This is a genomic window from Aminipila sp. (assembly GCF_032051575.1).
In the GTDB taxonomy this organism is placed as follows: Bacteria; Bacillota; Clostridia; order Peptostreptococcales; family Anaerovoracaceae; genus Aminipila.
This window is the reverse complement of the sequence record NZ_DAMBYD010000005.1, coordinates 173,015-288,357: the sequence shown is the minus strand read 5'-3', so window position 1 is coordinate 288,357 and position 115,343 is coordinate 173,015. Positions and strand designations below refer to the sequence as shown.

The window sequence follows — 115,343 nt, the reverse complement described above, 5'->3', positions numbered from 1 at the left end:
AAGGAATGATTTTCAATTTGAATCTAAGGAGTACGTTTTATGAAAATACGAGATTTTATACTCGCAGTAATTGTTATTGTAATATGGGGAGTTAATTTTACAGTTATAAAATTGGGGCTTAGTGAAATACCTCCTATATTATTGGTGTCATTAAGGTATACTTTTGCGTCACTACCTGCAATAATATTTATCAAGCGCCCTGAAACAAGTTGGAAATATATTGTAGCTTATGGAATGACTGTAGGTGTTGGGCAATTTTCCTGTTTATTTTGTGCAGTAAATTTGGGAATGCCAGCGGGTATTTCATCAGTCATTTTACAAGCACAGGCCTTTTTTACAATTTTATTTGCGGCCATCTTATTTAAAGAACAAATAAAAATAAGTCAGTTAATAGGTCTTATGGTGGCGGTGATTGGGCTTTTTTTTGGGGCATTTCCAATATAATAGCAATGCAGGCTTCCAAAGAAGCTATAGCTAGAGGAAAAAAGTTAAATATGTTAAGCCTGGTGGTATGGTCAAGTATTGTACCACCATTGCCGATGCTATTAGTTACATTGATTTTAGATAAACCAGCTACTGTATTGTATGCATTAATTAATTTAAAGGCTTTATCTGTTTTCTCTATCCTATATCTTGCACTAATCTCAACAGTAATTGCATATGGTATTTGGGGTACATTAATTGCGAAATATCCGGCTGGGAAGGTAGCTCCCCTGTCAATTTTAGTTCCCGTAATCGGTTTAATTACAGCTCAGATTGTCCTGGAGGAATACTTGTCAGTGGTACAATGGTTAGGGGCAGCAATTGTCATTCTAGGACTTCTGATATCCAATTTTTTCGGTTACTTAAGAAATTCAAAGATAGATAAAAATTAAAAACTTGAAAAGATAATGAACAGCGATTATAGTAATATAATGGGAATTATTGCACAAAAAAGTGGAATCGGTGACAATCGGGACATTCAGAGTTAACAGGGAGAAAATGACGAAAGATATGAAAAAGAAAAACATTATTCTTATAATATTCGTATTAATATTCTTATGTAGTTCTGGTGGATTGTATTTTTTGCACGTGCATAAGCAAAATCAAAGCAATCCATTTGAAATAGCAGTAAATACCAATGAATTATTAACGGAATCAAAAGAAGATTATAATTCGGTAAAAGTATATCAGCAAAATAATCAACTTATTATAAATGCAAAATCAGAAATGGCCTTTTTTGATGGAGCGCAATTTGTTGTGCAAACACGAAAAAAATTAGATCCGTCTGATGTTGACATTATATGGACCACCTTAGGTGGCGGAACCGAAAAAACAGAAAAAAATGATAGGGTTATAGTAGAAATAAAAATCCAAGAAGATGGAAAAATTATTTTCGATAAAAAAATTAATTTTATGAGAAAAGCATTTGACGCAGTGGAAAATGTATTAGAAAAAAGCAAGAAATAATTTTTGAAAAGGAGAAACTCTTATGTTTTCTTTGCCTTACTTATGCTTCTGCATATATTGCATGCTTCAGTTATGCTTTTTTATTATAATGGATAGCCGATATCGAAATGTTAGTTCCACTCCGGAACGGTACTTCTCTTTGATTTTGATTATTATGATGTTCTCGTTTGTGGCGGATATAATAAGCAGCCTCTATGGTGTTTCTGATTGGATTTTTCCTTTTGCCGCCGCAGGTAATTACTTTGAAATTATTCTCAATACGATGTTGCTCCCTATGTATTATCTTTATGTTTGTACGCAGATTTCAAATTTAGATATGGTACTAAAACAAAGAATATATAAGATCCTCTTGATATTAGCTGTAGCTTGCAGTGCTATAGTAATTTCAACAGCCTTTACTAGACAGGTTTTTTATTTTGATGAAGCTGGAATCTATCATCGAGGCCCTTTATTCTGGATTCCAATGCTTATTCTTTTTGTTATGATGCTCATTATCGAAGGCTTTCTCATTAATCAAAAGTCCAAAATAGAAATGAGATATTATAGGGCGTTGATTCTTTTTCTTATTTTACCATTGTTAGGATGGGGACTACAGTTTTTAATTTATGGACTGCCTTTCTCATTAATCAGTGCAACTTTAGCTGTACAGGTTGTATTTACAAATATTCAAAACCGAACAATGTCTATAGATTATTTAACTGGCGCTTTCAATCGTAAGGAACTAGACAAACATATGCAAAATAAAATTGATGCGGCAACCAGCAATCACTCTTTCTCTGCAATACTGCTTGACATTGACAATTTTAAATCTATTAACGATTGCTTTGGCCATTATGAAGGTGACATTGCCCTTACAGATACGGTTAACATTTTGCGTAATTCAATTCAACACAATGAGTTCATTGCACGATATGGGGGAGATGAATTTTGTTTGATTATTGATGTGGATGATCCTATTGACTTAGAGAGTACTATACAACGTATTAATGATAATCTTTTAGCTTTTAATGAGAATTCAAAAAAGCCATATAAGCTGAGCTTCAGCATGGGTTATGAGGTATACCACCCATCAATCGGGAACTGTTCTGAATTATTTTTACATACCATAGATCAGAAAATGTACGATGAAAAGAAATCTCGCAATGCTACAAATAAATGTTCTGATATTTAAAGGGTTAGAGGAATCTGACCCTTTGCATTTTATAATCCCTGAAACTTTCAAAATAATTTCTTTCTTAAATTAATGATAAAAATTAATAATCAAATTAAAAATATTAATATTAAAACAAAATTAAATAAAATAAATTAATTTTTATATTGAAAATATAAAAATAAGTAGTATAATGCAATTATGGAGAGTGATTTATATGTCGTATAAAATATTAACCAAATGTCCTGTATGTAGTTCCAAACTTACAGTTACAAAATTAACATGTAAAAAGTGTAACACTGTTATTGAAAATGAATTTGAACTTTCTAAGTTTTCTTACCTTACTATGGAACAACTGAATTTTGCAGAAGTTTTCATAAAATGCAGAGGGAATATTAAAGATGTTGAAAAGGAACTTGGAATCTCTTATCCAACAGTTCGAAGCAAAATCGAAGATTTAATTGCTTCACTGGGATATGCGCCGATTAAGGAAAAAACTGATAACAGTTCAGAAGTAATTGATAAGCTTGAAAAAGGAGAAATTACAGCAGAAGAAGCAATTAATTTATTAAAGAAATAGTTTGAAAGGGGAGTTGGATTAAATGAATGATGAAGTTATGAAGGTATTAAAGATGCTGGAAGAGGGAAAAATTGATGCGGAGAAAGCGGAAGAACTTATAGAGGTGTTATATACTCCTAAAGCTAATGTTCCTGCAGTAATGAACTCTGATAAAATGCTAAAGATTAGAGTTGACTCGCAAAATGGAGACAATGTAAATATAAATATACCCGTTAAGTTCATAAGAACTATAGGCGGAGCTATTAAGAGAATACCTAAGGTAGAAGGAATAGAAGGTATGGAGGATATAGACATTCAGGCCATTCTTGAGGCGGTAAGTGATGGTTTAGACGGTAAAATTGTAGATGTGAAAAGTGAAAAAGGGGACAACGTTGAAATTGTTGTTGAGTAACTGCATTGGAGGCAAAGGACGATGAGAATTTATATAAGAGAGAAAAATGGTAAAAGCTTTTTTATTCCTATGCCTTTAAGTATTGCAAGTTTAGGCTGTAGAATAGCTTCCTATGCTATAGAGAAATCTGGAAAGAACCTGAATCAGAAGCAAAGAGATATCATTGACTGCATAGATTTTGATGAACTTGCCAGAAGTATAAAATATCTAAGAGGTTATAGAGGACTGAAATTGGTGGAGGTTAAATCAAAGGATGGTGACGAAGTAACCATAACGCTGTAAACAGGAGTAAAATACCTCATTTAGTAAAATGTCAAGAGTGTAAAAGGAGTAGTTTGATAAATGAAGAGATGTATATTAGTTTTTTCCCTACTGTTTGTAATGGCTCAGTCTGTATTTGTAGTTAACAGCTTTGCAGCAGAAAAAACAGTAAAGGCTTCTTTACCTAGTTTTAGAGTGCAAATTAATGGAACTATTGTAGATAGTAAGACAGCTGAATATCCGTTGTTGGTTTATAAGAATATAACATACATGCCAATGACCTATGATTACTGTAAGTTACTGGGGCTTGAAAGTGAATGGACAAAAACGAAAGGACTCACTGTATCACTTAGAAAGAATGCCACAATTCCAACGATTACAGAACCTAGTGCAAAATGTACTAATCCGTCCTCGGTGGTTGCAAATATTGTAAGCACACCAATCACTATTAATAATACAAAAATAGATAATGTAAAAGAGCCATATCCATTTCTTAGATATGGGGATGTAACATATTTTCCGCTTACGTATAAATTTACAAATAAGGCATTTAACATTTACAGTAATTTTTTGCCTGACAGTGGGCTTGGAGTATATTCGGAAAACAAGTTTTTTTATAAGTATTATCCTAAGAACAGTAAACTTCAAAGTACAGACTTAAGAATAAGTTCAATTCTATATTTAATGACAGCAATCAATATTTCAGATGGAACGGGTGACTATCCGTCAAATAATGTAAAGCAATATCGCTATCAAGGAAACGGCAAGGCACTTTTACCCAATTATAAAGGTATAAAATATTATGGATATTTGTCAAATGGCAAGGGTGGACTTAAAGTAAATATGAAATCAAAATTAAGCTCAGGGTGGCTTCTTCAAACAACTGAAATTGCTAATAGAAAAAATCCTAAACCAATACAAGTAGAATTGCAGTTCGCTGAGTATTATGGTGAATAAGATAGGAGATACAAAAATATAATAGTGGTAAGTTAATAAAAAGGAAGTGGTTAAAATGAAAAAAACATATTTAACTAAAAAAGGCAGCATTTGGGGATTAATAATTGCCATAGTTATACCACTGGCAGTAGGAGCCTTAAGTGCATTCCTAACAAGCGATACTATGGTAAAATTTCAACAGTTGAATAAGCCTGAATTTGCTCCTTCTGGAAGTATATTTCCTATAGTATGGACGTTATTGTATATACTTATGGGAATTGCAAGTTACAGAATTTATTTAAAGGGAACTGAAAACCGAGAGGTGAAAAGCGCACTGTTTTTTTATGTGATTCAGCTAATATTTAACTTCCTTTGGTCGATTATTTTCTTTGGATTAGGTATGAGAGGTTTGGCATTTATATGGCTCATCATCCTTTGGATTTTAATTGCTATTACTACTGTAAAATTTTATAAACTTGATAAGATAGCAGGCTATTTGATGATTCCATATATTCTGTGGGTAAGTTTTGCCGGAGTGTTGAATTACTCAGTATGGATGTTGAATCGTTAATGGCAGAATATCAAATAAGGGCCAGTCTTAAGTGATTGGTTCTTTTTTTAATCATTGTAGAGTGGTACAGTGTTATTATAATATTAGGCGTATGTATTATTAAAATATAAAGGAGAAGTAGCAAAAAATGAAAAAAAGGAGAATGGAAACTGTTGTAGTAATAGTGTTAATTTCTATTCTGTGTATGGGTTGTATACAAAGAATAGAAAATAATTATAGTGGCAATTTGACTGGTTTTGTGAAGGGCAACAATAAAATTGATTTTGTTGTTTATAATACAGAAACTGATAATTTTAGAAAGATTGCATCATTCCCAAACGATACCTTTGTAGAAGGTGCCACTATGACTGCAAATGGACAAAAATATGCATATACAATTTGGAATGAACAAGGTACACATGAATATCTAGTTGTAAAGGATATTGAAAACCACACAGAAAAAGAGTTTTTTAGAGATGAGAAACTTCCTAGCGAACTTAAAGGGGTAATGTTTATTGACCCAAAAAATATACTTTTAAGAAAGGTTGAAATTCCAAATGGATATCCGATGGAAAAAATCTTAATTTTAGATACCGAGACAGGAAAAACCGTTAATATACAAGAAGGCTACAATGCTTTGATAACAGGTGAAAACAATTATAATGATAAATCAAAAAACACATTTGAACTTCTAACAGAAAAAGAAGATGTCAATAATATTTTACAACAGTATGGCAGCAGTAAATCATCGAATGATATAGAGGATGATACAGTTATATTTTCAAAATTATCAAATCCTACCATAGTAGAAAGTAAGTCAAAGATATATTATACAAAAACGCTGTTCAGAAATATTGCAGTTCAGGGTGAAGGCGTCATATTGGGATCAAGTATATGGTGCTATGATTTAAATTCAAATAAAAGTGAATTACTATATACAGCAGAAGATGATAATATAATTGGGTATATTACAGTTAGTTTGAATGGAGATACATTGGTAATATCAAAGTTTAGAAAAACAACTGGAGAGGATGGTCAGTTATTTAAAATTAATTTATCGTCGCCTAAAGAGGCAAAGGTAATAGAAAAAACCAAAAAAAATGGTTATGTGTTTATTGATCCGATGTATTTGGATGATGATACAATTACATTTTTATCTGTAGAAAATGGAATGCCTTTGGAAGATGCTAAGAGGTATATTTTAAATATAGATACAGGTGATATTAAAGAACTAGAGGCAAATTATATTGATAAAAAGCAGTTATTTAGAAATTTTTCTAGAATTCTTTAGGAGAATTAGATTTATTGCAAGACAGTATGATTTTTCTTATGGCACAAAATGAGAGCGGTGGAAAGAAATAGAAATTTATGGTATGATATCAAGAGGAGCGTATAATAAAATGAATAGATTAAATAAACCAGTAGTTACTAAAGAAACAATTAAAGCAATGGAAGATATGTCATTTTTTACCCATGCTATGATTTTCGATGATTTGCTAATTGTTGCACAAAGAGAAACAAATTGTTTTGTATTAAAGACGAGTGCAGGGTTAATCGTGATAGATGCTATATGGCCGGAAAAAAAGGCTTTTGATGCAATAATAGATGCAATTAATGATATGGGATGGGATCCTGATACAATAAAAAAACTGGTATTGACACATGGACATGTTGATCATACTGGATGCGGAAGATGGTTTGTTGAAAAATATCACGTAGAAACATACCTTTCCAAAGTAGATGATATTTTTTGGCAGGAGCACCCAACCAAACCAGAAAGACCAGAAACCTGGAAAAATTATAAAATAGATGTTCATGTACAGGATGGAGATACCATAACATTAGGAGATAAAACCATATATGTTTATGGAACCTCTGGACATACTCCAGGAGGTTTAAGCTATATATTTCCTGTAAAAGAAGAGGAAGAAATACATATGGCAGCATTGTGGGGCGGCACGACACCACCATGGACAAAAAACCAAGTGAAGCAATATCTGAAGTCATTAGATTACTTTATGAATGAAGCAAAAATAAAAAATGTAGATGTGGCATTAAGTAATCATACATCTGTAGATAATGGTTTAGAACGTATCGCATATTCTAAAAAAAGAATGGCTTATATGCCCAATATTTATATAATTGGACAGGACGGATTTGAAAAATATTGTCAGGTATTTCGGAAGTTGAGTTATGATATGCTGAATAAACTGGGGGAATAGTTTAATGCCAAAGGAATTATCAGAAATGACACTGGAGGAATTGTGGGAGCTGTTTCCATACTGATAATTGGAGTGAATTATATTTTAGGGATTATTTAATTGAACATCCAGAGGCTGCTAAGGAATATTCAGATTTAAAAAGGCGGTTAAAGGAAAAATACGAATATAATAGAGATGCGTATACCAATGCAAAAGAAGAATTTATTAGCATATATTCCGAAAAAGCAAAACTACAGTATGGTGAAAGATATAAGACGAGAATAAAGAAAATGGAGATCAACTAATGAAAAGGGGCCAATATATTTATAACGTAAACTATAATGTGCAGGATCATAATTTGTGTGCTTTTGAATTTAGGGCGCTTTTTGATGATGAGTTTAAAAATAAAGTGTTTTTTACAGATAAAGAGGTTGATCCATCCATTAGCCCTTTTCTAAAGAATAGATTAAAAATCATATATAAGAAAAAGACTTTCAATGAAATTCTTGATGCAATTATAACAGATGATTTTAGAGCAAATGATTTTATGGTGAAGTATGTTGCCATGTATAACAGAGATCCAAATATTAATCAGGGAAAAAAATTGTCAAAAGAAGTAGGGCTTCGTATATATGGTTACCCATCCTTCCAGTCACCGAAAATCATGTTAGGTATTACATCTTATCAGGGTTATTGGTACTTTGGTTATTTACAACAAAATAATTATGAGTGGCGTAATCATAAGCAAAAGCCATACTCCTTTTCTAGCGCATTAGGAGTTAATATGGCTAAGGTGCTTATCAATGCGGCGGGTAGAGGTGATACTTCAAAGCGCTTAATTGATACCTGTTGTGGTGTAGGAACGGTCATTTTAGAAGGTGTTTTTGCAGGATATAATATATCTGGCTGGGAGATTAATTCCAAGGTTGCAGAATTTGCCCGTTTAAATTTGGCCCACTATCAATATCATGCTAAAATCGTAACGGGTGATATGAAAGATATTAAAGAACATTATGATGCTGTTATTGCTGATTTACCATATAATAACTTCAGCCATTTTGATGAAGAAAAACAATGGGATATCATCAAGCATGCTAAACAGATTGCAAGTAAAATGGTAATAGTCACGTCAACGGATATTAGAGAAAAGCTAAATTGGGAACAACTAAAGATTGTTGACTACTGCAGAGCAGAAAAAACAATTAAAGGAGATTTTACCCGATATATTTGGATATGCGAAAATTGAAATGATGCATTGCCTTATTTGAATGGTAATGCTAATTTCTTGTATCATGCAGTTAAAATAATCGATTATGGGAGGCCACGTGAGTGTTATAAATCAGTATTTAAAAGAGAGTGAGTTGTTTCTACAACAAAAAACAAGTAGAATGAAATTGAATATTCCATTAACAATTGTAGTTTATTTTTTACTGTGGTTGATTGGACTTGGATTAGGGCGTCTGCTTACGCAGGCTTTTTTCAATGTATTTGGGTTGATTGCTGATGTCAATGGGACGATTATGCTTGCATTAAGAAAAATAATGGTTTGTGGAACACAGATAATAATTTTCTTTTCATGGGTAAAATTTGTGGAAAAACGTCCAGTGAATTCGATTGGCTTTCAAACCAATAATCCTTTTAAACTATATATTACGGGATTTATGATTGGTTTATGTACAATAACAACAGTTACCCTGACGTTGCTTTTAACAGGAGCGATAACATTGAAATATGATCCACTAGATTATAGTTACATAATAATAAATCTTGGTATTATGGCATTGGGCTGGATTGTACAAAGTGCTTCAGAGGAAATTGCAATAAGAGGATGGCTGATTCCCAGTTTAGAAAAAAACAGTACACCAATTATAGCAATTTCTATCACGGCAATCATATTTGGTATTCTTCATTTATTTAGTTCTGGAGTAACCGTTTTATCTTTTATAAATTTGACATTATCCGGTATATTTTTCGCAGGTTATGCTATTCTTAACGGAAATATATGGGGAGTTTGTGGCTTGCATTTTGCCTGGAATTTTGCTCTTGGAAATATCTATGGTCTTCCTGTCAGCGGTTTTGCTGATAATGGAGAAAAGATCTTTCAAACACAACAAATAGGGTCTAGTTTACTTACAGGAGGGACTTTTGGCCCTGAAGGTGGACTTATCACAACAATTACATTATTGATTGCGATTGCTGGATTAATATTGAAGTGGATAAATAATCAACGTAAAGGGACAATGCAATCGAAAATACAATACTCTTAATTCAGGGAGGAAATAAAGATGGAAATCCATGTGAAAAAACAAATGCCAAAATGGAAAGAAAGATCTACATTAGAAAAAGGGTTGACAGTGTTTGGTCTAATTCTTTCAATTTCTGTTATCATATTGTCCGTTTTAAGTCTTGCAGGTAGGTGGAAAGACTTAATAAATGTAGTTGAGCCATTATTAGGATTGCTGATGTTGATTCAAACATTACAATTTTGGAAATATAATAAAGCGGTTGCCATATTTAGTCTTTTTGTTGCACTATTTATCTTTGGTGTTGCCATAGTAGTATTCTTTTTTAGGTAGTGTCGTACATAAATATAACTATGAATAAAAAATAGGAGAGCTCATTATCTTTTTAAATTTGATGCCATTAATTATATTATTGATACTATGTATAGGCGTGCCAGTATTAGTGGGCCTCTACGTTTATGGTGATGCAATGAAAAGGGGTGCCAAAATTGTGGATTTTATCTAGAAGCTGATTGGAGTGTTTGTCCAAAATGCGGAATGCAGATTTTGGAGCAGCAGGAATATAGTTAGGTTTTTTATTATAAATATAGCCAAAATGTGCAAACTAATAAAAATATTTTATTAAAGGAGCATAAAAATATGGATAATAATAAACAAAACGACAAAATAAAGAATGACAAAAAATCTAAAAATACTAAGGGTGATTCTCAAGATAAAAGTATAAAATCAGGACCCTTGTTTCAAAATCCTTTTAAAAATGAACAATAGGATTATTTGTTTTAATTAAAATCAATATAAAAATGCCATAAGAAATAACTTAAAGACTATAGGCCGGATGCGTAAAAGTAATTCAGTTTATAGTCTTTTTGGCGATAATTTAATTTACTTAATAACACCATTTTCACAATAAAATTGTCAAATTGCAAACTTACTGTTATCATAAGAATAGAAGAATACAAATGAATGGACAGTTTAGGTATTTAAAAGTCAGAAAAGGTGAAGGATTTAAATAGATGATGAAAAAATTAGTCATTGGAATACTAGCGCATGTAGATGCAGGTAAAACTTCATTATCAGAAGGAATACTTTATCAGTGTGGAAAAATTGGAAAGCTTGGAAGGGTGGACAATAAGGATGCTTATTTAGATACATATGAGTTAGAAAGGGCAAGAGGAATCACCATTTTTTCCAAACAGGCCATATTTGAAATAGGGGAGACTCAGATTACTTTATTAGACACACCAGGGCATGTTGATTTTTCTGCTGAAATGGAGAGAACACTTCAAGTGTTGGATTATGCCATTTTAGTAATAAGTGGCGCAGATGGAGTACAGGGGCATACCAAAACCTTATGGCAGCTGCTTGATATGTATGGGATTCCTGTGTTTTTATTCATCAATAAAATGGATCAAAATGGAACCAATAAAGCCGAGTTAATAAAAGAAATAAAAAGACAGTTGGATGATGAATGCATTGATTTTGGACAAGTTAAAGCGGATGGCTTTTATGAACAGCTGGCCATGAGCGATGAAACAATGATGGAAACTTATCTGGAAACAGGTTATGTTGGAGAACAGCAAATTAAAAAGGCTATTGAAGATCGGAAGATATTTCCATGTTTTTTTGGTTCAGCTTTAAAACTAGAGGGCATTGAACAGTTTATTCAGGGTATAATCAAGTATTCAATTATGCCATACTATCCTGATGAATTTGGGGCTAAAATATTTAAAATAACAAGAGATGAGCAAGGTAACCGGATTACTCACATGAAGCTTACAGGTGGAAATCTTAAGGTGAAAGATGTCTTATCCAATGGAATTTGGGAAGAGAAAGTTAACCAAATCCGTATCTATTCGGGCCAGAAATTTGAAGCAGTAAATGAGATAGCTGCAGGATGTGTATGCGCGGTAACAGGACTTAGCCAAACCATACCGGGCGAAGGTTTAGGAATAGAGGAAGCCTCAGATAAACCAGTATTAGAACCGGTATTGTTTTATCAGATGATATTGTCTGAAGGCTGTGATCTAAGGATGATGATTCCAAAGCTGCATCAGATTGAAGAAGAAGAGCCAGAACTTCATATTGTTTGGGATGAACATTTGCAGGAAATTCAGGTTCAAATTATGGGAGAAGTGCAGATTGAAATTCTGCAGAGTATGATACTAAGTCGTTTTGGTGTTCAAGTGACTTTTGATGCCGGAAGGATTGTATATAAAGAGACCATAGCCAACACAATTGAAGGGGTAGGGCATTTTGAACCACTACGACATTATGCAGAAGTTCATTTATTATTAGAGCAGGGAGAACCGGGGAGTGGTTTACAATGGGGAGTTCAATGTAGTGAAGATGTATTGGGTAAAAACTGGCAAAGACTTATTTTAACCCATCTTCAAGAAAAAGCTCATAAGGGAGTTTTGACAGGATCAGAAATTACCGATATGAAAATTACTTTAGTCTCAGGCAGAGCACATAATAAGCATACAGAAGGCGGTGACTTCAGAGAGGCCACTTACCGTGCTGTACGTCAGGGGTTAAAGGAAGCACAATCCATATTGTTAGAGCCTTATTATTCATTTCAGCTTGAATTGCCTGAAAAAATGGTAGGAAGGGCTATGACTGACATAGAAAAAATGCATGGAACATGTACCCTTTCACAGTCGAAACATGAAATGGCAGTTCTTGTGGGCAGTGCTCCTGTTATTAACATGAGAAACTATCAGAAAGAGGTAACAGCTTATACCAAAGGCCTTGGCAGGCTGTTTTGTATGATGAAGGGATATGAACCGTGTCATAATACCCAAGAAGTCATAAAAGGTATTGGTTATGATGCGGATAGAGATTTACAAAATCCTACAGGTTCTGTATTTTGTACACATGGTTCGGGTTTTCTGGTGGATTGGGATAAGGTTAAAGATTATATGCATGTTGAAAGTTATCTGCAGAGTAAAGAACATATATCTGGAGAATCAGTTCAAAGCAAACTCTCATTAACGGAAGAACCTTCGATTAGTTTGGATGAAATAGACAAGATTATTAACAATACCTATTATGCTAATCAAGGAAAGAAATCTGTATGGAAAAGACATAAGCCTGCAAGGGACAGCTATTATGAACTTCCTAGCTATGTGAGCATACCAAAGGAAACGAACGAAGTGTTTCTTCTTGTGGATGGGTATAATATTATACATGCATGGCCTGAGCTGAAGGAGCTTGTAGAGGATAATATGGAAGGCGCCAGAATGAAATTGCTTGATATGCTAAGCAACTATCAGGGGATTCGAAACTGCCAGATTATCGCTGTGTTTGATGCTTACCGCGTTCAGGGGCATCATGAGGAAGTAATCAACTATCAAAATATACATATGGTATATACAAGAGAGGCACAAACCGCAGATCAGTATATTGAGAAATTTGCCTATGATAATAAGAAGAAATATACTATAGTAGTTGCAACATCAGATGGTTTACAGCAGATGATTGTAAGAGGATCAGGATGTTCTTTGTTATCGGCAAGAGAACTGAAGATTGAGATTGAAGCAGCTAATGAAAGAATCAAGAAGGAATATAAGGAAATGCAAGGAAGGGACCGCAGTTACCTAATTGATTCATTGCCCCTGGAAACAAAAAAGCAGATAGAAGAACTCATAAAAAAAGAAAATGAGTAGTAGAGTTAATGTCAAGACAAGGAGAGAAAATGAACGGACAAAATAGATCCGATGTTAAAATCGGTGCTAAAGTAAAAATTGTATTAAAAGCGGATCAAAGAACAGGAAAACTTACAGAGGGAACGGTTGGAAAATTACTGACCAAAAGCAGTTTTCACCCTCATGGTATCAAAGTAATGTTAACTGATGGACAAGTGGGCAGGGTACAGGAATTTATTTAAGCTAGTAATTTTTTTTATTTATTATATAATAATAGAATAGCTAATTATTGGAAAAACGGAGGGGAAAATTATGGATGCTATATCATGTATTAAGGAAAGACGAAGTGTAAGAAAATATGAAGAGAAAATCATTCCTCATGAAGTGATGGAAGAGATTATAGAGTCTGCTTCTTATGCTCCATCATGGAAAAATACACAAATTGTACGTTATATAATAGTTGAAGACAGGGAAAAGATTGAAAAGATTTCTCAAGAATGTGTATTAGGATTTGAATATAATACAAAAACAATGAAAGATGCAGCAGCTTTAGTAATTGTTACTATGGTAAAAGGACGTAGTGGATACGAAAAGGATGGATCATTTTCTACCCCAAAAGGTGATAGATGGCAAATGTTTGATGCAGGTATAGCATCACAGACCTTTTGCCTAGCAGCTCATACTAAGGGAGTTGGGTCTGTTATAATGGGTATTTTTGATGATGACCAAGTAGGAGAAGCGGTTTCCATTCCTGAAGGACAGCAGGTGGCAGCAATTATTGCTGTTGGATATCCAAAGTTTACGCCTGAAGTTCCAAAGCGTAAGTCAGTAGAAGAACTTATATCCTATATTTAAGATTTGTATAGATATAAAAATATCCTCTTTCAGAATGGAAGAGGATATTTTTAATAAGACATATTATTTTGTACTGTTGTTTAATTTTGCTGATTATTATTTTCTGTTTTATTTTCAGTGTTATTATTCTGCTCTGACGAAGCTGCTTTACTAGCATTCTTTCGTTTGGCAACTGCATTTCTATGATTCATATTATTCATTTTTATCACCTCTGATAAAGTATGCGTCATATATTTGCCAATTATTCTAATAAATTGGCAATAGCATCATTTTATCATTAAAAGAATGAAAAATATGCCAGAACTGCAATGCCTAGTATAATTCGGTACCATCCAAAGGCCTGGAAATCATGTTTCTTTATGTAGCCCATAAGGAATTTAATAGCCAAGATGGATACGATAAAGGCTGAGATTGTACCTGTAAGAAGGATTACGATTTCCATACCTGTAAAAGAAAAACCGAATTTAATCATTTTTAACAGACTAGCTCCAAACATAACTGGAACTGCAAGGTAAAAAGTAAATTCAGCGGCAACTGTTCTGGAAGTTCCAATTAAAATTGCTCCAAGAATTGTTGCACCAGATCGTGAAGTGCCCGGAATTAATGCCAGCAATTGAAATATACCAATAAGCAGTGCTGTTTTATAAGTAATATGTGAAATGTTATTAATATGTGTCATTCTGTTTTTATTTTTTACTTCAATTAAAATAAATAATATTCCATATAATATTAATGTGATTGAAACCGTTTGATAATTGAAAAATAAGGCTTCAATTTGGTCATCGAACAAAAGACCGATGATTGCTGCCGGAACACAGGCAACAAATATTTTTAACCATATAGATATAATTTCTTTTTGAATAATAGGCTTTCTGTCCAGTGATATCGGAAAAAGTTTTTTCCAATAAAGAACTACAACTGCCATGATGGCTCCAAGCTGAATCACAACCAAAAACATTTCTTTAAATGCGGCTGACATATTCAGTTTTAAAAATTCATCCACTAGAATCATATGCCCAGTGCTGCTGATAGGAAGCCATTCTGTAATACCTTCTACAATACCTAAAACAATCGCTTTAAATATTTCAATAAATTCCATAATTTTATAATCTCCTAATTCCAATTTTATTTTATAAACAGACAATTCTCATATGTCTTGTAAAATATGCCTTGTTATTTTATCACAAAAAAATAAACAATTACATCTTTATTTTAGAATTGCTGTTATTGACAAGTTATAAATATGATGCTAATATATACATACTAACGGTATGTATATGAGGTGAAATCATGGCAAAAAACAAATATCCAGAAGAAACAGTGAATTTGATTCTTGATGTATCACTAAGGCTCTTTATCCAAAAAGGGTATGACCATACATCTATACAAGATATTATTGATCAGCTTGGGGGGCTAAGTAAGGGCGCCATCTATCATCACTTTAAATCCAAAGAAAGTATTTTGATTGCAGTATATAAAAGAATATCTAAGGGTATTGAAGATGAAATGACAGCAATTCTTGGTAACAAAAAACTAAATGGAATGGAAAAACTTCAAAACATGTTTGCATCGTCATTGCAGAGCAAGCAACATGTAGAATTATTTGCGGCTTCACCAAAGCTATTGGAAAATCCGCGTTTACTTGCTATTCAATTAAAAAGTATTGTGGAGGATATAGTCCCTAATTATGTTGAACCAGTCCTAGAGGAAGGTGTGCAGGATGGGTCAATATGCACCAAATATCCAAAAGAATTGGCTCAGGTTTTAATTCTAATGAGTAATATATGGTTGAATCCTCTTGTTTATCCCATGAAGAAAGAAGAAGTACTATCAAAGATTGCTTTTTTCAATGAAATGATGTTATCTATGGGAATCTCATTTATAAATAAAGACCTTGAAGCTCGATTGGAGCAGTTAAGGTCTTTAGCAGATAAATAAAAATAACAATATAAATAAAATAACTACCAATTTGGTAGTTTTATTTTAGGAGTATACATACCGACGGTAGGTATTTAAAATGGAGGAAGATTATGTTAAGTAAAGATTTTATTCTTGTAGTTATTGGTCAAGTTATATCATTATTTGGAAATGCTATTTTAAGATTTGCATTGCCCTTGTATCTTTTGAATCAGACCAACTCACCGGCGTTGTTTGGGATTGTATCAGCCTGCTCTTTTATCCCTATGATCGTGTTATCACCTATTGGGGGGATTGTGGCAGATAGAACCAATAAGAGGAACATTATGGTGGTTCTGGACTTGTTTACAGCTATTCTTTCATTTAGTGTAGTCCTTTTGTTAGGCAATGTTAATCTGATAGGACTTATGCTGATAGCACTTATTATCTTGTATGGGATTCAAGGAGCATATCAGCCAGCAGTGCAGGCAAGTATTCCAGCACTGGTCAGCACAGAAAATTTAATGTCTGCTAATGCAGTGATCAATCTTGTAAGTTCAATCGCAAGACTTGTAGGACCTGTTATTGGGGGTATACTTTATGTAACATTAGGCATATATACCATACTTTATTTAGGATTTCTATGCTTTTTATTTTCGGCATTAATTGAAATATTTATAAAAATTCCATTTATAAAGCGAGAAACAGAAGATAATGCTGTAGGAATTGTTGTTAAGGATATGAAAGAAAGTTATCATTTTATTAAAGAGAAAAAGCCAGTTGTAGGGAAGGCAGCATTATTACTCGCTGCAATAAATTTATTTTTTTCCACGTTAATCATTATTGGATTGCCGGTTATAGTTACACAAAAGTTAGGGTTTGAGCCAGTATATGCAAATCGGCTTTATGGATTTGCAGAGGGAGCACTTGCAGCTGGAGGACTTGTAGGTGGTATTTTGGCAGGAATAATGGGAAGAAACCTACAGATTAAGAATGCTGATAAGCTTTTAATATTCTGCTCGCTAACCATATTACCAATTGGTATTGTACTTTTAATAAAAATACCTTCAATCCTGTCATATGGAATCATTGTAGCTAGTTGTTTTATTATGATGGTCTTATCCTCAATATTTTCTATAGAATTGATGGCATATGTTCAAATGATTACCCCAAATGAGCTAATTGGAAAAGTAATGTCTCTTGCTATGTGCATATGCTTAAGTGCTCAACCCATCGGTCAGGCAGTTTATGGAATGTTGTTTGAACTTGTACCAAATAGGATAGGAGTTTTATTTATTGTCTCAGCAGTTATTTGTCTAATAATATCAGTATACTCTAAAAAGGTATTTCCTGATAATTCATTCTCAATTGCAAGAGATTGCAAAAATAGATTGTGAATAGTATAATTACATATAATACAAGGATTAATATAAACTATATCTCAACAGCAAATGGCAAGAGATTTAATCCAACTTGAGTGATATAGAAAGGATAAATACTAGTGCCTGATATTATTATTTTATATATGACCAGTGGAATTCTTAACATTATTATGCTACTTTTTTTATTACAATTGGTCTCAAAAAATATAATTATGTCCGAAATAGAAACCAGATCATATATAGTAACAATCATTTTAACCATTGTAGTGATAACTGCAGAGCTAGCTGCGAGTATATTTGATATACAAGGAAATATTTTTCTTATTCCTAATATTATCGCAAATATTATAGGCTTTGCTGCTTCGGCATATATACCGTTTATTTTAGCGACTTTGTACGACAAAGAGTTAATTAAAAAACTCAAATATATTTTGATTCCTACTGTTTTTGTTTCCTTATTGTTTATAACATCTCCTTGGACAGGATGGATGTTTTCTTTCACAAGCGATAACGAATATAGCAGAGGTCCTTTTTTTAACCTTTACATTCTTGTGTATTTGTATGGTTTTCTACTGCTAATACATGCTAACCACAAATTATCGTTACAATTTACAGGTGGGGATAAAGTTTATTTGGCGTTGCTTTATGTAATATTCTTAATTGGTACATCTATACAAATCTTTTTCCCAAGAATACATTCAACCTGGCATTGCATAACGATTATTCTTGTTATGTATTATATTTTTCAACGGGAACGGCAATTTAAATATGACATTCTCACAGGATTACTGAACAGGGCAGCTTTTGAAACTCAATTGAACAGGATAAGCAAAAAAGACTATGCTGTAATCCTAGTATTTGATTTAAATGATTTTAAAGAAATTAATGATAAATATGGTCATCAAGTGGGAGATGAGTGCATTAAAATTGTAGGACATATTATAAACAGTAGTTTTCAACAAATTGGATATTGCTATCGTATTGGAGGAGACGAATTTTGTGTTTTAGGCCATAATAATGATGAAAGTATAATAGAGGCATGTATTCAATCTATGATGGTTCTATTAGAAAAAAACAGAGAGATACTTGCTAATCTGCCCCACATTTCTTATGGATATAGCTTATATAAAAAAGCAGAAGGTAAAGATATTATATTAACATTTAAGGAAGCCGATCATAAAATGTATGCATACAAGAAGCAGGCAAAGAACATATATGAATAACCTTTGAAATAATGTCATGAATACCTCAAATTATCATATGATGATTTGAGGTGATTAAGTTGAATGGAATGAACGTGACTGTTAAAAATTGTGTGATTCAAGATAATATGAAATATAATGACGAGATAGTTCTAACATATAAGATTGAATATCCGCAATTTAGCTCAATGTACTATATAAAGTCATTGAATGCAATTAATAAGTATTATTTTAATAAGGCTGTTGAAATTCAAAGATATTACAAGAAAGAGCTTTATAAATCTGCCGTTGAACAATATATATATTCAAAACAAAATGATTTTCCAATCAGAGTATATGAAGGACTAGTGCAATATCAAGTGGCTTATAATATGGCTTGCATAATAAGTCTTTACTTTGATAATTATATGTATTTAGGCGGTGCTCATGGAAATACTGTAAGAACTTCTGAAACATGGAACTTACAGACAAATAGCAGGATTAAGCTCAACGAACTTTTTGAATGCCAATTAGACTATAAAACTTATATTCTAAACCAAGTGATAAAAGAAATAAAGAAAGATCCTTCCATTTATTTTGAAGATTATGAAAAGCTCACAATAGAAACTTTAAATGTTGAAAATTTCTATTGTATCCCAAAGGGAATCGTTATATATTTCCAGCAGTATGATATAGCGCCATATTCTAGTGGAATAAGAGAATTTCTTATACTTTATACCGATTGTGTAATAAATCCATTTAAAAAGTGTCATATGAAGTTTGACTGACAAATCATAATATGAACTAGTAGATAAAAGGAGGGCATTAATATGCAAAACAATTATTACGCACAAAAACTGAATTCCCAAAGCCTGTTTAAGGTTTATGATACCAATATCTCCAGAGTAAAACAGTATTTGGCAGCTGAAATCTCTTTTGTTAGAGAACATTTGGCAGGGAACGAAAAGATTTTGGAATTAGGGGCTGGTTATGGACGAATTGTAAGGGAACTGGCAGGCAGTTGTAAATCAATTGTTGGTATTGATATCTCCAATGAAAGTGTTGAGTTGAGTAAGGAATATTTGAAGAATAGCCCAAATGCAGAAATTAAAATCATGGATGTAAATAATCTTACGTTTGAGGAGAAGTTTGATGTAATACTTTGTCTGCAAAATGGTTTATCTGCAATGAAGGTTCCCTCACAGCCTTTAATCAAAAAAATTATGGAAATGATTGTAAACGGCGGAAAAGCTTATTTTAGTACATACAGCGAAAAATTTTGGGAGCATAGGGTAATGTGGTTTCAAGAACAGATTGCGAAGGGCCTGTTAGGCGAGCTTGATTTAGATAAAACCAAGGATGGAATTATAATATGCAAGGACGGCTTCAAAGCAATTTTTCATACTCCAGATGATTTAAAAAGGATAGGCGAGTTATCAGGATATGAATATCAAGTTCAAGAAATAGATGAGTCAAGCGTATTTCTTATTATAACAAAGGATAAATAGACTCGTGTACCTATGACAATTTGAAGCAGTTTAAAAGGAGGAAATTTTGGACATTATTACTATTACAAAAGACAATTTGGAACAGGAACATATTTGTTGTGCCATATCAAATAACAAAGACTGCCAAGTAGTTTCTAAAAAAGCATGGATGGCAGAACGTTTTGACGATGGATTGGTATTTAAAAAATGTAATGTGCGAGGAAAATGTTTTATCGAATATATCCCAGCTGAAAAGGCTTGGATTCCTATTGAAGGGGATGGATATATGTTCATAGACTGCTTCTGGGTATCTGGTCAGTTTAAAGGACAGGGGAATGCCAATCTACTTTTAGAGGAATGCATAAATGATAGTAAAGAAAAAGGAAAAAAAGGTGTTGTTATCCTTTCTTCCAAAAAGAAAATGCCATTCCTGTCCGACCCCCAATTTTTACGCTACAAAGGTTTTGAATTGGCAGATACGGCAGAACCTTTTTACGAGTTATTATATTTACCCTTTGAAAAAGGAGCCTTAAAACCTTACTTTAAGGATTGTGTAAAGATTCCGAATATCTCAGAACAAGGCTTTGTATTATATTATACACATCAATGCCCATTCACCGCAAAATATGTGCCTTTAATTGAGAGTGTTGCCAAAGAAAAAGGTGTTACATTTAGATTAATTCGTTTGGAAACAACAGGACAAGCCCAAAATGCTCCGGCACCATTTACGACTTATAGCTTATTTTACAACGGTGAGTTTTTTACGAACGAAATATTATCGGATAAGAAATTTGAAAAGATTATAGAAGAAAAAAGGCATAAAGAGTAGTTGTGTGACTGCAACTTCTAATTTTCTTGTTATAAAATAGAAATAATATGGGAAAAAGCTAAGTTTTAGTATATAATAATTCTGCATTATTTTTCATGAAAAGGGGTGCTGAGGGTTAACATATGAACTATATACATAGTTTTTTTCATAGAATTTTTCTGAAAGAAAATACTGAAGATTTTAATAAAAAGAAGTTTATGCATAATAACGCATGCATATTAGCTTTATCTGTTTATTTAACTATAGAGCAATTGTACTATGGTTTCTATATGTCAGCTTTTGGGGGTCTAATCTGTAAAATATACTATGGAACAGCATTTGTCATGGTAATATACGCTATATTAAGTGGATATATTCAGATAAAAAAGATAAGAAGAATACAATGGTTCCATAAAATATATGAAATTAGTTTTGGTTTTTTCGGTTTTATAGTTGCTATTGCCAGAGCATTACTGGTGCAGAATAACATCTTTGCATTACCCACAATTTATGTTGCAGTGATATATGGGTTTGCAGTATTCTTTTATTTTTCACCCACTATAAGTTTTAGTATATATTGTCTGACCTGTGCTTCTATCATTATACTGCTGCCTGTATTTCAACCTGAAGTTATTCATATTACTTATGTTCAAGATATTTTGTCAAATAATATTATTGCGTGGATTGCTTCCGTAATTACTTATGAACGATATGTAAGAGAGTATAAGTCTCAACAAATCATAAGTAATAAAAATAAGCAGCTTAAAGCAAAGACAAACAGAATTGAAAAGAAAAACAAAGTATTACAATATATTTCAAATGTAGATGACTTAACGAATATATTTAATCGTAGAAAGTTAAATGAAATATTAGAAATAGAATATGACAAATGTAAGCAATCAACTAGAGAAATATCCTTAATTTTAATGGATGTGGATTTATTTAAATCAATAAATGACACATTCGGACATAATGTAGGAGATGAAGTTCTTGCACAGTTAGGAGCAATTCTTAAAAATAATGTAAGTCAAAGTGACAAGGCAGGCAGATGGGGAGGAGAAGAATTCTTAATTATTTGTCCAGAAACCGAGTCTGAAGATGCTTTTATGCTGGCTGAGAAAATAAGGAAAGTAATACAAAATTATGATTTTAAATTAGAATATAATGTAACATGCAGCTTTGGGGTTGCAACAAGTATAGAAACAGATACTATAACAGATTTAATGCTTAAAGCAGATAAGGGGCTTTATAAAGCAAAAGAAGGGGGCAGAAACCGAGTGGAAGAAGGAAAATAATAGACTTGACGTAATATATCAATAGGTTAAAATATAATTGCAAAGATAAAAACACAGTTCCGGTTGGTAGTCCGGACGCAGTCGTAAACACTGTCAGTAACCTGCCTCCTTTGGTTGTCCGTTCTTTGTAAGTTCAAATTTAAGGGAGGAATTACAATGAGCAATATTGTTTCTAAATTTACTGTATTTTTTGAGGAACCGTTTTGGGTGGGACTTTTTGAACGTGAAGAAGGCGCAAAATATGAGGTGTGTAAAGTAACATTTGGACCAGAGCCAAAAGATTATGTTGTTTATGACTTTATGCTGAAAAATCAAGACAATCTAAAGTTTAGCCCAGGGGTTGAAAAAGGAAGGACTGATAAAAAGTGCATAAATCCTAAGCGCATGCAACGCGAGATAAAAAAGCAGGTCAGCGATGCAGGCATAGGGACAAAAGCACAGCAGGCTCTGAAACTTCAACATGAGCAAATGAAAACAGAAAGAAAAATCCGTAGTAAAGAGCAAAAGGAAGCGGAAAAACAAAGAATGTTTGAATTGAAGCAAGAAAAAAGAAAAGAAAAACACAGGGGACATTAATGAAAAAATAGGGGAGAGGTTATGAAAAAAATTACGGTTTTTGTAATGGTGATGGTATTGGCAGGGGGCCTAATATCAGCATGTGGGAAAAATGAAGAAGAAAGCCGGAAAACGGTGAGACAACATGATTATTATAAGGTTACAGATGATTCGGAAGAAGATTTAGCAGCTTTATTTTTTCTAGGATGTGGTCAGGAAGAAATAGAAAAGACGGCAAAAGAATTGCTAAACAAATACAATATGACTGAAGAAGAAGCGGCAAAGGTTGAATATGAGACGGTCAAAGTGGATGATGGCAGTGAACACTATTTAATTGTGCCAAAATATGAAGGTTCAACTATTCAGGTTCATTCGGTAAAATTAAATGACCAGGGAAATTTGCAAGTGGATAAGGAGCTGTTACTAACAGATAAGCCAGTAGTGGTGCAGTGTAATATAAGTGACATTGTACCATCCGCCCAGATTACTGTAACATCAGAGGATAAGTCGGTTGTATTTAACCCAGCTATTAGTTTAAAAGATGGAAATATCGTAAAAATTGAAGGTGTGTTCACAGAATAAGTGCTGAATCTAATGAAAGCAGGAATTTAACAATGAATTTAAAAGTAAATTTCAGATTAGTAGAACTATTAGTTATTTCAATAATTTTTGCAATGACTACTGGGGTTGCCTTTGCAGCCCCTTCTTCATATACAGGTGCCGCAAATATAAACGGGTTTAAAGCAAATTACATTACCATAGACATGAATGATAGAAATGTAAAACCTGTAATGCTTACAGCAGGGAATAATCTCTGCTCGGCGGCTTCTGTAGCAAGTATGGCAAATAATAATGGATGTTTTGCAGCTATAAATGGTACGTACTTTTCTGCGTATGACGGATTGCCTATTCCTTGGGGAACCATTATAAAGGATGGAAAAGTTTTACATATAAGTAATGGAGGCTCAGTTGCGGGATTTACCAGTGATGGCAGATTAGTAATTGATCGACTTACATTTAGCTTTTTGGGATATATAAATGGAGAGTGCCGATCCATTCCATGGAGAATAAATCACCCTAGCACAGAGGCGGATGCTATCACTATCTTTACACAAGAATATGGTACAGCTGTAAAACTAGCAGCAGGGGCTAAGGCACCAGTAGTGGTTAATGGAAAGGTTCAATACATAGCAACTTCTGATTTTACTGTGCCTGCAGATGGATTTGCTATTGTCTACAACCCCCAGGTTGCGTATCTGGTTGACGAACGTTTTAAAGCAGGGGATGAAGTAAGATATGAAGTAGAAATAAAAACTACTTTTACAAAGAAGTCCACATGGGATAATGTTATCCAGGCTGTGGGAGCAGGTCCCAGCCTAATTATTAACGGACAGGTAACGGCAGATGGAAAAGCTGAGCAGTTCTTTGAGAACAAAATCAATGTAAGTAAAGCGAGCAGAACTTTTATAGGGGCTGACGCTAATGGAAAGGTAAAGATTGGAACCATTGGAGCTGCAACAATAAAAGAAGCAGCTGTAGTGTGTCAAAATCTTGGGTTAGTCAATGCCATGTGCCTTGATGGCGGTGGATCTATGGCGCTATATTACAACGGAAAGGCAGTTACGTCTGGGAGAAATGTAAATAATGCTTTTGGATTTGTTTATAATAATTCAGCACCGTTGGTGAAACCTGCAGCTATAAAAGTTATGGTTGACAGTAATCCTGTCGAATTAGAATCATACAATATAGAAAATAATAATTATTTTAAGCTAAGGGATATAGCCAAAGTTGCTGCAGGAAGTAAAAAATGCTTTGATGTTAGCTGGGACAATCAGAATAAAGCAATTAATTTATTATCAAAAACTGGATATACAATAGTTGGCGGAGAATTAGATCTTAGTGATGGCTCTGCTAAATCAATTGCTCCAAGTGATGCTAAAATTCTTAAAAATGGAGAACTGATATCCCTGAAAGCTTATACTATAGGTGGAAATAACTACTTTAAATTGAGAGATGTAGCCAAAGTATTTAATATAGGTATAACCTATGATAATGCGACAAAGACTGTAGAAATTGAAACAGAAAGTGATTATAAGGAGTAAAGATTGATAAAATGGAAAAAGAATATATAAAAATAAAGAATCAAAACGTTGTTATCCCAGCTGTGTTATGGGGTAAAGAGAACTCAAAATTATTTATTGCTGTGCATGGAAACATGTCAAACAAAGAAGATTCTGTGATATCCATATTGGCAGAAAAAGCCGTAGAAAAAGGGTATAAAGTGGTAAGTTTTGACTTGCCTATGCATGGTGAACGTGTGAAACAAAAATACGAATGCAATCCTCAAAACTGTGTAAGTGACTTGTTAGCTGTATATGAATATGCAAAGGAAATATCTCAAGATATAAGTTTGTTTTCCTGTAGTATGGGAGCATATTTTAGCTTACTGGCTTATCGTGATTTCGGTTTAAAGCAAGCACTGTTTTTATCTCCAGTGGTAAATATGGAACAAATTATACACAATATGATGGCTGGATTTGGTGTCAGTGAAGAGCGCTTGCAGAAAGAAAAGATAATAGAACTACCTATTGGACAGAATTTAGAATGGGATTATTTTTCTTATGTAAAAGCCAATCCAATTGATTTTGAATGGAATACGCCAACTGCGATCTTATATGGAACAGCTGATAATTTGTGTGAATGGAAAGAAATCTCAAGTTTTACTGAAAGGTATCATGTTAATTTACAGGTTCTGGAACAAGGTGAGCATTACTTTCACACGCAGGAGCAACTAGCAGTTTTTAATAGCTGGATAGATAATAATTTAATATAGCCCCAATATTTGGCTGGAATTTAATATCCAATTTTAAGTGGCAAGACTTGCATAATATGGTATAATTATGTCTGAAACGAAATTATTGTGACATAATATGGGGGAATATTGAATGATGAATGAGAAAGGAATTGGGTTAAGTGGCTTGGCAGAAGAAAAACTAACGGTTGCTGCTTTTCTTCTGATGTTAACTTTAGTAGCTTTTATTTTAGGAATGACTACAGAAACGGTAAGGGCTGATTCTGGCGTAGGAGTTACCATTGATGGGAAAAATGTTTCTTTGGCTGAGAATCTGGGAAAACCTTTTATTGATACCAATGGCAGAACCCTCGTACCACTTAGGGGGGTAATGGAAGAGTTTGGATGCAAGGTAGACTGGGACAATGATAGTAGAATTGCTATTGTAGTAAAAAATGGCACAACCGTTCAGGTACCGATTGACCAAAAATATGTTTTGGTAAACGGACTGCAGAAAGGAAATGACACAGAAGCTGTAATAAAAGACGAACATACATATTTACCTATCCGAGTTGTTCTAGAAGCATTTGGTGCAGGAGTAGCCTGGGACAATGCAAATAGAATAGTTGTTGTTAATACAGATGGAACGGTAGCACAATTTAATGATTCTAATAATCAAAAGGGAGATAATGTTGCAAGAGATGGTGAATTAAATGCAATGTGGATTTCTTACCTTGAATATATGAGTATGCCTAAAAATGAAGCAGGTTTTAAAGCTGCAGTTGATAAGATGTTTGATCGTTGTAAAAATCTTGGCATGAATGCTGTATTTGTTCATGTCCGTTCTCATTGTGATGCAATGTATCCTTCAAAGTATTATCCTTGGGCTATTTTTGCCAGTGGAACACAGGGTGTTGATCCTGGATATGACCCATTGAAGTATATGGTGGAAGCTGCTCACAGTAGAGGACTGGAATTTCATGCATGGTTAAATCCATACAGAGTAACGGGTTATGGGACTTATTGGAATCAAGTAGGTGCAAATAATCCAGTAAAAGTCTGGCAGTCAGACAGTGATACTACAAATGACAGATGGGCACTTTTACATAAAGGTGAGTATTATTTAAATCCGGCTGTACCTGAAGTTCGTAATATGGTCATTAATGGTGTTAAAGAGATTGTTGAAAATTATGATGTAGATGGAATTCATTTTGATGATTATTTTTATCCGTCAGTTAATGACAGCGATCCCGCTTTATGGTTTGACAAGCCTGAATATGATAAATCAGGAAGTCTTCTGAGTATTGCTAATTGGCGTAGAAATAATGTTAATCTGTTGGTAAAGGGCGTTTACGAAGCAGTAAAGGCAGAGAACAAAGATATTGAATACGGTATAAGCCCTGCAGGAAACTTGGCTAATTTACGCAAGGACAATGCATATTTCGTTGATATTGACAGATGGCTATCTGAAGCTGGTTACATAGACTATATCATGCCTCAGCTTTATTGGGGATTTGAAACAAAGGATTCTTCTGGAAATGTTGCTTCTTATGCCTATGAAAATAATTTGAATTCTTGGATGAATCTCGCGTCTAAGGGCAATGTGAAATTATATGTGGGGCTTGATATGGCCAATGCAGGCAGTAATGTACCTGATAAAAATCCAACCTCTGAATGGCTTAGATATAATGATATTATTGCAAGACAGGTTACTACCGGAAGGACTACAGGAAAAGTGGGTGGCTATGCATACTTTAGATACGAATTTTTTAATAAAGATGTAACCCAGAATGAAGTTAATAATTTGGTAAAAGTAATCAAGAAATAATTGAATAATAATCTGGATTTTTAAATGTCCCATTAAAGAACAAATCCCTAAAGCACCATCAAAAGTGCTTTAGGGATTCTCTTATATTGTACGATGTTCTTTATGCTCATTGCACCAGTGAATACAGATACGCTATCTCTTTATCTGAAGCTTGGAAACAAAAAGTTAAATATTCAGAGGGAACTGAACAGTTTTTCACATTATCGGGAGATATCTGTACTTTAATGATATTTGTATCCTTGTAGACCGTAATTTTCAAAATTTTTTCCAGAGCTCCATCATTATTTATAGCCGCAGGAGTTTTATATGATATAAAAACATATTGCGGTTCATATTTTTCTAACTTTTTCTGGATTTCTGCCTGTTGCTCCATATAGTCATCATCTATATCCTCTAATTGATCGGTAAATGAGGTGCTTTTGCTGAATGCTGCCAATGTTTCTTTATTCTCAATGGTATCAATTAAGGTTTGTTCATTTGCGGAGTATACTTCAATGCGCGCAAGCCGTTGATCCTCTGCGGTTTCTGTATTGCTGTTTGAGGAATCCCCGGGAGAACATCCACTAAAAATTGAAAACAGCAATAATAGAAATATCGTCACAAATAACTTTTTAGTCATTTTGAACTCCTTTCTTCAATTAATAAATTACATACAGTTGCTAATATAACACAAAATAATGCGATTATTGGGACTATGGGATTCCAAGCATCCGTGAAAATTCCGATTGCCACAGTAAGTGCAGTTATAGGTAGTGCTATGTAAACCAATGTATATTTGCCTTTTCTAGCTTTTCGCTGCATATACTCTGCATTTTGGGCAATGATGCTTTCTGCATTTAATGCAAGTCCTGCAAGAATAACAAGTGACAGCCAAATCGCATGTAAAACCCATGATAAAGCAAGACTAATACTGCTTTGTGAATAATCTGAAATGATTAACACGATTTGTGGACTTAAAATTAAAATGACGATTGCTATGATTATCATAAATACATAGCGTTTGCGGTTCTTGTTATACTCTTGCCTGAATTGTTTGATTGTAACATCATCAAACAATAGCGGTTTCGTACCAATCTCTTTATAGCGATTTGGTTGAAAAATATGCCAGACTAATACTGCAATTCCCAATGTAAGGGTCAGCCAATAAAATATTATTGTAAATTGATTTTGACTAAAAATATTAGTAAGGTTAGATAATACAATCAGGTTTACACCAATAGCTATTTTCTTAGCCCCTTGCTGCTTATAAGAGAGAAACCCCTCAATTATTTCTCGGCTCACATAATAACTATTGCATTGTTGATTATTTTCCAAATGGTCAGTCTTAAGAAGATAGTCTAAAGTGGCTCCCAATATAGTACTTATTTGCACTAATTTATCGGTCTCCGGGATGCTCCGGTCACTTTCCCATTTGCTGACAGCTTGACGAGATACGTCTAATATTTGTGCAAGCTCTTCCTGAGAATAGTTATGTTCTTTCCTAAGAACTTTGAGTTTTTCACCAAATGTCATTATAATACCTCCTTTTCTATTCTCTATTATAAATTAACCATGGTATGATTACCACCATGTTAGCGTTTCATCTTGTCAACTAGGCGTTGCATAGTAAAAAGTTTCCTATAAAGACCAGATTTTTTAAGTTAATTTCATAATTTGAACTTTTTTTATTTTATTGTAGCTTTTTGCATAGTTCAGGGGTATTCCTAGTGAAAGGAGGATTTAAAGTATGGAAAATCAGTCATTTAATAGAGATGATTGCATAGAAAATGTTGTAAATATGTATTCAAATATGGTTTATCGTTTAGCCTTTTCTCAAACTAGAAATAAAAGTGATGCAGATGATACTTTTCAAGAAGTATTTATGCGATATATAAAAAAGAAACCTGAATTTGAAACAGAGGAACATCGTAAGGCATGGCTTATTCGAGTAACGATTAATTGCAGTAAAAAATTATGGGCTTCTACGTGGAGAAGGAGAACGGAAGAGTTAGATGAATCTATAGTTTTTGAAATGGAGGAAGAGAAAAACTTATATTATGAGCTTCAACAACTGCCGGTTAAATACAGAGCAGTTATACACTTATTTTATTATGAAAATTTGAGTATAGAAGAAATCAGTGAAGTTTTGAAACAAAAGCCATCAACCATAAGAACCCAGCTGACTCGTGGAAGGCGCAAGTTAAAAGAAATATTGAAGGAGGGGTATCATGTTTAAAGAAAAGTATTGCAAAATGAATGAAAACATTTCTCCATCAGAGGATATCATAAAGGGGATTATAAATAAGGCAGAAACAGAAGCTGTGCACAGAAATAAAGTCACTGTGAGATTTCGCAGGCCGGCTTTAGTTTTCTGTGCATTGCTTGTTTGTATTTTTACTGCAATGCCTGTATTGGCGGCAAATGTATCTTCAATTTATGAATTAATGTATCTTGTTTCACCCAGTGTAGCACAATCATTTCTACCAGTTCAGAAATCCAGTGTGAGTAATGGCATAGAAATGGAAGTAGTTTCAGCATATATCCATGGGGAAACAGCGGAAATTTATATTACGATGCAGGACCTAGAAGGAAATCGTATCGATGAAACTACAGATTTAAACGACAGTTATGATTTACGTATTCCTTTTGACAATATGTCACATTGCGAAAGGGTAGGCTATGATGAAAAAACCAAAACAGCTACATTTCTCATTAACATCACCGGTTGGGAAAACAAGAAAATTGTAGGTGACAAATTAACCTTTTCAGTAAGTGAATTCTTAAGCAAAAAACGTGAATATAAAGATGTGTTAGTTATGGAGGATTTATCTGTAGTAAAAGATAACCTTGAAACACTCAATATAAGTACACAGGACCATGGTGACATGGGCTCAGGGCTCCAAAATATATGTGTATCGGGATATGGGGGATTAAACTATGAACGATATATTTCTGATGATACAGAAAGTATAAAAATCCTTAAACCATGTAAACCGTTGAATTTTCCAATTGAGGGAATAGATTTTACAGGTATTGGGTATGTAGACGGAATGCTTCATGTGCAGACAGCTGTAAGGAATAGTTTAAAAAAAGATAATCATGTTTTTTTTGAATTGAGAGATCAAAAAGGAAATGTGGTTAGCAGCACTTACGGTGTTGGATTTATAGAAGGTGCGGCTGACAATAATCGAATCGATTATGATGAAGAAGTATTTAATATACCAAAATCCGAAATCCAACAATACTCTTTATATGGCTATTTTGTAACAAGTGGAATGTACACAGAGGGTAACTGGAAGGTAACATTTCCTTTAGAGAATGTAGATGAAGCTAAGTAAGATTGAATAAATTTACATGTGTTTTATGACAATTCTGTTTCATAAACATTACAAAGTAATAAATAGTATTGAAAATTCAAGTAAATTAGTATAAGATAATTTTAAATTATAAAGAAAGAGGTGGTAAAGATGTCAAAAACATACAATGAAAAGAACAACAGAATAAAGACAATTTTGACCACAGTAGGATACTTAGCTTAGAAAATACATTATATAGTTTTTTAGCGTAGCATTATTTCTAGTGTTACGCTTTTTTTATGCTCTTTTTAGGTGTGATGCTGTGGTATAGAAGGTCCGTGATGCTTTGGCGGAGCGGAAAAAGGAGTATAAATTGAGTAATAATTTAAACGATAAAACTAGTTTGATAACTAACAATAAAATCTGGATGGAAAGTAATGCTACAGAACAGCTTAAGTGCTTCTCAGAATTAAAAGGCGTGAAGAAAATAGTGGGTCTTCCCGATTTGCATGCTGGGAGGACACCTGTAGGTGCTGCTATAGAAACAGAAGAGATTATTTATCCACACATTATAGGCAGTGATATTGGGTGTGGAATGACAATGTTTAATACTGGTGTAGAAGTATCACAGTACAAACAGGGAAAATGGGTGAAAAAGCTCAATCAATTAGAAACAGCTAGTGGCTTTGGCAGCATAGGCGGTGGAAATCATTTTGCGGAATTTCAGGTGCTAGATCAAGTTTTTGATCAAGACAATTTTGATAAATTGGGTATTGGAAAAAAAGCTGTAATGCTTTTGGTACACACAGGTTCCAGAAACTATGGACAAGAAATATTTTCGCAATTCGGAGGTGCAGAGGGAATTGAAGTGGGAAGTGAACAATTTGAAAACTACTTGGAGAAGCATGATGATGCTGTAAGATGGGCGAAGCTGAACAGAAAAGTAGTAGCGGAAAAACTTATTAAACAACTTGGATTTTTAAAAGAGCCAATAGATATGATTGACTGCTGCCATAATTATGTAGAAAAGTGTAATGAAGTCTGGATTCATAGAAAAGGTGCAGTTTCAACAAGAAATGGCATGGTGGTTATTCCTGGATCAAGGGGCAGCCTTACTTATATAGTAATGCCTTTTCAGGACTGCAGCATATCTTTAAATTCTATTTCCCATGGTAGTGGCAGGAAATATCAGCGCTCTGAATGCAGGGGGAGAATGAGCAGCAAATACACTAAAAATGAACTTAGGGAAACTGTACTTAAAAGTAAAATAATATGTAATAACTCTAACTTGCTGTATGAAGAAGCACCAGATGCATATAAAAACATTGGGGACATTATTAAGTGTCTGGAAGAGTTTAATTTGATTAAAATAGTTGCCTCTTTAAAGCCCCTTATTACATATAAGGGTTAGGAGGTGAGTTACATTGAAATATCAGATTAGTTCAGGACAGGGCCCAGCAGAGTGTGAATTAACCGTAAAGAGATTTTTAGAGTATTTACAGGGAAAGTACAGAATTGAAGTGTTAAGAATAGTAGAGGGATATAATAAGGGGATATATAAATCAGTAATATTTGAGACGAAAGACGATTTATCCGAATATATAGGGGCTATAAAATGGGTGTGTCAGAGTTTTTATAGACCTACGCACAAGAGAAAAAATTGGTTTATTGATTTTAGCATGTGTGATGAAGCTTTTAGTATAGTGTTTAGACAGGAAGAAGTGAAATACGAAACTTTCAGAAGCAGTGGTCCAGGTGGTCAGCATGTGAATACTACAGATAGTGGGGTAAGAGCGGTTCACATTCCCACAGGTATCGTGTCATGCTGCACAAAAGAGCGAAGCCAGTATATGAATAAAAAGATTGCGCTTAAGCAGATGGAGCAAATTTTCAATGATGCTAATATGCTTCAAGAGGCACTTGAAAAGGCTAACATGTGGAAAAATCACAGACAGCTGGAAAGAGGAAATGCAGTATGCGTATTTCAAGGTTACAACTTTAAAAGAATTTAGACCAAATTTTTCAAACCCACACTCAAAAATGTGTGGGTTTTGTGGTATTATTGTAAGTAATTAAATGCTAGTGATAAGTGATATAAGAAAATTAAAATATATTAAAAGGGCAGCGGAGGAAGTTATGAAGTTAATTCATCTTTCAGACCTTCACATAGGAAAGCGAGTAAATGAGTTTTCCATGCTGGAGGATCAGGAATACATACTTACAAAAATAGTCAATGTAATTGATGAGGAAAAACCTGATGGAGTAATCATTGCAGGTGATGTTTATGATAAATCAGTACCATCAGCTGAAGCAGTGCAGTTATTTGATGACTTCCTTGTACGCTTGGCTGAAAGAAGTCTGTCGGTATTTGTAATAAGTGGAAATCATGATTCTGCAGAGCGTATTGCTTTTGGAGGAAGGGTGATGAACAGTCGTGGAGTATATATGTCACCTGTTTTTGATGGATATATTGCGCCAATAGAGCTTAAAGACCAGCATGGTATAATCAATATATATATGCTGCCATTTATAAAACCGGCTTATGTAAGAAGGTATTATCCTGAAGTTGAAATAGAAACCCATAATGATGCAGTAAAAACAGTTATAAACAGTATGAAAGTTGATGTTGGGAAGAGAAATGTGCTTATCTGTCATCAGTTTGTCACAGGAGCAGTTTGCTGTGAATCAGAAGATTTATCAGTAGGTGGACTGGATAACGTCGACTCAAGCATATTTGATGGCTTTGATTATGTAGCATTGGGTCATATTCATGGTCCACAAAAGATAATTAAAGAAACTGTTAGGTATTCTGGAACCCCCCTTAAATATTCATTTTCAGAGGTTCATCATAAAAAATCAGTTACAATTGTAGACCTCTCTGAAAAAGGAAATATAGATGTCAAGATGTTGGAACTTATTCCAAAGAGAAATTTGCGTGAAATTAAGGGGAGCTACCTTGAAATAACCGCAAGGGAAAATTACAAGGATACAAATACCGACGATTATATACATATCACGCTTACAGATGAAGAAGATATTCCTGATGCTATTGGAAAGTTAAGAAGCATCTATCCCAATATAATGAAGTTAGATTATGATAATAAACGTACTCGTAACAGTTCAATAGTTACTGGAGCAGAGCAGATGGAGCGAAAGACACCTCTTGAACTTTTTGAAGAATTTTATGAGAAACAAAACAATCAGGTAATGTCAAATGAACAACGGAAATTTACTTCGGAACTGATTGAAAGGATTTGGGAGGACAAGGCATGAAACCAATTAGTTTGATTATATCAGCATTTGGACCTTATGCAGACAAGGTGCAAATCAACTTATCAAAGCTAGGTGAAAATGGCTTGTATTTAATAACTGGAGATACAGGTGCGGGAAAGACTACAATCTTTGATGCAATTACTTTTGCTTTATATGGAGAGGCAAGTGGTAATAGTCGCGAAGCAAACATGTTCCGTAGCAAATATGCAGATGTAAATACACCTACTTTTGTGGAAATGGTCTTTAAATATTGCGATAAGGAATATAAAATTAAGAGAAATCCAGAATACTTGCGCCCTGCAAAACGTGGAGAGGGGTTCACAATGGAGAAAGCAGAGGCTGAAATTGTATATCCAGATGGGAAAGTCCTTACAAATGCGAAAAAGGTTACTGAGGCAGTACAAGAGCTGATTGGTCTTGATCGAGAACAATTTAAGCAGATTGCCATGATTGCACAAGGGGATTTCTTGCGGCTACTTTTGGCTTCTACGAAAGAACGAAGTGAAATATTTAGAGATATTTTTAACACGAAAGTATATCAGAGATTACAGGACAAGTTAAAAAATGAATCTGGAACTTTGAAAAATGAATATGAATGTTTTAAACAAAGTATTTCACAATACATAGACGGAGTTGTCTGTGATGCAGATAATGTCCTAAATATTCAGCTTACTAAGATTAAATCAGAGGGAAGTCTTGCTACAATAGACGAAACGGTAGAGTTAATTGAAAAAATCATAGACGAGGATGAAAAAATACACATTCAGCATACAGAACTACTTAATAGTACAGAAAATAAGCTAGAAGAAGCAAGCGGAATATTGGCAAAAGCCGAGAAAGATAATAGGGCATTTATTAATTTATCAAAAATAGAAGCAATCAAGTGCCAAAAGTTACAAGAATTGGCACTAAACAAAGATGCTCTTGATGTTGAAACTGCAAAGGCGCTTAAAATCGAAAAAATTGGAGGTGCAATACATACTGCGAAAGATAAATTAAACAAATATGATGATTTACAGAGTATTCTTAATCGTATTGCTGCGAAAGAAAATTTATTAAGTATACATAAGCTGAATACGGTTAACCTTGACGAAAAGCTCCAAAACTCAACAAATTATTTGAAAAAATTAAAGAATGACTTAGAATTATTGAAGGATGCGGGGATAAATAAAGAAAAGCTTGAAAACCAAAAAAAAGACATGACAGAGAAACAAAAAATGGTGACAGAATTACTCAATACTCTTTCAGAGCTAGATTTACTGACTGAAAAACTTGAAATGGCACAGAAGAAATATAAAAATGCATCAGAGCATTCAGAGCTGACCAAAAATCAGTTTGACAGAATGGAAAAGGAATTTTTAGATGAACAGGCTGGAATTTTAGCATCAAAACTTGTAGTAGGGAAAAGGTGCCCCGTATGTGGTTCATTTGATCACCCATTGATTGCTACTCTTTCAAAGAACGCACCAACAGAAGCCGAACTGCAGAGTGCAAAAGCAGAAAGAGAAAAATATCAAATGGAGGCGGCAAAATGCAGTACAGAAGCGGGTACATGGAAGGGCAAAGTAGAAGCTTCTAAAATAGAATTAATAAAACAGAGTTCAAATCTGCTGGGAGATTGTGAATTTGATGAAATAAAGGACAAGGTACAGCATAAGCAAAAGGAACTTAAAACTGCTCTTGCAGAATTACTTGAAAAAATTAATGGGGAAGAAAATCGTGTTAAGGAAAAGGAATCACTGGAAAAAGAAATTCCTCAGTCAGAAAACGTGATTAAAGAGTGTCAAGATACGATTTCAAAATGCAAACAAGAGATTGCTTCTCTTGAAGCTGAAAGAAAAGGCTTACTGGAATCAAAACAAAAACTTGTAGAAAGTTTAGTATTTAATACCAAGGCTGAGGCAGAAGAACATATAAGGAATTTAGAAAATGAAAAAACTATGATGCAGAAGGCATATGAAAAGGCTAAGAATGCATTTGAAGAATGTAATATAGCTGTTACTGAATGCAATGCGAAAATAGAAGCACTAAAGGAACAGCTTAAAGAAGCAGAAAAAGTTGATATGGATGCGGAAAATCACAAGAAAACATTGTTACTGCAAGAAAAATCAGAATTAAACAGAAAAATCACTAAGATTACGTCTAGACTCGACAGAAATAGGACAGCGTTACATAGTATAAATACCCAGATGGGCAATTTATCTGAAATTGAGAAACGCTGGACTTGGGTAAAAGCTCTTTCAAATACTGCCAATGGTAACATTACAGGAAAAGAAAAAATCATGTTAGAAGCTTACATACAGATGAATTACTTTGATCGAATCATATCAAGAGCTAACACAAGGCTAATGGTAATGACTAGCGGGCAGTATGAATTAAAGAGGAGAGTGGAGGCTGAAAACAGGCAGAGCCAAAGTGGATTGGAACTGGATGTAATAGATCATTACAATGGATCAGAGCGAAGCGTAAAAACACTTTCAGGAGGAGAATCTTTCAAGGCTTCCTTATCTTTGGCACTGGGACTGTCTGATGAAATTCAATCTGCATCAGGAGGTATACAACTAGATACCATGTTTGTAGATGAAGGCTTCGGTTCGCTGGACGAAGAATCGTTGAATCAGGCAATGAAGGCTCTGGCGGGATTAACAGAAGGAAAAAGATTGGTAGGGATCATTTCCCACGTAGCAGAGCTTAAAGACAAGATTGACAAACAAATAGTTGTTACCAAAGAAAAAACCGGTGGTAGTAAGATTGCCATTTACAGTTAAGTTTAATTTCACACAATATTCATATATTGCACACATTTAAATTGGAATCCTATGGTAATGTCAAAGCTATAAACAGTAAGGATGGAGCGTGATTGTTTTGATTAAAAGAAAATTTATAGCATTATTATCTACTACATTTTTAATATCCGGGCTTCTTTTTCAGACTCAAATTAATGTAGTCGTTGCGGAAAAGGATGAATGCTCAGACGATGTACAACATGTTTATTATGCGGCTGGAGCTACAAAATCACAAACTCTAACAAATGATAAACTGAACTCAGAACAATGGGCGCTTTATAATAATGGCAGATTTAAAATGGAAGAGCAGCAGAATAAATTTCCTATATATGAAAGCCCTTTTGAGCAGCCAATGAAACCTGGTAAATGGGCAAGACCTTCAAAACCAAAGCAAGGACAAAGAAAAATGTCGAATAATACGATAAAAACAGGAAATATTTCTGCTGTAGCAGGAATTGATATAAATATAGCAGAGGCGTGGGACTTATATAAAAGTCAGAGAGATGTTACCGTTGCTATAATTGATACCGGCATTGACTTTAATCATGAAGATTTATCTGATGTTATGTGGGTAAATCAAGATGAAATAGCTGGAAATAATACGGATGATGATGGAAATGGTTATGTAGATGATATATATGGATGGAACTTCTATAACGATAATAATAACATATATGTAGGGAAAGAGGACGACCATGGAACTCATGGGGCAGGTACTATTACAGCGACAAAGGGCAATTCTGTAGGAATTACTGGAATTGCAGATGAAGAATCAGTATCAATTATGAGTTTGAAAGTCCTAGGTGGAGAAGATGGTAGTGGAACCACAGAGTCTATTATAAATGCCATTAAGTATGCAGATGCAAATGGTGCAGCTATTTGCAATCTTAGTCTTGGTACAACCTATTATGATCAAGCGTTATATAACGCCATGGCAAACTCAAATATGCTATTTGTTGTAGCTGCAGGAAATGGGGATTCTGAAGGTGGAACCAATATTGATTCTGTTCCGACGTATCCCGCAGCCTTTGATCTTAGTAATATTATTTCTGTCGCAAATGTTTCTTGTGATGGAAATTTATCGAGCAGTTCAAATTATGGAGAAAATTCTGTTGATATTGCTGCACCTGGTAGTTATATCCTAAGCTTGACCGCTGATAACGGTTATGCTTATATGTCAGGAACATCCATGGCTGCACCAATGGTTACTGCCGTGGCGGCATTAGTATATACGGGAAATGCGGATTTGAGTCTTGCAGATGTTAAGGAAGCCATATTAACCTCTGCTACTCCTTTGGACACTCTGACTGGAAAAGTCAACTCTGGTGGAATGTTAAATGCAGGGGCTGCACTTAAATATACCATAACTAACCGTAATAAAAATGAGATGATTTAGTATATAAATCATCTCGTTCTATTTTAGTTAACCATCTTTACTATATCAATTTCAGGGTTTACTGATAAATCTATAAAGTCTCCATCATCCACTTTTACAAGCGGTCTTGATTTCACGTTTCTATTAATCATAATAACTGTTGCTTCTTTTCCGTTGCTTAGCAGTATCTTTGTATGTAAATATGAATTCAATATTTTAGCAAGAAATTTTAGTACATATTTTGTTTCAAATTTATGTAATCCTTCTTTTTCAAAATAACTGACTACAGTAAATGGACATATAGGCTCTCGATAAGATCTCTCTGAGGTCATAGCCTCATATGCATCTGCAATGGCTATAATTTTTGAAAATCTATCCAGCTGATCGCCTTTAAAATGCATAGGATACCCAGTCCCATCACATCTTTCATGATGTAATAGTGCTACTTTTTTTACCCGGTCGTCGATATCAGGAAATTGATCTAAAAGTTCAAAGCCCTTGGATGTATGCGACTGCATAATTCTATACTCTGCAGGGGTAAGTTTGTCTGGTTTTTCTAATATCTCTTTTGGAATAAGAAGTTTACCTATATCATGAAAGAGACCACAAGTAACAAGAAGTTTTATTTCTTCTTCAGGTAAACCCAGCCAATGGCCTAAATGGCTTGCTATCATACCTACATTGACAGAATGTGTATATACTGCGTCTGAATATTCGTGCATACTGTAAACCATATCAATAAGGTTAATGTTCTTTTTATTGTTTTCGTATAACAACGTACTTAGGTTTTTTATCATATCAATATGTACATCGTCTGGGTTGTCCTGTAAAATGCTGTCAAGTGAGGTCGTCAGACTTTCTTTTGCTTCGGTACACTCACTTTGAAAGGATTTAAAACCAGCAGTACTTTTAATATCAAAAATATAATCATCCAGACTGTCATGGGTCATCTCAACACAATTTATTTTGAATTTTTTTAGTCTTGCAAGTAATTCTTCTGTAACCACTGTATTATTAGGTGTAATAAGTTGTCCGTTTTCTGTATATAAATCTTGACCTACACACATACCAACTTGGATGTTTTCTAATGACATTTTCATTTTGCCCACACTCCATATTTCAGATTTACCAAATATAGAATTTTCTATATTTTCAGTTGATTGTATAGATTATACCATTTATTTTTTTATTTTACAATTTATTTGAAAACATAGGGTGTAAAATGTGATTATAAAAGGCTAAATAATGTCGAAAAACAAAAAGAATTAAAAAATGAAAATATAAACATAAAAGATTATAATAAAACATATTAGGTAAGTTTAAAGATTAACAAATATGAGGTGGTTAAATGCGTGTATCTAGAAATATAAAAATACTTGTTGTGATTTTCCTTTGTTTAACTCTTGCGGGCTGTGTTAACAGCAGAACTCCAGAACAACAATTAGATAATTATATACAGAAAGAATACTGTAAATATAATTCGCCATCATCAGCAATATCAATATTAATTGTTGATAATGGAAAGATTGTATATAATAAATCCTACGGTTACGCCAATATTGAAACCCTGGAAAAAGCGGATTCAGCTACCAATTACCGGCTGGCTTCTGTCACAAAAATGTTTACGGCCATGTGTGCAATGATTTTAAAGGATCGGGGATTACTTGATTACGACACGAAAGTCAGTGATATTTTAGAAGATTTTCCTGAGTATGGTAAAGATATAACGGTTAGGCAGCTGCTTACCCATACGTCAGGTTTAAGAGACTTTTATGATCTGACAGACTTGTTAGATGAAGATTTTAATGAAGAAAATCAACTGCTGGATTCAGATGTTTATGAAATAGTAAAAAGAGCAGATTCTACATATTTTACTCCTGGAAATCATTTTAAATATTCTGACACAGGATATATCGTACTTGGACGTGTTATTGAGAAAGTTTCGGGAATGACTTTATCTGAATTTATGGATAAAAACATCTTTAAGCCTTTAAAAATGAATAATACTGTAGCCTTCGACAAAAGGCAGAATCCTGAGATTAAGAACAGGGCATATGGTACACAATTGCATGGTAACAAATTTATTATAAAAGATCAAAGCTATTCCAGTGCAACCTTAGGTGATGGGGGAGTATATTCCTCTTTAGAGGATTTATATAAATGGAATCAGGCGTTATACAGTAATATTCTAGTTAGTAATGAAACTTTAGAAGATGCCTATACCCCCGCTAAATATTTAAATTCATTGTATGATAATTATAATTGTGGTTGGTTTTTTAGAAAAAATACTGAAGGGCAAATGGAACAGACTCATGATGGAGCGACACAAGGATTTTCTACATTTTTTTTAAGAATACCTGAAAAAGAACAGGCAATTGTTGTTTTAAGTAATAGAAATAATGATCAACAAGCGTATGAGTTACATAAATATATTCGTAAACTTTATAATTTTGGTGATGAAGTTTAGCAGAATGTATTATTAAACTATTAAGTTGGAAATAAATAAGTTTTTTATATCATTTTATGCTTTTATATTACCACAAAATCAACAATTTTTCAAGTCTTGTAATGATATTGCAAAGGGACTATTGTATGATTTGGAGGTGGTGTTATGGAGCATAATTTCGCATTGGAACTAATTAATTCACAGAAAATGCAGGCTATGGATGAGTTAAGGGAATGCAATGAACTAACCATAGGATATGGGCTGCAACTATCGGAGCATCAGATAAAAGAACTGGTGGAGAAACGCTTTGCTGCGTTAGAAGAAAATGGACGCATTGAATTTGGGCAGGGTATATTAAAAAAGCTGGTGGCTGAGTTTTGTGATTCACCATATATCTATCAGAAAATTTATGAAGATACACTTTTAGAATTGCAGGATTGCTTTTATTACTTTAAAAATGAATCCATGGATCTAATTTCTGATGATGAGCTGATTTCATTTATGAAACGTCATTTCGATGGAGTCTGTCAGGGCTCATTGGAGTATTTAAGTGGAACATCTCTTGAAGACTTGTGCAGAAATACTCGTTATGGTTATGAAATAGATGATACGGATATATATGGACATTCGTTTTAAAAGGGGTAAGGATGGAAGATAAAAATAACAAATATTTAGTATCTATGTTAAATCTAAATCTACAGAATCAAGGTTTTACTGAGGCAGAAATGTCATCTATAAAATGCAACATGATATCATTGCTGGGAGAGCGAACAGAAAGATATACCATGGGGGAAAGTAGTTCTGTACCTGTGGAAAAAGCGGAGGAGCTTTTTAAATCAATTTGTTTTACACTTGGATTGGTGGCTGCAAAACAAGGGATTTCTTTGCTGAAAATACAAAATATGTCCAGCTTGCTTAAAGCAGGCTGGAATATTATTGAGTCTATGGTCGAAGAAGGCCAAGGCCTTTTTAAACAGGTCATAGAAAGTACTGTTTTAACCGAGAACATTTCATATAACGATACATTACAGGGAATTGAAAAGTTCTTTAAAAGATATGAATATCATTTCTTCGCACATGAGATTCCAGGCGATATTGATTATCAGCTGTGTATGCCAATTTCTGAGGGATTGCAGGGCATTCAGTACATTAATGAATACTTGCATAGGCTTCTGCTGGAAAATCGCTTCTGTGAGCATTTTGAAAGGAATGAGATTTCGCGCCTGCTTCAAAGTTATTGCTCGGATTATAAGGGATTGCTTATTAATATTTTTGAACCTGTGGCAATGAATGCTATGGGGTTAGCAGTAATAAATAAAAATGTGATAGACTTGGATATTTCGGACTATGATAGAAAAAGAATATTAACCGAATTGGATAAATGGTCGAACAATGAAGTTGTAATACAATTGAATCAGGTAGTGGATATAATTTGCAGCCAATTAGAAATTAAAGAAATGCAGCAAAGAAACTATTTATATGAGGCTTTATTTGCGCAGTATCCCAGAGTAAAAAGTCAGGTTGCTTTAAAGGATCTTAATGGCGTTTTTATATCATTATTAGATGAGAATAGTGATCATAGGATAAAAACGCAGTATGTAGATGGAGATATGATGGCAGATGAGCGTTTACGGGAATTGATTAGTGAAATACTTAATTGCAGGTTTATTTCAGATAAAATTGCATTAGTTAATGAAAATGTTCATAGTCTTCGGGATATGTCTGAAATACTTAATATCTGCTTTTGGGATGATGAATTAATTCAGCTGTTCCAAACATTAAGTAGTACAGAAATTACATTGCTTAATAAGTTAGTTATGAGTAAATCTATGAATTGGCAATCGGATACAGGCTGGGAGGAGCAGTTAAAAAAAATTATAAATAATTCAAATAAAATAAAACAGTAAACCTGTGGATAACTTTGTGTTGACAAATAATAAAGAACACAAACATGTTGAAAATACTTTTGCACAGAGATTTAGGTTGTCCACAACCACCGTGGGATAAAATTGTATACAATATTTTTAAAAAGTGTGGAAAAGTGCCTTAATCACTAAAATTACTGAGATACAAGGGTGTGGAAAATATATTTTATAAGAAGAAAAGGTTTACATAATACTCACAAAATAAAACGAAAATAAAGTTTTTATTTTCAGATAATTATAGTTTTAAACTAACAATTTAGAAAATAATTTATATATTCACCTAAAAAATCCCATAGCAGCTAATTTGCTATGGGATTTTGATATATTTCTTATTTTAAAGTACTATTTACATTTAAAGCTTCTACCAATTCTATATCTTTATAACGTTCAACAAAGTAGTTTAATGTGAACTGGTTTGCAAACAATACTAGCGGACGTTCAAAGTGGTCAAATACCAGCATACATCTGGAGTCTAAACAGCTCTTAACTGAATTGATATCATTCGTCTTTAACCAGCGGACTACGCTGAAATCTAAGTTTTCCATAAGAATATCTGAATTGTATTCATTCTTTAGACGATACTCAAATACTTCAAATTGAAGTGCGCCTACGGCACCAATAATGATATCATTAAATTGATTATGATAAACTTGAATCGCCCCTTCTTGTGCAAGCTGTTGTACACCTTTTTGAAAATGCTTTGCTTTTAGGGAATTGGTTGGTGTGACCCTAGCAAACAATTCTGGCGGGAAAGTTGGCAGCGGTTCAAAGAATAAAGGTTCTTTTTTAGTGGTTAAGGTGTCTCCAATTTGGTAGGTACCAGTATCATAAATACCAATAACATCACCTGCATATGCAGTATCAATAGTTTCTCTTTCATTTGCCATAAGTTGTGTTGACTGGCTAAGTTTAATAGGTTTTCCAGTTCGAGAAAGATTAACCGTCATACCACGCTCAAAAGTACCGGAGCATATACGAAGAAATGCAATACGATCACGGTGAGCAGGATTCATATTTGCTTGGATCTTAAAAATAAACCCGCTAAATTCCTCTTCTGTTGGGTCAACTACACCTTCTGTTGTTTTTCTTGGTCCGGGAGGAGGTGACATGACTAAGAAGTGGTTTAAAAATGGAGTAACACCAAAATCTGCTAAAGCAGAACCGAAAAATACTGGGGATAATTTTCCATTTTTAATTTGGTCTATATTAAAATCATTACCAGCACCTTCAATTAATTCAATTTCAGAACGAAGATTATTCAGATTATTTAAAGTAAGATATTCTTCTAATTCGGGACCAAATACTCCAGACTCACCAAGCCCTATAGTTTTTCCTATTTTGTAAAGGTAAACAACATTTTCTAACCGGTCGTAAATTCCCTGGAAGTTTTGACCGCATCCAATGGGCCATGTTACTGCCACCGAAGGCATTCCAAGAACTTCTTCCAGTTCTTCCATAGATTCCAGAGGGTCCATTGCTTCACGGTCCATTTTATTAATAAATGTAAAAATTGGAATACCGCGCATACTACAAACTTTAAAAAGTTTCTTTGTCTGAGTTTCTATACCCTTAGCACCATCAATAACCATTACGGCACTATCTACTGAAGTTAAAATTCGGTAGGTATCTTCACCAAAGTCATTATGTCCCGGTGTATCCATAATGGAGATTACTTTCCCTTTATATTCGAACTGCATAACAGATGAAGTTACAGAAATACCACGCTGCTTTTCAATTTCCATCCAGTCAGAGGTTGAAAATTTTGAATTGTGTCGGCCCTTTACAGCACCTGCTTCACGGATTGCACCGCCATGTAGAAGAAGTTTCTCTGTTAATGTAGTTTTACCTGCATCTGGATGTGAGATAATACCAAAGATACGGCGCTTTTGAATTTCTTCAGTTAATTGTTGATTTGCCATGAAATAGCATCCTTTCTATATATTAAATATATTTAAACAAATTTTAAGCGTAAAAAATTGTGCTATAACTATTATTAAGCACAAAAACATAAACTATCATAACATATTTGCAGAAAAAATAACAGATTTTTATTGTATAGTTTTTCATAAAGAGGTACTATTTTGATATGGTAAAGAAGGGATTGTAATGAAAAATAAAGTAGAAAATTTGAATAGAACATTTATATTTGAATCTTGTTTAGAACAGATTGGCTCGCATAAGCATTATGCGGAGCTGAAAGAATATGTCCAACATGGTAATACTTCGGTTTATGAACATAGTGTAAGAGTCGCTTATTGCAGTCTTAGAACTGCTGAATTATTAGGAATTATTTCTCATAAAGAAGAACTAATCCGGGGGGCTTTGTTACACGATTATTTTTTATATGATTGGCATGAAAAAGATAAATCACACAGGCTGCATGGCTTTAAACATCCATATGAGGCTTTAAAAAATGCAGAGAGTGATTTTGAATTAAGCACTAGAGAGAGAAACATCATTGTGCGACATATGTTTCCGTTAGTGCCGATTCCACCCAATTGTATGGAAGGGTGGATAGTTTGTCTTGTAGATAAATATTGTTCATTCATTGAAACGTTTAATTATAGAATACGTAGATCCAGATAGAAATAAGGATTTAAGACATGCAATAGAAGAACTTACAAATCTTTCACCAGAATTTCTAAACGGAACTACGAAAATAACATATAGGAGTATAAATAACAGAAGCTCAGTTATTAAGTAGATATTGAAATTTTTTAATGGACCTATAGTAATAAACAACCCTCTAAAAATATGCCGGAACAAATTTTAACAGTCTTATTTTACAGATCTCTAAAGCGCAATTTGCTTTAAATGCATCTATTAATGGTCTATAGCTGAAATCTGTTGAATGTTGAGCAACAAATACACCATCCATAGAATCAACTATGTTTTGTTTTGTATCGGATACAACTATAGCGGAATGCCCGTATCTTTGGATATCATCATGATAAAATTGTATTACATCACCTTGTTCAACATCAACATCTAATTCGGTCCAATGCTTTCCATTATTGAAACCCTTAGCTCTTGGACCACTACTATTATTGTTTACTACGTAATCCCAAAACTCTTCAACACGTATAAATGGCAATGAGCCAAATTGTTCTAGTGATTTGAAATCTAGACCATACCATAAAGGTGTCTGGCGATACATATTTGCAACTCTGTTTCTTAGAGCTACAATATCTTCAGGTCTTGATAACGAATACCCATCTGTGCCTCCATATCCAGCCCAAACGCATTGGCATATAAAATTCGTACAGTCTTCTGTCATTCGTTTGAAAATTCTATTTTCAAATTTGTTACCAAACTGAATTCCATATTGGCTTGCACTTTTTTTATTATAATCTATCATATCTACCTCCACTATCTCTATTATTAAAAGAATTCTGTATATATATATTCTTCGTATTAGAAATATGTGAGGATAATGTCCATAACAAATAGAAACACTTGGTTTATGGACAGGAGATGTACTAGCTTTTTGTGAGAAATATGGTATAATATTAGTACGTTTAAAAGCATTGTAATGAGGTGAATTATATTGAATAAAACCATTGAAAATAGAATAGAAAGAATCAACGGAACAATGGCCATTGAGGGCTTGCCATTAACAAGTGAGGATAGGCAAAGAATCAGGAAACTTTTAGCAGGTAAACTCTCATATGAGAAAGGAAAAGCTGAAATTATTGCTCAGATAAAATTAAGGAGAGCTCATAATGGACGAAATCTATGATTATAGTTTTCAATATGATGCAAAATATTGTTATCCAAATTCTAACGTACTCCGTAATGCTTTTGACATTGAAGAATTAGAGGAATTACACCGGGCTGAAAGAGAATTAACTGCTTTTGCTATTGCTCATTTTGAATTAGAACCAATCTATGGAAGTTTTGATTTAAAACATCTTCAAAGAATTCATAAAGGGATATTTGGAGATATATATGATTGGGCTGGAGCATTTAGGTCAGTGAATATTTCAAAGGGGACGTTATTTTGTTTGTATCAGAATATAGAGCACTTTGGACAGGATATATTTAATCAGCTGAAAGATGAAAATTATCTTTTGAATTGTGAAGAAGATATTTTTACAGAAAGGCTCGCTTACTATTTTGGTGAAATTAACATGCTGCATCCTTTTCGTGAGGGAAATGGAAGAACACAGCGATTATTTATACAATATTTAGCAGGCATTTGCGGTTATGATGTACATTTTGCAGGCATCTCCCGCCAGGAAATGATAGAAGCCAGTTTCTTAGCTTCTGATTGTGATTATACAATGTTGAAAAGTTGTTTGGATAAAAATATAGAGCGTACCACTGTAGAAGAGCAAATTGAATTTATAAAAACGGTATGTGCAAAAGATATTTGCTCTAATATATTAAATCTAGTTAATAACAAATAAGGTTTATGTTAGAAAATGGATAAAATCAAATCTCAGTTTAATCTGGGATTTTTTATTATTGGGTGCTAACCATTTGATACATAATATATATTCGAAAAAACATTGTTTGATTTATAGAAGTATAATGTTAAAATATAGAAGTAAAATTCTAACAATTATGAATGGTGAGGTAGTACTTTGAGCAGAAAAAAATATGTTATGCCATTTTTCATACTTGTCGTATTTGAGACAATTGCCATAACATTATGGCTTACTTTAGATAATATATTTTTTCTATTTAATTTTACCTATATTGGATCGTGTGTATCAATGGGTTTCTTACTATATCTAAGAAAGGTTAAATATGCAAGAATGATGGTACAATTTACTGTCGGTCTGTATTTACTTTTTTATTTAGGAATTATTTCACATGAAAATATGATGATTGAGGGATTTTGGTATTATCTCTTTTTAGGTGTATTTGAAGCCGCAGTTATTCATTATGCTGTGGCTAAAATATTTGGTCCACTTTTGTTTGGGCGAGGCTGGTGTGGCTATGCTTGTTGGACAGCAATGGTATTAGATCTGCTCCCCTATAAAAGGCCGCAGCAGCCACGGAGAAAGATAGGATTTATAAGGTATATTGCTTTCATTGTATCTTTGATTTTTGTTTTAGTATTGTTTTTGCTAAAAGTCCCCAATATAGAGGGATTGATGTTCTGGAGCTTTATTGTCGGAAATGTTTTCTATTATGCTATAGGTATATTTCTTGCGTTTACTCTTAAGGACAACAGAGCATTTTGCAAGTATATCTGCCCCATAACTATATTTCTTAAGCCTGCAAGCTATTATTCTGTATTAAGAGTAAAAGTCGAAGCAGATAAATGTATTTCTTGTGGGAAGTGTAAAAAAGTATGCCCTATGAATGTAGATATGACAAACAATTCAAGGAAAAGAAAAAACGCAACGGAATGTATCCTTTGTTTTAACTGTGTGGAAGAATGCCCTGTAAAAGCATTACATACATAAAATGAATTATAAGCAACACGAAGGAGGAGATGTATGAATAATTTTAGAACGGAATTTTTTAGATTATATGACAAAAAGACGGCATCAGGAGAGCTGAAATTTAGTGACCTTGGGATATCTAAGGATGATTTTACAAGGTTATGTACAGATTCAGAGTTTATATTAACAGAAGAAAAAATTAAAGATATATGTATAACAATGAAACTGACTCAGGAAGAAATTCAAAAATTATGGGAAGCATATAAGTAATTGATAATACTGATTATTGACCATTTGCTAAATCATAGAATAAGGAGAATTTATGAATTATAATAAAAGTATTAATGAAAAAAAGAACTTAAAAAAATATGGCTGGCAGGGCACAGATGATAGGCAGAAATCTCAGATAATGAGCTTCTCAGAGGATTATATGGATTTTCTTAATCGTGCGAAAACTGAAAGAGAGTCTGTAAACGAAATTATCCAATTAGCAAAAAATGCAGGCTTTGTGGAGCTTTCTGAAAAGGAAACTCTTACTCAGGGAGATAAAGTTTATAGCGTAAATAGGGGGAAATCAATTTGTCTTGCAGTCTTAGGTTCTGAGCCTTTAGTAAATGGATTTAATGCTGTGGGAGCACACATTGATGCACCAAGGCTGGACTTAAAACAGAATCCTCTATATGAGGATGGAGGTTTGGCTCTTTTTAAAACCCATTATTATGGTGGATTAAAAAAGTACCAATGGACCACTATTCCTCTTGCACTTCATGGGGTTGTGGCTAAAACAGATGGCACTATAGTAGATATCAATATAGGAGAAGGCGATGAAGACCCAATTTTTCTTATTACAGATTTACTACCTCATTTAGCGGGTAAACAGAATGCTAAAAAATTATCTGATGGCATTATAGCAGAGAACTTGAATATTGTAGTAGGTTCTATGCCTGATGATTGTGCAGAAGAAGAACACATTAAATCAAATGTCATAGCTATTCTAAAGGAAAAATATGATATAGAAGAGGAAGATTTTAGAAGTGCGGAGATCGAAGCTGTGCCAGCAGCAAAAGCAAGGTCGCTTGGATTCGATAAAAGTATGGTTGCTGCTTATGGGCAAGATGACAGAGTTTGCGCTTATACAGGGTTAAAAGCTATCCTAGACATGAATCCAACAAATAAAACTGCTGTTGGAATTTTTGCAGATAAAGAAGAAATTGGAAGTATGGGCAATACAGGGATGCATTCAAAGAATTTCGAATTATTTTTAATGGATATACTTGAAAAAACAGGTGTTGTACATCCATATGCAATGCAAAGAATGTTATCGGCTTCAAGAGCTCTTTCAGCAGATGTTACAGCCGCTTATGATCCTACTTATGCTGAAGTTATGGAAAAAAATAATGCTTCAATTATAGGCAAAGGTTTAACCATTAAAAAATATACAGGAGCCAGAGGTAAATCAGGAGCATCTGACGCAAATGCCGAATTTGTAGGATTTGTAAGAGGTATTTTTAAGAGGGCTAATGTTTGCTATCAGTCTTCTGAAATGGGTAAGGTTGATGAAGGGGGCGGCGGTACAATTGCTTACATACTTGCGGACAGGGGCATGGAAGTTTTGGACTGTGGTGTTCCAATCCACTCAATGCACTCACCATATGAATCTGCAAGTAAGTATGATATATATATGGCATACCTTGGATATAAGGCGTTTTTGGAAAGCAAATAAAGCAACTTATTGTATAATTGGAGGGTATCAATTATGGAAGAAAGAATAAAAAAAAGAAGTACTAAGGTTATAGAAAGTTTTAAAAAATATGGGATAGATGCGTTGTTAATAACTAAGGAAGCGGATATTCATTATATAACAGGAATTCCAGGAGAAGATTGTATTGTTTTAATTACTGCAAATAAAAGCTATATAATTACTGATTTTCGTTATCTTGAGGCAGTATCTGTATTAAAACCTGATTTTGAAGTAGTTATTACAAAACAAGGGTATGAATGGATTGATTTTATAAAGGAGATGAAGCTGGATAAAATAGGAGTTCAGGATGAACATCTAACGTTAAGTGGATATAATGATTTATGCTCAGTTTTTATGAGAGAAAATATTATTCCTGCAACGGGGTTAATAGAGTCCATTCGCCTAATTAAAGATGAAGTGGAAATTGAATTAATTAAAAAGGCAGAAACTATTGGAGATTTGGCTTTTAATCATATTTTGGGATTTTTAGGGGCAGGTATTTCTGAAAAGAGAGTCGCACTTGAAATTGAACACGCAATGAAATTAAATGGGGCAGACGGTTTTTCTTTTAGTACGATTTGTGTATCAGGAGTAAATTCTTCAAGACCACATGGTATTCCTAGCGATAAAATTTTACAAAAGGGTGACTTTTTAACCATGGACTTTGGCTGCATTTATAATGGATATTGTAGTGATATGACACGTACAGTTGCAATAGGCCATGCTACAGACGAAATGATTCATGTATATAATACGGTTTTAGAAGCACAGCTTCATGCATGTGAGAACCTAAAGGCTGGTATGCATGTAAAAGAAGGAGATTATCTTGCTCGAAAGATTATAGAAGACGCAGGTTTTGGCGAGTATTTTGGCCATGGTTTAGGGCATGGTGTTGGTCTGGAAATACATGAAGACCCATTTTTAAGTTTTAGAGGACAGCATGTTTTGGAAGAAAATATGACAGTCACAATTGAACCAGGCATTTATCTTCCAGGGAAATTTGGTGTTAGAATTGAAGACTTGGCTATTGTTACTAAGAATGGTATAAATAATATGACCCAGTCAGCGAAAGAATTGATTATTATTAAATAGTACTAGTCCCCCAGAGATTTGGATTTTTAAATTTACTCATTTTTAATCCACATCTTTTGGGGGGCTTAGAATTGAATTGTCTTTAAGCTTACCTTCTTGCAATTCAAGCAGCATTTCGGCTCTTTCGATTAATGCTGCTTGATTGCGACAGTCAAGGGTATTATATAATTTACAAAGTTTCATTAAATCATTAGTTAAGGTATTTGGATTATTATTTTGTTTTGATTCAGGGAGTCCTAAAAGCTTATCAATTGAGATATTTAATTTTTTGCATATCAATAATAGCGTATCAAAATCGGGTTCTCTGTTGCTATTTTCATAATTACGATATGTTGTAACATTAATTCCTAATTCTTCCGCAAAGGCCTTTTGAGTAAAATTTGCATTCTCTCTAAAAGTTCTTAGATTTTCTTTAAACAGATTTTGTTTCACATTTTCCTCCATCATTTTTTTAGTTATCAGGTTCTTCTATTTTAGAGTATATTTCCCATTTATTTGCAAGAAAACACAAAAAGAATTATTTTTGCTGACTCACATTGACAAATAACACAAAATGACTTATTATTAATCCATAAGACAACACAAAATGAATTTGTCATAAAGGCAACTGAACTTTAAAAACTGAATATTTCATACTAAAATATTAGCTCTCTCTTAGCAATATTAAGATTGTAGAACAAGTTGCATTTTTTTGGTTGATAGTAATATTATATAATAATAAGGGATTTCTTGTACTATTAGGTGCTTTGCAACCAATAAATCGAAATTATAATATAAAAGTGCAGGTTACTGCACTTTATTTTTTTAGAAAATTCAAGCAGTGTGAAATATTCAATAAAATGAATAATTCACATTATTTTTATTATCGTGGATGTTGGAAGGAAAAACGGATACATTTTAAATGAACTAACAAAAGGAGAAAATGCCATGTTAAAAAATTTGAAGATTAGTAAAAAACTATTTGTTCTTGTACTCAGTTTATTGATTTGTCTGACAGTTGTTGGAGGGTCATCTATTGTATTGATGAAACAAATAAATGGTGCCAGTACCGAGATTAGCAAAAATTGGCTGCCTTCTGTTATAGTTGCAGAAGAATTAAATACTAGTACTTCTGATTATAGAAGATATGAAATAAATCATATAGTATCTCAAGATGATGCCACGATGAAGGATTACGAAGATAAACTTACCAGTAAACAAAAAGAAATTGATAAAAAATTTAACGCATATGAACCTTTAGTTACAAATGATACGGATAGAAAATTGATGGATGATGCAAAAACTGCATGGCAAAAATATTTAACTCTCAGTAACAAAACAATCGAGTTTAGTAAAAAAAATCAGACAGAACAAGCTTTAAGCATTCTTAGGGGGGACTCTAAAGAATTATTCGATGAAGTATCTAGTACATGTATGGAAATAGTTAATTTTAACAAGTCCGGTGCAGAAAAAGCCAGCAACTATGGAGATTCTTTATTTAATTTTTCTATTATTACCATAACAATAATTTTAGTGATTGCGATAATAATATCCATATTATTATCTGCATACATAGTTAAGTTAATAGTAAAACCAATTAATGAAATAAATATTGCTGCAAAACAAATTGTTGAAGGAAACTTTGAATCATCAGTTACATACGATTCTAATGATGAAGTAGGCATGATGGCTAAAGAATTTTCATTGATGAGTTTAAACTTGAAGAGCATGATTGAAGATATTAAATACCTTCTTGGATCAATGGCTTTAGGCAATTTCACTGTGACTTCTAATTGTACAAATCTTTATACTGGGGGGTATGAAGATATTTTAAGAGCCATGAGAAACCTAAAAGAAAACCTTAGTGATACTCTAATTCAAATAGACTCTGCAGCCAGCCAAGTGGAAAATGGGTCAGATCAGGTTTCCTGTGGTGCGCAAGCATTGTCACAAGGGTCAGTGGAACAGGCATCTTCAGTAGAAGAATTATCTGCAACAATTAATGAAGCTTTAGTATATATAAAAGCTAATGCAAAGAATGCACAGGAAGCGAATCAATTAGTAGTACATTCAGGAAATGGTGTTAGTGAAAGTAATAAGTCCATGCAGGAAATGATTACTGCAATGGATGAGCTTGAAAACAGTTCAAATGAGATTGAAAAGATTATAAAGACCATTGAAGATATCGCTTTTCAAACAAACATTTTAGCTTTAAATGCAGCGGTTGAAGCTGCAAGAGCAGGAAATGCGGGAAAAGGATTTGCTGTAGTAGCTGATGAAGTGAGGAATCTTGCCCAAAAATCAGCAGATGCGGCCAATACTACAACTAAACATATTGAAAGCGTATTGGTTGCGATTAAAAACAGTACACGAATAGCAAATGATACAGCGGCTTCTCTTGAAGCAGTTGTCCAGGATACAGGGGTAATTGCTGATCAGATTCAGGATATAGCGAGTGCTTCGGAACAGCAAGCGGATGCCATGTCTCAAATAACGATTGGTATTGATCAGATTTCAAGTGTTGTGCAGACGAATTCTGCTACAGCAGAGGAAAGTGCTGCTGCATCTGAAGAACTGAACGGTCAGGCTCATATATTAAAAGATTTGATTAATAAATTCCAATTAGAAAATAATAAATAGGATTAAAAGGTTATCCAAGTTTTGTGTAGACGACTTCCTGGTTGATGTAAAAAATATACATCAACCAGGAGTTTTTTATAGGTTAAATTGAAACTTATCTGGTGTTAAATATTTCTGTCTTTTGTTCTTATACATCTCTCTGTCAGCAACTTGGAATGTTTCTGAGAGGTCTTCCAAACCATTATTAACACTATAGCCAATAGAAATAGATAATGATCGTAAAGGTTCTGCTGAAGAATTATAATTAGATAATTGGTTTTCAATACGTGATAAAATATTTAAAGCACCTATTTCTCCACAGGATTGAGCAATAATACCAAATTCATCACCACCCAGACGCGCCAAAATGTCTCCGTGCCTTAAACTGTTATGTAAAACAGTACTAGTTCCAATGATATGTTCATCACCAGCGGTATGACCAAATTTATCATTAATATTCTTAAGCCCATCTATATCAATGACAACAATAGCCACTGGATAATTCAACTCTGATTCAAGTGTTGAATTAAAAAAAGATTTGTTATAAAGTTTTGTCATTGTATCATGAGTACTATCATAACACAGCGTTGTAATTTGTGTTTGGTAACTCAATTCTACTTTCCATTTCTGATTTAAAATAATTGAAATCACTAGGATAATAACAGAACGAGATATAATAATATATGTAATTGCTATGCCAAAGACAAATGCGAGCATAATGTGGTAGAGGGATAAACTTATACCAATAATTGTTGTTCGCTTTGGCATCCAAAGGGTGGACATAGCGATAGGAATATAAAATAGATGGCTATATAGTTGGTCAGTACCAAAGAAAAATGGCACAAATCCTGAAAAAATAACTGTAACCACAATAGCAGCTATTACATACATTTTTTTATTACAATTAAATTTTAGCTTAGACCTTAATTCCTTTATTGAAAATTTATGTAACATAGCATTTACTCCCTAAATTCTAGGTTATAACTTGAATTAATTGAAAAGGCACCCAAAGGTGCCTTTTTATTTTGCATATTCTGTTTTTATAAGTAAAATTCTTATCTTCTACCCTGACTGCGATTTGATCTATTTGGTCTGCATTGACTATTGAAATCATTACAGCTATAATCGTCACAGCAATCATTACAGCAGTTGTCATCACAACAATTATTATTGCTGCGTCCGCAACAAGGGTCACATGCACATTCATCCTCTTCTGGGCTGACTTCGCCGCAGTTTTCAAGTGTATCACTTTCCTTAATCTGGTTAGGGAAAAGTGAAGGGAATGTAGAACATACTGCATTTACCTGAGGACTAATCTGTGCGAAACCAGTTGAAAGAACACAAAGCTGAACTGGGACTACAATTTTCTTTTCACAGGTTATGCAGATAGCTATGATAAGATTTGCAGTAACCTCACCATTCTGCCCAATTGTTAAATCTCTGCCGTAGTTGTTTGTTGCAAGTCTTGTTTCGCATGCAGTGTTACAAAATTCAGTAAATCTAGGGAGAAAAGCTGTGTCAAATGTAGATGGCATACAGATTTCAAAAAAGTTTGTAAGTACTAGTGGCTGAGCATTTGTTGCAATATTTACATCTGCACAAATTGTAAATACTACTTCGTTATTGTTTCTATCGAATAACAATAAGTCAATAAATATTTGAACATTTCCTGTCACTGCTATGCTTTGAGTACCAAAAATTGGTGTTCCCATGCATTTATCATCGCATTCGCTTGTATCTGCATATAATATTTTTTCTGAGAAAGTTCCGTCAGGTCCTACTACCTCGATAGTGTCGCCCTGACCATTACGTAAAAAGGTAGCGCCGGATATAGTTGTATTAAGATTTAGTTTTAAATTCTTTGGATCGTCTATGTTACTTGGGTTGAAGAACCTCTTACAGCGTATGTCTAATACTCTTGCTACTCTGTGGCCTCTTGGAATATTTGGTGTAAAATGCTGATTCTGAATTGTTTTCATTCCTTGAAGATTAAATAACACTGCATCATATACTTTTTGAACATATAATGGCTCAGTTACTAAATCATTAATATTACCGCTAAACTCACAAAGAGTATTTGCGTTGCAGCAATTCTGATAGAGGTCCGGCGATACTCTGTTGCCGAAACAACTCATATATTTCCCTCCTTCATGTGGCATGATAGTCTTTATGAGTTAGTATATGAAAGTTAGAAATAGTGTGTTACTGTAATTTGCATTTTAGAGTTTTTTCATATATAATAATAGATTATGGATTAGGAGAGAATAGGATGGCAGTTGGGATAAAAAAAACAACTTTTGACGAATTTTTTGATAACAGGGATGCTTTAATTTATAAATATCAGAAAGGCGACTTAACCAAAAAAGAGTTTATAGAAGAACATTATTATTTTATTACACGTTTAAATTTAAAGCCTTTTCAAAGAATAGACTCCTTTGAAAAAGGAATATATAATTACCAATATTACAATGCGGTAGCAAAATACAATACACTAAGGGTCAGGGATAAAAAATTAATTGAAAAACACCCTGATGTGGTTCGAGAAATAGAAAATAAAATAAAATATAATTATCATAAAAAAGATGAATCAGTTATAAAACTGCTAAGATATCTGGATTATGAGAACGTAGAAGCTTATTACATTAAATCAAAATCCGAATATCTAAATAATAAATTAATAGAAATAGTCCTTTGGGATTACGACGATGTAATACTACACACCATAAATACAGGGATAGTGGAAGAATTAAAACGAGAAGGTGTATTTGAAGATATACGTAAACGCTCAAAAATAGACAACTATGTCAATAAAAAATATTAGAAACTACGGAGATAATATATATGCTATTTTCATCATTAATTTTTATAAGCTGCTTTCTGCCTATAGTACTACTGCTATATTACACAGTATTCAGATTCAGCCGTAAGTTGCAAAATATTTTTTTACTCGCGGTGAGTTTAGGCTTTTATGCCTGGGGTGAACCAAAATTTGTTTTTATACTTATAGCTTCAGTAATTGTGAATTGGGTATTTGGACTTATCATATCTAAAATTAGAACCAATAAGATTAAAGCGAAAATAACGATTGCTATAATGCTTATATATAATATAAGCATTATTTTCGTGTTTAAATATCTTATGTTCACTATGGAAAATATACAGAACATCACAGGCCTTGAATTTAAAATCCCTGAAATCCTATTGCCTATAGGTATTTCATTTTTTACTTTTCAGGCAATTTCGTATGTAATAGATGTATATAGAGAAAGGGGACAGGCTCAAAAGAATCCATTGAATGTAGGACTCTATATTGCATTTTTCCCACAATTAGTAGCAGGGCCTATAGTGAGATATGAAACTGTTGCGGAGCAGATACAGAATAGAAAAGAGAATTTTGACGATATATCAGCGGGAGTTTGCAGATTCCTTGTGGGATTTTCAAAGAAAGTTCTTTTAGCAAACAATTTGGCACTGGTAGCTGATAAAGCTTTTAAGCTTCTTGGAACAGATGATTTATCTTTATCGATGGCTTGGCTGGGGGCTATATGCTATACCTTACAGATTTATTATGATTTTTCAGGATATTCAGATATGGCTATTGGCCTTGGCAAAATGTTTGGTTTTCATTTTGATGAAAATTTTAATTATCCATACATATCAAAATCTACAACAGAATTTTGGCGAAGGTGGCATATTTCCCTGGGAACATGGTTCAGAGATTATGTTTATATTCCATTAGGAGGCAGCAGGGTTGACAATAAAAAAAGATTAATTTTCAATACGTTTATGGTCTGGTTTCTTACCGGCTTATGGCATGGAGCTAATTGGACGTTTATTTGCTGGGGGCTTTTATATTTTGTGTCCATATCAGTTGAAAAGGCTGTAGGACTGGATAAAATGCAGACTCACACTATGCTTAGACATATATATACTATGCTTCTTGTGATGTTTGGATGGGTACTATTTAGGGCAGAAAATATTTCTGATGCGCTAATTTACCTAAAAACAATGTTTATACCAGGTGATAGCGGATTTCTTGATGCTGAAGCAATCGTATGTACTAAAGAATATATCGTATTTTTATTTTTTGGCATATTGTTTGCCAGACCTTTTGCAAAGAAACTGGCAAAGACCAAGCTAGCTAAAACTAAAGTAGCACAGATTTTATATGTTATTGCTTTAATGGGATTATTTTTAGTATCCATTTCTTATTTGGTAAAAGGTGCTTATAATCCATTTATTTATTTTAACTTTTAGGGAGGAAAAGCTGTGAAAATAAAGATAAAAAAAGAGTATATTACGGCGATTCTTTTCTTTGCTGTAATATTTGGTATGCTCATTGGACTACTTACATACAAGGAAAATGATCCAATAAATGACTTTTTCAATGAATATAGAACCGAAGTGTTACCAGGAACCCCAATACTTGAAAGATTGACAGAAGCCATAGACATTGCAGAAGATATAGTGTATGACCAGACTTATCTTAAGGATCAGTACAATACACTATATGGACTTGTACAGAGAGTTATAGGAAAGCATATCATGTCAGATGTAGGGTATGGGGAAATATACAAGACAAAGTATGATCAAATTATCTTTAAAGTAGGTAAGAAAAATTTCAGGGTAATGCGTTCTTTAGATGCAATTGAAGAATTAAAGTCTAAATTGGATGAAGCTGGCATACCATTTTTATATGTACAGGCACCATTTAAGTTATCCGATAACGAACAACAACTGCCCATCAATAAAAAGGATTATGCCGATTATAATATAAATTTATTTTTAAAAGGCTTAGATGAAAGAGGCATTGATTATCTCGATTTAAGGCCATTGCTCCGTGATGGAGAAAAGACTCAAAACCAGTTATTTTTTGACACCGACCATCACTGGAGAATTGAAACAGCATTTGAAGCCACAGGCCATATCATGGACGAACTTAATAAAGATTACGGATTTGCAATTGATGGTAAATACAAGGATTTAAACAATTATAATATAAAGACATTAAAAAATTGTTATCTGGGTTCTATGGGAAGACGTACAGGAAGATTGTATTCTGGTTTAGACGATTTTACTTTAATAACACCTAACTTTAAAACAAGTTATACTTTATATGAACATGATTATGGAGCAGAAAAAATATATAGAGGTTCCTTTAATAAAGCTATTTTAGATAAAAAATATCTAGTAAAGGATGCACCGGTTGACCTTAATAGGTATGCTGTATACCATGGAGATAATGAGGAATTAATATTCAATAACAATTTGGTAGATTCAGGAAAAGTTATGATGATTAAGGATTCTTTTGGAATACCTGTATATTCATTCCTTTCATTAGGTGTACATGAGGTTAGAGCCTTGGATTTAAGGCTTTTTCATGATTCCGTTGCGAAGTATGCAAAGAAGAACAAACCTGATGTTGTCATTCTTATGTACAATGGAGATACCTTTAATGAGGAAATGTTTGACTTTTCGTAATGTAACCGTAACTTGAAGTTTTAAAAGGGCATGTTAAAATAAAAATGTTAGACTTGAATGAAAAAACAAGTTTTATGACGTAATAGTTAGCATAAGGGGGAAAAAATGAGAAAAAGTACGAAATTTTTAGCTGTAGCTTTGGCCATTGCAGTAATAATTGCAAGTTTTTCAGGTTTTACATATTACGATGGCTTGGGTAACGTTTATCTAGATTCGCAAAAGAAAATCTTTGATGGTGTTACCTACAATGAACAAATAGGCATAAATAGTGCAAACGGATTAGAGCATGTATTTTTTGTTCAAGCAGATACTGCATCAGGAAATGTAACACCATTGGTATTTAATGGTGAAGTTAGAAGCATGGCAACAGTTGGAACCATGGCAAAATATGCAGAAGAACAGGGAGTTAAAGTCCTAGCAGCTATCAATGGTGACCTATTTGATACGGCAACAGGCACACCGAAAGGGCTGGTAATACATAACGGTAATATCGTAACTTCAGGATATGCTCCTGATAGAGTAATTGCTTTTGACAGTCAGGGAAAAGCATCTATGCAGTATGTAAATTTAAGCTATGGGTTAAAAGGAATCTTAGCTTATGATGATAACTCAACTGGTGTACTGCAAAAGCTCCAAGCACCTTTTTCTGCAAAGATTGATTATTACAATGTTCCCCATGGAGCGGCTAAAGGGTTACATTTATTTAACAGACATTATGCTGCAAGCACCAAGACTGCAGGCAGTTGTATAGAAGTTGTTGTGGATTGTGGAAGTCAAGACAATATGCAGCTTCAAATAGGGAAAACAATAAAAGGTACGGTTAAGTCAGTAAACATTGACGCACATAATACCCCTATTGGTGAAAATCAGGTTGTGATTTCAACGGTTTCTGGCTCAGCAACTGCTTCGCAATTATATTCGATGGTAGTAGGGAGTCAAGTGGAAATAAGTGTAGGTGACAATGCCAATACAGGTCTTGCCAATGCCAAAGAAGCTATTGGAATTTATTATTCTTTAGTTGAGAACGGAAATATCGTAACTTCTGGTGCAAACTTAAACCCAAGAACAGCAGTTGGGATAAAAAGTGATGGAACAGTAATTATTTATGCAGTTGATGGTAGACAAACTAATTCAAAAGGATTAAGTCTTGTAGAACTGGCAAATCATATGAAAGCTTTAGGTTGTGTTTACGCTTTTAATATGGATGGAGGCGGTTCAACAGCTTTATATTCTAGGCTGCCCGGTTTGGAAAATACCGCAGCAATAAAAAATACTCCTTCAGAAGGAGCAGAAAGAAAAGTAGCAAATGGATTAATGTTTGTATATAGTGCTGGCAGCGGTGGAACAACTGCTGAAAATCTTAATCTATATCCTTCACTTACCTTAGCAACGCCTAAAGCAACGGTACAGATTAACAGTTATGCTTCAAATAAACTTTTTGAAAAAGTAGCGCTTCCTAGTTCTGTAACTTATGAAGTAGAAGGTGGCAATGGAAGCATCACAAGTAATGGACTTTATACTGCCGGTGACACGGAAGGCAAAGTGAATATAACTGGAACAAGCGGAACAATATCTGGGACTACCCAAGTAGAGATTGTTAAAAATAATCTGACTATAACACCATCTGTTACCAAGCTATACTTAAATGCAGGACAAAATTCAGATATAAATATGTCAGTAAAGAGTGGTCCTATCAATGTGGTTTCAAGTGATAAATCATTTACTTGGACTTGCGACCAAAATATAGGAACGATTAATGAAAACGGATTATTTACTGCTGGCAGCAAAAATGCAGAAACAGGGAATATATATGCTACATATGAAGGATATAAAATTACTATTCCAGTCCAAGTAGGTTCAATGTCTGTTGATTTCAACGATACCGTAAATCACTGGGCAAAAACTTATATCGGTTCTCTTGCGGCAAGAGGTATTGCAAATGGTATGGGTGATAAATTATATCTGCCAGATGCACAGCTGACAAGAGCACAATTCCTTGCATTACTTGCAAAGACATTGGATAACGTGGATGTTAGTAAATCGAAAGCAACAGGATTTACAGATGTACCGTCAAACGAATGGTATTATTCTTATGTAAATTGGGGTTATGAAAATGGTATTGTAAGTGGTATGAGCGATACAACATTTGAACCAAATGCTAATATTACAAGAGAGCAGATGTGTGTAATGCTTTGCAATTTTGCAACAAGCCAGAATCTTGTATTACCGCAGAATACTACAAGTAAAAACTTTACTGACCAGGCAGCAATAAGCTCTTGGGCAAGTAATTATGTAAACACAATAGTTGGTGCTGGAATTATAAATGGCCAGCCAGAAGGTAATTTCCAGCCTCAGGGTTTAGCAACAAGAGCACAGGCAGCAAAAGTTGTTTATGTATTCCTAAACGTAAGAGATGGAGTTTACAAAAAATAACATTCATTAATATAAAATAAAAGTATAAATTAGACACTCCCACGCATAGTTTTAGTGGGGGTGTTTTTTTATGAGGAAAAAAAATTGGGTAGTTATGGGAATAGCTTTGTTTGCCATTTCTGTGGCAGCTTTTCAGGGCTTTACGCGTTTAGATAAAATTTTAGCTGATCAGGTAGCTACAACTTGGAACAATATTTATGAAAAGCAAGAAGAAAAAGAACAAAGCAGCGCTGTAGATACAGCAACAGCTGTGGGGGATTATGAAAGCAGGATTGTAAGAAATGGACTACCAGGAAATAAAATGTGTACTTTTGCCTGCAATGTAGACTGGGGAGAAGAAATTATCCCTGATATGCTTAAGGTATTTAAAGAAAAAAATATTAAAGTAACATTCTTTGTGACAGGCAGATGGGCAGAAAATAATAAAGATTTATTAAGGCAAATGTATGCTGCGGGTCATGAGATTCAAAGTCATGGATATAGTCATGCATTGTGTAGTGATATTTCTTCTGAAAAAGTAGCAGAAGAAATAGAAAAAACAGAAACCGCTATAACCGATGCTATTTGCATAAAACCAAATTATTTTGCTCCTGCAGCAGGGGATTATGATGCTAGAACGGTTGAAATAAGTGAAAAACTTGGCTATAGAATGGTGCTTTGGTCTTCAGATACCATAGACTGGAGAGAAGGTTCTTATGCTTCAGTTATAGTGCAAAGAATCCTATCAAAGCCTCTTGATGGAGCAATCATATTAATGCATCCAAAGCCAGAGACGTTAAAAGCTTTACCGGAATTAATAGATCAAATTAATGCTCAGGGTTATAGAATTGTGCCACTTTACAGAATGCCTGTATAAATGTATAATAAATAGGTATGACTATTATTAAAATTTAAATAGAGAAAGAGAAGCGGTGAGGGTATGATTGAGACAAGAAAATTAGACTGTGGTATACGCATTGTTATGGAAAAACTCCCTTATGTTCAATCAGTTGCACTTGGTATTTGGGTAAAGGCTGGAGCTGTTGATGAAACAAAAAATATTTCTGGCATTTCACATTTTATTGAACACATGCTGTTTAAAGGTACAGAAGAAAGAAGTGCAAAGAAAATTGCAGAAGATGTTGACCGTATAGGTGGACAAATAAATGCATTTACAGGAAGAGAAGCCACATGTTATTATATGAAAACCTTGGGTTCAAATGCGAAACAAGCGGCTGAAATCCTTTTAGATATGTTTTTAAATTCTAAATTTGATAAAACAGAAATGTCTAAAGAAAAACAAGTTATTTATGAAGAAATGAAAATGATTGAAGATACTCCTGATGATTATGCACATGAGGTAATAAGTGACTTGATTTTCAAAGGGTGTCCGTATGAAAAATCCATTATTGGCACACAGACCTCTTTGAAGGGGATTTCCCAGGCAATACTAAAACAGTATATTGCGGATGAATATACTAGAGACAGTATCGTTGTTTCTGTAGCTGGAAATTTCGATATGGATGAAATATGTAATATATTTGATGGAAAGTTAAAGCATTTAAAATCAGAAAAGCCAGTTAAAGAGTTTAATAATGAACCTTATAAACCATGTTTCAGGGTAAAGGTAAAAGATATAGAACAGTCTCACATTTGTTTAGGAACAAGAGGGCTTTCGCTTGATGATGATAATTATTATGCATTATCCGTTTTAAATAATATTATGGGCGGAAGCATGAGTTCCAGACTTTTTCAGAATATAAGGGAGCAGAAGGGTCTGGCTTATTCTGTTTATTCTCATGTCAGTTCTTTTGTAAATTCGGGATATTATAACATTTATGCAGGAGTAAGCCATGAAAAGGTTTATGATGCTATAAATGGAATAAAAGAAGAACTTGAATTACTAAAAAAAGATTGTATTACGGAAGATGAACTGCACGTGGCAAAAGAGCAGCTTAAGGCAAGCTATATTTTTGGTCAGGAAAATGTAAATGGCAGAATGTTCTCTATGGGTAAAAATAGTATCTTATTAAATAGAGTTTATACTCCAGAAGAAGTTATAGATGAAATTGATGCAGTTACTATGAATGATATTAGAAAGGCGTCTAGTTTAATGGATGATATAAACAATTACTCTGCAGTAATTGTAACCAATAAACAGTGTGATTTAAAGAGAATGGTAAGAGCATAAATAGATTAAGAGGTAGATTTGATGCAGAAAGTGGCTAAATTTCATAAGGTTAGTTTAGAACAATTTATTAAAGACTGGGAAGATACTTTTGGAAAAGGCCAGTTTAACAAAGACATATATGATGGTGTTTTATTACCCAAAAGGGCAACAGCAGGCTCTGCAGGTTATGACTTTTATACACCTGTTGAAATTAAGCTGTCTGCTGGAGAAACCATTAAAATTCCTACAGGAATCAGAGCTGAGATTTCAGAGGGCTGGGTTCTTATGTGCTTTCCACGTTCAGGGCTTGGTTTTAAATACAGGATGCAGCTGGATAATACCGTAGGAATCATAGACGCAGATTATTTTGGCGCGGAAAATGAAGGACATATAATGATTAAAATAACAAATGATTCTAACGAGGATAAAAATCTAGTAGTGGAAGCTGGTAAAGGTTTTGCTCAGGGAATACTGGTACCATTTGGTATAACTGTTGATGACGAGTCGACAGAAGTTAGAGTTGGTGGATTTGGTAGCACCAATTAATAGGGGGATTTATGAGAATTGCGTTAATTTCCTTTACTCAAAATGGTGGAAATACATGTAAATTAGTTGCAGGAAAGCTTTCAGTAATGGGGGAAATGTGCCTGGCTTATGGTATGCAGGAGACTTCTTTAGAAATTGGACTTATCCCCACAAGTAAGCCACTTGGAAAATGGACCAAGGAGGCTTTTGAAAATAATGATGCGATTATTTTTGTAGGTGCTACTGGAATTGCTATAAGAGCCATTGCACCTTATTTAAAAAGCAAGGATCAGGATCCTGCAATTATAGCCATAGATGAAAAGGGTCAGTATGTCATATCACTTTTGTCAGGACATCTTGGAGGAGCAAACAGATTGACATCTGTTATAGCTGAGGCTATTGAGGCAGTACCTGTCATCACTACTGCCACAGATATAAATAACTGCTTTGCTGTGGATGTATGGGCTAAAAGCCAGAATCTAAGTATTATTAATTTGAAAGCAGCCAAACAAGTTTCTGCAGATATATTGAAAGGAAAAAACGTATATTTATATTACGATGGCAGCATAGAAGGAAAAGTTCCGCAAGGAATAGAACTGGTTGATGTGGTCACTTTAAAAGACAAAATTCGTGAAGATGCAACTTGCATTATCATCACTGAAAAGATATTAGATTCACTGAAGGGCAAGGAAAAATTTGTGCTTCAGTTGGTACCTAAGAATATTTCTATAGGGATGGGATGCAAAAAAGATATTTCTTATAAAGCTGTATTAGAGTTATTTGAAAAAGCCACTGGGGAAATGAAGATAAAGTTGGAGTCCATTCAGAATTTAGCTTCCATTGATTTAAAAATGTTTGAAAAAGCTTTAATTAAGCTTGGACAAAAGTTAGAAATTCCATATATAACTTTCTCTGGTGAAGAGTTAATGAATGTACAAGGAGATTTCACTCCATCTTCTTTTGTAAGAAGTATTACAGGTGTTGAAAATGTATGTGAAAGAGCTGCAGTTGCTTCAAATGAAGGGAGTACATTAATTTTGAAAAAACAGGCTTTAAATGGGGTAACTATTGCTATAGCTAAGAAAAATATAGCTTTGAATTTTGCGGAGAATTACTAATATGAGAAAGATTTATATAATCGGAATTGGAATGGGAAACCCTGATACGATTACGGTAAAAGGAAAAGAACTTATTTCAAAAAGTCAGGCATTAATTGGTGCCAAGAGAATGGTAGACAGTTTTAAACTTGAAAATCAACAAGTTGTACATGCTATTTCTCCAGATGAAATTCTAACATGGATAGAAGAGCATGCTGAAATTGAGAAAGCAGCTATTTTAATGTCTGGGGATTTAGGCTTTTTTAGTGGTGCAAAGAAGCTTCGCACTTTAATCAGTGAAAAGTATGGTTCTATAGTTGGAAATGCACAGATTTGTTTTGAATATATGCCAGGTGTTAGTTCATTATCTTATTTTTCATCTGCAGTTGGACTTGCTTGGGAGGATACCCGAATTGTCAGTTTACATGGCCGTGATGATAGGGATGTATCAGCAGTTTTAAATAATGAAAAAACATTTTTCTTAACTGATGGAGGAAACAATACAGTCAAGAGAATCTGCGGCAGGCTGGTAGAAGCAGGTATGGAATATGTATCAGTCTTTGTTGGAGAAAAGCTCTCTTACGAAGAGGAAGCCATTACAACAGGAACAGCTTTAGAACTTTCTGAAAAGAATTTTGAACCATTAAGTGTAATGATAGTAATAAATGACAAAGTATTACAACGTGAAAAGAACACTTTAGGTATAAGAGATGAGGAATTTATTCGTGGTAATGTCCCTATGACTAAGGAGGAGATACGCACGCTTACGGCTTCAAAATTAAATTTAAAGGAAAATGATGTAGTTTATGATATTGGTGCAGGGACGGGTTCTGTTTCTATAGAAATGGCTTTGGCATGTAGATATGGTGATGTCTATGCGGTTGAAACGAACTCAGAGGGCATCGATTTAATTCATAAAAATAAAGATATTTTTGGTGTGAAAAATCTACATATTATAAAGGGTATGGCTCCAGAGGCTTTGGAGGAATTGCCAGTACCAGATAAAGCATTTATAGGAGGCTCAAAAGGCAATTTAGATGATATAATCAATGTACTTATTATGAAAAATTCTAATATTAGAGTGGTTATAAATGTAGTGGCTCTTGAGTCACTTGCAGAAACTGTCGCATGTATAAAGAAATACCAATTTCAGGATGTGGATATTACACAGATAAATGTTTCTAAAGCAAAGACCTTAGGAAACTACAACCTTATGATGGGACAGAATCCAGTATATATTATAGCTGTTCAGGGAATTTTAGAGGCGGTTTAGATGGAAACAAAGATTTTACCTAGAATTTTAATAGGAGCACCAGGCAGCGGAAGCGGGAAAACTACTGTAGTATGTGGAATACTTCAGGCACTTATCAATAAAGGTCTAAATATCGTATCATTTAAATGCGGTCCTGATTATATTGATCCTATGTTTCATAAAGAGGCTTTAGGATTGGAATCAAGAAATCTGGATTTATTTTTTAATGACAAAGAGACTATAAATTATTTACTTGCAAAGAATTCTAAAGAAGCCGATTTAGCAGTTATAGAAGGAGTCATGGGATATTATGATGGCTTAGCGGGGAAATCATATGAGGCAAGTTCCTATGATTTAGCGAGAAGCACTAAAACACCTTCGGTATTAATAATAGATTGCAAAGGGAAATCAGTTTCCATATTAGCCGAGATTAAAGGTTTTATGGAACTGGAAAGTGACAGTAATATAAAAGCAGTAATCTTAAATCGAATTTCACCTATGATTTTTGAAGAAATCAAGAAACTGATTGAAGAAACATTACCTATTGAAGTTTTAGGATTTATGCCAATGATAAAAGAATGTTCTCTAGAAAGCAGACACCTAGGGCTTGTTACAGCTCAAGAGGTAGGCAATCTTGAGACAATTCTGGATACTTTGGCTAAACAAGTTTCGGAATCAATAGATTTAGACAAATTAATTAGAATAGCAAAAACTGCATCTAAAATTGAATTTATAAAACCAACGATTGCTTGTGGAGAAAGAGTTCGAATAGGTGTAGCAAAAGATAAGGCATTTTGCTTTTATTATCAAGATAATTTGGATTTACTTTCAGAATTTGGTGCAGAAATTTGTTATTTTAGCCCTTTGGAGGATAAAAAACTGCCAGAAAACCTACAAGGATTGTATTTTGGGGGAGGTTATCCGGAACTTTACCTGAAAGAGTTAGAAAAAAATGATTCAATGAAGCAGAATATAAAAGATGCTTTATCAGCAGGAACACCTTGTATGGCTGAATGTGGGGGATTCATGTACCTTCATGAAGTTGTTAAGGACAAGCTTGGTCATGCATATAAAATGGTGGGAACTATAGAAGGTGAAAGTTTTTATGCAGATAAACTGGTTCGATTTGGGTATATAGATATGGAAGCTGAAAAAACGAACCTTCTTTGCGAAGAAGGTATGCATTTGAAAGGACATGAATTTCATTATTGGGATAGCACAAACTCAGGTGATTGCTTTCATGCACAAAAGCCTCTGAGAAAAATGAATTGGAAATGTGTAATTGGAAATGAAAATTTATATGCGGGCTATCCTCATGTACATTTCTATTCAAACATAAAATCTGCAGAAAGGTTTGTAGACATATGCAGGAAGAGAAAAACAAAGATTTAAATCCCAAAGAGGGTCAGATGCGCAGAGGATATACAACTGGCACTTGCGCCACAGCGGCTGCAAAAGCTGCTACGCTGCTTGCTTTAGGAAATAATTTACAGGAAGTATCGGTGGATACTCCGAAAGGCATACCACTAACTTTAGGTGTATTAGATTGTAAAATAAGTGAAAAAACAGCATCCTGTGCTGTAAAAAAAGATAGTGGTGATGATCCTGACATTACAAATGGTATATTGATTTATGCAGAAGTAGAACTTCTTGAAAATGAACATGCAGAGATTATAATTGATGGTGGCAAAGGGGTTGGAAGAGTAACCCTGCCAGGCCTTCCTTGTCAGATTGGACAAGCGGCTATAAACCCTACTCCTAGGAGAACCATAAGAAGTGTGGTGTTTCAGGTTCTGGAAGAATTTGGATATGAAGGCGGTGCTAAAGTTACTATTTCTATACCACAGGGAGAAGAACTGGCAAAACGTACATATAATCCTAGATTGGGGATTGAAGGGGGGTTATCTGTACTTGGAACCAGTGGAATAGTAGAACCTATGAGTGAACAGGCATTAATTGATACGATTAAGGTGGAAATGGATGTTAGAAAAGCACTCGGTGCTGAGTACCTAGTTATTACACCTGGTAATTATGGTGAGAATTTCTTAAAACAACATTTTGCCAATCGGGATTTTTACTCTGTAAAATGCAGTAACTTTATTGGTGAAAGCTTAGATTATGCTGAGGAACAGGGTTTTAAAGGCGTGCTGTTTGTAGGACATATTGGAAAACTGGTGAAGGTAGCAGGCGGAATTATGAATACTCATTCCAAATATGCAGATGCTAGAATGGAGATTATGTCAGCCCATGCTGCTAGATTTGGTGCAGACCCAAAGCTGATAGAAGAAATGATAAACTCAGTAACAACAGATAATGCGTATGAAGCATTGGAAGCTTATAGCAGTCAAATGAGGGATAAAGTGATTGAATCACTAATGAATAAAATAGAATTCCACTTAAGAAGCCGAACTCATCAAACCATGGAAATCGGAGCAATAATGTTCTCAAATAAACATGGATATCTAGGTAAAACTTCAGAAGTTGATGAGATATTACAAAAAATCTAGAATTAGATACTATTGAATTAACAAATTTAGAAAGGTATTATTTAAAATGATTAATTTTGTTGGAGCAGGTCCTGGAGCACCTGATTTGATTACAGTTAGAGGACAGAGATTGTTGCAGGAGGCAGACGTAATTATTTACGCAGGATCATTAGTAAATCCTGAGCTTTTAAATCTTGCAAAGCCTAAATGTGAAATTCACAATAGTGCAAGCATGACGCTGGAAGAAGTCATTTCTGTGATGGAAAAGGCTGAATCAGAGGGAAAGATGACCGTTAGATTACATACAGGGGATCCAAGTTTATATGGAGCAATCCGAGAACAGATGGATCTTTTGGAGCCAAAAAATATTCAGTTTAAAGTTACTCCTGGAGTAAGTTCTTTCTGCGGCGTTGCAGCTGCGCTGAATGCAGAATACACACTGCCAAATGTTTCACAGTCAGTGATTATCACAAGAATGGAGGGCAGAACTCCTGTCCCAGAAAAAGAAGAAATGTCGCTTATGGCTTCACACGGAGCAACCATGGCTATATTCTTGTCTACTGGATTACTAGAATCTTTAAAAGAGAAACTTTTAAGTGGAGGTTATACAGAAGAAACTCCAGCTGCCATAGTGTATAAAGCAACCTGGCCAGAAGAAAAAGTGTTCAGATGCACAATAGGAACATTACCAGAAACGGCTAAAAATAACAACATTACAAAGACAGCTATGATTGTTGTAGGTGGATTCCTTGGGAACAGCTATGAACGTTCAAAGCTTTATGACCCAGCGTTTACACATGAATTTAGGGAGGCTTCAAAATAATGAACAAAATATTTGTTGTAGGATTAGGACCAGGAAATTTAAATCAATCTACAGAAAGAGCACTTGAAGCCTTAGAAGAAAGTGATGTGCTTGCAGGATATACGGTTTATATTGATTTAGTTAAAGACAAATTTGGGCATAAGGAAATGATTTCTACTGCTATGAAAAAAGAAGCAGACAGGTGTAACCTGGCAGTGGATGAGGCAGTAAAGGGCAAAACGGTTTCAATGGTCTGTAGTGGTGATGCTGGTGTTTACGGCATGGCAGGGCTGATGTATGAAGTTGTTACTGCAAGGGGCTTATCTGAAGCAATTGACATAGAGGTTATTCCTGGAATTACGGCGGCTTGCAGCGGTGCTGCTGTTTTGGGAGCACCGTTGATTCATGATTTTACGGTTATAAGTTTAAGTGATTTGCTTACACCCTGGGAACTTATTGAAAAGAGGCTGGAATGTGCGGCTATGGGAGATTTCGCAATCTGCTTATATAATCCTTCCAGCATAAAGAGACATGATTATCTGCAGAAGGCTTGTGATATTCTTTTAAAGCACAGATTACCTGAAAATGTTGCGGGGTATGTACAGAATATCGGCAGAGAAGGTGAGACAGGGATCGTCATGGATTTAAAGACTTTGAGAGATACAAAGGTAGATATGTTTACAACAGTATTTATTGGAAACTCAAAGACTAAAAATATGAATGGAAAGATGGTTACTCCAAGAGGCTATAAGGAAGTTGAGGGGAAGGTAAATGAATAGTATTGTTATTGCTGTTCTACCTTTATTTCTTGGATTTTTTTTAGATTTGATTATTGGAGACCCACATAATTGGCCGCATCCGATTAGACTAATCGGTATTGCTATTGAAAAATTTGAGCTGTTTTTTAGATATTTTTCTTCTAAAACTAAAGGCAGTGAATTTGCGGCAGGTGTAATAATGGCAATTTGCATACTTACTATTTCGTTTTTAGTGCCTGCCATAATTTTATGGGCGGCTTATAAAATTCATCTGATTTTAGGTTTAGTGATTGAAACAATCATGTGCTATCAGATTTTAGCTGTAAAAGCTCTTAAAACTGAAAGTATGAAGGTTTATACTGAGCTTGAAAAAAATGATGTAGAAGGTGCCAGAAAAAAAGTATCAATGATTGTTGGTAGAGACACAGAAAGTCTTACAGAAGAAGGCATTATTAAGGCTACTGTGGAAACCGTAGCAGAGAATACTTCGGATGGAACTGTTGCGCCAATGATATTCATGGCAATCGGCGGGGCTCCATTGGGCTTTTTATATAAAGCCGTAAATACTATGGATTCCATGATTGGATACAAAAACGACAAATATTTATATTTTGGCAGATTTGCAGCTAAGCTTGACGATGTTTTAAATTTTATTCCAGCCAGATTATCCGGAATATTTATGATTATAGCATCCCTGTTTTGTGGACTTGATTTTAAAAATGCAGCTAAAATTTTTAAAAGGGACAGATTGAATCATGCCAGTCCAAACAGTGCACAGACAGAGGCTGTTTGTGCTGGGGCATTAAATGTTCAACTTGCTGGAAATGCTTATTATTTTGGTAAATTATATGAGAAAAAAACAATAGGGGATAATGCAAGACCTATAGAGAAAAGAGATATTATTCTTTCAAACAGGCTGCTTTATGGTACAGCTTGGATTACTTTAATTGTTTGTATGTTAGGAATGGTAATGGTAAGATGGCTAATTTAATTCATGGTGGAGATATATATAGTGCAAAGGAAAAGGGAATCGAAGATATTTTGGATTTTTCAGCGAATATCAATCCGAAAGGCCTTCCAGAAAGAGTAAAGCAGACCATAATAGATGGCCTTGACGCTTGTGTAAATTATCCTGATCCTCTTTGCAGAGAACTCACATCAGCACTGTCTGAATTTGAGGGGATTGACAGAGAGTGCATTTTATGTGGTAATGGTGCTGCCGATATAATTTTCAGGTTTGCACTGGCATTGAAGCCTAAAAAGGCATTAGTTTTAGCTCCTACATTTGCAGAGTATGAAATAGCTTTAGATACTGTCGGATGTGAAACAGTTCACTATGAGCTGAAAGAGAATGAGGATTTTAAATTAAGAGAAGAGTATCTGGATAAACTTGATTCTTCTTATGATGTGGTTTTCTTGTGCAATCCTAACAATCCTACGGGCCAGCTTATTTCAAAAGACTTATTAGATAAAGTGCTAAAAGCATGTGTGGAAAAAGACATCCTATTGGTTCTTGATGAATGCTTTATAGAATTTGTTGAGAATTATGAAAAATACACGATGAAATCTTATATTGAACAGTGTAAGAATTTATTTATATTGAAGGCTTTTACAAAGAGCTATGCAATGCCAGGACTTAGATTAGGTTATGGATTATCAAGTGATAAAGCGCTTCTCAAGAAGATTACAGATATGGGGCAGCCTTGGACAGTTTCTGTACTGGCGCAAATTGCTGGGGTTCAAGCTTTGAAGGAAACTGAGTATTTAGAGGAGTCCCTTAAGGAAATAAGGGCAGAGAGACAATATTTAGTAGCAGAACTTAATAAGTTAGGAGTAAAAAACTATAAACCTGCTGCTAATTACATATTTATAAAGATAGATGAAGCGAGTAGGTATGAAGTTTCTACGTTTAAGGACAAGCTTTTAAAGAAAGGCATTATTATCAGGGATTGTAGTAATTACATAGGGTTAAAAGAAGGATACTATAGAATTGCAGTTAAATCTCATAGTTCAAATGAACGACTTATAAATGCGTTAAAATCAATTTAAATGGAGGTTTTTTATGGCAAAGGCAATAATGGTTCAAGGAACAATGTCAAATGCAGGCAAGAGTTTACTGGTTGCAGGATTATGTAGACTATTTAAGCAGGACGGATATTCAGTAGCACCTTTTAAATCTCAAAATATGGCTTTAAATTCTTTTATTACAAAAGAAGGTCTTGAAATGGGCAGAGCTCAAGTGGTGCAGGCTGAGGCGGCTGGGATAGAGCCATCTGTACTTATGAACCCAATTCTTTTAAAACCTACAAATGATATGGCTTCTCAGGTTATTGTAAATGGTGAGGTTTACAGTAATATGAATGCCAAGGAATATTATCAACATAAGCGTGATATGGTTCCTGAAATAAAAAAAGCTTATGATAAACTGGCATCACAATATGATATTATTGTTCTGGAGGGTGCAGGCAGTCCTGCAGAAATAAACCTTCAGGAAAATGACATAGTAAATATGTATATGGCCAAACTTGCTAAAGCTCCTGTGCTTCTTGCAGGTGATATAGACAGAGGCGGCGTATTTGCTTCTTTAGTTGGTACGATGACCCTATTTAGTGAAGAAGACAGAGCTATGGTTAAAGGAACAATTATTAACAAGTTTAGAGGAGACAAGACTATACTTCAGCCTGGACTTGATATGCTTGAGGATATTATACATGTGCCTACAGTTGGTGTTGTGCCTTATCTCCATGTAGATATAGATGACGAGGACAGCCTTACAGAAAGATTCACCCGCAAGGATAAGGTGGCATTAATTGATATTGCGGTTATCAGACTGCCTAGAATATCAAACTTTACAGACTTTAATGTATTTGAATACTCAGATGCTGTCAGTCTAAGATATGTTGAGTCGGTAGGGCAGCTTGGAAATCCTGATTTAATTATTATACCAGGGACTAAAAATACGATGGAAGATTTACTCTGGATGCGTCAATGTGGTCTTGAAACTGCAATTATAAAGCATGCATCATCAGGAAAGCCTGTGTTTGGCATTTGCGGCGGTTTTCAAATGCTTGGCAGACAGCTGGAAGACCCGTATAATGTAGAACATGGTGGCAGCTTGAAGGGCATGGGTTTATTACCTTCTACTACTGTATTTGAGAAAGAAAAAACAAGGACTCAGATAAAAGGTCACTTTGTAACAAATGGTAAAGGGTATTTTGCAGCACTTGAGGGAGTAGAAATAGAAGGCTATGAAATACATATGGGGCAATCTACAGTGGAAGCATCAGAACAGGGTGCTATAAGTAGTTTAACTAGAATAACAGAGATTTCTGGTGATGGGGCTAATGAAATGGCCGGGCTATATAAAGATAATGTATATGGTTCATACATCCATGGCGTTTTTGATAAAGAAAATGTAGTAAAAACTATAGTTTCAGTGTTACTTAAAAATAAGGGACTTGATGAATCAGCGGTTTCAGGTCTTGATGTGAAAGCATATAAAGAAAGACAGTATGACTTACTTGCAGATGGGCTTCGTGAAAACATGGATATTGAAGCTATTTACAGAATATTAAACGAAGGAGTTTAAGATGAAGATAGAATTACAAAAAGTATTACCAGCTGATATAGAAAAACGTAGTTTTGAAATCATTACAGAAGAACTAGGAGACAGAAAGATACCTGAAGATTTAGCACCTATAGTAAAGAGGGTTATTCACACTTCAGCTGACTTTGATTATTATGATAACATGCAGTTCTCTGAAGGTGTTGTAATTAAGATAGCGGAGGCTATCCGCCGTGGTGCTTGTATAGTTACTGATACGCAGATGGCTAAATCAGGAATCAATAAAAAGCTTTTAAAGACTTTTGGTGGTGAGGTGTTCTGCTATATGTCGGATGAAGATGTGGCAAAAACAGCAAAAGAAAATGGAACAACCAGAGCGACTGCTTCTATGGATAAAGCCTCTTTATTAGAAAGGCCTATAATTTTTGCAATTGGCAATGCACCTACAGCACTGGTGCGTTTATATGAACTATTTAGCGAGGAAAAAGTAATCCCCGAGGCAGTAATTGGCGTTCCTGTTGGATTTGTAAATGTAGTAGAATCTAAAGAATTAATCATGTCATCCCAGATGCCATACATTGTAGCAGCAGGCAGGAAGGGCGGCAGTAATGTAGCAGCTGCAATCTGCAATGCAGTACTATATATGATGCGTGATGGCAAGTTGTAATTTGCTTCGCAAATTGGGATAGGTCATTTTACGATAAAACTCTATGAACTAGAGTTCATGATTTTTCAGCATCTGACCTTCCATCAATTTACTTCATAAATTGGGATAGGTCATTATAAACAAAATAGGGTCTGCTGCATATACTATTACATAATGGGGTGGTATTGTGACAGATTTTCTTTTATTCAATAAACTGGCTGAAATGAACAGGGAAATGACGCCAGAACGGTTATTTCATGAAAAAGGTGTAGGGGCTTATGGCGAATTTAATCTTTATATGCCATTTTCCGACTACACAAAAGCAGATTTTTTAAATAAAATGGAAGGCTCTACGGAAGTTTTTGTTCGATTTTCCAGAGCGCTTGGACGAAGGGGCTCGGCAGAAACTGCTAGAGATATAAGAGGCATGTCTGTAAAGTTTTTTACAGAAGGTGGAGACTATGATTTATTATGTCAGAACATGCCTATCTTTTTCATAAACGAAGCTGGAAAATTTTCAGATTTATATCATGCGTTACGTCCAGAAAATGGTTTGTCTCATGATAGACAGAGGTTTTGGGAATTTATGGCCAATAATCCAGAATCTTTTCATTTGATTATGTGGCTTTTTACCAATAAAGGGACTATAAAAAGTTATAGATATATGGAGTCATACAGCGTGAATACATACGTATGGCGAAATCAAGACGACAAGACTTTTTATGTAAGATATCAGTGGCTGCCACTTATGGGGAATAAAAATATTTCAGCTCAAGAAGCAGAGTTCTTAGCAGGATATGATCCTGATGCTTTAACCAATGATTTATATAATGCTATTGAAGGCGAGATTTACCCTGAATATGAGTTATCAGTACAACTTATTCCAGAAAATGCTGCAAAAGAATTTCATTTTGATATTTTAAATAAAACTATAATATGGCCTGAACGTGCATGCCCTCATATCAAAGTGGGAAAACTTACTTTAAATCGGTTACCATCAGATTTCCATGATGAAGTTGAAATGTGTTATTTCAGTCCATCAAATATTGTGCCAGGAATAGAAATACCAAATGATGAACTTTTAGCTCTTATGTGTTTTGCTCATGACGATGGGTGGAGAAATAGAAGGAGGTAATGTAATGGAAATGGTATACCAGCAGGCAAATGAAAGTCTTAAATCTTTTAGTACAGCAGATAAAGAAGCATTAATTTATAATTTGGTAGAAAGTTTAATGTTTATTAGTGATGATGTTCAGGAAAAAGTTATTGAATGTTTGAAGCTTATAAATGAAGAACTTGGAAATACCATTCAAAAACAATTATGAATTTTATAAAAAAGATATAAATAAGGCCTTATTAGGCCTAATTTACATGTTTTTTACAGTTATTTAACATTGCCTTAACAGAAACTACACTTTTTAGCGTATAATTAAGATAGAGATAAATTTTATATGTTTGTAATAAATTTAACTATTATAATGAAAGTGAGGAAATCATGCTTACAGCAAAGAGGAAAGAGGATATTTTTTATAAATTATTTATAGAGTATGCCGAAAAAATTGTAAAAGCTGGAGAATCTTTTGTGGATTTAGTAAAAAACTATGAGGAGGTTGAGGACAAAGTATCTTCTATAAAGGTTTTAGAAACAGAATGTGACATGGAAGCTCATAAAATCCTTAAAGCTTTAAACGGTTCATTTGTTACCCCTTTTGACAGAGAAGACATCTATTCTGTTACAAGGGAAATGGATGACATTGTAGATTCATTAGAAGAAGTTGCTAACAGATTTTTAGTTTTTAATGTACATGCTGTCAAACCTGAAGCTGTATATATGGCAGATTTGATTATGCAGAGCATAAGAGAATTAGATGTATTATTTAAACATCTTTCAGAAATGAAAAAAAATCAAATTGTAAGAGAACAGATTATTGAGGTTAACAGAATAGAAAACGAAGGTGATGTAATCTACAGAAAAGCATTGGCTAAACTATTTAGAGAAGAAAAAGATCCTATTGAATTAATAAAGTGGAAACACTTATTTGAAGAGCTAGAAGCAAGCCTTGACTCTTGTGAAAATGTAGCAAATATCATGGAAGGTGTGGTAATGAAATATGCTTAGTGGGCTTAGTGGCATACTAATATGTGTTATAGTGTTTTCATTAATATTTGAGTTTATTAATGGGTTCCACGACACGGCAAATGCAATTGCAACTTCTGTATATACAAGAGCCTTAACAGCGAAAGAAGCTATTCTGCTTGCAGCTATCATGAATTTTTGTGGTGCATTAGTAAGTGAAAAAGTTGCACTAACGATCTCTAAAGGGTTAGTAAATATTGAGTTAGAACAATACGTTATACTGTCTGCTTTAATAGGGGCTATTATCTGGAACCTTATAACTTGGTGGAAAGGAATTCCAAGTAGCTCGTCACATGCATTGATTGGTGGATTATTAGGTGCAACTATTGTTTATACATCATCTTTACAACATGTTGTTTGGTCTGGTGTTTTGGAAAAAGTAATTATTCCATTATTCACTTCTCCAATTATAGGGTTTTTATTTGGATTCCTATTTATGAAATTTATTTTTATTGCTTTTGTAAATTGGTCTCAAGGAAGGGTTAATAAATTATTCTTAAAGTTACAGATTTTATCAGCGGCACTTATTGCATATTCTCATGGAAATAATGATGCTCAAAAAACAATGGGTATTATGACCCTTGCATTAATAACTGGAGGCGTTTTAGATAGCAACAGCGGAATTCCACTCTGGGTAAAATTGGCTTGTGCGACAACAATGGCCTTTGGTACTTCAATTGGAGGCTGGAAAATTATGAAAACTATGGGTGGTGGTGTAACTAAACTACAGCCTGCCAGTGGATTTGCCGCACAAACAGGTGCAGCACTAGTTATTGAAACTATGTCAGCTTTTGGTGCTCCTGTTAGTACAACCCAAGTTATTACTACTGCTATTATGGGTGCAGGCAGTGTTAAAAGAAAATCAGCTGTCAAATGGGGCATTGCAGAAAGCATTGTAACTGCATGGATTGTAACATTGCCAATTACCATGTGTTTAGGTGGGATTGCAGCCTTTATAATAGGAAAATTTTTATAATTTTAATGAGAAATCATAAAGTTTTTTGTAAGTAAGTGGGTGTGATATGATTACAAGAGAAGATTTAGAAAAAAAAGAATATGAGAACTTATCGTCTTTTGCTGCTAAGTCAGCGGAGTCCAGAGGAAGGGCGTTACAAGAACAAAAGTGCCAGGTGCGTACAGAGTTTCAAAGGGATAGAGATAGAATCGTTCATTCTAAGTCTTTTAGGCGGCTTATGCATAAGACTCAGGTTTTTCTTGCGCCTGAAGGAGACCATTTTAGAACTAGATTAACGCATACATTAGAGGTCTCTCAGATTGCGAGAACAATTGCAAGAGGATTAGGCTTAAATGAGGATTTAACAGAAGCTATAGCTCTAGGACATGATTTAGGACATACGCCTTTTGGACATAGTGGAGAGACAATTTTAAACAATTTACATCCAGGTGGATTTAAGCATAACATTCAAAGCTTAAGAGTTGTAGAAGTACTAGAAGGCAGTAAAGGCAGATTTGGAATGAATCTTACGGCTGAAGTTAAAGATGGAATTGTAAATCATACTGGTCCAGTCAGACCATTTACATTAGAAGGACAAATTGTTAAATTTAGTGATAGAATTGCCTATATAAATCATGACATTGATGATGCAATCAGAAGTGGGGTTATAAAGCTTGATGATTTACCTCAGGATTGCATTGATGTTCTAGGAAGTTCCCATAGAGCGAGAATCAATAAGCTAGTAATGGATATAATAATTAACAGTGATAATAAACAGATAATCGCCATGGGAGATAGCTGCCAAGAACATATGGATAAGCTGAGAAACTATATGTTTGAAAATGTCTATCACAATGAAAAGGTAAAAAGACATGAGGATTTACATAGAGTGGAGACAATTATAAGTTCCTTGTATGATTATTATCTAGACCACCCTGAACTGCTGCCTGCGGAAAGGCAGGAAATGATTGAAGAGTACGGAGTTGCAGAAATAGTCAAAGATCATGTTGCAGGAATGACGGATAGATATGCTTTAAACATATATAATGAAATATTTATTCCTAAAGGATGGAAATAAGCTAATTAGTAAAAAAAAACAGCAAAAAAATAAAAAATAAAAAAGGATTTGCTTAAATATGTCGTATATATAACTATGCAGTATCTTTAATAGACGGTGATTGATTTGAGTAATTCTTTTAATGACAATTTAACAGAAGAGATAAAAAGCAGGTGTAACATAGTTGATGTTATTGGACAAGTTGTTTCATTGAAACGAATGGGAAGCAATTTTAAAGGAGTTTGTCCGTTTCACAATGAAAAGACGCCTTCTTTTGTTGTTTCTGAAACAAAACAGATTTTTACTTGTTTTGGATGCGGAGCTACTGGAGATGTTTTTGAATTTGTGAAGAAATATTATAATCTAGATTTTCCGGGGACAGTTGAGAAGTTAGCTAAGGAATATGGCGTTGAGTATGTGAATAACTATAAAGAAGATGGAAAAAAAGAATTATACTATCAAATAAACAGAGAAGCAGCTACATATTTTTTAAAGGCTTTCTGTCAAAGTTCGAATCCAGGCTTAACTTATATGTTAAAAAGAGGAATTGAGCCTAACACGTTAAAAAAATTTGGCATAGGATATGCCGATGGAGATTGGGACAGCCTTTATAAATATTTTATGTCAAAAAACATTGATGTTAAAATATTAAAAGAACTTGGACTTGTTTCAGAATCCAAGGGAAGATTTTATGATAAGTTTAGAAACCGAGTAATATTTCCGATTATAAATACAAGAGGTAAAGTCATTGGTTTTGGAGGAAGAGCAATAGATGACTCATCTCCCAAATATTTAAACTCACCTGAAAGTACAGTATTTATGAAAAAAAACAATTTATATGGTTTAAATCTGAGCAGACAGGATATAAGTAAAGAGAATTGTGCAATTTTGGTAGAGGGTTATATGGATGTGATATCCTTGTATCAAAGTGGTATTAGGAATGTTAGTGCATCCCTAGGAACGGCCTTGACGGAAAATCAGGCTAAAATGCTGAGAAGATATACAAAAAATATTGTTTTATCTTATGATGCTGATAGCGCAGGTCAGGCAGCAGCCCTTAGAGGTATTGATATCTTATTTAAGGAGGGGTGTAAGCCAAAGGTATTGCATGTTACTGATGGAAAAGATCCGGATGAGTTTGTAAAAAAACATGGGAAGGATGCTTTCAAAGAATTGGTAGATAAGTCTTTAGGTTTTGTAGATTATAAAATTTCAGTACTACGTAAAAAATATAATTTAGATTCCTATGAAGAAAGTATTGACTTTTTAAAGGATGCAGCGGATGTTTTAAGGAATTTAAGCCCTATAGAAGCTGATATTCATATAAAAAAACTAGCTTCTGAAATTAAAATCTCAGAAAATGCAATAAGACTAGAAATAAATGGCAATAATACACAGGAACAACAGATAATTCACAATCACTTTGATGATAAAGAAGAAAAAAAGATAAAAGAAATCAATTCTTCAATGTTATTGGTTGAGAAGAATCTTATTAAACTTATGATTACTGATTACGAATACTTTAAAATTATTTCACAATTTGAATATGCTTTTAAATCCAGTTATGGGGAAAAGCTTTTTTCAGTAGTAAGTTCACTTTATAAAGAAGAGAAAGAACTCGATGTTATGAAACTGCAGGATTCTTTGGAAACAGATGAAATGATAGTACTATCAGATATTATTGATAATGTACAGCTGGCAGACAAAGAAGAACAGATTTTGCAGGAAAGTTTAAATAAAATTGAAGTAGAAGACTTAAAAGAAAAAGAAAATTCATTGTTGATGAGACTTTCTATGGCCGATGAAGAAGAAAATCAGGAAATGATAAAATTATTAACAGAAGAACTAATGAATTTGCAAAAAAGGAAAATGGAAAGGGGTAAATAAATGAGCTTTGAAGAAGGAAACGCTATGGAAAAAAAGGACTATGTTCAAGACCTTGCGGAAAAAGCAAAAGCTAAAGGGTCAATATCTTTTAGGGAAGTTGCAGACTATTTAGAAGGTATAGACTTAAATAAGGATCAAATGGATGAAATTTACGATTCACTTACTGCTATGGGAATAGAAATAATATCGGAGGTTGATCCTGATGAATTTGAGCTTCTTTCTATAGAACAAGATGAAAATGATGATGTTGATATAATCTCAGTATCTGATGATTCTAGTGAAATTGATTTAGAAGCTACTTTGCCTAAAGGAATTGCGGTAGATGATCCGGTAAGAATGTATTTAAAGGAGATAGGCAAAGTCCCACTACTTTCAGCTGATGAAGAAATTGAACTTGCTAAAAGAATGGAGCAAGGTGATGATGAAGCAAAAAAGAGACTTTGCGAAGCGAACTTAAGGCTAGTTGTAAGTATTGCAAAACGTTATGTAGGAAGAGGTATGCTTTTCCTTGACCTTATTCAGGAAGGGAATCTTGGATTAATTAAAGCTGTAGATAAGTTTGACTGGAGAAAAGGATATAAATTCAGTACTTATGCTACTTGGTGGATTAGACAGGCAATTACAAGGTCTATTGCGGATCAGGCAAGAACAATACGTATTCCCGTCCACATGGTTGAAACGATTAATAAGTTGATTCGTATATCAAGACAATTGCTTCAGGAATATGGCAGAGAACCTTCTCCAGAAGAAATTGCAAAAGAAATGGATATTTCCGAGGAAAAGGTTCGAGAAATCTTAAAGATTGCTCAAGAGCCGGTATCACTTGAAACCCCTATTGGTGAAGAAGAGGATAGTCATCTTGGAGATTTTATCCCAGATGAGGATGTTCCAGCACCTGCTGAAGCAGCAGCTTTTTCTATGCTGAAAGAACAACTTGTGGAAGTACTTGATACTTTAACTGAAAGAGAGCAAAAAGTTTTAAAATTACGTTTTGGTCTTGAAGATGGTAGAGCAAGAACTCTTGAAGAAGTAGGAAAGAGATTTGATGTTACAAGAGAAAGAATCAGACAGATTGAGGCAAAAGCTTTAAGAAAACTTAGACATCCTTCAAGAAGTAAAAAGTTAAAGGATTATTTAGAATAAATTAGTAAAGAAGGCAGATTAGAGGTAATAGGATGATTAAACTATCAGACAGATTACAAATGATTGCTGACCTTATAAAAAATGGACAAACCGTGGCTGATGTTGGTACTGACCACGGTTTTTTGCCTATTTTTTTATGGGAAAGCAAAAAAAGTCCAAAGGTAATATTGGCGGATATAAGCAACGGCTCACTTCAAAAAGCAATTGATAATGTTCAGATGCAGAATTATAACGAAGAAATTGTAAAAAAATATTTTGACTTTAGGTTAGGAAATGGTATTCAGATTCTAGAAAATGGTGAAGTAGATGTTGTAGTTATAGCTGGTATGGGCGGCGTCTTAATGACCGAAATATTAGGTCAAGATTTGGTGAAAACTAAGAGTTTAAACAAAATAATTTTGCAGCCAAGAAACGGTCAGGGTAAGCTTAGATGGTGGTTGTTAAACAATGGATTTAACATAAAAGAAGAAAAAATAGTAAGAGAAGGCAAGTTTATTTGCGAGATTATAGGTGCTGAACCAATAAATAATGATCCTAATCTTATAGAATTGCCAAAAGATGAAGAAAAAGAGCTAAAAAAACAATCAGAAGACATAGAATGTGAGGTTCCAGAATCAATACTTATAAGTAATGGAGCTTTAGCCCTTGAATTTATAGAAAAAAAGTTAGAGGTTGAATTGAATGTCTTTGAAAATATAAAAAAAGCAACCTTGATGGACTACGAAAAAGTTTGCCTATCGGAAACTCGTATCAAATATCTTCAGAGTTTATTGAACAAATATGAGAAAAGAGGTGACTAATATGGGAATTTTCAAATTTGAACTTATGGAAACAATGGAAAAGATTGCACCAATACAGTTGGCAGAGACTTGGGATAATTGTGGAATGCAGATAAATTTAGAATCTAAACAAATTAATAAAATTCTTGTAACCCTTGAAATTACAAAAGAAATTGTAAATGAAGCAAAAATTTTAGGTGTTGATTTTATTGTTACACATCATCCATTGTATTTTTCTTCCTTTAAGAATGTTGACCATAATAAAATTACAGGCAAGTACACCATAGACTTAATCCAACAAGGAATTTCAGTTTTTTCTGCACATACAAACTTTGATAAAGTACAATTTGGAAATAATTTTTATTTAGCACAGCTTCTAAATTTAAAAAAAATCAAGCATTTTCAAGAGTTTGGTGATAATTATATTGGAGTACTTGGTGAATTACCAAAAGAGATGAAGCTAAAAGACCTCATTAGTGATTTAAAAAATATTTTAAATTTGCAGACCAATGAAATTAAAGTAATAGGAAATTTAGAAAATGTGATTAGTAAAATCGGACTTTGCACAGGTGCCGGCATTGATATGATTGACATAGCAGCAGTAAATAGATGCCAGCTTTTTATAACAGGTGATGTTAAATATCATGATGCCATTAAGGCAAAAGAAATGGGTATGAATGTTATAGATGCAGGACATTATGGAACAGAGAAGATATTTGTACCTAATATGGCTAAACTGTTGAAAGATGTATTGGGAGATAAGGTTGAAATCTTTGAATCTGAAGTCAATATAAATCCATTTGACTTTTTATAGTCATATGATATAATACTAGAGCATGTTTTGGGTAAGCCAGACAGTCGCGTGCTTATGCACGAGGAAAGTCCGGGCTCCATAGGGCAAGAGTGCCAGATAACGTCTGGCGTAGGTAACTATAGGGAAAGTGCAACAGAAACATTCCGCCGAAACAGTTAGGCTGTGGTAAGGTTGAAATGGTGAGGTAAGAGCTCACCGGCGTTATGGAGACATAACGGCCGTGTAAACCCCACTCGGAGCAAGACCAAATAGGGCACAAAAGGCGGCGGCCCGTCGCTGCCCGGTAGGTAGGTCGCTTGAGCGTATCAGTAATGGTACGCCTAGATAGATGATTGTTTAATACAGAACCCGGCTTATAGACTTGCCCAAAACATATGATTTAAAACAATTGAAATTCTAACATTTTTAACATCTAACCTCTATATAATGGACAAGGCTTTTCACACTAAATTGGGTGGAACTTGTACACGATATGGAGGTTTTTGTGTTATAAAATGTTTATTTTGGTTTAGATTTACAAATAGTAAGAAGTCATTATTTGTAAATTATTGCAAATAAATATGAATTTCTTGTTTTAGCCTTTCTGATTTATGTTATTATATAACAAGACGTAAAATTATATTTTTTAATAAATTAAATATGAAATAAAAGTAATTATTTATCTAGTAACGGGGAAATAAAATGGCAGTAAAGAACAAACATAATACTGAGAATACGTTATTTCATTGGAATAGCTTTAGATTAAAGCTTGTATGGGAAGGAATGGGCGTAGGTATTATTACAGGCCTATTAATTGTATTATACCGATATGCACTTGAGTTATCAGGTGAATTTTTAACTGAAGTTTATGAAACTTTAACAGTAAAACCTATACTTATTTTACCTTGGATTGTAGCTTTGATAATTATTGGATATATTGTAGGTTTAGCGGTTAAATATGAGCCCATGATCAGCGGAAGTGGAATACCCCAGGTAGAAGGAGTTCTGCTTAGAAAGCTTAATATGACATGGTGGAAAGTTATAATTGGTAAGTTTGTTGGAGGGGTTCTTTCAATAGGTTTAGGGCTTTCCTTGGGGAGAGAAGGCCCGTCAGTTCAATTAGGTGCAGCTGTTGGTCAAGGATTTAGTGGAGTTTTTAAACGAGTAAAAGTTGAAGAAAAATACCTTATAACAAGTGGAGCTAGCGCTGGATTGTCAGCGGCCTTTGGTGCACCTTTAGCAGGTGTCATGTTTGCATTGGAGGAGGTACATAAGAATTTTTCACCTTTAGTTATGATTTCAGCTTTATCAGCGGCTTTATCTGCTGATTTTGTAGCTAGTGGCTTCTTTGGCTTAAAACCAGTCTTTACACTTAAAAATCTGGAAATATTACCGCTAAGATTATATTTTTATATAATTATTTTAGGTGTTTTATTAGGTCTTTTAGGGGTGGTATTTAATAAGATGCTTCTAAAAACTCAGAAGCTATACGCAGCTCAAGCCTGGCTGCCAAAAGAAATGAGAATAATAGTTCCTTTACTTCTTTCAGTTTTTCTTGGATTTTGGTTGCCGCAAGTTTTAGGCGGTGGTCATAATCTTATTACTTCTTTAATTTCAGAACATTTTGCTTTAACATTTTTATTTATTTTAATTGTTGTGAAGTTTATATTTACTATGTTTTGTTATGGCTCAGGAGCACCTGGAGGGATTTTCCTTCCGTTACTTGCTATTGGTGCTTTGATAGGGAATATCTATGGCCTAACATTAGTACATTTTGTGAACTTTGATAGTATATATGTAAACAATTTTATAATTCTTGCAATGGCAGGATATTTTACAGCTGTAGTCAGGGCCCCTATAACAGGAACTATTCTGATTACTGAAATGACTGGGTCTTTTAGCCATTTGCTTTCTTTAGCTATAGTATCTATCGTTGCGTATTTGGTTGCAGATTTATTGGGTTCAAAGCCTATATATGAATCATTACTTGAAAACCTGCTACACAATCAGGGAGAAAAAAAATCTATGGGTAATCAGAGAAATAAGGCTATATTGGAATATGCAGTTTGCATGGGATCAGAACTTGATGGTAAGAAAATAAAAGAAGTAAAATGGCCTTCATATTGCCTATTGGTCGCCGTTAAGCGAGGGGAGCAGGAGATACTTCCAAATGGCGATACAGTTATCTTTCCAGGCGACTATTTAATCATACTTACTAATGAAGATAAGGTGTCTAAAATGAATGATAGCCTGGCACCAATGACAGCAAGTAAAGAAGATTTTAGATAGTATTGTATAGGTATAATCAGCTGTGTTTGTTGAACAAAACTTGATTACTGGTTAAAAATTGTCTAAAGGGTTTTGTTGATGATAACTATGAAATTATTGATTTGTTTGAGGGCAGCCAGTTGAGTGATTTTGTAATATCAGAGAGGAATTAAACGAATGAAGAAACTATTAAATATTGAATATGCGTCGATACACGGAACGTATTGGATGTATTATGGTGTAATATGCAGCTTTGCCTCGGTGTTTCTTTTAGAAAAAAATTATTCAAATTCTGAGATTGGAATTATACTGGCTGTTGGAAATGTTTTAGCCGTTTTCCTGCAGCCTGTAACAGCAGATTTGGCAGACAGGTCAAAGAAAATATCATTAATTGGAATCAGTCAGCTTATGACTTTATTTTTAATGATGATGACCTTTGGGTTGTTTGTTTTAGAACGAAAATCTTTAGCTCTTTCTGTCATATTTATATTGTGCGTAGCATGGCTGACGGTTTTGCAACCATTATTTAATTCACTGAACTTTAAACTCCAAGAATGCGGTATACATATCAATTTTGGAATAGCAAGAAGCATGGGATCCCTTGGATATTCATTTTTATGTGCCGTACTAGGCACTTTAGTTGAAGAATATGGTGTTAAGGCTTTACCCCTTACAGGAGAAGTGGTGCTGATTTTATTACTTTTAAGTCTTGCATTGACTAAAATGCATTTTAAGAGTGCCCAAAAATCAAATATAACATTAGTAGAGCATACACTAAATTATAAAGATTTACAAAGTGATGTAGAAATAAATCTTATTGAATTTGTAAAGAGAAATAAAATATTCATGATTTTAAATGTGGGGGTTTTAGGAGTATTTTTCAGTAATTCCGTGCTGAACAGTTTTATGATGCAAATTGTTACTAGTGTAGGCGGTAATAGTGAAGATATGGGAAGAATTTTTGCAGTAATGGCATTTTTAGAAATACCTACTATGTTCTGTTTTGAATGGTTCCGAAAAAAGTTTACCTGTCAGTTCATGCTGAAAGTGGCTTCTATATGCTTTGCTCTTAAAATTGGAATGTGCTATTTGGCACAATCAGTGGCTATGATATTTGCAGCACAATTTCTTCAATTATTTTCATTTGCTCTATTCCTTCCTGCAATGGTTCATTTTATAGATGAGATTATGAATCGTGGAGAGGCTGTAAAGGGTCAGGCTCTGTTCACTATGACCATTACTGCAACAACAGTCATTTCCAGCATGCTAGGAGGCTTTATACTAGATATAAGTGGAGCAGCTCTTTTAAATATGACTGCAACAGTTGTTACGGCTTTAGGTGCATTGATAATAATGTTTACAGTTGATAAAGTACAATGACTTACTTAGAAAAAAGTTGACAGAACAGCAATTGATGGTATAATATCTAAAGGTTAACGCAAATTGTTTACTATAAAGTAAAAGTTTTGCCAAAACATTATTAACCCGGAACATTAATTAATATGTTTAACTAATAGGGAACGATTTATCGTTCCCTATAAATATTGCACTAAAAAAGTGTGGCTAAAGAAAAACAAGGAGTGGCTTTATGACAGAAGAAAATAAAATGGGAACCATGCCAATTGGAAGGCTTATGTTGACTATGTCCTGGCCTGCGATGCTTTCAATGCTGATACAGGCTTTATATAATGTAGTGGATAGTATATTTGTAGCTATGATAAGTGAATCTGCGCTTACAGCGGTTACTCTTATATTCCCTATACAGATGTTACTTATATCAGTGGCAATTGGAACTGGCGTGGGAGTTAATTCTCTTATAGCAAGAAGGTTAGGTGCAAAAAGACTTGAAGAAGCAGATTTAGCTGCCAGCCATGGTTTTAGAATTGCATTTATAAACTGGATTGTGTTTGCGGTATTTGGAATGTTATTTTCACATACATATATGGCAGCATATTCAAACTCACCATACATAGTAGAAAATGGTGCTTTGTATCTTATGATAATTACATTTTTTTCATTATTTGTGTTTATACAGGTAAACACAGAAAAAGTTTTACAGGCGACAGGCAATATGCTTATGCCTATGCTTTGCAGCTTGTCGGGTGCCATAATAAATATAGTGTTTGACCCTTTACTGATATTTGGTATTGGCATTTTCCCTGAGATGGGTGTTGTAGGTGCGGCTGTTGCAACTATATTTGGTCAATTCGTATCTATGTGCTTTGGTTTAACTTTACTATTTAAGCATAAACATCAGGTTACAGTTAAGATTAAAGGGTTTAAGTTTAACTGGGAAACCGTTAAAGATATATACAATGTAGCATTTCCAGCAATGCTAATGCAGTCAATTGGCTCTGTAATGCTTTTCTGCATAAATGGGATCCTGTCATTTTCCCAAACTGCAGTTGCTGTACTTGGAAGTTACTTTAGATTGCAATCCTTTATATTTATGCCTGTGTTTGGATTAAATCAGGGAGCTATGCCTATTATGGGATATAATTTTGGGGCACGAAATAAAGAAAGGCTAATGAAAGCATATAAAGTTGGAATCATGATTGCAATGGCTATTATGTCAATAGGAACAATTATATTTTTAGCCTTCCCAGTACAGCTTTTAAAGTTATTCAGCGCATCTGATTATATGCTGGAAATAGGTGTACCAGCACTTCGTATTATTTGTTTATGTTTTATTCCAGCTGCTTTTGGAATTTTAACATCAACAATATTTCAGGCTACAGGACACGGAATATTAAGTATGTGGCAGGCCTTAATCAGACAATTAATTGGTATAGTTCCGCTGGTGTGGGTATTAATAAAAATAGGAGGGCTTTCACTGGTATGGTGGGCTTGGCCTTTGGCAGAAATTTTAGGGATTATATATTCAGTAATATTTGTAAAGAGACTTTATAAAAATGAAATAGAACCATTAGGATAAGGGAGAATATGAAAAGTATTATTAAGAAAAAAACTTATAGGGCAATATATCGATTACTTGATATGGTATCACCAATACAAGGGGACTGTGGAAAACTTTGTAATGCTGCCTGCTGCACTTGTGGTGGAGATAGTATGGACCAAGATGGCCTTGACTATGATTTGGGTATTTATCTGCTTCCAGGTGAAGAAAAGCTGTTTACAATGAAAGAGGATTGGCTAAAATGGAGTGTCGAATATGCAGAAGACTACGATTTTCCAGATTCATGGTTTGGAAAGGTATATTTTGTCAGATGTAAGACACCACCTGTCTGCCCTAGAGAAGCTAGACCACTACAATGTAGATTTTTCCCATTAGCCCCTCACTTTTCTGAGGAAGGAAAATTACAATTAATATTGTCTACTTCAGAATTACCCTATTCTTGTCCATTGATTTCTGAAAAGATAGAACTAAACAAAAAGTTTATAAAAGCAACGTATACTGTATGGAAGCACCTAGTTAAAGACACATTGATTTTTGATTTAGTAGAAATGGACTCAAATGACAGGGAGTCAATGAATATAAAATATGAAGTGATTTATCAATGATAGAGTATATATTTGATAAAATTTGTTGGTTTTTATTCTGCTATATTTGTGATATAATACATCTTTAATATAGGGTAAAACCAAACAACGTGGAGGGCATTATTTATATGAAATTAGGTATTGATGTTGGCTCAACTACAGTCAAAATTATCCTTTTGGATAAAAATAATAATATCTTGTTTAAGAAATATGAACGACATATGTCTAATATTTTTGAAAAGGTTTCAAATTTAATAGGAGAACTTCACCATAAATATGGGGATACAGAAGTACATATGACTATTACAGGTTCGGGAGGATTAGCACTTTCTCAACTTTTAAATATTCCCTTTGAGCAAGAGGTTGTTGCTTGCAGTAAAGCTGTTGAAACAATGATTCCTGACACTGACGTTGCTATTGAACTGGGTGGCGAAGATGCCAAAATAACTTTTTACGGTGCTACTATTGAGCAGAGAATGAACGGAACCTGCGCAGGTGGTACAGGTTCCTTTATTGACCAAATGGCAGTATTATTAAATACTGATGCAGGTGGGCTTAATGAGGCTGCCAAGAATCATACTTTAATTTATCCCATTGCTGCGAGATGTGGTGTTTTTGCTAAAACTGATATACAGCCTTTAATTAACGAAGGTGCAAGTGTAGCAGATCTTTCTGCATCCATTTTTCAGGCAGTAGTTAATCAGACTATTAGTGGGCTGGCTTGTGGCAGGACTATTAAAGGAAATATAGCCTTCTTAGGTGGGCCGCTTTCGTTTTTATCAGAGCTTAGAACTAGATTTATTGAAACATTACAGCTAAAACCAGAAAATGTGATTTTCCCAGAAGATTCACAGTATTTTGTTGCTATTGGAGCTGCTCTGATTGCTGAGAAATATGAAGTTAAGAATATTGATGAAATATTTCATGCATTAATAAAAGTTGATGCATCGGCGTTATCCGAAACAAAGCTGACTAACCCATTATTTAAAGACTTAAATGATTATAATGAATTCATACAAAGACATGACAGAGATCGAATCAAACGTAAAGATATAAAAAAAGCTAAGGGAAACATATTTTTAGGGATTGATGCGGGTTCAACAACAACAAAAGCAGCATTAATAGATAGTGAAAATAATCTTTTATATTCTTTTTATAGAAATAATGAGGGTAGACCTTTAGAAGCAACTATGGCAATGCTTAAAGAATTGTATAGTCTTTTACCAGAAAATATGCCAATTTCCAATGCTACAGCAACAGGTTATGGGGAAGGACTTATTCGAGCAGCTTTTAAAGTTGACTTAGGGGAAATAGAGACTATAGCACATTACAAAGCAGCAGAATCTTTTTTGCCAGGTGTAGAATTTATTTTAGACATTGGCGGGCAGGATATGAAATGCATGAAAATAAGGGACGGTTCTATATATAATATCATGCTTAATGAAGCATGTTCTTCTGGTTGCGGCTCGTTTATTGAAACGTATGCTAAATCTGTTAACATGGATGTAAAGGCTTTTGCCAAAGAGGCTATTTTTGCCAAAGCGCCAGTAGATTTAGGTACCAGATGTACAGTATTCATGAATTCAAAGGTAAAACAATCGCAAAAGGAAGGTGCAACTATTGGTGACATTTCAGCAGGACTTTCTTATTCAGTTATTAAAAATGCACTTTATAAAGTGATTAAACTTAGAAATACAGATGAAGCTGGTGAAAAGATAGTCGTTCAGGGTGGCACTTTTCTAAATGATGCAATTCTTAGGAGCATAGAGAAAATTTTAGGGAAGGAAGTTGTAAGACCAGATATATCAGGTATTATGGGAGCTTACGGCGCTGCGCTTATTGCTAAAGAACATTATGTAAAAGGAACAGAATCTTCCATTATTAAACTTGAAGATATGGAACTTTTTACAGTCAGAAATACTCATACTAGATGTAACGGCTGTGAAAATCAGTGCTTACTCACTATAAATAAATTTAATAGTGGAGCCAAGTTTATCACGGGAAATAGATGCGATAAGGGAGCAGGTAAAGAGCGAAGTGCAAATGAGCTTCCTAATCTATATGAATATAAATATAAAAGACTCTTTGCATATGAGCCCATTGCAGATATGTATGCAAAACGTGGAGTTGTTGGAATTCCAAGAGTACTTAACATGTATGAGAATTATCCGTTTTGGTTTACTTTCTTTACAAGTTTAGGATTCAGGGTAGTTCTTTCGCCTCCATCTTCAAAAACTATGTATGAACATGGAATGGATACGATTTCTTCTGATACAGCATGTTATCCTGCCAAAATGGTTCACGGTCATATAAAATGGCTGGTAGAGCAGGGAGTCAAATGGATATTTTATCCTAGTATTAACTATGAAATAAACGAAGATGAAACGGCTCCTAATCACTATAACTGCCCAATTGTTGCTACATATCCTGAAGTAATAGGCAAAAATATGGACGAAATATTTGAAGAGCATGATGTGACTTTTACACATCCATTTTTACCTTATGATGATGACCAAAGTTTAATTAGAGAACTGCATAATATACTAAAACATTTAAGAGTTACTTATGCAGAAGTTGTAAAAGCTGTAAAAAAAGGTAGAAAAGAAAATAAAACATTTAAGGATGATATAAAGAAACAAGGGGCCCTTGCCATAAGATATGCTAAAAAAAATAGTAAAAAATGTATCGTCTTATCGGGCAGACCATACCATTTAGATCCTGAAATAAATCACGGAATTGATAAATTAATTTCATCTTTTGATATGATTGTGTTAACAGAGGATTCGATTGCACATCTGGCAAAGCTAAACAGGCCGCTTAGAGTGTTGGATCAATGGATGTATCATTCAAGACTTTATAAAGCAGCTTTAGTAGCAAGCAAAGATGATGATATTGAGCTTGTGCAGTTAAATTCTTTCGGATGTGGGCTTGATGCTGTAACAACAGATCAAGTAGAGGAAATCATGAAAAACAGTAATAATATGTATACTGTTTTAAAAATTGATGAAGGCTCAAATTTGGGTGCAGCAAAAATACGAATACGTTCCCTTAAAGCAGCCATTGAAGAAAGAGAAAAGAGCAATATAAGGCATATTGATTGTGAAAGTAAGTTTGTCAGAAAAGTATTTACTAAAGAAATGCGTAAGGATTATACAATACTAATTCCACAGATGTCTCCAATTCATTTTCACTTTATAGCACCCGCTTTAGAGAAGTGTGGATATAATGTTCGATTGCTTCCTTCCGTTGATAAAAATGCAGTAGATGAAGGCTTAAGATATATTAATAATGATGCTTGTTATCCAACTATTGTTACATTAGGTCAAATTATTTCGGAATTAAAATCCGGTAAATATGATCTAAATAAAACGGCAGTATTCATGTCTCAGACAGGTGGTGGATGCAGAGCAAGTAACTATGTGGCATTATTACGTAAAGCTTTAATAGACTTAAAAATGGAACAGGTACCTGTAATATCTTTCAATATGGTGGGGCTTGAAAAAAATAGTGGTTTTAAGTTAACCATGCCCATGATTAAGAGGATTTTACTGGGTGCTATATATGGTGACACGCTAATGCGTATGCTCTATTCAACTAGACCTTATGAAGAAGTGCCTGGCTCTGCAGATAATCTTTATGAAAAATGGTCACATGTTATTTATAAAAATATAAGAAATGGCAGTATTATGTCCTTCAAACACATAATAAAACAGATCGTGTATGATTTTGATAATTTACCACTTCAGGATATAAAAAAGCCAAAAGTTGGTGTAGTAGGCGAAATTCTGGTTAAATATCATCCTACTGCCAATAATGACATTGTTCGTATTATTGAGAACGAAGGCGGAGAAGCAGTCGTTCTTGATTTAATTGACTTTTTCTTATATGGTATGCATAGTAAAGAATTTAATTTTAAACATTTAGCTGGCAAATACAGTACTATGGTGGCAAATCAGTTAGCAATAAAGTTAATTGAAAAGCTTAGAGAGCCAGCAAGATGTGCATTAAACCAAAGCAAACGGTTTAGGGGTCCAAACTATATTGAAGAAACTGCTCAAAAAGCCCAACAACTAATTTCTTTAGGAAATCAATGTGGAGAAGGCTGGCTTCTTACTGGGGAAATGATGGAGCTTATTGATAGCGGTGTCAATAATATTATATGCCTTCAGCCTTTTGGCTGCCTTCCTAACCATGTGACTGGAAAGGGAATGATGAAAGCATTAAGAAAATATAATAACCATGCCAATATTGTAGCCGTGGATTACGATCCAGGGGCCAGTGAGGTTAACCAATTAAACCGAATTAAACTTATGATGGCCACTGCGTATAAAAATATGGAAAAGTCGGATTGCAATTCAGGTGAAAAAGTAGTATAATGGCTGAGTCGAAATTTAAAGAAGTTAGGAGGTGTCTCCATGGGAAGACACGGTACAATCGCAGGACGTAAATCAGCACAAGATTCAAAAAGAGCTGCGGTATTTACAAAATACTCTAGGGCTATTACAGTAGCAGCTAAGAACGGTGGAGATCCAGAATACAATGCGTCACTGAAAGTGGCAATAGAAAAAGCTAAAGGCATTAATCTGCCAAATGATACTATTAACAGAGCTATCAAAAAGGGAACTGGAGAACTTGAAGGTGAAACTTATGAAGAATTAAGTTTTGAAGGATACGGTGTAGCAGGAGTTGCTGTTATAGTTGAAGCGTTAACTGATAACAAGAACAGAACTACCGCAGCAGTAAGATCAACTTTTGATAAATATGGTGGAAACCTTGGAGCACCAGGGTGCGTATCATATATGTTTGCTAGAAAAGGTGTCATTATCATCGAAAATACTGGTGATATAAATGAAGATGCTCTTATGGAAGCTGCTCTTGAAGCTGGAGCAGAGGATATGATTGTTCATGAAGATTCTTTTGAAATCCAAACTGAACCAGCTGCATATACAGATGTACATAGTGCATTGACAGCAGCAGGCTATGAATTGATTGAATCAGATATTGAATATGTGCCTTCCATGGAAAGTGCCCCTACAGATGAACATGATATCAAAAAACTTAAGAAGATGATTGACATATTAGAAGATAACGATGACGTTCAGAAAGTTCACCACAATTGTTCACTTGATTTAGAAGAATTTGAATAATTGGAATTTCAAATGATTTAATTGTTTGTAGCAATATGGAATAATTATGTTTATACACCCCTTATTGATTAGGTTATTCCTATACGGTAAGGGGTTTTTACTAGGTAAAATATAATTAATAAATTAGTAATTGAGGAGTTATGCAATTTCCTCAATTAGAGTTAAAATATTTTGATTGAAAATAAAGATAGCATATCATTAAAACATAGTTGACTAATAGCTAGAAACTACATATAATGAAATTAATAAAAGGATTACCACTTTTGCAATGGTGGTCAGTCCAAAAACAAAGTTCAAAGAAAGCCATCTAAAATGCTAATTTAGGTGGCTGTGCTATTTTTTGTGCATTATTAATGTAATGCAAATGGAAATAATTCCAACAATCACAAGAGAATAGGCAAAAAGCCCTTCATATGTAACCATAGCATCACCCCCTTTATAAGGAAGTGACTAACCACCCAATGGTAATCCTATAGATATTATATCATTACTTGGTCTATATAACAATGAAGGAGAAGACTCTAATAATCATTGTTTAATCAAATGACTTAAGGTATAATAATTTTATACGTTTTTTACGGGGTTAGGGGGAATCATTATGCGTTGCGTTCATTGTGGAAAAGAAGTAAGAAATAACATCATATTTTGTACTCATTGTGGCAGACCTGTTAAGCTTGAATACAGTCATTATGCTTGCGAATTTTATGAAAGTCTTTCCGTTTGGGATAAATTTATAAGCATTTTTAGTAGGTTTTCTACATACCTCCCCAAATATAAGCAAGATGTTACTTTAACAAGAACGACTAGAATAAATAAAAGTCTAAAAGATACCATAAAGAAAAAAGGAAGTACGCTAAAAGAATTATATGATAATTATACTCAAGAAGGTTCAGGGCAGACTAAAGAGAATACGATAAGTGAAAATATAAATACATCAGATACATATACTAATCAAGACCCAGAATATTTAGGCTTGAAAGATATAAAAAAAGTAAAGGATTCTGCAGAAAAAGTTTTTCGGCAATTCTCTAATTCTTCTAAAGAAGAGAAGACCAGTATAATTAAAATTGCAGGATTAATTATAACGATTGTTTTAGCTCTTATAACAACATTTGTTAACACATCTAGTCATGACGATTATAGTTATGTGGAAACTAATGAAGCATATGAAGAAACAGCAGATTATAGTTTCCCAGAGACTCCTATTGTTTATAGTTCTCTTGTAGAGAATATAGATAGCTGTCCTTTGGGAAGTGAGAGTCTGATTACAAGTTATCTGAGAATGCTCTACGATGATACATATCAGATGCAATGGTATGATGAATCTTTATATAGTTTAAAAGATTTCCAACCATATATATCACAGATCGAGCAAATTGAAACGGATTATGACAACAATGAGAATTATTTTATTTATGATCAGCTTATAACCATAAAGAATTTATGGCAGGAACTGATACAACCTATATACGAAAACCGTGACCAGTTTGATCAAGAGCAAATTGAGGATAACTTATATCAATTTTCTTCAGAGCTGGATAAGGTTTGTAATTATTATTTAAAAGATGATTTTTAATTGTTTTTCCAAAAGATACTAGTCTATACCTATTGCAAAATCTGAATGAAATAGTATAATAAACATATAATATTAATGCAAGAAATCCTGAAGTGTTTGTTAAGGTATTATAATTCAACCTACACTGTGACCTTGGGAATCCGAGTCTTTGCAGCTTATGTCAAGCCTCCTTAGCAGTGGAAGACAGAAGCGGAAGCAGGATACCCCCCTATCTACTGATAGGGTGTGAATTATAACCTGACGGCATGTCGGGATTTTTATTAAGTTAAAATTTTGTATACTGTATTTTACAAATGGAGGAAAAAGAATGAAGCCGTTAAAACCCGCTGAGATACTTGATTACACCATAGAAACCGGAGTGGCAAAATCAGGTGGACGTTTTTTTAAGCTATTATTTTTAAGTATTATGGCAGGAGCATTTATTGCTTTTGCGGCAGAAGGCTCAAACATGGCCGCCTTCAATTTATTTTATCAGCCCACCACGTATGGATTAGGAAAAGTTTTAGCTGGTGCTATTTTTGGGACAGGTCTTATGTTGGTTGTCCTTTGTGGTGGTGAATTGTTTACGGGAAATACTTTAATTCTTGCAGCTGTATGCGAGAAAAGAGTAAAGGTCACTACCATGCTTCGAAATTGGGTTATAGTATACATAGGAAATCTAATCGGTTCATTATTAATAGCATATATGATGTATCAGTCAGGTTTGTTCTCCAGCGGAGCAGATGTACTTGGTGCAGTTACTTTAAAAATTGCTGCATATAAAACGGGATTGAGTTTTATGCAGGCATTTTATTTAGGCATTATGTGTAACTGGCTTGTTTGTTTAGCTGTATGGCTGTCATATGGAGCAGACACAATGGCAGGAAAAATATTAGGCATATTTTTTCCAATATGGTTATTTATAACTTCGGGATTTGAACATAGTGTGGCAAATATGTATTACATACCAGCTGGTATCATGGCAAAGGCTAATGAAAGCTTTGTTGAATTATCACACATTTCCGCGGAAGCTTTAAACCAGCTTACATGGAGTGGATTTTTCATAGATAACCTGATTCCGGTAACACTGGGCAATATAGTTGGTGGCGGTATTTTTGTCGGCATAGCATATTGGTTTGTTTATAAAAAAGCATAGATTACTTAATAATGTCCATTTTGAGAATTAAATTGTTTTATTCCCAAAATGGGCATTAATATTTTCATTAAAGTTCACACAGAATAGCTGAATCTTAATTTTTAGAGTGTATTGACATTGTAATAAAAAGCATGGTAATATATATCTAAAGTTAGCTTAAGCTAACTTTAGAATTGCTTAATTCTAAAAAAGAGAGTTTTTTCTAATAATAATGTGATAATATATACTACAATAGTGCATTCCCATTTTATTGGATCGAGACAAGGAGAACAAAGATGAGTTACAACGAAGAAATTAATGAACAATCGCATGCGCATCATGAACACGGTTGTGGCTGCAGCTGCACCGCACATGGGCATAGTCATGAACAGGAAGAAAATTGTGGCGGCTGTTGTTCAAAGCAAGAACAAGGACCAATTAGCCTTAGCAAAGATGAAATAGAGATTTTACTGGAATTAAAGGAATTTACCTACTTGCCAATTAGCGAATTTGTGATGAGCAGCAGTGAAAATCATCACATACGATTTAGCAGTTTAGCTCCAGTATATATAAGAACTTTAAAGGATAGTATGGAAACTGTTAAAAAAATAGGTAACGTTTTAAAAGAGTTAGAAGAAAAGGGATTGATTTCTTTAGATTATGATATTTCATTGCAGGGTTACGACTATACAACACATACCGAATCTGAGTTATATAAGTATTTTATAGAAACGGTTGAAGATGGAACAGGTAAACCCGGTTTTCTCTGTGATAGAGCAGAGATAGAGCTTGGAAGTGCAGCCCTTACGCTCCTGGGAGAGAAGGTCGTACAAAGCTTTCATGTGGAGGAAGATTAGTAAAATAATTACAATAAATATTGAATTATTGCATTTTTTATGCTATATTGACTATCGTGGACAGTATAAACAGTAACTGTACCCATATAAATTATTTAATTTTTTTATTATGAAGCCTATATCCTAAGGAATGGGACTGACAAATTTAAAGAAAAATATGAAGAATCTAGTATCATGATTCTTTCAATGTTTTTAAGTTCAGAAACATAGGCAGCTGATTCAATCAGGCTGCTTTTTTTATGAGGAAAAGGGCGGACATTTCTTATTTAAGGAGGGAAAAATGTCTTCACAAAACACTAAAGTAAAGTATGCTAGTTCTTATAAAGAACAAATAACTGCCAGAGGATTAATTATTGGCAGCGTTGGTGCAATAATTTTGACCATGAGTTCTATGTTTGTTGCACTAAAGCTTAGTTCCTTACCCTGGCCAATTATGTTTGTTGCTCTTGTTTCTATGTTTGCACTGAAAGCATGTGGAACCACCAATATCAATGAAATCAATGTTACTCATACAGCTATGTCAGCTGGTGCAATGGTAGCAGGAGGTTTAGCTTTTACATTGCCTGGTATCTGGATGCTAAATCCAGATGCAGAAATCAAACCATTAACGCTTATAATAATAACTTTGGGTGGTGTAATATTGGGACTGATATTTACATCACTAATTAGAAAATATTTTGTTGTTACTAAGGAACTTCCTTATCCTATGGGGCAAGCAGCAGCAGAAGCCCTGATAATAGGTGATGCAGGAGGTAAAAAAGCCGTTATGTTGTTTGCTTCTATGGGGGTTGGTGCTATTTTTACTGTGTTAAGAGACAGTCTTGGAAAAATTCCTGCAACTTTTATGAATTCTAAGATGGTTTCATATGGGTCTTATGGGGGCATTTGGCTATCTCCAATGCTTATTTCCGTTGGATACATAATTGGACCTTTATTTATTGGAATATGGTTTGTAGGCGCTATAATAGGAGACTTTGGTATTTTGATAGGGGGCCAGTATTTTGGTATATGGGATGCAGCTACAGCCTCTTCAGTAAAAGCTTCTTTAGGAATAGGTTTAATGGTTGGAACGGGTATAGGCATTATCATAAAAGGAATATTACCTAAAGCAAAAGAAATTTTTGGCGCAATGTTTAAAAAAGATAGTATAGGTGATAGTATTGTACATCTAAGATGGGCGCCAATTGTCATGATGGTAATTGCTTTTCTCTTTACAATCTTAGCTAATATGGGCATTGTCGCCTCCATTATAACTATACTTGGTATATGGCTGGCAACAGCAATGTCTGCGCAGTGTGTTGGTCAATCAGGTATAAATCCTATGGAGATATTTGGTATAATCGTACTAATTGCGGCTAAAGCAGTTTCAAGTATAGGTCAAACAGAAGCATTTTTGGTTGCAGCTGCCGTTGCCGTTGCCTGTGGTCTTGTAGGGGATGTTATGAATGATTTTAAAGCAGGGTATATATTAAATACAGACCCAAAAGCCCAATGGATTGCAGAAGCTGTAGGCTCAATTATAGGTGCCTTTGTATCTGTCGCAGTCCTTTTGATTATTGTGAACGCTTATGGTCCTCATGTATTTGGAACAGAGATTTTTCCTGCTGCACAGGCCAGTGCTGTGGCAGCTATGGTAGGGGGCATATCACATATGCCAGCATTTATAATAGGATTAGTTTTAGCGGTAATACTATATTGTGTAAATTTCCCTGTTATGACTCTAGGTCTGGGAGTATACTTGCCATTTTATTTATCTGCTACAGCATTTATAGGTGGAATGCTTAGACTATTTGCAGATAAAGTGTTTCCGGAATTTGAAAAGAAGGGCACCGGCTCAATCATTGCGTCAGGATTACTTGGTGGCGAAGCAGTTGTTGGTGTTATCTTAGCATTAATTGTTGCTATTCGAATTTTGGTCTAGTTATAGTAAACGAACTTATAAAGTACCATAATTGTTTTGGAGGATGAGCACTATGAAAGAGATTAACATAAATGAAATAAAAGGTGTTAGGATAGGACACGCCCAGTCCATGGAAGGCGGCACGGGCTGTACTGCTATCATATGTGAAAAGGGAGCATGGGCAGGGGTTGATGTTCGTGGCGGTGGACCTGCCACAAGAGAAACCGACCTCCTGAAATCTGAAAATATGGTGCAGCAGATACATTGTGTCATGTTAAGCGGGGGTAGTTCTTATGGACTTGATGCCTGCTCTGGAGCAATGGCTTATTTAGAGAAGAAAAACATTGGCTTTGATGTAGGAGTTGGAGTAGTACCTATTGTATGTGGAGCATCTCTATTTGATTTAATCGTGGGAGATAGCAAATGCAGACCTGATAAGGATATGGGGTATGCCGCTTGTATTGCCTCAGAACAAAATAATCCAGCACAGGGTAATGTGGGCGCAGGCACAGGAGCAACTGTAGGAAAATTTTTAGGAATAGAAAGACTTATGAAAAGCGGACTTGGTATTTATGCTGTACAGGCAGGGGAAATACAATGTGCGGCAGTAGTTGCTGTTAATGCTCTGGGAGATGTGCTTGATATTGAAACAGGTAAAAGAATTGCAGGAATTTTAAGCGAAGATAAAGCTAGAATTGCAAATACAGAAGAGATTATGCTGTCTGAGATATCAGCTTCCAGAAATGTATTTAGCGGTAATACTACTATTGGGTGTATCATTACCAATGCCAGACTGACAAAACCCCAGGCGAATAAATTAGCCTCTATTAGTCATAATGGATACGCTAGAGCAATAAGACCGGTCCATACTTCGGCAGATGGTGATTCTGTATTTGTTATGGCAACAGGTGAAGTAGATGCAGCTCCAGACTCCCTGGGTGCATTAGCAACCCATGTAATGGCTAAAGCTATAAATAGTGCTGTATTAAATGCAGAACCCGCATATGGGCTAAAAGCAGCATGTGATTTTTAATATTAAATAAAAGGCGGCTTTTATAGCCGCCTCACATGCTCTCTACTTTTTTAATTAAAAGTTGAATTATTCTTCTTTGATCACAGTTCGATATGATAAATTCATAATCCTGATAAATAAATTTATCGTTAACCTCTGGGTTTGAATTCAACTGTGAAAATGCCCACCCTCCGATGGTATCGATATTTTCAGCGCCAATGCTTATATCTAACAATTCTTCGATGTCTTCAAGACGGGCTTTGCCAACTACCATGTAACTACCATCTTCATTTTCTGTAATTTCACTACATTCTGCATTAAACTCATCCTGAATTTCTCCAACAATCTCTTCTAGAACATCTTCAATGGTTACTAATCCACAAGTTCCACCATACTCATCAATTATTATAGCAATTTGGGCTTTTTCCTTTTTAAATATTTTTAATAATTGACTGATTGACATAGATTCTGGAACAAAGTTAACATTACGAATAATGTCCTCTATATTTTGATTACCTCCCAGGATTTTTTGCTTATATAAATCCTTAATATGCACAAAGCCGATAACATGATCTTTGTCTTTTTTACATATTGGATATCTAGTCAGTTGTCTTTCTAAGGCATATGATAGAATTTGCTCAAAAGAGTTTTCAATAAAAATACATGACATATCAGTGCGGGGAATCATTACATCTTTCACGGTTGTCTCGGAAAAATCAAAAATATTATCAATAAGGGCTAACTCTGTCTTATCAACCAAACCCTGTTTATAGCTTTCCTCAACTAACAGTTTTATTTCTTGGTCAGTATGTGCTGCTTCGTGTTCATCAACTTGTGAAAGACCAACAATCTTTAAAATCAAATTAGTAGTATGATTAAAGGCCCACATAATCGGATATGTTGCTCTATAAAACATGATTAACGGCAGAGCAGTATATAATGCAATTTTTTCAGCAGTAATAATTGCCAGTGATTTGGGAACTAATTCGCCAAGAACAATATGACAGGCAGTAATAATGGAAAATCCCAGAATAAATGAGATTGAATGGACCATGCTAGTTGAAATATTTAATAATTCAAACAGAGGTTCCAGCATTTTAGCGATTGCAGGCTCGCCAACCCATCCTAAGCCTAGAGATGCTAAAGTGATGCCTAGCTGACATGCAGATAAATATGAATTTAAATTTCTTACAATAGTTAAAGTATGTTTTGCACTATGATTTCCATTATCAGCTAAGGTCTCTATTCTTGACTTTCTGACTTTTACCATGGCAAATTCTGTAGCCACAAAAAATGCATTCATGAACACAAGTAACAATACAATAATAATATTAATTAAATTAATCATAAATTATTTTCCTTCTTTTCTATAGTTTCACAAAATTAACTTTTCTATTGTCAAATGTAGAGAGATATTTGAATCCAATTTTTTTAAGGAGTTCAATACCATCCTTGTAGTGGCCTGCTATACAGCTAGGATTGTGAGAATCAGAACCAAAAGTTATAATTTCACCGCCCAAATCTTTATATAAAGATAAAATTTCTAGTGTAGGTGTAGTTCTTCCCTGTGAAAGATATCTATAACAGGATGAATTAAATTCAATGCCTTTATTATTCTCAATTAATCTTTTTAAAATGGATTCAATCGTATCCATATAAGGTGTATATTTTGGTATTTTATCAAAGGGAACATATCGATCTACTACATTTATATGGCCCATAACATCAAAATCAGTATAATCTTTTAAGCATTCAAAAGCATATTCATAATACCTTTCAAAGGCTTTAGGTATATCAACACCTTCTGTAAAATATCCCATATATAGGTCCTTATTATCTGTACAGTGGAAAGAACCCAGTAAAAAATCATAAGGGAATGAATTAGCAGCAGTGCGGCATTTATGCATAGTTTCTCCATGTTGTATGCCTATTTCAAGTCCTTTAATTATTTTTATTTTATCTTTATATTCTTCTGTTACCTTTAATAATGTTTCATGATATTTTTCAAAGGCTATAATAAAAGGATATTCAGAGTCAGGGTAATCAGGATCATAATGATCTGTGATAGCCATTTCCTTAACTCCTTTTAGAATAGCGGCTTCTATCATATCTTTTGTTGGTATACCGCAATCATCAGAAAAAAAAGAATGAGTATGATAATCGTACATGTTTATAATCTCCTTGTGCAATATGAGTAAATTTTGGTATAATAAAATATATTGGCTTTTCGTTATATTAAAATTTAAAGAGCTAATATTTAATGTGTAATATTAAATCTATATATTATCATAAAAATGATAGATTGAAAAGAGCATGACGTTATGATTTCTGAGAAGGAAAGCTTACTAATTAAAAAAGCTAAAGAAGGAGACGAGGGTAGTTTTGAAGCCCTCATTTTGTCGTGCAAAGGAAAAGCATATAATATTGCTTTACGATATGTAAAAAATGAGAATGACGCTTTGGATGTATTACAAGAGAGCTTTATAAAAATATTTCGGAACTTGTCTAAGTTTAATGAAGAAAGTAAATTTGAAACCTGGGTATATCGTATAGTCGTCAATACGTGCAATGATTTTCTGCGAAAAAACAAAAACAAGCATAATGAAATCTCGGTTCTTTTAGATGAAAATGATCATGAAAAAGAATTGGATATTCCTGACAATACACCTCCACCCGAAGCGGTTATATTAAATAAAGAACATAGTGAATATATATTAGATTGCCTAGAGAAAATACCTATAGATCATAGAGAAATCATTGTTTTAAGAGATATAAAAGGATTTACATATGAGGAAATTTCAGAAATATTGGAATGCTCTATAGGAACCGTTAAATCACGAATATCTAGAGCACGAAATAATTTTAAAGAAGTATATTTAACTAACAACTCAGATTGAAAAAAATATCAAAATGGAACAAAACCATTAAATTTTCGTCTAAAATAAATAAATGAAATTATAGGAAAGGAGATATCGGATGACTTGTTTAGAAGTACAAGAACTTTTATCGGCATTTATTGATAATGAACTTGATGAAGAGATAAAGAAAGAAATACAGGAACATATACAGAACTGTGCCCAATGCAGGAAAGACGTACAAGAATTAAAAATTGTAATTGCAGAGCTCGCAAGTCTTGAAGATGTCCCTGTCCCTGAAGCCTTCCATAAGAGACTTCATGAAGCTTTAGTAGTTGAAGGAAAAAATATCAGGAATTCAAAAGATACTAGGAAGAAAAAGAAAAGTATTAAATGGAAAAGAATATATTCAATAGCTGCGGTTTTTCTAGTTGGTTTATTCTCGGTTATATTGTATAATAATAATTTAGATGAATTCAATAAAGAAAATTTAAAATATAACTATGTGTCAGATGATAAAGCTGAAAATTCACAAACAAATGATACAATGTTGAAGCAAAACAATCAAAATAATGAAAATGTTGAACATTCGACTTCTTCTGATAAGACCAATACTCAGCCAAAACAATCTGTAGATAATAGTCAAACTTTTTCTGCTGATAAAGCTCCTGTTGAGGAAAGTCCTAGTGCTGGAACTGGTACTGTAAATGAATTGAGAAATGCCCCTAAGCAGGCCGAAGCACCACTTAATTCAGGTGGTGAATCTCAAATGCTCAAATCGATAAATGTTCAAGATACGGATGAAGAACTTAATAGCTATTTAAAACAACTTGATGAACTTTTGGTTGAAAGTAACTATGAAGTAAATTCTTATACCAAGAATGATGATGACATGTGGATAATTGATCTAACAATTTCTACAACCGATTCTGAGGGAAAAGAAATAAAGGAAGATGCCGTGTATTACGGTAAGGATGGTAAAATATGGAAAAAAGAATTGTAATTATAGATGGAAACAGTTTAATAAATAGGGCATATTATGCTATGCAACGACCTATGATGACGAAAAATGGGCTGTACACTCAGGGAGTGTACGGTTTTCTTAATATGCTCACAAAAATAAAAAATGACTATGAGCCAGGTTACATAGTAGTTACTTTTGATAAGAAAGCACCTACTTTCAGACACCTTGAATATGAGGAATATAAAGCAGGAAGAAAAAAAATGCCTCCTGAATTAGCCATGCAGTTCCCACTTTTAAAAGAAGTTCTTGAAGCTATGAACATTAAGATTATAGAGCTTGAGGGATATGAAGCAGATGATTTGATTGGAACGATTGCCAAAACAGCGGAAGAAGAGCAGCTTGAACCTTTAATTATAACTGGAGATAAAGATGCTTTACAGCTTGCTACTGACAAAACTAAGGTTTTGATTACTAAAAAAGGAATTTCTGAATTTGAAATTTATGATAAAAGTGCGATGATAGAGAAATATGGATTTACGCCAACTCAATTTATTGATTTTAAAGGATTAATGGGAGATCAATCTGATAATATTCCAGGAATTCCAGGTGTAGGCGAAAAAACTGCTCAAAAACTTATCTTAGAATATGGTTCAGTAGAGCAACTTATTAGTAGTGTTGATAACATGGCTAATGGAAAGCTAAAACAAAAAATCGAAGAAAATGCACAATCCGCTATGATGAGTAAAAGACTTGCTACTATTAATACACATGTACCTATTGATATTGATTTTTCTGAGTACCTAATGGAGGAAGCAGACTATGAAAAATTAATTGAAGTGTATGTGAAATTAGAATTTAATAGTCTTCTAAAACGTTTGAAATTAACGGACTTAACAGTGGCTACAGACAAACTTTCTGAAAAGACTACTGAAATCCAAAAGTTTGAAAGAGTAGAAAAAAGACTAATTAAAATTTCTTCTATGGAAGAATTAGAAAAATTTTTAGCAGAACTACAGAATCAAGAAGAAGTAGCAATAAAGGTTTATTCTGACAATAATCACAAGGCAGCACCAATGGTGTACGGTATTGGAATTATGTCAACAAATGTAATTGCTTTTATTGACTCTGATGGAAATATTGATATTTTGAAGAAATTTGCAGTTGGGATGGTGGAAAAAAGCTTAAAAATATATGGATATTATTTAATAAATGATTACTATGTACTTTTAACAGTACTGTTAAACTCAAAAACTCAAAAAATTCCTAATGAACAGGGCTTTTTCTTTAATACTGTTTTTGATAGTGCCATCGCTCAATATGTTTTGGAACCGTCAAAAAGCAATTATGAATTGAAAACTGTAGCTTTTGAATTACTTCATAGTGAGATTGAAAATGTAGAAGAATTTATGGCTGCTAATGGACAAATAAATCTTTTTGGAGATTCAAGCGAGAGTTACCTGGCATATACTAAAAAGTGGGCTGAAGTTCTTGAAGAATTAAGATTTATTCAAGAAAGCAGATTAAAACAGGAAAATTTGGAACAGGTATATTTTGACGTAGAACTTCCTTTAATAGAATCTATGGCTTCAATGGAATGTTACGGATTTAAGCTTGACAAAAAAGAACTGACAACTGCAGGTGAAACAATTTCTGAACAATTAGAAATATTGACAAGCAACATTTATGGTTATGCAGGGGAAGAATTTAACATTAATTCTCCGGCACAGCTGGGGGTTATTCTTTTTGAAAAAATGGGACTGCCTGCAGGTAAGAAAACAAAGCGTGGTTACTCTACAAACGCAGAAATCCTTGAAAAAATTAAGTATGAACATGACATAATTCCTTGCATCCTTGAATATAGAACTCTTTCAAAGCTAAAGGGAACTTATATTGATGGTTTACTTCCATTAGTTCATGAGGACGGAAGAATCCATGCTCATTTTCAGCAGACAGTAACGGCTACTGGAAGAATAAGTTGTACAGAGCCTAACTTACAGAATATTCCTATTAAACAGGAACTGGGAAGAAAACTTAGAAAAGCTTTTGTGTCAGACGACAATTTTACTTTGGTTGGGGCGGATTACTCTCAGATTGAACTTCGAGTTTTAGCACATATGGCTGAAGAGCAGCATTTAATTAATGCTTTTAATGACGGAGATGATATTCACAGAATAACGGCCGCAAGGGTATTTAAGGTTCCAGAAGAAGATGTAACAACATTACAGAGAAGTAATGCAAAGGCTGTAAATTTTGGAGTAATATATGGAATGAGTGGTTTTGGACTTTCTGGGGAATTAAACATTACAAGGAAAGAGGCGGAAAAGTATATAGATGAATACTTTAAGACGAACCCTAACGTAAAAATCTTTATGGATGAACAGATTCAACTCTGTAAAGAAAAGGGATATGCAGCTACTATTATGGGAAGAAAAAGAGCTATCCCTGAGATAAACGCAAGTAATTACATGGTAAGGCAGCTTGGAGAAAGACTTGCTATGAATAGCCCTATACAGGGAAGTGCTGCTGATATAATAAAATTGGCAATGATTAAAGTGTATAGGGAGCTTAATAAGAAAAATGCAAAATCCAGACTGATTTTACAGGTTCATGATGAACTGATTATAGAAACAGCTGAAGAAGAAACAAAAGAAATTGAAATTCTTTTGAGAGATTGTATGGAGAGTGCAATGAAGCTTAAAATAAAGCTTGCTGTAGAGTTAAATCAAGGTGATAATTGGTATGATTTAAAATAAGTAGAAGGTGATGCAGTAATGAAAATAATAGGACTAACAGGCGGCATCGGAAGTGGAAAGTCAACCATTTCAAATTATTTATTACAAAGGGGTTATCCCATCATAGATGCTGATAAAATTGCCAGACAAATGGTAAAACCTGCTTCAGAAATATTGTCTACACTTGTTGATTGTTTTGGTAAGAATATTTTAAACCAAGACGGCAGTTTAAACAGGAAACACTTAGCTACAATTGCTTTTTCAAGTAAGGAACAAAAAGAAAAGCTTGACCATATTATGCTTAATGAAATTGTACAAACTATTCTGAGAGAAATTGAGTCATATGACAAAGAGGGTAAAACCTTAATTTTTATTGATGCTCCATTACTCTTTGAGACTGGCCTGGATAAAAAATCACATGAAACCTGGGTAGTGGATGCTACAGATGAAATCCGAATTGAAAGAGTTATAAAAAGAGATGGCTCTACAAGAGAGGAAGTTCTGGCAAGAGTAGAAAAACAAATGAGCAGGGAAGAACAACATAAGAGAGCAAGTTATGTATTGGATAATTCCACTACTACAGAAGCTTTGTATGAACAAATAGACAAATTATTGGAAAGTAAATAAGGAAAATAAGAATATGGTTAAAAAAGTATTAATTATAAGTTTTGCTATAATGATTTGTATTGGAATAATTGTTTATAGCCAACATGGACAGGTATACAATTTATTGAATAAATCAGATAAAGAAAAAGTGGTTTATACTGAATCTCAGACGGTTAAATTACCTATGGAAAAAGTCAGAACTCTTAATCCTATTACGTCAAAGGATTCTGACACCTATCAGATTAGCAAATTGATTTTTGAAAGTTTGTTTAATTTAGATGAGAATTTGTCTTTGACAAATGGATTGGCTAGCAACTATAATTATGCTGCTGATAAAATGTCAGTGACCATTGAAATAAAAACAGATTCTTATTTTAGTAATGGATCTAATGTCACAGGAGAGGATGTAAAATATTCTATTGACAATTATATTGCTGCTGCTGCATCTAATAATACAATTTATAGTAGCTACGTATCCAACATCAAGTCTGTATCAGTAGAGAAAAATGATAAGTATTCCGTTGTGGTAAAATTTAAAGATAAAAGTGATGTTTCTATGGAGAACTTCGTATTCCCTATAGTATCAGAGAGAAACTTTGGGAAATATTCTGCTGCAAAGGTTACTTCAAGTGAGTTTATCCCTATTGGTTCAGGTGCTTATGCAATAGAAAAATATAATGATATTTCTGAATTAAAGTTAGTTGCAAATGAAAATTATACTGGTGTAAAGCCAAAAAATACGTTGTGTTTTACTGTTTTACCAGAGAGAGATGATGTTATACCTCTATTAGAAGTAAATAATATTTCTTTAGGTTGTTTAGAAGAATTGTCTAGAGACACTTTAGTTTCTGACAAAAAAATAACCACCTCTAATTTTGTTTCAAATGAAGTTGAAGTTGTAGGTTATAATTTTTCAAGAGAGGCTATGGCAAATAAAAAAGTCAGAAAGGCAATAGCTTATGCTATTGATACTAAGTCCTTAAATGAGAGCGCTTACTATAAAAATGGCATAGCTTGTGACACTATATATTTCCCAGGGTATTTAGGCATTAAGAATACTGGTGATCATTATAAATACAATTTAGAGAAAGCAACGAAATTATTAACATCAGCGAATTATCTGGATAGAGATGAAAATGGATATGTAGAAGATAAAAATGAAAATGAGCTTACTGTGGATATACTGGTAAATGGTGCAGATCAGAGCAGAAAAATAGCGGCTGAAGCTATAAAGGCTTCCATAGACAAATTGTCTATTTCAAGTCGTATCACTTATGCTACTGATTTAGCAGATTTTAATAGTAAGTTACACTCAAAGAATTATGATATATTTGTAGGTGGAATGAAGATTAATGAAACTTACGATTTGAGGAGCCTGCTTCATTCAAATTATAATAATGCAATTGGTTATTCAAATGAAAAGGTTGATAAACTTTTGGATAAATTAAAATCAGGAATAACACAGGAACAAAAAGTAGAAAATATCAAAGCTATAAAAGATATAATCATAGATGAGTTACCATATTACTGTATTTTATACAAAACATATGGGGCTTTGAATGCAGAATGCTTGAATGGAAATAATAATAGTTATATGTTTAACAATGTTTACAATGACTGTGAAAGCTGGTATTGCAAATATCCAGTATCAGAGACATCAGTAATTGTTGATTCCAATACAAACAAGACTTTGGAAGATGAATAATCCATATAAACTCTTTACTTTTTTTTGAAATTATGCTATTATAATTTTCGTGATTTATGGTTTGCGCCCGTGGCGGAATGGCAGACGCGCACGTTTGAGGGGCGTGTGAGCAATCGTACCAGTTCAAGTCTGGTCGGGCGCACCATTAATTGGACATAATTATTTTTAATAATATATTTGTACTTGAAATTTAGAAAGTGTTATGATACAATTATAACAATGCGCCGGCGTGATGGAATTGGCAGACGTGCGGGACTCAAAATCCCGTGGTGGCAACACCGTATGGGTTCGACCCCCATCGCCGGCACCATTTTTTTATTAACAAGTTAATCACATTTTGATTTTAGATATTACACAAGGAGGAGTTACGAAATGGGATCGTTACAAAGTTTATTGCCGTTGGTTCTTTTAATACTAATCATGTATTTCTTGTTAATCAGACCGCAGAAGAAGAAAGAAAAAGCAGTTAATGAAATGAGAAGCAATATTAAAGCTGGTGATGAAATAATTACCATTGGTGGTATTTGCGGAAAAGTAGTTAAAGTAAAAGAAGAAACAATCGTTATCCAGGTTGGAGCTGAAAAGCTTAAATTTGAAATGATGAAATGGTCTGTTTCTAAGGTCATAAACAGTGATGAATCCAAGACTTCCTCAAAGAAGGCTAAACCTGTTGAAGAGACTGAAGAAGCTCCTAAAAAAGCACTTCCTAAAAGAATGAAGAAAGCTAGTGAAGAAAATGAAGCAGAACCCACAATAATGGAAGAAAATACTGCTCAGGAAAGTTCACCTGTAGAAGAAGTTGAAGAAAAATAAAAAAGATTATTTCCCCTGCAATAACTGCAGGGGTTTTTTTTAGTTCTGATTCCCTTTAAAAATCAATATAATTAAGAATATCTACAGTGTAAATCTTGTAAAATATTAGGAGGGAATATTATGAACTTTATTTGTAAACTAGTGAAAGGTTATTTAATAGCTTTTATTATATTTTTAATTTTAACTGTTGCAATCACAATGTTTATTAAATTCACATCAATGCCTGAAAGCTTCTCAATTTATTATTTAATTGTAGCAATGTGCATCGCTACATTGTTTTTGGGCATATTTTCGGGGAAATTAATAGGAAAAAGGGGACTTATGTCCGCGATAGGCTTTTCTACTATTTTTGTTTTTTTGATTATTTTCGGTATAAACTGTACGTACTTTCAAGATCTGACATTGGATAGCTTTAATATACAATATATGATTCCTGTAATAGTTGGCGGTATTGGCGGTATAATAGGTGTAAATGCGAAAAAATAGCTATTTTGCAGTGATTTGTACTTGTGGAAATACGCAAAAAGTAGTAAAATAATATGAAGTACTTTTGATTATAAATACTAGGTGTAGTATTTTATATAATGTTGATTACAATACATTTGGCTTTGCCATGAGAAATCAGCAATAAATCATACTGCGGGAAGCTTGTATGATAAAACATTAGAAAATAGAGGGGAAAATTAAAATGAGCGTACAAATGAGAAAAGCTTTATCGGTCTTTGTAATTATTATTATTCTGTTGGGGTGGGCAGTAACCATATTAGGTGCAGGACCCATTCCAGCCATTAAAGATAAAATAAAGCTGGGTCTAGACATCAAGGGTGGCGTTTATGTCGTTATGGAAGCACAAACAAAAGCCACTGGTGATGAACTAAAAAAATTAATGGAACAAACACAAGCTGTTATTGAGCAGAGAGTAAACCAAATGGGTCTATCTGAACCAGTAGTAACCATTGAAGGTCAAAAAAGAATCAGAATTGAGCTTCCAGGTGCAGAAGATGCAGATGAAGCAATCAAACAGATTGGAAGAACTGCTCAGTTACAATTCTTTTTAGCCGATGGCACCATGGTACTTGACGGAAGCATGGTTAAAGACGCTGGAATTACAGCAGATAAAGAAAATGGTGGATATGCTGTTTCACTAGAATTTGATAAGAATGGTACGGATGCTTTTGCACAGGCTACACAAAAGGCATTATCAGGAACTGTAGAAGCTAAAATTCCAAATGTTCTTCCTAAAGCTATTGCTATTGTTTTAGATGATAAGATTATTTCTGCTCCTGTTGTAAATTCTGTTATTCAGAATGGACAGGCTATTATTACAGGAGGAGCTGGTGGTTTCCCTCAGGATGAAGCAACTAACCTTTCAGCTTTAATCAGAGGCGGTTCTCTGCCAGTAGCGTTGACGGAAGTGAATACATCTACACAAACTGCAACAATTGGCTATAATGCATTTGAGATGAGTGTAATAGCAGGACTTATTGCAATTGCATTAATTATTATTATTATGCTTGTATTTTACGGAATAATGGGCGTTGCAGCAAATATTGCTTTATTACTTTATGTATTAATTATTCTATGGGTTATGGCTCTCATGGGTAGTGTCTTAACATTGCCGGGCATTGCTGGTATTATTCTTTCCGTAGGTATGGCAGTTGACGCAAACGTTATTATCTTTACAAGGATTAGGGAAGAAATTACAAATGGAAAATCTGTAAGAGTTGCTGTACAGTCAGGTTTTAGAAGAGCTTTAAGTACTATTATGGACTCACAGATTACAACAATAATTGCAGCAATAGTATTATATCAGTTTGGTACAGGTTCAGTTAAGGGCTTTGCTATGACACTTATGATTGGTATTGTGGCAAGTATATTTACTGCAACTATTATCACACAATTATATTTGGGTTTAATTAGTGAGTCAAAAACTTTTGGCACTAAGAAATACTTTGGAATGAATGAAGACAACACACCAAAGTTTGCAATTAGAAGACAATTTAGCTTTATTAAGCATAGAAAGATATATTATGCTATTGCGGCTTGTGTAATTATAACTGGCCTTGTTATAGGTGGAGTTAGAGGATTTAACTATGGTATAGACTTTACTGGTGGTACTATGATGCAATTTGACATGGGAAAACAAGTAGAACTTACTAAAATAGATCAATCTTTAGAAGCAGTTGGTATTAAATCAGCGAATTTAGTATATGCAGGTGAAAATAATACTGACATTATCATTAGAACTATGACTTCATTGGATAATGCGGATAGAAATAAGGTTATAGCTCAATTTAATAAAGACTACGGTATTACAGAAAAAAATGTATTATCCGTAGAACAATTTGGACCTTCTGTAGGTAAAGATCTTCGAAATAATGCAGTAAAGTCAGTATTGATTGCTGCTTTAGGTATGTTAATTTATGTAAGCATTCGATTCCAATGGAAATTTGGTGTTGCTGCGATTGCGGGTGTGTTACATGACGTTTTAACGGTTATTGCATTTTACGGAATTTTCCACGTAACCGTAAACAGTCCGTTTATTGCAGGTGTTTTAACCGTTGTAGGCTATTCCATAAATGATACCATTGTAATATTTGATAGAATCAGAGAAAACTTAGGAATAATGAAGAAGAATAAACTTGAAGAATTAATTGATGTTAGTATTAACGAGACTCTTTCCCGTTCAATTATGACTTCTACAACAACTTTAGTCGTTATGATACCTCTTTATGTTCTAACTTCAAGTTCAATAAGAGAATTCATGTTACCATTATTTATTGGTGTTCTTGTAGGAACGATGTCATCAATCTTTATGTGTAGTCCTATATTTTATGAATTAAGTAAGTTTTCAGGTGGTGCTAAATATCAGGGAAAGTTATCAAAAAAATCAAATTAGTTTTAGTTTAGGTATAGCAGTTAAAGGAAAATCAAATGTTAAGTATGGAACAATTTTTAGACGACCTTTTCGCTATTAACCCCAATTACGATGTGGAGTTAATAAGCAAAGCTTATAAAAAAGCTGAAAAAATGCATGAAGGGCAATTAAGAAAATCTGGAGAGCCGTATTTAATCCACCCAGTTGCAGTTGCAAAAATATTAGCTGAAATTGGTATGGACGAAAATACAATTGTCGCAGGTTTACTTCATGATGTCGTCGAGGATACTCCATACACAAAAGAAGACTTAAAAGAAGACTTTGGCGAAGAAATAATGTTACTAGTTGATGGAGTTACAAAACTTAGTTCCATTGTTTTTGAAAGTAAAGAAGAAAGACAGGCCGAAAACCTTAGAAAAATGTTTTTGGCCATGTCTAAAGATATTCGTGTCCTAATCATTAAACTAGCGGATCGACTTCATAATCTTAGAACAATCAATTATATGAATGAAAATAAGATAATTGATAAATGTAGAGAAACTCTTGAAATATATGCACCACTGGCAAGCAGATTGGGCATCTATACTATGAAATTTGAGTTAGAAGATATTGCTCTTAAATGCCTTGATAAAGAAGCTTATTATGAGTTAGTTAATGCGGTAAAAGCAAAAAAGGAAGAAAGAGAAGAACTAATTAATCAAGTAATTGATGAAATAAAGAGTAGTTTAGATGATCTTAAAATCCATTATGATATAAATGGCAGATCGAAACATTTTTACAGTATTTATAAAAAAATGAAATATCAGCATAAACAGATAGACGAGATATTTGATTTAACTGCTGTAAGAATTATAGTTGATACCATTAAAGATTGTTATGCCGTACTTGGTATAGTTCATACTATGTGGAAACCAATCCCAGGCAGATTTAAAGATTATATAGCAATGCCCAAACCGAATATGTATCAATCTTTGCATACTACTGTAATTGGAGATAATGGAGAACCATTTGAAATCCAAATAAGGACTTATGATATGCATAAAGTCGCAGAGCTTGGTATAGCCGCTCATTGGAAATACAAAGAGGGAATATCCTCTAAAGAGGTAAATGGAGAAGAAGTAAAACTGGCTTGGTTAAGACAAACCCTTGAATGGCAAAAAGAAATGAATGATCCAAAAGAATTCATGGAAACGCTTAAGGTTGATTTGTTTGCAAGCCAGGTATTTGTATTTACTCCTGGAGGCGATGTTATAGAATTACCTGCAGGTTCTACACCGTTAGACTTTGCATTTAAAATTCATTCAGCTGTGGGCTATAAATGTGTTGGTGCTAAGGTTAATGGTAAAATGGTACCAATTGACCATAGACTTGAAAACGGTAATATTGTTGAGATAGTTACTTCATCCAATTCTAAGGGACCTAGCACTGATTGGCTAAAAATTGCTAAAAGCAGCCATGCCAGGAATAAGATTAGAGGCTTTTTAAAGAAAGAAAACAAATCAGATAATGTTGAAAAAGGGAAAGACCTCCTAGAAAAATATCTAAGAAAAAAAGGCTATGATCCTATCCATATAATGAAAAATTCATATATTAATAAACTCGTTAAAAATTTAAATCTTACTTCACATGATGATTTATTTACACAGGTGAGTTATGGTGGAGCTTTCTTGGGAAGGGTTGCAATTACTCTTATTGGCTATTTTCATGAGGAAAAACAAGAGGAACTTAAAAAAACCGAAAACAACATAACAAATATTACTGTAAATGAAAAAAAGAAAAAACAAAACAATAATAAAGACCAGACAGGGGTTTCTGTTAAGGGGGTTGATAATCTCCTTATTCGTTTCTCAAGGTGCTGCAATCCTGTACCTGGAGATGAAATCGTTGGATTTATAACTAAAGGGCGTGGTATTTCAGTACATAGGAAAGACTGTGTAAACATACTTACTATGCCTGAAATTGAAAGAAATAGATTTATTGAAGTAGAATGGGATGCAAATGAAGACACTAAATCTTATAATGCCGATATCTGCATTCTTTCAGAGGATCGAAAAGGACTTTTTTCAGACCTTTCCAGAGT

General features: G+C 34.0%; 106 protein-coding genes, 2 tRNA genes, 2 other RNA genes and 1 pseudogene (1 of these 111 cut by a window edge). 100 read left to right on the top strand and 11 right to left on the bottom strand.

Features of this window, described 5'->3' with window-relative positions; translation table 11 throughout:
- Positions 1-39: 39 nt before the first annotated feature.
- From RTW14_RS08975 to RTW14_RS08885, 20 genes and pseudogenes are all read left to right on the top strand, one after another.
- Positions 40-444 carry an EamA family transporter gene (locus RTW14_RS08975; protein ID WP_312649673.1) on the top strand — a complete coding sequence of 135 codons (405 nt, stop codon included), beginning with the start codon at positions 40-42 and terminating at the stop codon, positions 442-444.
- Positions 445-449: 5 nt separating this feature from the next.
- Entirely contained in the window at positions 450-875 is a 426-nt protein-coding gene (locus tag RTW14_RS08970) for an EamA family transporter (protein ID WP_312649671.1), read from the top strand.
- 118 nt (positions 876-993) lie between these two features.
- Positions 994-1,449, top strand: a complete 456-nt coding sequence (locus RTW14_RS08965; protein ID WP_312649669.1) for a hypothetical protein — start codon at positions 994-996, stop codon at positions 1,447-1,449.
- Positions 1,450-1,471: 22 nt separating this feature from the next.
- Positions 1,472-2,620 carry a GGDEF domain-containing protein gene (locus tag RTW14_RS08960; RefSeq protein WP_312649666.1) on the top strand — a complete coding sequence of 383 codons (1,149 nt, stop codon included), beginning with the start codon at positions 1,472-1,474 and terminating at the stop codon, positions 2,618-2,620.
- Between the two features lie 196 nt (positions 2,621-2,816).
- The gene (locus RTW14_RS08955; RefSeq protein ID WP_312649664.1) at positions 2,817-3,179 is read left to right on the top strand and encodes a DUF2089 domain-containing protein; all 363 of its coding nucleotides are present in this window, start codon (positions 2,817-2,819) and stop codon (positions 3,177-3,179) included.
- A 22-nt stretch (positions 3,180-3,201) separates the two neighbouring features.
- Positions 3,202-3,570 (top strand): SHOCT-like domain-containing protein, encoded by a 369-nt coding sequence (locus RTW14_RS08950; protein ID WP_312649662.1) that lies wholly within the window; start codon positions 3,202-3,204, stop codon positions 3,568-3,570.
- Between the two features lie 21 nt (positions 3,571-3,591).
- A complete protein-coding gene (locus RTW14_RS08945) occupies positions 3,592-3,852 on the top strand; it encodes a hypothetical protein (RefSeq protein WP_312649659.1) in 261 nt (86 codons plus the stop codon).
- Positions 3,853-3,912: 60 nt separating this feature from the next.
- Positions 3,913-4,788: a hypothetical protein gene (locus RTW14_RS08940; protein ID WP_312649657.1), complete on the top strand. Its 876-nt coding sequence runs from the start codon at positions 3,913-3,915 to the stop codon at positions 4,786-4,788.
- A 55-nt stretch (positions 4,789-4,843) separates the two neighbouring features.
- Positions 4,844-5,338 carry a TspO/MBR family protein gene (locus RTW14_RS08935; RefSeq protein WP_312649655.1) on the top strand — a complete coding sequence of 165 codons (495 nt, stop codon included), beginning with the start codon at positions 4,844-4,846 and terminating at the stop codon, positions 5,336-5,338.
- A 127-nt stretch (positions 5,339-5,465) separates the two neighbouring features.
- A complete protein-coding gene (locus tag RTW14_RS08930; protein ID WP_312649653.1) occupies positions 5,466-6,608 on the top strand; it encodes a hypothetical protein in 1,143 nt (380 codons plus the stop codon).
- Positions 6,609-6,717: 109 nt separating this feature from the next.
- Complete coding sequence (locus tag RTW14_RS08925) at positions 6,718-7,539, top strand: MBL fold metallo-hydrolase (RefSeq protein WP_312649651.1); 822 nt, start codon at positions 6,718-6,720, stop codon at positions 7,537-7,539.
- Between the two features lie 98 nt (positions 7,540-7,637).
- Positions 7,638-7,823, top strand: a complete 186-nt coding sequence (locus RTW14_RS18845) for a GrpB family protein (RefSeq protein ID WP_442871569.1) — start codon at positions 7,638-7,640, stop codon at positions 7,821-7,823.
- Positions 7,823-8,764 carry a TRM11 family SAM-dependent methyltransferase gene (locus RTW14_RS08915; RefSeq protein ID WP_312649648.1) on the top strand — a complete coding sequence of 314 codons (942 nt, stop codon included), beginning with the start codon at positions 7,823-7,825 and terminating at the stop codon, positions 8,762-8,764. The genes RTW14_RS18845 and RTW14_RS08915 overlap by 1 nt, the downstream gene beginning before the upstream one ends.
- Positions 8,765-8,843: 79 nt before the next feature.
- Complete coding sequence (locus RTW14_RS08910; protein ID WP_312649645.1) at positions 8,844-9,785, top strand: CPBP family intramembrane glutamic endopeptidase; 942 nt, start codon at positions 8,844-8,846, stop codon at positions 9,783-9,785.
- An 18-nt stretch (positions 9,786-9,803) separates the two neighbouring features.
- Entirely contained in the window at positions 9,804-10,094 is a 291-nt protein-coding gene (locus RTW14_RS08905) for a hypothetical protein (protein WP_312649643.1), read from the top strand.
- A gap of 150 nt (positions 10,095-10,244) precedes the next feature.
- Positions 10,245-10,331 (top strand): annotated as a pseudogene (locus tag RTW14_RS18840) (hypothetical protein); the annotation flags it as partial.
- A gap of 69 nt (positions 10,332-10,400) precedes the next feature.
- A complete protein-coding gene (locus RTW14_RS08900) occupies positions 10,401-10,529 on the top strand; it encodes a hypothetical protein (RefSeq protein WP_312649641.1) in 129 nt (42 codons plus the stop codon).
- A 245-nt stretch (positions 10,530-10,774) separates the two neighbouring features.
- Positions 10,775-13,426 (top strand): translation factor GTPase family protein, encoded by a 2,652-nt coding sequence (locus tag RTW14_RS08895; RefSeq protein ID WP_331654423.1) that lies wholly within the window; start codon positions 10,775-10,777, stop codon positions 13,424-13,426.
- Positions 13,427-13,455: 29 nt separating this feature from the next.
- The gene (locus tag RTW14_RS08890; RefSeq protein WP_312649639.1) at positions 13,456-13,647 is read left to right on the top strand and encodes a YwbE family protein; all 192 of its coding nucleotides are present in this window, start codon (positions 13,456-13,458) and stop codon (positions 13,645-13,647) included.
- Between the two features lie 70 nt (positions 13,648-13,717).
- Positions 13,718-14,260: a nitroreductase family protein gene (locus RTW14_RS08885; protein ID WP_312649636.1), complete on the top strand. Its 543-nt coding sequence runs from the start codon at positions 13,718-13,720 to the stop codon at positions 14,258-14,260.
- A 277-nt stretch (positions 14,261-14,537) separates the two neighbouring features.
- Here the strand turns inward: RTW14_RS08885 and RTW14_RS08880 are convergent, their stop codons facing one another.
- On the bottom strand, positions 14,538-15,359 hold the full coding sequence (locus RTW14_RS08880) for an undecaprenyl-diphosphate phosphatase (RefSeq protein WP_312649634.1): 822 nt from the start codon (positions 15,357-15,359) through the stop codon (positions 14,538-14,540).
- Between the two features lie 191 nt (positions 15,360-15,550).
- Here RTW14_RS08880 and RTW14_RS08875 point away from each other — a divergent pair, with 191 nt between their 5' ends.
- The 12 genes from RTW14_RS08875 to RTW14_RS08820 all read left to right on the top strand — a co-directional run bounded on the left by RTW14_RS08875 (position 15,551) and on the right by RTW14_RS08820 (position 27,483).
- Positions 15,551-16,198, top strand: a complete 648-nt coding sequence (locus RTW14_RS08875) for a TetR/AcrR family transcriptional regulator (protein WP_312649632.1) — start codon at positions 15,551-15,553, stop codon at positions 16,196-16,198.
- A gap of 92 nt (positions 16,199-16,290) precedes the next feature.
- Positions 16,291-17,553, top strand: a complete 1,263-nt coding sequence (locus RTW14_RS08870) for an MFS transporter (RefSeq protein WP_312649630.1) — start codon at positions 16,291-16,293, stop codon at positions 17,551-17,553.
- 104 nt (positions 17,554-17,657) lie between these two features.
- Positions 17,658-18,761: a GGDEF domain-containing protein gene (locus RTW14_RS08865; RefSeq protein ID WP_312649627.1), complete on the top strand. Its 1,104-nt coding sequence runs from the start codon at positions 17,658-17,660 to the stop codon at positions 18,759-18,761.
- Between the two features lie 68 nt (positions 18,762-18,829).
- On the top strand, positions 18,830-19,507 hold the full coding sequence (locus RTW14_RS08860; protein WP_312649863.1) for a DUF3298 and DUF4163 domain-containing protein: 678 nt from the start codon (positions 18,830-18,832) through the stop codon (positions 19,505-19,507).
- Between the two features lie 42 nt (positions 19,508-19,549).
- Positions 19,550-20,227, top strand: a complete 678-nt coding sequence (locus RTW14_RS08855) for a class I SAM-dependent methyltransferase (protein WP_312649625.1) — start codon at positions 19,550-19,552, stop codon at positions 20,225-20,227.
- A 46-nt stretch (positions 20,228-20,273) separates the two neighbouring features.
- Positions 20,274-21,035, top strand: coding sequence for an N-acetyltransferase (locus RTW14_RS08850; RefSeq protein ID WP_312649622.1), 762 nt, complete (start codon positions 20,274-20,276; stop codon positions 21,033-21,035).
- Positions 21,036-21,157: 122 nt separating this feature from the next.
- A complete protein-coding gene (locus RTW14_RS08845) occupies positions 21,158-22,309 on the top strand; it encodes a GGDEF domain-containing protein (RefSeq protein ID WP_312649620.1) in 1,152 nt (383 codons plus the stop codon).
- Between the two features lie 156 nt (positions 22,310-22,465).
- The gene (locus RTW14_RS08840; protein WP_312649617.1) at positions 22,466-22,885 is read left to right on the top strand and encodes a YjdF family protein; all 420 of its coding nucleotides are present in this window, start codon (positions 22,466-22,468) and stop codon (positions 22,883-22,885) included.
- A gap of 21 nt (positions 22,886-22,906) precedes the next feature.
- Positions 22,907-23,446: a hypothetical protein gene (locus tag RTW14_RS08835; RefSeq protein WP_312649614.1), complete on the top strand. Its 540-nt coding sequence runs from the start codon at positions 22,907-22,909 to the stop codon at positions 23,444-23,446.
- Positions 23,447-23,478: 32 nt separating this feature from the next.
- Positions 23,479-24,966: a phosphodiester glycosidase family protein gene (locus RTW14_RS08830; RefSeq protein WP_312649612.1), complete on the top strand. Its 1,488-nt coding sequence runs from the start codon at positions 23,479-23,481 to the stop codon at positions 24,964-24,966.
- Positions 24,967-24,977: 11 nt separating this feature from the next.
- Complete coding sequence (locus tag RTW14_RS08825) at positions 24,978-25,697, top strand: alpha/beta hydrolase (RefSeq protein WP_312649609.1); 720 nt, start codon at positions 24,978-24,980, stop codon at positions 25,695-25,697.
- A gap of 112 nt (positions 25,698-25,809) precedes the next feature.
- Positions 25,810-27,483, top strand: a complete 1,674-nt coding sequence (locus RTW14_RS08820; protein ID WP_312649607.1) for a family 10 glycosylhydrolase — start codon at positions 25,810-25,812, stop codon at positions 27,481-27,483.
- A 106-nt stretch (positions 27,484-27,589) separates the two neighbouring features.
- On the opposite strand, the gene RTW14_RS08815 is transcribed toward RTW14_RS08820, so the two are convergent.
- Both RTW14_RS08815 and RTW14_RS08810 read right to left on the bottom strand, forming a co-directional pair.
- Complete coding sequence (locus tag RTW14_RS08815) at positions 27,590-28,102, bottom strand: hypothetical protein (protein ID WP_312649605.1); 513 nt, start codon at positions 28,100-28,102, stop codon at positions 27,590-27,592.
- Complete coding sequence (locus RTW14_RS08810; protein ID WP_312649603.1) at positions 28,099-28,995, bottom strand: helix-turn-helix domain-containing protein; 897 nt, start codon at positions 28,993-28,995, stop codon at positions 28,099-28,101. The genes RTW14_RS08815 and RTW14_RS08810 overlap by 4 nt, the downstream gene beginning before the upstream one ends.
- Positions 28,996-29,209: 214 nt before the next feature.
- Between RTW14_RS08810 and RTW14_RS08805 the strand changes: the two genes are divergently transcribed.
- The 7 genes from RTW14_RS08805 (at position 29,210) to RTW14_RS08775 (ending at position 38,213) form a co-directional block, all read left to right on the top strand.
- On the top strand, positions 29,210-29,698 hold the full coding sequence (locus tag RTW14_RS08805; RefSeq protein WP_312649601.1) for an RNA polymerase sigma factor: 489 nt from the start codon (positions 29,210-29,212) through the stop codon (positions 29,696-29,698).
- Positions 29,691-30,800 (top strand): hypothetical protein, encoded by a 1,110-nt coding sequence (locus tag RTW14_RS08800; RefSeq protein ID WP_312649598.1) that lies wholly within the window; start codon positions 29,691-29,693, stop codon positions 30,798-30,800. The genes RTW14_RS08805 and RTW14_RS08800 overlap by 8 nt, the downstream gene beginning before the upstream one ends.
- 331 nt (positions 30,801-31,131) lie before the next feature.
- Positions 31,132-32,169 carry an RNA ligase RtcB family protein gene (locus tag RTW14_RS08795; RefSeq protein ID WP_312649596.1) on the top strand — a complete coding sequence of 346 codons (1,038 nt, stop codon included), beginning with the start codon at positions 31,132-31,134 and terminating at the stop codon, positions 32,167-32,169.
- 13 nt (positions 32,170-32,182) lie between these two features.
- A complete protein-coding gene (gene prfH / locus RTW14_RS08790) occupies positions 32,183-32,770 on the top strand; it encodes a peptide chain release factor H (protein WP_312649593.1) in 588 nt (195 codons plus the stop codon).
- A 124-nt stretch (positions 32,771-32,894) separates the two neighbouring features.
- Positions 32,895-34,031: an exonuclease SbcCD subunit D gene (locus RTW14_RS08785; protein ID WP_312649591.1), complete on the top strand. Its 1,137-nt coding sequence runs from the start codon at positions 32,895-32,897 to the stop codon at positions 34,029-34,031.
- Positions 34,028-36,799, top strand: a complete 2,772-nt coding sequence (locus tag RTW14_RS08780) for an SMC family ATPase (protein WP_312649588.1) — start codon at positions 34,028-34,030, stop codon at positions 36,797-36,799. The genes RTW14_RS08785 and RTW14_RS08780 overlap by 4 nt, the downstream gene beginning before the upstream one ends.
- A gap of 97 nt (positions 36,800-36,896) precedes the next feature.
- The gene (locus RTW14_RS08775; protein ID WP_312649586.1) at positions 36,897-38,213 is read left to right on the top strand and encodes a S8 family peptidase; all 1,317 of its coding nucleotides are present in this window, start codon (positions 36,897-36,899) and stop codon (positions 38,211-38,213) included.
- Between the two features lie 23 nt (positions 38,214-38,236).
- On the opposite strand, the gene RTW14_RS08770 is transcribed toward RTW14_RS08775, so the two are convergent.
- Positions 38,237-39,292, bottom strand: a complete 1,056-nt coding sequence (locus tag RTW14_RS08770; RefSeq protein ID WP_312649583.1) for an HD-GYP domain-containing protein — start codon at positions 39,290-39,292, stop codon at positions 38,237-38,239.
- A 248-nt stretch (positions 39,293-39,540) separates the two neighbouring features.
- On the opposite strand from RTW14_RS08770, the gene RTW14_RS08765 reads away from it, so the two are divergent.
- The 3 genes from RTW14_RS08765 to RTW14_RS08755 all read left to right on the top strand — a co-directional run bounded on the left by RTW14_RS08765 (position 39,541) and on the right by RTW14_RS08755 (position 42,545).
- Positions 39,541-40,659, top strand: coding sequence for a serine hydrolase domain-containing protein (locus tag RTW14_RS08765; RefSeq protein ID WP_312649581.1), 1,119 nt, complete (start codon positions 39,541-39,543; stop codon positions 40,657-40,659).
- A 144-nt stretch (positions 40,660-40,803) separates the two neighbouring features.
- The gene (locus RTW14_RS08760) at positions 40,804-41,274 is read left to right on the top strand and encodes a DUF6323 family protein (protein WP_312649579.1); all 471 of its coding nucleotides are present in this window, start codon (positions 40,804-40,806) and stop codon (positions 41,272-41,274) included.
- Between the two features lie 11 nt (positions 41,275-41,285).
- On the top strand, positions 41,286-42,545 hold the full coding sequence (locus RTW14_RS08755) for a DUF6179 domain-containing protein (RefSeq protein ID WP_312649577.1): 1,260 nt from the start codon (positions 41,286-41,288) through the stop codon (positions 42,543-42,545).
- Positions 42,546-42,892: 347 nt separating this feature from the next.
- Here the strand turns inward: RTW14_RS08755 and RTW14_RS08750 are convergent, their stop codons facing one another.
- Positions 42,893-44,482, bottom strand: coding sequence for a peptide chain release factor 3 (locus RTW14_RS08750; protein ID WP_312649574.1), 1,590 nt, complete (start codon positions 44,480-44,482; stop codon positions 42,893-42,895).
- A gap of 187 nt (positions 44,483-44,669) precedes the next feature.
- Between RTW14_RS08750 and RTW14_RS08745 the strand changes: the two genes are divergently transcribed.
- On the top strand, positions 44,670-45,149 hold the full coding sequence (locus RTW14_RS08745) for an HD domain-containing protein (protein WP_312649571.1): 480 nt from the start codon (positions 44,670-44,672) through the stop codon (positions 45,147-45,149).
- 160 nt (positions 45,150-45,309) lie between these two features.
- Here the strand turns inward: RTW14_RS08745 and RTW14_RS08740 are convergent, their stop codons facing one another.
- Positions 45,310-45,921 (bottom strand): amidase domain-containing protein, encoded by a 612-nt coding sequence (locus RTW14_RS08740; protein WP_312649568.1) that lies wholly within the window; start codon positions 45,919-45,921, stop codon positions 45,310-45,312.
- A gap of 189 nt (positions 45,922-46,110) precedes the next feature.
- Here RTW14_RS08740 and RTW14_RS08735 point away from each other — a divergent pair, with 189 nt between their 5' ends.
- The 6 genes from RTW14_RS08735 (at position 46,111) to RTW14_RS08710 (ending at position 50,792) form a co-directional block, all read left to right on the top strand.
- A complete protein-coding gene (locus tag RTW14_RS08735) occupies positions 46,111-46,302 on the top strand; it encodes a hypothetical protein (RefSeq protein ID WP_312649565.1) in 192 nt (63 codons plus the stop codon).
- Positions 46,286-46,972 carry a Fic/DOC family protein gene (locus RTW14_RS08730; RefSeq protein WP_312649562.1) on the top strand — a complete coding sequence of 229 codons (687 nt, stop codon included), beginning with the start codon at positions 46,286-46,288 and terminating at the stop codon, positions 46,970-46,972. Before RTW14_RS08735 ends, RTW14_RS08730 begins: the two co-directional genes overlap by 17 nt.
- 177 nt (positions 46,973-47,149) lie before the next feature.
- Positions 47,150-47,980 carry a 4Fe-4S binding protein gene (locus RTW14_RS08725; RefSeq protein ID WP_331654422.1) on the top strand — a complete coding sequence of 277 codons (831 nt, stop codon included), beginning with the start codon at positions 47,150-47,152 and terminating at the stop codon, positions 47,978-47,980.
- Between the two features lie 33 nt (positions 47,981-48,013).
- On the top strand, positions 48,014-48,229 hold the full coding sequence (locus tag RTW14_RS08720; protein ID WP_312649560.1) for a hypothetical protein: 216 nt from the start codon (positions 48,014-48,016) through the stop codon (positions 48,227-48,229).
- 52 nt (positions 48,230-48,281) lie between these two features.
- Positions 48,282-49,682 (top strand): aminopeptidase, encoded by a 1,401-nt coding sequence (locus RTW14_RS08715; protein ID WP_312649557.1) that lies wholly within the window; start codon positions 48,282-48,284, stop codon positions 49,680-49,682.
- A gap of 33 nt (positions 49,683-49,715) precedes the next feature.
- A complete protein-coding gene (locus RTW14_RS08710) occupies positions 49,716-50,792 on the top strand; it encodes a M24 family metallopeptidase (protein WP_312649554.1) in 1,077 nt (358 codons plus the stop codon).
- Positions 50,793-50,834: 42 nt separating this feature from the next.
- Here the strand turns inward: RTW14_RS08710 and RTW14_RS08705 are convergent, their stop codons facing one another.
- Positions 50,835-51,224 (bottom strand): helix-turn-helix domain-containing protein, encoded by a 390-nt coding sequence (locus tag RTW14_RS08705; protein ID WP_312649552.1) that lies wholly within the window; start codon positions 51,222-51,224, stop codon positions 50,835-50,837.
- A gap of 495 nt (positions 51,225-51,719) precedes the next feature.
- Here RTW14_RS08705 and RTW14_RS08700 point away from each other — a divergent pair, with 495 nt between their 5' ends.
- Positions 51,720-53,411: a methyl-accepting chemotaxis protein gene (locus tag RTW14_RS08700; RefSeq protein WP_312649550.1), complete on the top strand. Its 1,692-nt coding sequence runs from the start codon at positions 51,720-51,722 to the stop codon at positions 53,409-53,411.
- A 75-nt stretch (positions 53,412-53,486) separates the two neighbouring features.
- Here the strand turns inward: RTW14_RS08700 and RTW14_RS08695 are convergent, their stop codons facing one another.
- Both RTW14_RS08695 and RTW14_RS08690 read right to left on the bottom strand, forming a co-directional pair.
- Entirely contained in the window at positions 53,487-54,344 is an 858-nt protein-coding gene (locus RTW14_RS08695) for a GGDEF domain-containing protein (protein WP_312649548.1), read from the bottom strand.
- 101 nt (positions 54,345-54,445) lie between these two features.
- On the bottom strand, positions 54,446-55,525 hold the full coding sequence (locus tag RTW14_RS08690; RefSeq protein ID WP_312649546.1) for a hypothetical protein: 1,080 nt from the start codon (positions 55,523-55,525) through the stop codon (positions 54,446-54,448).
- 134 nt (positions 55,526-55,659) lie between these two features.
- On the opposite strand from RTW14_RS08690, the gene RTW14_RS08685 reads away from it, so the two are divergent.
- The 39 genes from RTW14_RS08685 to RTW14_RS08495 all read left to right on the top strand — a co-directional run bounded on the left by RTW14_RS08685 (position 55,660) and on the right by RTW14_RS08495 (position 100,731).
- On the top strand, positions 55,660-56,211 hold the full coding sequence (locus RTW14_RS08685) for a DUF6648 family protein (RefSeq protein ID WP_312649544.1): 552 nt from the start codon (positions 55,660-55,662) through the stop codon (positions 56,209-56,211).
- A gap of 20 nt (positions 56,212-56,231) precedes the next feature.
- Positions 56,232-57,647, top strand: coding sequence for an MBOAT family O-acyltransferase (locus tag RTW14_RS08680; protein ID WP_312649542.1), 1,416 nt, complete (start codon positions 56,232-56,234; stop codon positions 57,645-57,647).
- Positions 57,648-57,659: 12 nt separating this feature from the next.
- Positions 57,660-58,871, top strand: a complete 1,212-nt coding sequence (locus RTW14_RS08675) for an alginate O-acetyltransferase AlgX-related protein (protein ID WP_312649540.1) — start codon at positions 57,660-57,662, stop codon at positions 58,869-58,871.
- Between the two features lie 105 nt (positions 58,872-58,976).
- Entirely contained in the window at positions 58,977-61,304 is a 2,328-nt protein-coding gene (locus tag RTW14_RS08670; protein ID WP_312649538.1) for an S-layer homology domain-containing protein, read from the top strand.
- Between the two features lie 70 nt (positions 61,305-61,374).
- A complete protein-coding gene (locus RTW14_RS08665; protein WP_312649536.1) occupies positions 61,375-62,160 on the top strand; it encodes a polysaccharide deacetylase family protein in 786 nt (261 codons plus the stop codon).
- Between the two features lie 63 nt (positions 62,161-62,223).
- Positions 62,224-63,474, top strand: coding sequence for a M16 family metallopeptidase (locus tag RTW14_RS08660; RefSeq protein WP_312649533.1), 1,251 nt, complete (start codon positions 62,224-62,226; stop codon positions 63,472-63,474).
- Between the two features lie 21 nt (positions 63,475-63,495).
- The gene (locus tag RTW14_RS08655) at positions 63,496-63,999 is read left to right on the top strand and encodes a deoxyuridine 5'-triphosphate nucleotidohydrolase (protein ID WP_312649531.1); all 504 of its coding nucleotides are present in this window, start codon (positions 63,496-63,498) and stop codon (positions 63,997-63,999) included.
- An 11-nt stretch (positions 64,000-64,010) separates the two neighbouring features.
- Positions 64,011-65,096, top strand: a complete 1,086-nt coding sequence (locus RTW14_RS08650; RefSeq protein ID WP_312649529.1) for a cobalt-precorrin 5A hydrolase — start codon at positions 64,011-64,013, stop codon at positions 65,094-65,096.
- A 1-nt stretch (position 65,097) separates the two neighbouring features.
- Positions 65,098-66,348, top strand: a complete 1,251-nt coding sequence (cbiE, locus tag RTW14_RS08645) for a precorrin-6y C5,15-methyltransferase (decarboxylating) subunit CbiE (protein ID WP_312649527.1) — start codon at positions 65,098-65,100, stop codon at positions 66,346-66,348.
- Positions 66,349-67,719 carry a cobyrinate a,c-diamide synthase gene (locus RTW14_RS08640; protein WP_312649525.1) on the top strand — a complete coding sequence of 457 codons (1,371 nt, stop codon included), beginning with the start codon at positions 66,349-66,351 and terminating at the stop codon, positions 67,717-67,719.
- Entirely contained in the window at positions 67,692-68,834 is a 1,143-nt protein-coding gene (cbiD, locus tag RTW14_RS08635; protein ID WP_312649522.1) for a cobalt-precorrin-5B (C(1))-methyltransferase CbiD, read from the top strand. Before RTW14_RS08640 ends, cbiD begins: the two co-directional genes overlap by 28 nt.
- A gap of 46 nt (positions 68,835-68,880) precedes the next feature.
- Positions 68,881-69,636, top strand: a complete 756-nt coding sequence (gene cobM / locus RTW14_RS08630) for a precorrin-4 C(11)-methyltransferase (RefSeq protein WP_312649520.1) — start codon at positions 68,881-68,883, stop codon at positions 69,634-69,636.
- A complete protein-coding gene (gene cobJ / locus RTW14_RS08625; RefSeq protein WP_312649518.1) occupies positions 69,636-70,394 on the top strand; it encodes a precorrin-3B C(17)-methyltransferase in 759 nt (252 codons plus the stop codon). The genes cobM and cobJ overlap by 1 nt, the downstream gene beginning before the upstream one ends.
- On the top strand, positions 70,387-71,364 hold the full coding sequence (cbiB, locus tag RTW14_RS08620) for an adenosylcobinamide-phosphate synthase CbiB (protein WP_312649516.1): 978 nt from the start codon (positions 70,387-70,389) through the stop codon (positions 71,362-71,364). The genes cobJ and cbiB overlap by 8 nt, the downstream gene beginning before the upstream one ends.
- On the top strand, positions 71,352-72,422 hold the full coding sequence (cobD, locus tag RTW14_RS08615; protein ID WP_312649513.1) for a threonine-phosphate decarboxylase CobD: 1,071 nt from the start codon (positions 71,352-71,354) through the stop codon (positions 72,420-72,422). Before cbiB ends, cobD begins: the two co-directional genes overlap by 13 nt.
- Before the next feature lie 13 nt (positions 72,423-72,435).
- Positions 72,436-73,962, top strand: a complete 1,527-nt coding sequence (locus RTW14_RS08610; RefSeq protein WP_312649511.1) for a cobyric acid synthase — start codon at positions 72,436-72,438, stop codon at positions 73,960-73,962.
- Position 73,963: 1 nt separating this feature from the next.
- On the top strand, positions 73,964-74,605 hold the full coding sequence (locus RTW14_RS08605) for a precorrin-8X methylmutase (RefSeq protein ID WP_312649509.1): 642 nt from the start codon (positions 73,964-73,966) through the stop codon (positions 74,603-74,605).
- A 166-nt stretch (positions 74,606-74,771) separates the two neighbouring features.
- Complete coding sequence (locus tag RTW14_RS08600) at positions 74,772-75,719, top strand: catalase (protein WP_312649506.1); 948 nt, start codon at positions 74,772-74,774, stop codon at positions 75,717-75,719.
- Positions 75,720-75,723: 4 nt separating this feature from the next.
- The gene (locus tag RTW14_RS08595; protein ID WP_312649504.1) at positions 75,724-75,909 is read left to right on the top strand and encodes a catalase-related domain-containing protein; all 186 of its coding nucleotides are present in this window, start codon (positions 75,724-75,726) and stop codon (positions 75,907-75,909) included.
- Positions 75,910-76,079: 170 nt separating this feature from the next.
- Positions 76,080-76,703, top strand: a complete 624-nt coding sequence (locus tag RTW14_RS08590; protein ID WP_312649502.1) for a DUF47 domain-containing protein — start codon at positions 76,080-76,082, stop codon at positions 76,701-76,703.
- Positions 76,696-77,697: an inorganic phosphate transporter gene (locus tag RTW14_RS08585; RefSeq protein ID WP_312649501.1), complete on the top strand. Its 1,002-nt coding sequence runs from the start codon at positions 76,696-76,698 to the stop codon at positions 77,695-77,697. Before RTW14_RS08590 ends, RTW14_RS08585 begins: the two co-directional genes overlap by 8 nt.
- A 46-nt stretch (positions 77,698-77,743) precedes the next feature.
- A complete protein-coding gene (locus tag RTW14_RS08580) occupies positions 77,744-78,754 on the top strand; it encodes a deoxyguanosinetriphosphate triphosphohydrolase (protein WP_312649499.1) in 1,011 nt (336 codons plus the stop codon).
- Positions 78,755-78,859: 105 nt separating this feature from the next.
- Entirely contained in the window at positions 78,860-80,620 is a 1,761-nt protein-coding gene (dnaG, locus tag RTW14_RS08575; protein ID WP_312649497.1) for a DNA primase, read from the top strand.
- The gene (gene rpoD / locus RTW14_RS08570; RefSeq protein WP_312649495.1) at positions 80,621-81,763 is read left to right on the top strand and encodes an RNA polymerase sigma factor RpoD; all 1,143 of its coding nucleotides are present in this window, start codon (positions 80,621-80,623) and stop codon (positions 81,761-81,763) included.
- A 32-nt stretch (positions 81,764-81,795) separates the two neighbouring features.
- Complete coding sequence (locus RTW14_RS08565) at positions 81,796-82,563, top strand: tRNA (adenine(22)-N(1))-methyltransferase (protein WP_312649493.1); 768 nt, start codon at positions 81,796-81,798, stop codon at positions 82,561-82,563.
- A 1-nt stretch (position 82,564) separates the two neighbouring features.
- Entirely contained in the window at positions 82,565-83,356 is a 792-nt protein-coding gene (locus RTW14_RS08560) for a Nif3-like dinuclear metal center hexameric protein (RefSeq protein ID WP_312649491.1), read from the top strand.
- Positions 83,357-83,384: 28 nt separating this feature from the next.
- Positions 83,385-83,728: RNase P RNA component class A (gene rnpB, locus RTW14_RS08555), an RNA gene on the top strand.
- Between the two features lie 309 nt (positions 83,729-84,037).
- Complete coding sequence (locus tag RTW14_RS08550; RefSeq protein WP_312649488.1) at positions 84,038-85,624, top strand: ClC family H(+)/Cl(-) exchange transporter; 1,587 nt, start codon at positions 84,038-84,040, stop codon at positions 85,622-85,624.
- A gap of 156 nt (positions 85,625-85,780) precedes the next feature.
- Positions 85,781-86,983 carry an MFS transporter gene (locus tag RTW14_RS08545; protein WP_312649486.1) on the top strand — a complete coding sequence of 401 codons (1,203 nt, stop codon included), beginning with the start codon at positions 85,781-85,783 and terminating at the stop codon, positions 86,981-86,983.
- Positions 86,984-87,191: 208 nt separating this feature from the next.
- A complete protein-coding gene (locus RTW14_RS08540) occupies positions 87,192-88,538 on the top strand; it encodes an MATE family efflux transporter (RefSeq protein ID WP_312649484.1) in 1,347 nt (448 codons plus the stop codon).
- Between the two features lie 8 nt (positions 88,539-88,546).
- Positions 88,547-89,125 carry a hypothetical protein gene (locus RTW14_RS08535; RefSeq protein ID WP_312649482.1) on the top strand — a complete coding sequence of 193 codons (579 nt, stop codon included), beginning with the start codon at positions 88,547-88,549 and terminating at the stop codon, positions 89,123-89,125.
- Between the two features lie 107 nt (positions 89,126-89,232).
- Positions 89,233-93,480, top strand: a complete 4,248-nt coding sequence (locus RTW14_RS08530) for an acyl-CoA dehydratase activase-related protein (RefSeq protein WP_312649480.1) — start codon at positions 89,233-89,235, stop codon at positions 93,478-93,480.
- Between the two features lie 39 nt (positions 93,481-93,519).
- Positions 93,520-94,251, top strand: coding sequence for a YebC/PmpR family DNA-binding transcriptional regulator (locus tag RTW14_RS08525; protein WP_312649478.1), 732 nt, complete (start codon positions 93,520-93,522; stop codon positions 94,249-94,251).
- 598 nt (positions 94,252-94,849) lie between these two features.
- On the top strand, positions 94,850-95,827 hold the full coding sequence (locus tag RTW14_RS08520; RefSeq protein WP_312649476.1) for a zinc ribbon domain-containing protein: 978 nt from the start codon (positions 94,850-94,852) through the stop codon (positions 95,825-95,827).
- Between the two features lie 81 nt (positions 95,828-95,908).
- A non-coding RNA gene (gene ssrS, locus RTW14_RS08515) (6S RNA) lies at positions 95,909-96,086 on the top strand.
- 48 nt (positions 96,087-96,134) lie between these two features.
- Positions 96,135-96,962: a formate/nitrite transporter family protein gene (locus RTW14_RS08510; RefSeq protein WP_312649473.1), complete on the top strand. Its 828-nt coding sequence runs from the start codon at positions 96,135-96,137 to the stop codon at positions 96,960-96,962.
- 275 nt (positions 96,963-97,237) lie between these two features.
- Positions 97,238-97,798 carry a hypothetical protein gene (locus RTW14_RS08505; protein ID WP_312649471.1) on the top strand — a complete coding sequence of 187 codons (561 nt, stop codon included), beginning with the start codon at positions 97,238-97,240 and terminating at the stop codon, positions 97,796-97,798.
- Between the two features lie 280 nt (positions 97,799-98,078).
- The gene (locus tag RTW14_RS08500) at positions 98,079-99,719 is read left to right on the top strand and encodes an OPT/YSL family transporter (RefSeq protein WP_312649468.1); all 1,641 of its coding nucleotides are present in this window, start codon (positions 98,079-98,081) and stop codon (positions 99,717-99,719) included.
- Positions 99,720-99,771: 52 nt separating this feature from the next.
- Positions 99,772-100,731, top strand: a complete 960-nt coding sequence (locus RTW14_RS08495; RefSeq protein WP_312649466.1) for a P1 family peptidase — start codon at positions 99,772-99,774, stop codon at positions 100,729-100,731.
- 31 nt (positions 100,732-100,762) lie between these two features.
- On the opposite strand, the gene RTW14_RS08490 is transcribed toward RTW14_RS08495, so the two are convergent.
- Positions 100,763-102,058: a hemolysin family protein gene (locus RTW14_RS08490; protein ID WP_312649463.1), complete on the bottom strand. Its 1,296-nt coding sequence runs from the start codon at positions 102,056-102,058 to the stop codon at positions 100,763-100,765.
- A gap of 19 nt (positions 102,059-102,077) precedes the next feature.
- Positions 102,078-102,878 (bottom strand): histidinol-phosphatase HisJ family protein, encoded by an 801-nt coding sequence (locus RTW14_RS08485; protein ID WP_312649461.1) that lies wholly within the window; start codon positions 102,876-102,878, stop codon positions 102,078-102,080.
- A 153-nt stretch (positions 102,879-103,031) separates the two neighbouring features.
- Here RTW14_RS08485 and RTW14_RS08480 point away from each other — a divergent pair, with 153 nt between their 5' ends.
- The 11 genes from RTW14_RS08480 to RTW14_RS08430 form a co-directional block, all read left to right on the top strand.
- A complete protein-coding gene (locus RTW14_RS08480; RefSeq protein ID WP_312649459.1) occupies positions 103,032-103,607 on the top strand; it encodes an RNA polymerase sigma factor in 576 nt (191 codons plus the stop codon).
- 79 nt (positions 103,608-103,686) lie between these two features.
- On the top strand, positions 103,687-104,568 hold the full coding sequence (locus RTW14_RS08475; RefSeq protein WP_312649456.1) for an anti-sigma factor family protein: 882 nt from the start codon (positions 103,687-103,689) through the stop codon (positions 104,566-104,568).
- Positions 104,550-107,282 (top strand): DNA polymerase I, encoded by a 2,733-nt coding sequence (gene polA / locus RTW14_RS08470; protein ID WP_312649454.1) that lies wholly within the window; start codon positions 104,550-104,552, stop codon positions 107,280-107,282. The genes RTW14_RS08475 and polA overlap by 19 nt, the downstream gene beginning before the upstream one ends.
- A gap of 18 nt (positions 107,283-107,300) precedes the next feature.
- The gene (gene coaE / locus RTW14_RS08465) at positions 107,301-107,888 is read left to right on the top strand and encodes a dephospho-CoA kinase (RefSeq protein ID WP_312649452.1); all 588 of its coding nucleotides are present in this window, start codon (positions 107,301-107,303) and stop codon (positions 107,886-107,888) included.
- A gap of 13 nt (positions 107,889-107,901) precedes the next feature.
- The gene (locus tag RTW14_RS08460) at positions 107,902-109,572 is read left to right on the top strand and encodes an ABC transporter substrate-binding protein (RefSeq protein ID WP_312649449.1); all 1,671 of its coding nucleotides are present in this window, start codon (positions 107,902-107,904) and stop codon (positions 109,570-109,572) included.
- A 63-nt stretch (positions 109,573-109,635) separates the two neighbouring features.
- Positions 109,636-109,717: transfer RNA gene (locus RTW14_RS08455), tRNA-Leu, on the top strand.
- A gap of 78 nt (positions 109,718-109,795) precedes the next feature.
- A tRNA-Leu gene (locus tag RTW14_RS08450) sits at positions 109,796-109,882 on the top strand.
- 62 nt (positions 109,883-109,944) lie between these two features.
- Positions 109,945-110,385: a preprotein translocase subunit YajC gene (yajC, locus tag RTW14_RS08445; protein ID WP_312649448.1), complete on the top strand. Its 441-nt coding sequence runs from the start codon at positions 109,945-109,947 to the stop codon at positions 110,383-110,385.
- A gap of 120 nt (positions 110,386-110,505) precedes the next feature.
- Positions 110,506-110,871, top strand: coding sequence for a TIGR04086 family membrane protein (locus RTW14_RS08440; protein ID WP_312649446.1), 366 nt, complete (start codon positions 110,506-110,508; stop codon positions 110,869-110,871).
- 202 nt (positions 110,872-111,073) lie between these two features.
- On the top strand, positions 111,074-113,284 hold the full coding sequence (secD, locus tag RTW14_RS08435; RefSeq protein WP_312649443.1) for a protein translocase subunit SecD: 2,211 nt from the start codon (positions 111,074-111,076) through the stop codon (positions 113,282-113,284).
- A gap of 35 nt (positions 113,285-113,319) precedes the next feature.
- A protein-coding gene (locus RTW14_RS08430; RefSeq protein ID WP_312649441.1) for a RelA/SpoT family protein crosses the window boundary here: on the top strand, positions 113,320-115,343 show its 5' portion. It continues 172 nt past the right edge of the window; 2,024 of the gene's 2,196 nt are visible here — the first part of the coding sequence; its start codon is at positions 113,320-113,322; the stop codon falls past the right edge of the window.

What these genes read in the sequence shown, in the direction of transcription:
- RTW14_RS08975 (WP_312649673.1), top strand. Translation starts at nt 40, where the DNA reads ATGAAAATACGAGATTTTATACTCGCAGTAATTGTTATTGTAATATGG.
- RTW14_RS08970 (WP_312649671.1), top strand. Translation starts at nt 450, where the DNA reads ATGCAGGCTTCCAAAGAAGCTATAGCTAGAGGAAAAAAGTTAAATATG.
- RTW14_RS08965 (WP_312649669.1), top strand. Translation starts at nt 994, where the DNA reads ATGAAAAAGAAAAACATTATTCTTATAATATTCGTATTAATATTCTTA.
- RTW14_RS08960 (WP_312649666.1), top strand. Translation starts at nt 1,472, where the DNA reads ATGTTTTCTTTGCCTTACTTATGCTTCTGCATATATTGCATGCTTCAG.
- RTW14_RS08955 (WP_312649664.1), top strand. Translation starts at nt 2,817, where the DNA reads ATGTCGTATAAAATATTAACCAAATGTCCTGTATGTAGTTCCAAACTT.
- RTW14_RS08950 (WP_312649662.1), top strand. Translation starts at nt 3,202, where the DNA reads ATGAATGATGAAGTTATGAAGGTATTAAAGATGCTGGAAGAGGGAAAA.
- RTW14_RS08945 (WP_312649659.1), top strand. Translation starts at nt 3,592, where the DNA reads ATGAGAATTTATATAAGAGAGAAAAATGGTAAAAGCTTTTTTATTCCT.
- RTW14_RS08940 (WP_312649657.1), top strand. Translation starts at nt 3,913, where the DNA reads ATGAAGAGATGTATATTAGTTTTTTCCCTACTGTTTGTAATGGCTCAG.
- RTW14_RS08935 (WP_312649655.1), top strand. Translation starts at nt 4,844, where the DNA reads ATGAAAAAAACATATTTAACTAAAAAAGGCAGCATTTGGGGATTAATA.
- RTW14_RS08930 (WP_312649653.1), top strand. Translation starts at nt 5,466, where the DNA reads ATGAAAAAAAGGAGAATGGAAACTGTTGTAGTAATAGTGTTAATTTCT.
- RTW14_RS08925 (WP_312649651.1), top strand. Translation starts at nt 6,718, where the DNA reads ATGAATAGATTAAATAAACCAGTAGTTACTAAAGAAACAATTAAAGCA.
- RTW14_RS08915 (WP_312649648.1), top strand. Translation starts at nt 7,823, where the DNA reads ATGAAAAGGGGCCAATATATTTATAACGTAAACTATAATGTGCAGGAT.
- RTW14_RS08905 (WP_312649643.1), top strand. Translation starts at nt 9,804, where the DNA reads ATGGAAATCCATGTGAAAAAACAAATGCCAAAATGGAAAGAAAGATCT.
- RTW14_RS08900 (WP_312649641.1), top strand. Translation starts at nt 10,401, where the DNA reads ATGGATAATAATAAACAAAACGACAAAATAAAGAATGACAAAAAATCT.
- RTW14_RS08895 (WP_331654423.1), top strand. Translation starts at nt 10,775, where the DNA reads ATGATGAAAAAATTAGTCATTGGAATACTAGCGCATGTAGATGCAGGT.
- RTW14_RS08890 (WP_312649639.1), top strand. Translation starts at nt 13,456, where the DNA reads ATGAACGGACAAAATAGATCCGATGTTAAAATCGGTGCTAAAGTAAAA.
- RTW14_RS08885 (WP_312649636.1), top strand. Translation starts at nt 13,718, where the DNA reads ATGGATGCTATATCATGTATTAAGGAAAGACGAAGTGTAAGAAAATAT.
- RTW14_RS08880 (WP_312649634.1), bottom strand. Translation starts at nt 15,359, where the DNA reads ATGGAATTTATTGAAATATTTAAAGCGATTGTTTTAGGTATTGTAGAA.
- RTW14_RS08875 (WP_312649632.1), top strand. Translation starts at nt 15,551, where the DNA reads ATGGCAAAAAACAAATATCCAGAAGAAACAGTGAATTTGATTCTTGAT.
- RTW14_RS08870 (WP_312649630.1), top strand. Translation starts at nt 16,291, where the DNA reads ATGTTAAGTAAAGATTTTATTCTTGTAGTTATTGGTCAAGTTATATCA.
- RTW14_RS08860 (WP_312649863.1), top strand. Translation starts at nt 18,830, where the DNA reads ATGAACGTGACTGTTAAAAATTGTGTGATTCAAGATAATATGAAATAT.
- RTW14_RS08855 (WP_312649625.1), top strand. Translation starts at nt 19,550, where the DNA reads ATGCAAAACAATTATTACGCACAAAAACTGAATTCCCAAAGCCTGTTT.
- RTW14_RS08845 (WP_312649620.1), top strand. Translation starts at nt 21,158, where the DNA reads ATGAACTATATACATAGTTTTTTTCATAGAATTTTTCTGAAAGAAAAT.
- RTW14_RS08840 (WP_312649617.1), top strand. Translation starts at nt 22,466, where the DNA reads ATGAGCAATATTGTTTCTAAATTTACTGTATTTTTTGAGGAACCGTTT.
- RTW14_RS08835 (WP_312649614.1), top strand. Translation starts at nt 22,907, where the DNA reads ATGAAAAAAATTACGGTTTTTGTAATGGTGATGGTATTGGCAGGGGGC.
- RTW14_RS08830 (WP_312649612.1), top strand. Translation starts at nt 23,479, where the DNA reads ATGAATTTAAAAGTAAATTTCAGATTAGTAGAACTATTAGTTATTTCA.
- RTW14_RS08825 (WP_312649609.1), top strand. Translation starts at nt 24,978, where the DNA reads ATGGAAAAAGAATATATAAAAATAAAGAATCAAAACGTTGTTATCCCA.
- RTW14_RS08820 (WP_312649607.1), top strand. Translation starts at nt 25,810, where the DNA reads ATGATGAATGAGAAAGGAATTGGGTTAAGTGGCTTGGCAGAAGAAAAA.
- RTW14_RS08815 (WP_312649605.1), bottom strand. Translation starts at nt 28,102, where the DNA reads ATGACTAAAAAGTTATTTGTGACGATATTTCTATTATTGCTGTTTTCA.
- RTW14_RS08810 (WP_312649603.1), bottom strand. Translation starts at nt 28,995, where the DNA reads ATGACATTTGGTGAAAAACTCAAAGTTCTTAGGAAAGAACATAACTAT.
- RTW14_RS08805 (WP_312649601.1), top strand. Translation starts at nt 29,210, where the DNA reads ATGGAAAATCAGTCATTTAATAGAGATGATTGCATAGAAAATGTTGTA.
- RTW14_RS08800 (WP_312649598.1), top strand. Translation starts at nt 29,691, where the DNA reads ATGTTTAAAGAAAAGTATTGCAAAATGAATGAAAACATTTCTCCATCA.
- RTW14_RS08785 (WP_312649591.1), top strand. Translation starts at nt 32,895, where the DNA reads ATGAAGTTAATTCATCTTTCAGACCTTCACATAGGAAAGCGAGTAAAT.
- RTW14_RS08780 (WP_312649588.1), top strand. Translation starts at nt 34,028, where the DNA reads ATGAAACCAATTAGTTTGATTATATCAGCATTTGGACCTTATGCAGAC.
- RTW14_RS08770 (WP_312649583.1), bottom strand. Translation starts at nt 39,292, where the DNA reads ATGAAAATGTCATTAGAAAACATCCAAGTTGGTATGTGTGTAGGTCAA.
- RTW14_RS08765 (WP_312649581.1), top strand. Translation starts at nt 39,541, where the DNA reads ATGCGTGTATCTAGAAATATAAAAATACTTGTTGTGATTTTCCTTTGT.
- RTW14_RS08760 (WP_312649579.1), top strand. Translation starts at nt 40,804, where the DNA reads ATGGAGCATAATTTCGCATTGGAACTAATTAATTCACAGAAAATGCAG.
- RTW14_RS08755 (WP_312649577.1), top strand. Translation starts at nt 41,286, where the DNA reads ATGGAAGATAAAAATAACAAATATTTAGTATCTATGTTAAATCTAAAT.
- RTW14_RS08750 (WP_312649574.1), bottom strand. Translation starts at nt 44,482, where the DNA reads ATGGCAAATCAACAATTAACTGAAGAAATTCAAAAGCGCCGTATCTTT.
- RTW14_RS08745 (WP_312649571.1), top strand. Translation starts at nt 44,670, where the DNA reads ATGAAAAATAAAGTAGAAAATTTGAATAGAACATTTATATTTGAATCT.
- RTW14_RS08740 (WP_312649568.1), bottom strand. Translation starts at nt 45,921, where the DNA reads ATGATAGATTATAATAAAAAAAGTGCAAGCCAATATGGAATTCAGTTT.
- RTW14_RS08730 (WP_312649562.1), top strand. Translation starts at nt 46,286, where the DNA reads ATGGACGAAATCTATGATTATAGTTTTCAATATGATGCAAAATATTGT.
- RTW14_RS08720 (WP_312649560.1), top strand. Translation starts at nt 48,014, where the DNA reads ATGAATAATTTTAGAACGGAATTTTTTAGATTATATGACAAAAAGACG.
- RTW14_RS08715 (WP_312649557.1), top strand. Translation starts at nt 48,282, where the DNA reads ATGAATTATAATAAAAGTATTAATGAAAAAAAGAACTTAAAAAAATAT.
- RTW14_RS08710 (WP_312649554.1), top strand. Translation starts at nt 49,716, where the DNA reads ATGGAAGAAAGAATAAAAAAAAGAAGTACTAAGGTTATAGAAAGTTTT.
- RTW14_RS08700 (WP_312649550.1), top strand. Translation starts at nt 51,720, where the DNA reads ATGTTAAAAAATTTGAAGATTAGTAAAAAACTATTTGTTCTTGTACTC.
- RTW14_RS08695 (WP_312649548.1), bottom strand. Translation starts at nt 54,344, where the DNA reads ATGTTACATAAATTTTCAATAAAGGAATTAAGGTCTAAGCTAAAATTT.
- RTW14_RS08690 (WP_312649546.1), bottom strand. Translation starts at nt 55,525, where the DNA reads ATGAGTTGTTTCGGCAACAGAGTATCGCCGGACCTCTATCAGAATTGC.
- RTW14_RS08685 (WP_312649544.1), top strand. Translation starts at nt 55,660, where the DNA reads ATGGCAGTTGGGATAAAAAAAACAACTTTTGACGAATTTTTTGATAAC.
- RTW14_RS08680 (WP_312649542.1), top strand. Translation starts at nt 56,232, where the DNA reads ATGCTATTTTCATCATTAATTTTTATAAGCTGCTTTCTGCCTATAGTA.
- RTW14_RS08670 (WP_312649538.1), top strand. Translation starts at nt 58,977, where the DNA reads ATGAGAAAAAGTACGAAATTTTTAGCTGTAGCTTTGGCCATTGCAGTA.
- RTW14_RS08665 (WP_312649536.1), top strand. Translation starts at nt 61,375, where the DNA reads ATGAGGAAAAAAAATTGGGTAGTTATGGGAATAGCTTTGTTTGCCATT.
- RTW14_RS08660 (WP_312649533.1), top strand. Translation starts at nt 62,224, where the DNA reads ATGATTGAGACAAGAAAATTAGACTGTGGTATACGCATTGTTATGGAA.
- RTW14_RS08655 (WP_312649531.1), top strand. Translation starts at nt 63,496, where the DNA reads ATGCAGAAAGTGGCTAAATTTCATAAGGTTAGTTTAGAACAATTTATT.
- RTW14_RS08650 (WP_312649529.1), top strand. Translation starts at nt 64,011, where the DNA reads ATGAGAATTGCGTTAATTTCCTTTACTCAAAATGGTGGAAATACATGT.
- cbiE (WP_312649527.1), top strand. Translation starts at nt 65,098, where the DNA reads ATGAGAAAGATTTATATAATCGGAATTGGAATGGGAAACCCTGATACG.
- RTW14_RS08640 (WP_312649525.1), top strand. Translation starts at nt 66,349, where the DNA reads ATGGAAACAAAGATTTTACCTAGAATTTTAATAGGAGCACCAGGCAGC.
- cbiD (WP_312649522.1), top strand. Translation starts at nt 67,692, where the DNA reads ATGCAGGAAGAGAAAAACAAAGATTTAAATCCCAAAGAGGGTCAGATG.
- cobM (WP_312649520.1), top strand. Translation starts at nt 68,881, where the DNA reads ATGATTAATTTTGTTGGAGCAGGTCCTGGAGCACCTGATTTGATTACA.
- cobJ (WP_312649518.1), top strand. Translation starts at nt 69,636, where the DNA reads ATGAACAAAATATTTGTTGTAGGATTAGGACCAGGAAATTTAAATCAA.
- cbiB (WP_312649516.1), top strand. Translation starts at nt 70,387, where the DNA reads ATGAATAGTATTGTTATTGCTGTTCTACCTTTATTTCTTGGATTTTTT.
- cobD (WP_312649513.1), top strand. Translation starts at nt 71,352, where the DNA reads ATGGCTAATTTAATTCATGGTGGAGATATATATAGTGCAAAGGAAAAG.
- RTW14_RS08610 (WP_312649511.1), top strand. Translation starts at nt 72,436, where the DNA reads ATGGCAAAGGCAATAATGGTTCAAGGAACAATGTCAAATGCAGGCAAG.
- RTW14_RS08605 (WP_312649509.1), top strand. Translation starts at nt 73,964, where the DNA reads ATGAAGATAGAATTACAAAAAGTATTACCAGCTGATATAGAAAAACGT.
- RTW14_RS08595 (WP_312649504.1), top strand. Translation starts at nt 75,724, where the DNA reads ATGGAAATGGTATACCAGCAGGCAAATGAAAGTCTTAAATCTTTTAGT.
- RTW14_RS08590 (WP_312649502.1), top strand. Translation starts at nt 76,080, where the DNA reads ATGCTTACAGCAAAGAGGAAAGAGGATATTTTTTATAAATTATTTATA.
- RTW14_RS08585 (WP_312649501.1), top strand. Translation starts at nt 76,696, where the DNA reads ATGCTTAGTGGGCTTAGTGGCATACTAATATGTGTTATAGTGTTTTCA.
- RTW14_RS08580 (WP_312649499.1), top strand. Translation starts at nt 77,744, where the DNA reads ATGATTACAAGAGAAGATTTAGAAAAAAAAGAATATGAGAACTTATCG.
- rpoD (WP_312649495.1), top strand. Translation starts at nt 80,621, where the DNA reads ATGAGCTTTGAAGAAGGAAACGCTATGGAAAAAAAGGACTATGTTCAA.
- RTW14_RS08565 (WP_312649493.1), top strand. Translation starts at nt 81,796, where the DNA reads ATGATTAAACTATCAGACAGATTACAAATGATTGCTGACCTTATAAAA.
- RTW14_RS08560 (WP_312649491.1), top strand. Translation starts at nt 82,565, where the DNA reads ATGGGAATTTTCAAATTTGAACTTATGGAAACAATGGAAAAGATTGCA.
- RTW14_RS08550 (WP_312649488.1), top strand. Translation starts at nt 84,038, where the DNA reads ATGGCAGTAAAGAACAAACATAATACTGAGAATACGTTATTTCATTGG.
- RTW14_RS08545 (WP_312649486.1), top strand. Translation starts at nt 85,781, where the DNA reads ATGAAGAAACTATTAAATATTGAATATGCGTCGATACACGGAACGTAT.
- RTW14_RS08540 (WP_312649484.1), top strand. Translation starts at nt 87,192, where the DNA reads ATGACAGAAGAAAATAAAATGGGAACCATGCCAATTGGAAGGCTTATG.
- RTW14_RS08535 (WP_312649482.1), top strand. Translation starts at nt 88,547, where the DNA reads ATGAAAAGTATTATTAAGAAAAAAACTTATAGGGCAATATATCGATTA.
- RTW14_RS08530 (WP_312649480.1), top strand. Translation starts at nt 89,233, where the DNA reads ATGAAATTAGGTATTGATGTTGGCTCAACTACAGTCAAAATTATCCTT.
- RTW14_RS08525 (WP_312649478.1), top strand. Translation starts at nt 93,520, where the DNA reads ATGGGAAGACACGGTACAATCGCAGGACGTAAATCAGCACAAGATTCA.
- RTW14_RS08520 (WP_312649476.1), top strand. Translation starts at nt 94,850, where the DNA reads ATGCGTTGCGTTCATTGTGGAAAAGAAGTAAGAAATAACATCATATTT.
- RTW14_RS08510 (WP_312649473.1), top strand. Translation starts at nt 96,135, where the DNA reads ATGAAGCCGTTAAAACCCGCTGAGATACTTGATTACACCATAGAAACC.
- RTW14_RS08505 (WP_312649471.1), top strand. Translation starts at nt 97,238, where the DNA reads ATGAGTTACAACGAAGAAATTAATGAACAATCGCATGCGCATCATGAA.
- RTW14_RS08500 (WP_312649468.1), top strand. Translation starts at nt 98,079, where the DNA reads ATGTCTTCACAAAACACTAAAGTAAAGTATGCTAGTTCTTATAAAGAA.
- RTW14_RS08495 (WP_312649466.1), top strand. Translation starts at nt 99,772, where the DNA reads ATGAAAGAGATTAACATAAATGAAATAAAAGGTGTTAGGATAGGACAC.
- RTW14_RS08490 (WP_312649463.1), bottom strand. Translation starts at nt 102,058, where the DNA reads ATGATTAATTTAATTAATATTATTATTGTATTGTTACTTGTGTTCATG.
- RTW14_RS08485 (WP_312649461.1), bottom strand. Translation starts at nt 102,878, where the DNA reads ATGTACGATTATCATACTCATTCTTTTTTTTCTGATGATTGCGGTATA.
- RTW14_RS08480 (WP_312649459.1), top strand. Translation starts at nt 103,032, where the DNA reads ATGATTTCTGAGAAGGAAAGCTTACTAATTAAAAAAGCTAAAGAAGGA.
- RTW14_RS08475 (WP_312649456.1), top strand. Translation starts at nt 103,687, where the DNA reads ATGACTTGTTTAGAAGTACAAGAACTTTTATCGGCATTTATTGATAAT.
- polA (WP_312649454.1), top strand. Translation starts at nt 104,550, where the DNA reads ATGGAAAAAAGAATTGTAATTATAGATGGAAACAGTTTAATAAATAGG.
- coaE (WP_312649452.1), top strand. Translation starts at nt 107,301, where the DNA reads ATGAAAATAATAGGACTAACAGGCGGCATCGGAAGTGGAAAGTCAACC.
- RTW14_RS08460 (WP_312649449.1), top strand. Translation starts at nt 107,902, where the DNA reads ATGGTTAAAAAAGTATTAATTATAAGTTTTGCTATAATGATTTGTATT.
- yajC (WP_312649448.1), top strand. Translation starts at nt 109,945, where the DNA reads ATGGGATCGTTACAAAGTTTATTGCCGTTGGTTCTTTTAATACTAATC.
- RTW14_RS08440 (WP_312649446.1), top strand. Translation starts at nt 110,506, where the DNA reads ATGAACTTTATTTGTAAACTAGTGAAAGGTTATTTAATAGCTTTTATT.
- secD (WP_312649443.1), top strand. Translation starts at nt 111,074, where the DNA reads ATGAGCGTACAAATGAGAAAAGCTTTATCGGTCTTTGTAATTATTATT.